This window comes from Quyinboa mangrovi (assembly GCF_042219825.1).
GTDB lineage: Bacteria > Bacteroidota > Bacteroidia > Bacteroidales > UBA5342 > JBHJHP01.
This window is the reverse complement of record NZ_JBHJHQ010000005.1, coordinates 173,014-288,356: the sequence shown is the minus strand read 5'-3', so window position 1 is coordinate 288,356 and position 115,343 is coordinate 173,014. Positions and strand designations below refer to the sequence as shown.

Annotated in this window: 71 protein-coding genes and 3 tRNA genes (2 of these 74 only partly in view); 42 read left to right on the top strand and 32 right to left on the bottom strand. The window is 38.6% G+C overall.

Annotated features, from left to right (window positions below):
• From ACE1ET_RS12445 to ACE1ET_RS12435, 3 genes are all read right to left on the bottom strand, one after another.
• A protein-coding gene (locus tag ACE1ET_RS12445) for an ATP-binding response regulator (protein ID WP_375728736.1) crosses the window boundary here: on the bottom strand, positions 1-1,066 show its 5' portion. The gene continues 428 nt to the left of window position 1, outside the view; the window shows 1,066 of its 1,494 coding nt (coding positions 1-1,066); its start codon is at positions 1,064-1,066; its stop codon lies beyond the left edge, outside the window.
• Positions 1,067-1,526: 460 nt separating this feature from the next.
• Positions 1,527-1,612 (bottom strand) — tRNA-Leu (locus ACE1ET_RS12440).
• 190 nt (positions 1,613-1,802) lie between these two features.
• Positions 1,803-1,875, bottom strand: a tRNA-Gly gene (locus tag ACE1ET_RS12435).
• Between the two features lie 281 nt (positions 1,876-2,156).
• Between ACE1ET_RS12435 and ACE1ET_RS12430 the strand changes: the two genes are divergently transcribed.
• Both ACE1ET_RS12430 and nth read left to right on the top strand, forming a co-directional pair.
• The gene (locus ACE1ET_RS12430) at positions 2,157-12,257 is read left to right on the top strand and encodes an Ig-like domain-containing protein (protein WP_375728735.1); all 10,101 of its coding nucleotides are present in this window, start codon (positions 2,157-2,159) and stop codon (positions 12,255-12,257) included.
• A 90-nt stretch (positions 12,258-12,347) separates the two neighbouring features.
• The gene (nth, locus tag ACE1ET_RS12425) at positions 12,348-12,983 is read left to right on the top strand and encodes an endonuclease III (RefSeq protein ID WP_375728734.1); all 636 of its coding nucleotides are present in this window, start codon (positions 12,348-12,350) and stop codon (positions 12,981-12,983) included.
• Between the two features lie 15 nt (positions 12,984-12,998).
• Here the strand turns inward: nth and ACE1ET_RS12420 are convergent, their stop codons facing one another.
• From ACE1ET_RS12420 to ACE1ET_RS12390, 7 genes are all read right to left on the bottom strand, one after another.
• A complete protein-coding gene (locus tag ACE1ET_RS12420) occupies positions 12,999-16,448 on the bottom strand; it encodes a PAS domain S-box protein (protein WP_375728733.1) in 3,450 nt (1,149 codons plus the stop codon).
• 457 nt (positions 16,449-16,905) lie between these two features.
• Positions 16,906-19,326, bottom strand: coding sequence for a TonB family protein (locus ACE1ET_RS12415; protein ID WP_375728732.1), 2,421 nt, complete (start codon positions 19,324-19,326; stop codon positions 16,906-16,908).
• Between the two features lie 156 nt (positions 19,327-19,482).
• Positions 19,483-19,719 carry a hypothetical protein gene (locus ACE1ET_RS12410; protein ID WP_375728731.1) on the bottom strand — a complete coding sequence of 79 codons (237 nt, stop codon included), beginning with the start codon at positions 19,717-19,719 and terminating at the stop codon, positions 19,483-19,485.
• Positions 19,720-19,732: 13 nt separating this feature from the next.
• Complete coding sequence (locus ACE1ET_RS12405) at positions 19,733-21,001, bottom strand: Gfo/Idh/MocA family protein (RefSeq protein WP_375728730.1); 1,269 nt, start codon at positions 20,999-21,001, stop codon at positions 19,733-19,735.
• Positions 21,002-21,034: 33 nt separating this feature from the next.
• The gene (locus ACE1ET_RS12400; protein ID WP_375728729.1) at positions 21,035-21,829 is read right to left on the bottom strand and encodes an FAD:protein FMN transferase; all 795 of its coding nucleotides are present in this window, start codon (positions 21,827-21,829) and stop codon (positions 21,035-21,037) included.
• A 14-nt stretch (positions 21,830-21,843) separates the two neighbouring features.
• On the bottom strand, positions 21,844-23,319 hold the full coding sequence (locus ACE1ET_RS12395) for a Gfo/Idh/MocA family oxidoreductase (RefSeq protein ID WP_375728728.1): 1,476 nt from the start codon (positions 23,317-23,319) through the stop codon (positions 21,844-21,846).
• Positions 23,320-23,361: 42 nt separating this feature from the next.
• On the bottom strand, positions 23,362-24,729 hold the full coding sequence (locus ACE1ET_RS12390; protein ID WP_375728727.1) for a 3-keto-disaccharide hydrolase: 1,368 nt from the start codon (positions 24,727-24,729) through the stop codon (positions 23,362-23,364).
• 229 nt (positions 24,730-24,958) lie between these two features.
• Here ACE1ET_RS12390 and ACE1ET_RS12385 point away from each other — a divergent pair, with 229 nt between their 5' ends.
• The 3 genes from ACE1ET_RS12385 (at position 24,959) to ACE1ET_RS12375 (ending at position 29,006) form a co-directional block, all read left to right on the top strand.
• On the top strand, positions 24,959-25,615 hold the full coding sequence (locus ACE1ET_RS12385) for a carboxypeptidase-like regulatory domain-containing protein (protein WP_375728726.1): 657 nt from the start codon (positions 24,959-24,961) through the stop codon (positions 25,613-25,615).
• Between the two features lie 137 nt (positions 25,616-25,752).
• Positions 25,753-26,646, top strand: a complete 894-nt coding sequence (locus ACE1ET_RS12380) for a DUF4249 family protein (RefSeq protein WP_375728725.1) — start codon at positions 25,753-25,755, stop codon at positions 26,644-26,646.
• A gap of 17 nt (positions 26,647-26,663) precedes the next feature.
• Entirely contained in the window at positions 26,664-29,006 is a 2,343-nt protein-coding gene (locus tag ACE1ET_RS12375) for a TonB-dependent receptor (protein ID WP_375728724.1), read from the top strand.
• On the opposite strand, the gene ACE1ET_RS12370 is transcribed toward ACE1ET_RS12375, so the two are convergent.
• The gene (locus tag ACE1ET_RS12370) at positions 29,003-30,043 is read right to left on the bottom strand and encodes a nucleoid-associated protein (protein ID WP_375728723.1); all 1,041 of its coding nucleotides are present in this window, start codon (positions 30,041-30,043) and stop codon (positions 29,003-29,005) included. The genes ACE1ET_RS12375 and ACE1ET_RS12370 overlap by 4 nt on opposite strands.
• Positions 30,044-30,792: 749 nt before the next feature.
• Between ACE1ET_RS12370 and ACE1ET_RS12365 the strand changes: the two genes are divergently transcribed.
• Genes ACE1ET_RS12365 through ACE1ET_RS12345 form a run of 5 tightly spaced genes read left to right on the top strand, consistent with a single transcriptional unit; the run spans position 30,793 to position 35,777 of the window.
• Positions 30,793-31,113: a hypothetical protein gene (locus tag ACE1ET_RS12365; protein WP_375728722.1), complete on the top strand. Its 321-nt coding sequence runs from the start codon at positions 30,793-30,795 to the stop codon at positions 31,111-31,113.
• A gap of 9 nt (positions 31,114-31,122) precedes the next feature.
• Entirely contained in the window at positions 31,123-32,991 is a 1,869-nt protein-coding gene (gene mutL, locus ACE1ET_RS12360) for a DNA mismatch repair endonuclease MutL (protein ID WP_375728721.1), read from the top strand.
• A gap of 29 nt (positions 32,992-33,020) precedes the next feature.
• On the top strand, positions 33,021-33,770 hold the full coding sequence (locus ACE1ET_RS12355; protein ID WP_375728720.1) for a rhomboid family intramembrane serine protease: 750 nt from the start codon (positions 33,021-33,023) through the stop codon (positions 33,768-33,770).
• Entirely contained in the window at positions 33,770-34,660 is an 891-nt protein-coding gene (locus tag ACE1ET_RS12350) for a rhomboid family intramembrane serine protease (protein ID WP_375728719.1), read from the top strand. The genes ACE1ET_RS12355 and ACE1ET_RS12350 overlap by 1 nt, the downstream gene beginning before the upstream one ends.
• Positions 34,661-34,682: 22 nt before the next feature.
• Positions 34,683-35,777: an endonuclease/exonuclease/phosphatase family protein gene (locus ACE1ET_RS12345; protein ID WP_375728718.1), complete on the top strand. Its 1,095-nt coding sequence runs from the start codon at positions 34,683-34,685 to the stop codon at positions 35,775-35,777.
• Between the two features lie 172 nt (positions 35,778-35,949).
• Here the strand turns inward: ACE1ET_RS12345 and ACE1ET_RS12340 are convergent, their stop codons facing one another.
• The 7 genes from ACE1ET_RS12340 to ACE1ET_RS12310 all read right to left on the bottom strand — a co-directional run bounded on the left by ACE1ET_RS12340 (position 35,950) and on the right by ACE1ET_RS12310 (position 42,352).
• The gene (locus ACE1ET_RS12340; RefSeq protein ID WP_375728717.1) at positions 35,950-36,378 is read right to left on the bottom strand and encodes a putative signal transducing protein; all 429 of its coding nucleotides are present in this window, start codon (positions 36,376-36,378) and stop codon (positions 35,950-35,952) included.
• Positions 36,379-36,400: 22 nt separating this feature from the next.
• Positions 36,401-37,051 carry an HD domain-containing protein gene (locus tag ACE1ET_RS12335; protein ID WP_375728716.1) on the bottom strand — a complete coding sequence of 217 codons (651 nt, stop codon included), beginning with the start codon at positions 37,049-37,051 and terminating at the stop codon, positions 36,401-36,403.
• Positions 37,044-37,988 carry a hypothetical protein gene (locus ACE1ET_RS12330; RefSeq protein WP_375728715.1) on the bottom strand — a complete coding sequence of 315 codons (945 nt, stop codon included), beginning with the start codon at positions 37,986-37,988 and terminating at the stop codon, positions 37,044-37,046. Before ACE1ET_RS12330 ends, ACE1ET_RS12335 begins: the two co-directional genes overlap by 8 nt.
• A 25-nt stretch (positions 37,989-38,013) precedes the next feature.
• Positions 38,014-38,757, bottom strand: coding sequence for an LPS export ABC transporter ATP-binding protein (lptB, locus tag ACE1ET_RS12325; protein WP_375728714.1), 744 nt, complete (start codon positions 38,755-38,757; stop codon positions 38,014-38,016).
• Between the two features lie 117 nt (positions 38,758-38,874).
• Complete coding sequence (gene pepE, locus ACE1ET_RS12320; protein ID WP_375728713.1) at positions 38,875-39,579, bottom strand: dipeptidase PepE; 705 nt, start codon at positions 39,577-39,579, stop codon at positions 38,875-38,877.
• Positions 39,580-40,051: 472 nt separating this feature from the next.
• Positions 40,052-41,263, bottom strand: coding sequence for a glucose/galactose MFS transporter (gluP, locus tag ACE1ET_RS12315; protein WP_375728712.1), 1,212 nt, complete (start codon positions 41,261-41,263; stop codon positions 40,052-40,054).
• 24 nt (positions 41,264-41,287) lie between these two features.
• Positions 41,288-42,352, bottom strand: a complete 1,065-nt coding sequence (locus ACE1ET_RS12310) for an aldose epimerase family protein (protein WP_375728711.1) — start codon at positions 42,350-42,352, stop codon at positions 41,288-41,290.
• A gap of 271 nt (positions 42,353-42,623) precedes the next feature.
• Between ACE1ET_RS12310 and ACE1ET_RS12305 the strand changes: the two genes are divergently transcribed.
• The 5 genes from ACE1ET_RS12305 to ACE1ET_RS12285 all read left to right on the top strand — a co-directional run bounded on the left by ACE1ET_RS12305 (position 42,624) and on the right by ACE1ET_RS12285 (position 48,952).
• Positions 42,624-44,342 carry a sodium:solute symporter gene (locus tag ACE1ET_RS12305; RefSeq protein WP_375728710.1) on the top strand — a complete coding sequence of 573 codons (1,719 nt, stop codon included), beginning with the start codon at positions 42,624-42,626 and terminating at the stop codon, positions 44,340-44,342.
• Between the two features lie 11 nt (positions 44,343-44,353).
• On the top strand, positions 44,354-45,049 hold the full coding sequence (locus tag ACE1ET_RS12300) for an NUDIX hydrolase (protein WP_375728709.1): 696 nt from the start codon (positions 44,354-44,356) through the stop codon (positions 45,047-45,049).
• 57 nt (positions 45,050-45,106) lie between these two features.
• Positions 45,107-45,799: an L-ribulose-5-phosphate 4-epimerase gene (locus ACE1ET_RS12295; RefSeq protein ID WP_375728708.1), complete on the top strand. Its 693-nt coding sequence runs from the start codon at positions 45,107-45,109 to the stop codon at positions 45,797-45,799.
• A gap of 18 nt (positions 45,800-45,817) precedes the next feature.
• Positions 45,818-47,467, top strand: coding sequence for a ribulokinase (locus ACE1ET_RS12290; RefSeq protein ID WP_375728707.1), 1,650 nt, complete (start codon positions 45,818-45,820; stop codon positions 47,465-47,467).
• A 123-nt stretch (positions 47,468-47,590) separates the two neighbouring features.
• Positions 47,591-48,952 carry a dipeptidase gene (locus ACE1ET_RS12285; protein ID WP_375728706.1) on the top strand — a complete coding sequence of 454 codons (1,362 nt, stop codon included), beginning with the start codon at positions 47,591-47,593 and terminating at the stop codon, positions 48,950-48,952.
• Here ACE1ET_RS12285 and ACE1ET_RS12280 read toward each other — a convergent pair.
• Together ACE1ET_RS12280 and ACE1ET_RS12275 are read right to left on the bottom strand one after the other, a co-directional pair.
• Entirely contained in the window at positions 48,949-49,860 is a 912-nt protein-coding gene (locus tag ACE1ET_RS12280; RefSeq protein ID WP_375728705.1) for a ribonuclease Z, read from the bottom strand. The genes ACE1ET_RS12285 and ACE1ET_RS12280 overlap by 4 nt on opposite strands.
• A gap of 111 nt (positions 49,861-49,971) precedes the next feature.
• Entirely contained in the window at positions 49,972-50,688 is a 717-nt protein-coding gene (locus ACE1ET_RS12275) for an RDD family protein (RefSeq protein ID WP_375728704.1), read from the bottom strand.
• Between the two features lie 175 nt (positions 50,689-50,863).
• Between ACE1ET_RS12275 and ACE1ET_RS12270 the strand changes: the two genes are divergently transcribed.
• From ACE1ET_RS12270 to ACE1ET_RS12245, 6 genes are read left to right on the top strand one after another with little or no spacing between them, the layout of a single operon-like run.
• Positions 50,864-51,835 (top strand): stage II sporulation protein M, encoded by a 972-nt coding sequence (locus ACE1ET_RS12270; protein ID WP_375728703.1) that lies wholly within the window; start codon positions 50,864-50,866, stop codon positions 51,833-51,835.
• Complete coding sequence (locus ACE1ET_RS12265) at positions 51,822-52,706, top strand: DUF7847 domain-containing protein (protein ID WP_375728702.1); 885 nt, start codon at positions 51,822-51,824, stop codon at positions 52,704-52,706. Before ACE1ET_RS12270 ends, ACE1ET_RS12265 begins: the two co-directional genes overlap by 14 nt.
• Entirely contained in the window at positions 52,699-53,424 is a 726-nt protein-coding gene (locus tag ACE1ET_RS12260; protein ID WP_375728701.1) for a DUF4129 domain-containing protein, read from the top strand. The genes ACE1ET_RS12265 and ACE1ET_RS12260 overlap by 8 nt, the downstream gene beginning before the upstream one ends.
• Positions 53,417-54,607, top strand: a complete 1,191-nt coding sequence (locus ACE1ET_RS12255; RefSeq protein WP_375728700.1) for a DUF4350 domain-containing protein — start codon at positions 53,417-53,419, stop codon at positions 54,605-54,607. The genes ACE1ET_RS12260 and ACE1ET_RS12255 overlap by 8 nt, the downstream gene beginning before the upstream one ends.
• Before the next feature lie 10 nt (positions 54,608-54,617).
• Positions 54,618-55,598, top strand: coding sequence for an AAA family ATPase (locus ACE1ET_RS12250; RefSeq protein WP_375728699.1), 981 nt, complete (start codon positions 54,618-54,620; stop codon positions 55,596-55,598).
• Positions 55,598-56,935, top strand: coding sequence for a DUF58 domain-containing protein (locus ACE1ET_RS12245; protein ID WP_375728698.1), 1,338 nt, complete (start codon positions 55,598-55,600; stop codon positions 56,933-56,935). Before ACE1ET_RS12250 ends, ACE1ET_RS12245 begins: the two co-directional genes overlap by 1 nt.
• Positions 56,936-57,256: 321 nt before the next feature.
• On the opposite strand, the gene ACE1ET_RS12240 is transcribed toward ACE1ET_RS12245, so the two are convergent.
• Positions 57,257-57,628: a DUF2752 domain-containing protein gene (locus tag ACE1ET_RS12240; protein WP_375728697.1), complete on the bottom strand. Its 372-nt coding sequence runs from the start codon at positions 57,626-57,628 to the stop codon at positions 57,257-57,259.
• A gap of 558 nt (positions 57,629-58,186) precedes the next feature.
• Here ACE1ET_RS12240 and ACE1ET_RS12235 point away from each other — a divergent pair.
• The 6 genes from ACE1ET_RS12235 (at position 58,187) to ACE1ET_RS12210 (ending at position 76,065) form a co-directional block, all read left to right on the top strand.
• A complete protein-coding gene (locus tag ACE1ET_RS12235) occupies positions 58,187-61,468 on the top strand; it encodes a SusC/RagA family TonB-linked outer membrane protein (protein WP_375728696.1) in 3,282 nt (1,093 codons plus the stop codon).
• An 18-nt stretch (positions 61,469-61,486) separates the two neighbouring features.
• Positions 61,487-63,466 carry a RagB/SusD family nutrient uptake outer membrane protein gene (locus tag ACE1ET_RS12230; RefSeq protein ID WP_375728695.1) on the top strand — a complete coding sequence of 660 codons (1,980 nt, stop codon included), beginning with the start codon at positions 61,487-61,489 and terminating at the stop codon, positions 63,464-63,466.
• 18 nt (positions 63,467-63,484) lie between these two features.
• Positions 63,485-65,662 (top strand): right-handed parallel beta-helix repeat-containing protein, encoded by a 2,178-nt coding sequence (locus ACE1ET_RS12225; RefSeq protein WP_375728694.1) that lies wholly within the window; start codon positions 63,485-63,487, stop codon positions 65,660-65,662.
• Between the two features lie 383 nt (positions 65,663-66,045).
• Positions 66,046-66,981, top strand: coding sequence for a tail fiber protein (locus ACE1ET_RS12220; RefSeq protein ID WP_375728693.1), 936 nt, complete (start codon positions 66,046-66,048; stop codon positions 66,979-66,981).
• A gap of 12 nt (positions 66,982-66,993) precedes the next feature.
• Positions 66,994-75,321, top strand: a complete 8,328-nt coding sequence (locus tag ACE1ET_RS12215) for a LamG-like jellyroll fold domain-containing protein (protein WP_375728692.1) — start codon at positions 66,994-66,996, stop codon at positions 75,319-75,321.
• 75 nt (positions 75,322-75,396) lie between these two features.
• Positions 75,397-76,065, top strand: a complete 669-nt coding sequence (locus ACE1ET_RS12210; protein ID WP_375728691.1) for a T9SS type A sorting domain-containing protein — start codon at positions 75,397-75,399, stop codon at positions 76,063-76,065.
• 157 nt (positions 76,066-76,222) lie between these two features.
• Here ACE1ET_RS12210 and ACE1ET_RS12205 read toward each other — a convergent pair whose 3' ends face one another.
• Positions 76,223-78,553, bottom strand: a complete 2,331-nt coding sequence (locus tag ACE1ET_RS12205) for an FISUMP domain-containing protein (RefSeq protein ID WP_375728690.1) — start codon at positions 78,551-78,553, stop codon at positions 76,223-76,225.
• 47 nt (positions 78,554-78,600) lie between these two features.
• A complete protein-coding gene (locus tag ACE1ET_RS12200) occupies positions 78,601-78,966 on the bottom strand; it encodes a hypothetical protein (RefSeq protein WP_375728689.1) in 366 nt (121 codons plus the stop codon).
• Positions 78,967-79,206: 240 nt separating this feature from the next.
• Between ACE1ET_RS12200 and ACE1ET_RS12195 the strand changes: the two genes are divergently transcribed.
• The 3 genes from ACE1ET_RS12195 to ACE1ET_RS12185 all read left to right on the top strand — a co-directional run bounded on the left by ACE1ET_RS12195 (position 79,207) and on the right by ACE1ET_RS12185 (position 83,839).
• Positions 79,207-79,734, top strand: coding sequence for a T9SS type A sorting domain-containing protein (locus tag ACE1ET_RS12195; RefSeq protein ID WP_375728688.1), 528 nt, complete (start codon positions 79,207-79,209; stop codon positions 79,732-79,734).
• A gap of 6 nt (positions 79,735-79,740) precedes the next feature.
• Positions 79,741-82,947, top strand: coding sequence for an FISUMP domain-containing protein (locus ACE1ET_RS12190; RefSeq protein WP_375728687.1), 3,207 nt, complete (start codon positions 79,741-79,743; stop codon positions 82,945-82,947).
• A gap of 94 nt (positions 82,948-83,041) precedes the next feature.
• Entirely contained in the window at positions 83,042-83,839 is a 798-nt protein-coding gene (locus ACE1ET_RS12185; protein ID WP_375728686.1) for an FISUMP domain-containing protein, read from the top strand.
• Between the two features lie 229 nt (positions 83,840-84,068).
• Here ACE1ET_RS12185 and ACE1ET_RS12180 read toward each other — a convergent pair.
• The 4 genes from ACE1ET_RS12180 to ACE1ET_RS12165 all read right to left on the bottom strand — a co-directional run bounded on the left by ACE1ET_RS12180 (position 84,069) and on the right by ACE1ET_RS12165 (position 91,521).
• A tRNA-Ala gene (locus tag ACE1ET_RS12180) sits at positions 84,069-84,145 on the bottom strand.
• Positions 84,146-84,274: 129 nt separating this feature from the next.
• Entirely contained in the window at positions 84,275-87,898 is a 3,624-nt protein-coding gene (locus ACE1ET_RS12175; protein ID WP_375728685.1) for a YobI family P-loop NTPase, read from the bottom strand.
• 204 nt (positions 87,899-88,102) lie between these two features.
• The gene (locus tag ACE1ET_RS12170; protein ID WP_375728684.1) at positions 88,103-89,842 is read right to left on the bottom strand and encodes a metallopeptidase TldD-related protein; all 1,740 of its coding nucleotides are present in this window, start codon (positions 89,840-89,842) and stop codon (positions 88,103-88,105) included.
• A 2-nt stretch (positions 89,843-89,844) separates the two neighbouring features.
• Positions 89,845-91,521 (bottom strand): TldD/PmbA family protein, encoded by a 1,677-nt coding sequence (locus ACE1ET_RS12165; RefSeq protein ID WP_375728683.1) that lies wholly within the window; start codon positions 91,519-91,521, stop codon positions 89,845-89,847.
• 245 nt (positions 91,522-91,766) lie between these two features.
• Here ACE1ET_RS12165 and nudC point away from each other — a divergent pair, with 245 nt between their 5' ends.
• Positions 91,767-92,600, top strand: a complete 834-nt coding sequence (gene nudC, locus ACE1ET_RS12160; RefSeq protein WP_375728682.1) for an NAD(+) diphosphatase — start codon at positions 91,767-91,769, stop codon at positions 92,598-92,600.
• Between the two features lie 150 nt (positions 92,601-92,750).
• Here nudC and ACE1ET_RS12155 read toward each other — a convergent pair whose 3' ends face one another.
• Positions 92,751-95,069 carry a glycosyl hydrolase family 28 protein gene (locus ACE1ET_RS12155; RefSeq protein ID WP_375728681.1) on the bottom strand — a complete coding sequence of 773 codons (2,319 nt, stop codon included), beginning with the start codon at positions 95,067-95,069 and terminating at the stop codon, positions 92,751-92,753.
• Positions 95,070-95,291: 222 nt separating this feature from the next.
• Between ACE1ET_RS12155 and ACE1ET_RS12150 the strand changes: the two genes are divergently transcribed.
• The gene (locus tag ACE1ET_RS12150; protein ID WP_375728680.1) at positions 95,292-96,329 is read left to right on the top strand and encodes a Gfo/Idh/MocA family protein; all 1,038 of its coding nucleotides are present in this window, start codon (positions 95,292-95,294) and stop codon (positions 96,327-96,329) included.
• A 91-nt stretch (positions 96,330-96,420) separates the two neighbouring features.
• Here ACE1ET_RS12150 and ACE1ET_RS12145 read toward each other — a convergent pair whose 3' ends face one another.
• On the bottom strand, positions 96,421-97,644 hold the full coding sequence (locus ACE1ET_RS12145; RefSeq protein ID WP_375728679.1) for an FprA family A-type flavoprotein: 1,224 nt from the start codon (positions 97,642-97,644) through the stop codon (positions 96,421-96,423).
• 336 nt (positions 97,645-97,980) lie between these two features.
• Here ACE1ET_RS12145 and ACE1ET_RS12140 point away from each other — a divergent pair, with 336 nt between their 5' ends.
• The 10 genes from ACE1ET_RS12140 to ACE1ET_RS12095 all read left to right on the top strand — a co-directional run bounded on the left by ACE1ET_RS12140 (position 97,981) and on the right by ACE1ET_RS12095 (position 111,111).
• Complete coding sequence (locus tag ACE1ET_RS12140) at positions 97,981-99,324, top strand: dihydrolipoamide acetyltransferase family protein (protein ID WP_375728678.1); 1,344 nt, start codon at positions 97,981-97,983, stop codon at positions 99,322-99,324.
• 11 nt (positions 99,325-99,335) lie between these two features.
• On the top strand, positions 99,336-101,381 hold the full coding sequence (locus tag ACE1ET_RS12135) for an alpha-ketoacid dehydrogenase subunit alpha/beta (protein ID WP_375728677.1): 2,046 nt from the start codon (positions 99,336-99,338) through the stop codon (positions 101,379-101,381).
• Between the two features lie 227 nt (positions 101,382-101,608).
• Positions 101,609-102,394 carry a ParA family protein gene (locus ACE1ET_RS12130; RefSeq protein WP_473774477.1) on the top strand — a complete coding sequence of 262 codons (786 nt, stop codon included), beginning with the start codon at positions 101,609-101,611 and terminating at the stop codon, positions 102,392-102,394.
• Positions 102,395-102,400: 6 nt separating this feature from the next.
• Positions 102,401-103,276 (top strand): ParB/RepB/Spo0J family partition protein, encoded by an 876-nt coding sequence (locus ACE1ET_RS12125; protein ID WP_375728676.1) that lies wholly within the window; start codon positions 102,401-102,403, stop codon positions 103,274-103,276.
• Positions 103,277-103,285: 9 nt separating this feature from the next.
• Entirely contained in the window at positions 103,286-103,933 is a 648-nt protein-coding gene (locus ACE1ET_RS12120; RefSeq protein ID WP_375728675.1) for a DUF5683 domain-containing protein, read from the top strand.
• Between the two features lies 1 nt (position 103,934).
• Entirely contained in the window at positions 103,935-105,494 is a 1,560-nt protein-coding gene (locus ACE1ET_RS12115; RefSeq protein WP_375728674.1) for a lytic transglycosylase domain-containing protein, read from the top strand.
• Positions 105,495-105,702: 208 nt separating this feature from the next.
• Positions 105,703-106,680 carry a DUF4412 domain-containing protein gene (locus ACE1ET_RS12110; protein ID WP_375728673.1) on the top strand — a complete coding sequence of 326 codons (978 nt, stop codon included), beginning with the start codon at positions 105,703-105,705 and terminating at the stop codon, positions 106,678-106,680.
• Between the two features lie 36 nt (positions 106,681-106,716).
• Complete coding sequence (locus tag ACE1ET_RS12105; protein WP_375728672.1) at positions 106,717-107,208, top strand: DUF5362 family protein; 492 nt, start codon at positions 106,717-106,719, stop codon at positions 107,206-107,208.
• 199 nt (positions 107,209-107,407) lie between these two features.
• The gene (gene gcvP / locus ACE1ET_RS12100; RefSeq protein ID WP_375728671.1) at positions 107,408-110,254 is read left to right on the top strand and encodes an aminomethyl-transferring glycine dehydrogenase; all 2,847 of its coding nucleotides are present in this window, start codon (positions 107,408-107,410) and stop codon (positions 110,252-110,254) included.
• A gap of 86 nt (positions 110,255-110,340) precedes the next feature.
• Complete coding sequence (locus tag ACE1ET_RS12095) at positions 110,341-111,111, top strand: head GIN domain-containing protein (protein ID WP_375728670.1); 771 nt, start codon at positions 110,341-110,343, stop codon at positions 111,109-111,111.
• Between the two features lie 675 nt (positions 111,112-111,786).
• Here the strand turns inward: ACE1ET_RS12095 and ACE1ET_RS12090 are convergent.
• From ACE1ET_RS12090 to rsmG, 3 genes are all read right to left on the bottom strand, one after another.
• Positions 111,787-113,841: an acetate--CoA ligase family protein gene (locus tag ACE1ET_RS12090; RefSeq protein ID WP_375728669.1), complete on the bottom strand. Its 2,055-nt coding sequence runs from the start codon at positions 113,839-113,841 to the stop codon at positions 111,787-111,789.
• A gap of 179 nt (positions 113,842-114,020) precedes the next feature.
• Entirely contained in the window at positions 114,021-114,662 is a 642-nt protein-coding gene (locus tag ACE1ET_RS12085; protein WP_375728668.1) for a hypothetical protein, read from the bottom strand.
• A gap of 213 nt (positions 114,663-114,875) precedes the next feature.
• Positions 114,876-115,343, bottom strand: the 3' portion of a protein-coding gene (gene rsmG / locus ACE1ET_RS12080; protein WP_375728667.1) for a 16S rRNA (guanine(527)-N(7))-methyltransferase RsmG. Its footprint extends 156 nt past the window's final position; 468 of the gene's 624 nt are visible here — the last part of the coding sequence; its start codon lies off the right edge, out of view; its stop codon occupies positions 114,876-114,878.

Genomic DNA, 115,343 nt, shown 5'->3' with positions numbered 1-115,343 from the left:
AAACAGGTAGTCCAAAGGAAAATGTTGTTCCTTCATGCTCCACTGAACTGAAGTTGAGGCCTGTCCCCATCATATCTGCAATTTTCTTTACAATATGTAATCCGAGACCATTGCTGCCATACGGCTTATTGTATATTTCTTCGTCCTTTTTAAATAGATTGAAAATGCCATCCTGCTTTTCTTTGGGAATGCCGATGCCCGTATCGGTAACAAAGACTTCTATGGTTTTAACCTGTTTAATTCTAAACCCAAAAGTAATTTTTCCGGTATGAGTGTATCTTAAGGCATTATCAAGCAGCTGAGTTAAAATCTGTTTTAGTCTTAGCTTATCTGCCGTTATCAGTACATCTCTTTTTTCCGGTAAATCAATTTTAATAGTGACATCGGTTTTTCTGGATCTTTCAAGTTCACCCTGATACTGGTTAAACATATCTAACAAAAGTTGTGCAGGATCGAATACTGATTTGACCAGTTCCATCTGTCCGGCTTCAATTTTAGAAATGTCAATAATATCATTAATAATCTGAACCAGATTTTCAGTATTGCGTTCTATGATCCTTGCAAAACCCCTTCTGTCGTCATCCGAAAAGTCTTCTTCTATCATCATTTCGGCAAATCCTGAAATGCTGGTTAAAGGAATGCGAATGTCATGGGCCATATTGGCCAGAAAAGTTGATTTTAACTTATCGTTATATTCTGCAGTCTCTTTCTCTTTGATTAAAGTATCAATTTGTTTCTCTATTTCAGAACCATTGAGAAAGGAGCCGATAACCCTGAAATTATCGGATTTGGCCACCTGTGCATTTATTATAAATGTCCTTTTTTTTGTTTTTAATATGAAATTTTTAACTGGTCGTTCTCTCGAACAGTCTTTCAGTATTTCGAGAAACTGATGTTTATTCTGAACCTTCAGTGTATCTATAAAGGTTTGGAGAGATAATGTTTCTGAAATCGTTTTTCCAGGTGCAAATTCCCAATTGGAATTAACTTTAATTTCAGATGATCTTTTGTCATATGCAAACCAGCCTTCGTTAAGCTGCATGACAACTTCTTTTATAAAATCCATGCTTACAATATTAAATTGTTAGTTTGGAGTTCAGACTTTGAGAGATGAGGCATTATTAATTCTATCATGCAAATATATAAATAATTTGTTAAATTAAAGCGTTATTGTAAATAAAATGTTAAAAAATTATATATGTGTATGATAATCTGCTTTTTAGAGTTGTTAAAATTTTAAACATGATGAAGCCTTATTTATAATGATATCCCATATTTAATAAGGTTTGGCAGGATTTTAACGAGAGGAAACCTTATATATTGTTATTAATTTTATAGTAAATATTAATTTAACAGTTGAATTGAAATTAAAAAGCCTTTACATTTCTGAAAAAGTTCGTTGTAACTGGGGGCAGGACTTCCCGAGATTGTATTCTTATCAGTATTTTTGCTGTGCTTTACTTCCCGTCCATTCGGTTAAAAGCAAAAAAAAAAAAGGCCTCCATACCAAAATGGAAGCCTTTAAGTGCCCAGGACTGGACTCGAACCAGCACGACCTAAAACGGTCACCAGGCCCTCAACCTGGCGCGTCTACCAATTTCGCCACCTGGGCAGAAGTATTATTCTGCACGTCTACGTCCACGAAACATCCCTGTCAGGAATTTTTTACTTTCATTTGCACCCCTCTACAGTGTGCAAACAGGTATGTTGAATCCGGATTTCTATTTAATCGATATTAAATATTTTTTAATTACACCCGGATAAAAAAATGAGAAACCTTTCGATTTCTCTGAATTTTTTTGAGCGAGAAACGGGACTCGAACCCGCGACCCCAACCTTGGCAAGGTTGTGCTCTACCAACTGAGCTATTCTCGCATTATTTGATTTGAATTCTCCTTTGAGATCCTGCATTTATGCCCGTTTAAAGAGAGCTATTATTTAAATGCGGGGCAAAAATAGAATATTTTTTCTTACGCACAAAATAATTAGTAAAAATTTAATCAAATATTTCCTGAGCCATTTTTTAGGTTAAATCCTTTGTTCATGCACGTTATAAATGCGTTTTCTTTTTGCTAAAAATGTTTTGAGTTGTGGATTTTTTTTGTTTATTTTGGAATTGTTTAACATATTAATAACATTGACTTATGTACCTAAGCATGTTAACCAGAAAGAATCTAGCGTTGTTTTTGTTTTTAAGCAACATATTTTTTGCTTATTCACAATTAGATACGATACATTATTTACCTCCATTATATGCCAATACAATCGTTGAAAAGGATTTTGGGGAGCAATATGTTGTTTTGTCGACCAATGAGTCTGTGCCGTTTACTGTCACGATGTTCAATACTGCTGGAAGATCCCAGCAGGTGCAAATTTCCAAAAGTCAGCCGCAGATTGTTGATCTTGGTTATCAACAGGCCGCCTGGGGAGTAGTTGATAAAAGTAATTTAAATACTGCACTGGACGATCACGGGATGGTATTGGTAGCTGAAAAACCTTTTTTTGTGAATGCCAGACACCGTTCAACAGTGCAGGGTTTGATGTTGACAACCAAAGGCAAGGTTGCAGCCGGACTGGATTTCTATACGGGGCATATTTACACTGTTTATGGTGAGAATGCACGACCAAGAAACCACTTTGTCTCCATTATGGCAACGGAGGACAATACACAGATAACCATAAGTAATCCTGATGCAAAATATTTAGACCATACCACCAACAGTTTTACAATTACTTTAAATCAGTATCAGTCTTATGTTGTTGCAGATGAAATTAATCTGCATACATGGACCGGAAGCCCTTATGATGCTGCTAATATTATCAGTGCTAATGCGATAAACGGATCCCATATCACCAGTGATAAACCAATAGTTGTAAATACCGGATCATGGCTGGGGGGTGGTTCATCCACTGTGCAGGATATTGGTGGCGATCAGATTGTACCTGTTGAGTACGTTGGGAAGGAATATGGAATTAATAAAGGACGTGGATCAACTCTGAATGAAAAGGCTCTTATTGTAGCTACTGCAAACAATACTACAATCAGCGTTAATGGTGCATCTGTAACTACATTGGCAAATGCAGGAGATCATATATTTCTGGATGATTCTTATTTTACAGCTTCAGGATTGATGTATGTGGAATCTTCTGAACCTGTTTATGTGTATCAGACACTGGGAGCTGATAACTCAGATGCAGCCATAGGTATGAGCTTTATTCCACCGTTGAATTGTATGGCTAATACAAAAGTAAATATACCTTTTGCCACACAAATGATTGCTAATGTGGATATGGCTGATCCAAACGGAAACAGTCCCATCCTTTCTCTGGTTACCAAAGTAGGATCAAACTTTACAGTAAACGGAACAGGTATATCAACAATTTTGTCAGGATATCCTAATAATAGTGGCCCAAATGTGATTGCTGGTACGGATTGGGTAAGTTATACCATATCGGATTTTAATTTTACAGGATTCACTCCAACGGGCGACTGGAATCTGGAAATAGATGCAGAACACGCCATTAATGCCTCGCTATCAGTGAGAGATGATCTGATCGGGGCAGGATGCTACTTTTCTGGATTTGGAGATAATCCACTTTTAACAAAGGAACCACTTATCACAGGAGGTACAGCATGTTATCCTAATAATGCGATTTTGAGAGCAAGTGGATTTCCATCTTATGAGTGGCAACTTGGGTCTAACTTTATATCAGGGGAATCGGATGACAGTCTTGTTGTTAATGATTTGGGGTTTTACCGTGTAAGGGGTGTAACAACCTGCGACGGTGTTACTGTAACTTCTAAGTTCTCAGAATATGTCGAAATAAATCCATGTGTTGCCATAAATGATGTTTCAATAACTGAACCATCAACTTTTCAGACTGTAACATTTACTGTTACATTAGGTACCGTGTATGCACAGGATGTATCATTCAGATATGAAACAGTTGCGGGAACCGCAAGTGCCAGCAAGGATTTTGCAGAAAAAAAAGGTGTGATTACCATTCCTGCAGGCAATACACAGGCTACTATTAATATTACTGTTGTTCCTGATGACGTGGACGAATATGATGAACAGTTTACAGTTGAACTTACTGATCCTGTTAATTGCGATTTTTCTAATCCTGTGGGAATCTGTACAATTATTGATAATGACGATCCGGGTTCATATAGTTTTGCGTCTGCAAGTATTTCTGTGAAAGAAGGGACAGATACGGCAGCCGTTTTTACAGTAAATCTGGATGAAATAAGCGAAAAGTTAACCTGGGTGCGCTATGTAACAAATGATATAAGTGCAATAGCCGGTCAGGATTATACCTCGGAAGCAGATACGCTCTTTTTCGCTCCTGGAACCACTACCGGAACAATTTCTATTCCGATACTTAATGATGATATTTTTGAACCGGCTCTGGAACAGTTCGTGCTGAATATTGCTGAAGCCGGGAATCTTGCATTTAACAATCTGGCATCAAGTAAACTTGCCCTTATAACAGATGATGATTTACCTGTATTCTTTTCAGTACTTGATACACAAACAATAGAAGGTAACGATCTGAATTTCTGGATCACAATTGATAAACCTTATGCTATAGATCTTGCAATTGATTATGCAACACAGGATGATCAGGCTACGATTGCAGATAATGATTATACTCCGGTGTCAGGTACAGCAACGTTTCCTGCAGGTACTACAGCCGTAAAAATAAGTGTGCCAACCGGTGATGATGAGACAGATGAAAACAATGAGAACCTGAAATTCAATTTGTCCAATTTACCATCTCCACATGCATTATATAATAAACCCAGTGCAAATGGTTTAATTATAGACGACGACTGTACTCCAATTGCTGTGCCAGATGCATTTACCACAGCAGAAGAGACACTTCTGAGTGGCGTATATGTTCTGGATAATGATCAGGGATTATGTGATACACCTCTAACACTCGCAGTTGTTAAATTGCCGGATCATGCGCAGACTTTTAATTTTAATGTTAATGACGGTGAGATCGAATATGAACCTGTTTTAAACTTCTTTGGAACGGATACCATTTCTTATTCCATTACAGATGCTGACGGTCAGAACACCCAGGCAAATGCAGTTATTACAGTTACCAATGTGAATGATGTTCCGGTAGCTGTGGATACTGCTATGACATTTAACGAAGATCAAGATGTAACCTTTTCTCCGCTTGAAAACGATTTGGATATTGATAGGTCCGGGTTATCCCTTGTTAGTATTTCTTCTGTATCGAATGCAACAGTAACCATAGACGCAAATGGAACGGATCTTCACTTTACTCCGGATTTGGATTTTAGTGGCGTAGTAACGTTTGATTATACTATGCAGGATGGTGAAGGCGACCAGTCAACTGCTACAATAACCATTACGCTTAACCCGGTAAATGATAATCCAGGGGCAGTTGATGATAATGTGACAACAGATGAGGATGTGCTGAGTATTGCATTTGATCCGCTTTTGAATGACTACGATGCTGATAACAGCGGATTATCAATAGTTTCAGTTGGTTCATCTGTAAACGGTACCATTATACCTCAGGGAGGTGGTATATATAAGTATCAACCGAACCTGAACTTTAACGGTATGGATTCAGCATCCTATGTTATTCAGGATGGGGAAGGTGATCAGTCAACAGGTAAGATTTATTTTACCGTTACTCCTGTAAATGATCCACCGGTAGCGGTTTTAGAGAACCGGATCACCCAGGAAGACACACCTATAAATATTAAGGTGCTTACAAACGATTCAGATGTGGATGGCAATCTTTCACCATCCGGAGTTACCATTACACAGAATCCGACGCATGGTACTGTGGTTGTGGAAGCTGACGGAAGTGTGACTTATACACCTGATGCCAACTATTTCGGGCAGGATAATTTTTACTATAAATTAATTGACGATGCCGGTGCAGAGTCGAATACGGTAATGGACAGAATTCTGGTCTTCCCGGTAGATGATCTTCCCATCGCAGTTAATGATACTGCAACAACAATTGAAGATGCAGTATCTCCACTGATTGTATCTCCACTGAATAATGATTCGGATCCTGATAATTCAGGTTTGATTCTATCGATCGTTGATCCACCAGTAAATGGTTCAGCAATAATTTTCGGTAATAATATACTGTATACACCAAATGCAGATTATTATGGTATGGATTCTATCCTTTATCAAATAAAGGAAGTTGGTTCAGGAGGTGGAACCGCACAGGCATACATTATAATTACCGTTACTCCGGTTAATGATATTCCTGTAGCACACGATGATAATGCTACTGTGCTTGAAGATAATTCTGTAGATATTTCAGTACTGAATAATGATGATGATCCGGATGTCATGGGATTAACCATTGTTTCTGTGTCAGATCCTGCAAACGGTACTGCAACAATTAGCGGTAATCAGATACACTATGTACCGGATCCTAATTATTTTGGGCCTGATTCATTTACCTACACAATTGAAGATGGTCAGGGAGACCAGGCAACAGCAAATGTTTATATTACTGTAAATCCGGATAATTCTGATGCCCCGATAGCAAATAATGATTTTGTAACTACCTCAGAAGATACAAGTGTTGATGTGAATCCAGTTCTGAATGATGAGGATCCGGATCTCAGCGGGATAACTATGAGCATTGTTTCAGCGCCTGTTCACGGAAATATTACATCTGTAGCAGGTAATCTGATCACTTACGCTCCGGCTGCCAATTATAACGGACAGGATACCATCGTATATCAGATTCAGGAAAACGGGGCAGGTGGAAGTACTGATCAGGGACTGATTATAATTACCATTACTCCGGTAAATGACATTCCGGTGGCAAATGATGATAATTACACTATTAACGAAGATGTTACTACAGATTTTGATGTGATCGCAAATGATGATGATCCGGATTTTAACGGACTCACAATCGTATCAGTTGGAACACCGTCACACGGTACTGTTACAATCGTAACCAACCTGATTCATTATGTTCCCGATGCAGATTATTATGGAAGTGATTCATTTACCTATACTATCGAAGATTATAATGGTGATCAGGCAACAGCAACTGTTTCTGTTACTATTAATTCAGATGATACGGATGCGCCGGTTGCTGTAAATGATACAGTTACTACTGATGAAGATGTGGCTGTTGTGATCTCTCCGTTAACTAATGATTATGATCCTGACGGAACAGGATTGACGATAAGTATTTTGACTGCTGCGGATAGTGGTTCTGTTGTGATCTCAGGTTCGGATCTGACTTATACACCGAATGCAAACTTCAATGGTCTGGATTCTATCCAGTATCAGATTGAAGAGGTAGGTGCCAATAATCAGACAGCCACCGCATGGATTCATATAACCGTGACTCCGGTAAATGACCTTCCGGACGCTATTGATGATGCTGAAACTGTACTTGAAGATAACAGTATTAATATTGATCCTTTGGTGAATGACCTTGATCCCGATCGCGGTGGTTTAACCATTACACATATCACCGGACCAGTAAATGGAACAGGTTCCATCAATGCCGGATCAAGTATAGATTATACTCCTGATGCAGATTTCTTTGGTGCAGATTCCATTGTTTACACCATTGCCGATTTGGATGGCGATCTGGATTCAGCCGTTATCAGGATTGCTGTTACACCTGATGATACGGATGTACCGGTTCCAACAAATGATACAATTACTACCGATGAAGATGTGGCAGTTGTGATCTCTCCATTAATTAATGATTATGATCCTGACGGAACAGGATTGACTGTTAGTATTGTAACTGCTCCGGATAGTGGTTCTGTTGTGATTTCAGGTTCGGATCTGACTTATACTCCGAATGCAAACTTCAGTGGTCTGGATTCTATCGAGTATCAGGTTGAGGAGGTAGGTGCCAATAATCAGACAGCTACAGCGTGGATTCATATAACTGTTACCCCGGTGAATGATCTTCCGGACGCTATTGATGATACTGAAACCGTACTTGAAGATAACAGTATTAATATTGATCCTTTGGTGAATGACCTCGATCTCGATCGCGGTGGTTTAACCATTACACATATCACCGGACCAGTAAATGGAACAGGTTCCATCAATGCCGGATCAAGCATAGATTACACTCCTGATGCAGATTTCTTTGGTGCAGATTCCATTATTTATACTATCAGCGATGTGGATGGCGATTTGGATTCAGCTGTGATCAGGATTACTGTAACACCGGATGATACGGATATGCCGGTTCCTGTGAATGATACAGTTACTACCGATGAAGACGTAGCCGTTGTGATCTCTCCATTAACAAATGATTATGATCCGGATGGAACAGGATTGATCCTTGGTATTGTAACTGCACCGGACAGCGGATCGGTTGTGATTTCGGGTTCAGATATGACTTATACACCGAACAGTGATTTCTTTGGAATGGATTCAATTGAATACCAGGTAGAAGAAGTTGGAGCTAACAATCAAACAGCTACAGCATGGATAATTATTACTGTAAATTCGGTCAACGATATACCTGACGCTGTTTTTGATACCATCACCGTAAATGAGGATGAACAGGATACGGTTTATGTATTGCTGAACGACCTTGATCCTGATCGTGGTGGTTTGAAAGTGATCGATTTAGGTCCGTCACCAAACAGTGTTTCGCAGATTTCAACGGATAGTACATATGTAATATATATCCCAAATCCGGATTATTTCGGACCGGATTCTCTGTATTATTATATTGAGGATGTGGATGGAGATATCGATTCTGCTTTGATAAAAGCAACTGTAATTTATAACGATGCAGATCCGCCGGATGCCGTAAGAGATACTTTTGAATTTAATGAGGATGAAAGCGGAGTGGTTCAGCCAATGTTAAACGATTATGATCCTGACAGATCAGGTCTGATAATGACACTGATTTCTGCACCGGATTCCGGTCAGTTTATTAACCAGGGTGATACAGCATTTATGTACATTCCACCTGCCAACTATCACGGAACAGATACTGCGGTTTACCAGATTCAGGAAGTTGCAGCAGGTATGCAAACCGATATCGATACCATGATCTTCATTGTTTATGCCGTGAACGATACACCTGTGGCAGTCATTGATACACTGATTCTGGACGAAGACACACAGGATTCAGTTTACGTGTTGCTAAATGATTTGGATCCTGATTATTCAGGAATTAAACTGGTTGATGTGGTTTCAACACCAAATGCTTTGGCTGAAATTTCAGATGACAGCACATATATACGATATACACCGGTAATGGATTTCTTCGGAAACGATTCGGTTCTGTATTATATTTCAGATGGTGAAGGTGATGTGGATTCCGCTTATGTAAGAGTAATTGTAAATGCTGATACAACAGATGTGCCGGTTGCGAATGATGATATGGTTCCAATCACTGAAGATATGAGTGTTGATATCTTACCACTGGATAATGATTATGATGCTGATTTAAGTGGTTTAATATTATCAATTCTTGACGGTCCGGATAATGGAACTTATGTGCTGCATAACGATACGGTTACATATACCCCTGATCCGAATTTTAATGGTAGAGATACTATTTTCTATCAGATTCAGGAGGCAGGTGCGGGACAAAGCACCGCTACAGCATATATTTATATTGAAATTGATACTGTAAATGAGCGGCCTATTGCTAATCCCGATTCCATTAGCATACTTGAAGATAGTTCAGACACGATCTGGGTATTATTGAACGACATTGATCTGGACTGGGAAGGCATTATTGTTGATTCGGTTTCCATGTCGGATACAGCAATAGTAGAACTGACAGCTGATTCAACGGGTGTGATATATACGCCTTCTGCCAATTTCTACGGTGCAGATTCGGTATTTTACATATTGCGTGATGGACAGGGAGATCTGGATACTGCCTGGATATATATTAATGTGATTGCTGTGAACGATACGCCACATGCACAGAACGATATCATAGTCATCAGTGAAGATGAAACCGGAAGTGTAAATATTCTGGCCAATGATGAGGATCCTGACCGTCAGGGTGTGGACATTACCGTCGGTAGTCCGGTTCAGAATGGTAATATAACTATTGATCCGAATGGTGATGTGGTTTATACTCCTGATGCGAATTATTTCGGATCAGACAGCCTGAAATACTATATTACTGATAAGGAAAATGATGTGGACAGTGCATGGCTTTATATTACAATTACAGCAGTTAACGATACGCCTGTAGTGGTAAACGATAATGCCATTATGCTGGAAGAAACGGTGACAGATATTCCAATTCTTATCAACGATTATGATGTGGAAGGACCGATTCCGTTTGATAGTATTTTTATTGCATTTACAACAAATAATGGTGATGCAATTCTGCTTCCTGGAACAGGTGTGATCCGTTATACTCCGGTAGTGAATTATTATGGTTTGGACAGTCTTGGATATTTCGTAAAAGATAATGAGGGACTGGCATCCGATACAGCTTATGTATATATTACTGTAATGAATGTGAATGATATTCCGGTTGCAACTGAAGATACAGTGAATATACCGGAAGATTCAAGTGCCGTGATTGCCGTTCTGGATAATGATGAGGATCCGGATCATTCAGGTCTTGATATTACAATAGTTGATGGACCAGCGAACGGCACAGCTGCACTTAACAATGATACCGTTTATTATACTCCGGATGCCAATTACTTTGGTAATGATACGATAAGGTACATTATTGTAGATGGAGAAGGTGATACGGTTGCCGCAAATATCCTGATTACAGTAGAATCAGTGAACGATATACCGGTTGCCAACGACGATTTCGTGTCAATTCTGGAAGAAACAATGGTTGATATTCCGGTTCTGGTAAACGATAGTGATGTGGAAGCGGCTATTCCGCTTGATTCTGTCTTTATCGTTGCGACAACAAATCATGGTGTTGCTACTTTAATTTCAGGCACGGGTGTAATTAATTATGTTCCTGAGGTGAATTTCTATGGCAATGATACGTTGACGTATTATGTGAAAGATACCGATGGGGCACTTTCTGATACAGCAACAGTGGTGATAAATGTTCAGAATGTGAACGAAAACCCGGATGCCGTGGATGACTATTATTATATGCCTGAAGATTCAGTGATTGATCTGATGATCCTTGTGAATGATCTGGATGCAGACAAAAGTGGCCTTTCACTCGATTCAATATTAGATCCTTTCCACGGAACGCTTGATATGGATAAAGCTCCGGATACCATCAGGTATATTCCTGAACCAGATTACTTTGGTATGGATTCTATTAAGTATTTCATTTCAGATGGCGAAAACGATCTGGATTCAGCATGGATCTATATTGAGATTTATTCCGTGAACGATGTGCCGGTAGCATTGAATGATACGATTATTATTTCAGATCTGGATGGTGATACGCTGGCTATTCTGACTAACGATTACGATGCGGAAACAACGTTGACAGGAAATCATGTGGTAATAGAGGTTCTGCCGACAATGGGAAGTGCATATATTGACTTTACAACAGGTGAACTGATTTATGTCATGGATATGGACTTCTATTATTCGGATTCACTTACCTATGTTATTACGGATGATGATGGTGCTTCGGATACGGCCATGGTTTATATACTTGATACTGACAGCATCCTTGATTCGGATGACGATGGAATTCCTAACCTGGTGGAAGGAAACGAAGATATGGTGGATATGGACGGTATTCCGAATTACCTTGATCTGGATTCGGATGGCGATCAGATACCGGATGCTATTGAAGGATTACTCGACAGGGATGGAAACGGTATCGAGGACTATATTGATCCGTTTGACTGGGATGCGGATTCCGATGGTGATGGCATGCCAAACCGCTATGAGGATACCAATAACGATGGTAACCCGTACAACGATGATTGCGACGGCGACGGCGTGGTTAACTACCTGGATGCTACGGATAACTGTGAGGATTACCTTGATATTCCTAACGGGTTCTCTCCAAACGGTGACGGGATTAATGATCTGTTCTACATCGAAGGGTTATGGAACTTCCCGGATGCTGAGATTTATATCTTCAACCGTTGGGGCAACAGGGTTTTCGATATGAAGTATTACGGTGATGAAGATCGCTACGGACCTTACGAAGCATGGTGGAATGGTCAGAGTAACCGGATTGGTAAAGCTGATGTCCCCGAAGGTGTTTATTTCTACAGGTTGACTCTGGGACGCGGGCGTAAAGTGAAAGAAGGCTATATTCACCTGAGACGCTAACTAAAATAAAACTATATTTGTAGAGCATTCCCGGCAAAACCGGGAATGTTTGTTTATTGAAGTCATCTTAATTCTTAAGTCTTTTCAGGTATGACAAAAAAAGAGCGCTTTCAACAATTTATTGAATGGTTTCAGGTGAATATGCCTGAAGCGGAAACAGAACTTGTTTATACGGATCCGTATGAGTTACTGGTTGCCGTAATTCTTTCAGCCCAGTGCACAGATAAACGGGTAAATATGTTGACTCCGGCTATCTTTACAAAATATCCTGATCCTGAAAGCATGGCTAAGGCTAGTGTGGAAGACATCTTTGAACATATAAAAAGTTGTTCTTATCCGAATAATAAAGCCAAACATTTGAAAGGCATGGCAGAGACACTGGTAAATACTTTTGGTGGCATTGTTCCCGATACGGTGGAAGAGCTTCAGAAATTACCGGGTGTTGGCCGGAAAACCGCCAATGTTATAGCGTCTGTGGTCTTCAATAAACCGGCTATGGCAGTGGATACACATGTTTTCAGGGTAGCCGAACGCATTGGTCTGACCACAAATGCAAAGAATCCTTTGGACTCTGAATTACAGCTTATTAAATACATTCCTGAAGAACTGATCCCAAAAGCACACCACTGGCTGATCCTTCACGGGCGATATGTTTGTCTCGCACGTAAACCCAAATGCGAGGAATGCGGTATAACCGGAATTTGCAGGTATTACAAAAGACTATGAAAGTGTATGTTCGGATTAATTATTTCTACTCTTTATAGGTAAACGAACGAAAAATTCAGATCCTTCTTCCGGGCTGGAATCTACCCATATTTCACCATGCAGCATTTTAACATAGGCTTTTGTAATTGAAAGTCCTAGTCCTGTACCTTCAAAGGTTTTTCTATAACCGGATTCTGCCTGTACAAAACGATCGAAAATAGCGTCTTTAACATTGTCCTTTATCCCTATTCCGGAATCTTTAACATAAAATAAAAGATGGTCGTGACGTGCTTGATAACCAAATTCAACAAATCCTTTAAACGTATATTTGATGGCATTCTTAATCAGGTTTGTGAAAATTGCATTTAGTTTTTCCTTATCTGTTTCAATTCTGAAATTAGTAAATAGTAAGTCGGGTTTATAAGAAAGAAGTAGTTTTTTTGCTCCTGCTTCGGGTTTGAAAAACCTTGATTGTTCCAATAAAAGGTTATGAATATTTACCGTTTCAATTTTAAGGTTTACCATTCCTGCTTCAATCTTTGACAGGTCCATAAGGTCATTTATTGTTGTCAGCATTCTGTTCCCGCTTTCCTGAATTATACGAATGTATTCCTGAGATTCTTCTCCTGAAAGATGCGGGTCGGTTAAAAGTTCTGAAAAACCCAAAATACCATTCATTGGGGTACGAATCTCATGACTCATATTTGCCAGGAATGCCGATTTTAATCTGTCACTTTCCTCTGCTTTTTCCTTGGCAAGGATCAACTCACTGATTATCTCTTTTCGTTTGGTAATATTCTCTTTAATTGCTACAAAATGAGTTATTTCTCCGCTTCTGTCTGTTACTGCAGAAATGTTAACCTCTTCCCAGATAATATCTCCATATTTTGTTTTATTTTGCAATTCACCAGACCAATCCTTTTTTGCAAGTATTGTATCCCAGAGTTCTTTATATACGCTATCTGGTTGGTATCCCGATTTAAGGATTTTTGGATTTTGTCCAAGTGCCTCATCAAATGTGTATCCCGTAATTCTGGTGAAGCTTTTATTTACATATTCAATATTACCCTTTTTATCTGTTATTACAATGCTTACAGGACTCTGATCAACTGATCTGCTCAACAGTTTCAGCTGATTTTCAACTGTTTTCTTTTCTGTAATATCCACACTTATTCCAAAAAGCGCTTTAGGCATTCCTTTTGAATCAAATACCGGACAAAGAAGTGATTGTAATGCTTTTGTTTTATTTTTTACTTTTACCGGTAGTTCATAAGATAATTCCTTTTTTTCAGCAAAGGTTTTTTCTGCAACGGCCCACATATCCTGAAGTTCTTTCTCTGGGACAAATTTTTGGTAGTATTCCGGAGATACATTGTTATTTTTCCCCTGCTTTACACCAAAAATCCTAAACATATTTTTCGACCAGATTATTTGGTTTGTGTTCAGGTCCCATAACCAGTTCCCGAAGCCTGCAAGCTGTTCTGCTTTATTTAGCCTGTTCTCACTTTCTACTAATTTCTCTTCCGCTTTTTTTCGTGTGGTAATGTCTCGGATAATAGCTGCAAAGTAAATGTTATTTTCAGTATCCCATTTTGAAAGAGATAGCTCGAGTGGGATTAATGAACCATTTTTATGTTTCCCGTAAAACTCAATTGTTGAGATATCGATCGGAGACTTCTTTTGCTTTTTAAACCATTCAGACCATGAAATATGCTTGTTTTTTAAATGCTTTGGGATCAACATAAATATATCCTTGTCAAGAACTTCATTTTTGGCGTATCCAAAAATGTTGTTGGCTGCCGTATTCCAATCCCAAATGACACCCTCACTATTTGTAATGATGATGGCGTCGTTAGCGGAATGAAATACAGAACGAAACTTTTCTTCACTTTCTTTGAGTACCAGATCAGCATGCTTTTGCTTTGTGATGTCCTGAATAATACCTGTGACGGTATAATCATTTGAATTGTACTCAGCTAAAGAATGAATATCAATAATTTCCCCGTCGGAAGGGCGTTTAATTTTAAATTCAACATCGTATTTCTTATTGTATTTGATTAATTCTTCTATTGCAGAATCAAGCATATTTCGATATTCAGGCAAAGGAATTTTTTGCAAATCAGATATATTGTATTCAAGATTCGGATCAATGCCATAAATCCTGTATGATTCATCAGAAACAATAACCTTACCGGAATTTAAATCAAACAACCAGCTCCCGGTTTTACCAATTTCCTGTGCTTTTTTTAATTGCTTTTCACTTTCATTTATTTTTTCCTTAATATAATATTCTTTTGTAACATCTCTGAAGACAAGAATTACACCTGACACTTTATTCTGTCTGTCCAGAATTGGTGATCCGGAATCCGAAATCTGGTACTCTGTGCCATTTTTTGATATTAGTTTAGTATGATTGGCCAGACCAACAATTTGCCCCGTCTTAATAACTTTTTTTACAGGCGATTCTGCTATTTTATTTGTAATGCTATTATAAATCTTAAATACGTCTTCTAACGCTTTGCCATATGCATCTTCGGCTTTCCATTCAGTTAAAGATTCAGCAACCGGATTCATCCGGGTAATATTTCCGTTTACATCTGTTGTAATAACAGCATCTCCTATTGAATATAGCGTGGTTTTTAAATTCTCCTCGTTTTCTCTTAATGCAATTTCAATGTTTTTCTTTTCAGTGATATCTTCAACAAATCCCTCAATTAAATTCTTTTCTCCTGCTTTAACCTTAATGCCTTTTTCCCATACCCAACTTGTTTCTCCGGTTGAAGTTATAATCCGGTATTCAATAACAAAATAATCCTGTTTGTTAAATGCTGCCTGGATTTCATCCCAGATACGCTTTTTGTCCTGCGGATGTATAATAGAATTATACGTGCGAACTTCATTGTTTATGAAATCAGAAGCAGGGAAACCAGTGATGTCCAAAATAGTATCACTTAGGTATTCCATGGTCCAGTTTTTATCAATTCTACATCGATAAATAAAACCATTAAGGTTATGAATAAGATTGCGTAATGATGGTGGCGATAGTGGTGACGAAGGAGTTTTGTAACTTAATTTGTCAGCTCTTTTGTCTTCATCAGGAGGCTTGCGGAGAATACTGATCTTTAGAAGTGTTTTAATTAAAGGAATCAGTTCGATTTCTTTGATTGGTTTGGCTAGATAAAGAACTGTTGTTTCATCCTCTTCATTCAAATATGTTATAGGTTGTTTGGGATCATATATAATAACTATGGGTATACCCTTTGTTGTTTTTCCATCCCTTAATTTGTTAATTATTTCTGATGTATTGTCTGAATTACCGTTGAATTCAATAAATATAAGATCTGTTTTCTTTTTCCTGACATGATTAATGAAGGATTCTGTATCTGAATAATGTATAATGTTCGTATTAGAAAATTCTTTCGTACTAAAGTTGGAAAAAGTTTTTTGAGTCTCTGGATTAAAATTTATGGTGAGAAAGTCGTTCATATGCTGCGCATTATGGTGGAGAAGGCGTAAAAGTAAGTAAAAAAAAGAAGAAAAACATATAGAATTAACAATAAAATAACATTTTAATGTTTGATATATTTAGGAGGCTATTTTAAAAAATAATGGAGCGCATCAAAGATCTTTATAAGTCTCTTATTTGTTATGCATGACATAGGAACTAAATCACAATGAATGCGTTCGGTTATATTGGTATCCTTAAGATAGGAAAAATTCAAAGATTGTCACGAACCTTTATTATGCATATATCTTTGATGGAAGATTGTGTTGCCGGATGAATCTGTTTTTAAAGCATATTAGCAAAAACGTAATTATATTGGTTGAAATTAGTATAAAATTAAAATGTTCTTAGGCTCTTGATGTAGTTATATGAGTTTGAATTACAGTTGATTATATTGTATCTGTTTTAATTGTAAATCCAGGATAAATATTTTTCAATTCAGCAGGGCACCTTAATATATTTCTTTCGGTCTCCTTTGCTGTCAGGACGAGATGGGTATACTGACTTGTAATACGAATTTCCAGTATCAAAATTTATAGGTAGCATAAAACTGACCCTGACTTTTTTCCCTCTTTGTTCTCCGGGAATCCATCTGGGCATCATTTTCACCACACGCAAAGCTTCTGCATTTAATAATGAATCAACGCCGCGAACAATCTGTGGATTTACAATATTACCTTTTGTATCTACTTCAAAACTGACATAAACTCTTCCACTTATCCCTGCTGCCTTTGCTTCCGGTGGATAGGTGACGTTATTTCTCAAAAAGTTCATCATTGCATTTACACCACCTGGAAATTCCGGCATTTTTTCCACAACCTGGAAAATTGCATTTTCGTCAAGGGCTTCTTCTTCAATATCGACATCCATAAGTACTGTCTCATCAAATTCGGCATCAACAATATTCAGATTTGAGGAGACAGGTGGTGGAGTCTGGTTGCGCCCGATTGCGGAATTATTCACACCTTCAGGAAGTGGTATGGGTTGCCTTACAGTTACAGGAATGCTGTTTGGATTCACAAGGGATGAGTCTATTGCAATAAATGAAGTATATTCTGTCAGGAGGTTATATTGTAATCCCAGGCGGGTTATTTCATCCACCAGTTCTTTTTTGTCCTTATTGTGGCTCCATGTGTCATTTCCTAAGGAGTTGTAATCAGATACCAGACGTATTTTTTCTCTGGCCCATAAATACTTAAGGGCACTGTTCTTTCGATTTTCGTTCTGAATTGCTATGGATTTGACTAAAATACTTTTCCCGCTTTGTCCTTCAATTTTCAGAAGTCCGTTTGCATTATTCCGGTATTTGCCGGAAATAATTACAGGCCTGTCGGCAAACAGATCAGGAACATTTTCGGGTAGTACATCATACACATCTATACCTTCAAATGTAGCATGAATATTCGTTAGTACAGGTTGGGAAATATATGTTTTAAATTTTTCTGCCATTTCCCTTGCTTCCTGCTTGTTTTGTGCTATAAAAGGTTCGCCGTAACCTACGTGAGCCATTCCTTCTATGATGTAGCGATTAACTCCACGTCCGATGCCGAAGGAAAAGAAATTAGCTTTTCCAAGGTTCTCACGTATAAAATCAAATGTCTGCTTTTCAACCGTTACATAGCCATCGGTAAGAATCACAAATGTTCGTGCATAATTCTCAGTTGCATTCAGGTTCATGGCTGCTTTTAAACCACATAATAACTCTGTTCCTCCATAGCCTGACTGGTTATTAATAAAATACATGGCTTCATCTATATTCTCCGCATTGGCTTTCATGGAATTCTTTGATAACATCGTAGATCCTCCGGCAAACAGAATAACATTGAACAGATCATTTTCTTTCAGACCGCCTAATATTTCAGTCATAATTTGTTTGGAGATGTCCAGTGGAAACCCTTCCATTGAACCGGAAACATCCACAATAAAAACATATTCCCTGGGTGGAATTTCTTCCGGTGTCAAGCGTTCAGGCGGTTGCATCATGGCGAGGAAATAATTTTCACCATTTGGATCATCGTATAATAATACACCGGTTTGTACTCCGTTTCCTGCAAGACGGTACTGCATAACGAAATCCCGGTTTCCGCCCTGTGGCTCATTAAGCGTCAGGGTAGCTTCTGATTTACTGGCATATTCTATTCTGTTCTGGTGTGTGGTGCAACGAATATCCTGGATAGGAATGGAGGTATTCAGATCAATAGTTAATGTCAGTATGGAGGTTGGCTTTACGCCTTTCATCAGATATGGATTTCCATTCCATGTTTCAGTCTTAGGTGTCGTCATCTCTTTTTTACTCACATACCTTGGACCAACAACAGTAGGATAGACAAATTCATATATCTTATCGGTTGGAATTAAGAGTTCGGTGTAGGACAGGTTGACTTCAATGGTGGCACCGGGCATAATATTCGCCACATTCATTTTTAACACATTCGGGCGTTCCTGTTCTAAAAGTGACGTTCGTTTTCCTTCCTTCTTAGCCGATTCATACATATTGCGGGCCTTTGCTTTCTCTTCAATTACGGCTCTGATTTCTCTTTTGCCAATCTTCATAACCATATCGTAAACAGCAGAACGTGTGGAGGCGGGAAAAACATAGATGGCTTCAATTGGAGTATTCCCTGTGTTCATATACGTTTGTTTTACATTTACATCGGCAATAACCCCTGAAATGTTTACATGAACATCGGTTGACTTTAGAGGAAGGCTGGCTTCCTGGTTTTCATCAGTAATGACAACAAAATAAGGTGATTCATTTTTGGCGTCTGATGCTTTTGCAGCATAGGATGTTGAAAACAGGAATGTAAGCATAAGAAGTCCAGTGACGGATAGTTTTCTTTTACAGGCTGGAGTATTCATAAGGCAAAAAATTGAACGTTAATAAAATACAGGTCATACGTTAGAGAGAATAAAAGAACGTGGTGTACTCACATACTAATAAAACTTCGTAACCTTTCAATTTATTGTGTGATCAGGATAGAAGTTATCCGATTGGGAAGATTGGACAGAATTAGATTATTTGCGTTTTAGTGATTTGAGAATAAGAATTATGATGAGCCTAAATACGCCGGTTGAAACGTACAGGATTGCGCATATTGTCAATACATAAAACAACGAGGTGTATAGCTCGGACCACTCAGTGTGGTATGTGATGATGGCATACACATTCGCCAGAAAACTCAGAATAAACAATGAAGCAAAAACGATAAGTTCAGTTTTCAGATGTTTTGGTGTGATTGTTATATTTTTCATTTCCCGTTATTTTTCAGATGTTATAGATTTCAGGCAACGTGATTTTTTGACCGGTATCAATTGCCTGTTCAGCCATTAAGGTCCAGATGCTTGATTGATATCCTTCTTTGGTTATCCATTCAGGTGCCGATTTGGCTTTTACCCGCTCCACGAAAAAGATCAGTTGTTCTTTGGTTCCATCTCCCTGCTTTTTAGTGTAGATCTCTTCTCCATTGTATTTTACGGCTGTTTCAGGAACCCAGCTTGAGTTGCCCAATGGAATGCTGTTGAATAGTCCCTTTTCAATGTCATTGACCAGCTGCAGAATGCCGGGAGCGGCAGGCGGTGTTTCAGAGAAATACCGGTTTGTTTCAAGTTCCATGGTACCTTTATCTCCCATAATCTGTTCTTCCAGTCCATATTTACGGTTGCTGGTCATAGAATCATAAATAAATTGTGTGTTGTCAGGATAGGAGAAAATCAGAGCTACATTATCTTCCACTTCACGTCCGTCGTTCCAGAATCGAAGGCTTCCGGTTCCCATAACCGAAACAGGTGTTTGCTGCAATACCCAGTTAGCGACCTGAAGTTGATGTGACATCAGTTCCGTCAGTAAACCTGCCGAAGAATCTTTATATAGACGCCAGTTGATTTTCTTTTCCAGCTCAGGGTGCCCTTCGGGAACTGATCGGCGCCAGCTGTTGTTCCGGTGCCAGTACGCTCTGATTTGTCCAATTGTTCCTAAATCACCTGCATGAATGCGTTTAATGGCGGTCTGATACACAGGGTCATATACGCGTTGATGGCCAATCAGTAATATTGATCCGGTTTTCAGATGGGTGTCGTACATGGCTTTGGTATCTTCGGGTGTTCTGGCCATGGCCTTTTCACAGAATACATGTATCCCTGCTTCCATACAGTCAATGGCGATATGTGCATGTTCATGCAATGGTGTGGCAATGAGTACACCGTCCGGATGTTCAAATTTTATTAGCTTCTTATGGTCATCATAAGTTTTAGGTTTGACGCTTGCATCAGAACAGGTTTTTAAGGCCCTTTCAAGGCTCGGTTCATAGTTATCGCACAAAGCAATGAGTTCAAAATCTGAATTTTCTTTTTGGTTTAGCAGTAACCACAACAAATGATTTCCCCTGCTTCCGGTTCCAATAAAAGCCAACCGGACTTTTTTATTGCTGTTTGTGATGGCAAACGTTTTTGCAAAAGGTGATGCGGCAATGGTCAGCCCGGCAACGGCCAGTGAACTGTTCTTTATAAATTCCCTTCTGCTTTTTGTTTTCGTCATTGGTTCAAATATTTTTTAGGATGATCCGAACGGTTAGTTCCCGTAAATCACCTGTTTTATATTAAAATTCTGAAGTATTTTTTCGTTTGATTCTTTCGGCGCAACAAAAAGTGCAGTAGATAAAACCTCGGCATCAAAAGCGCTGTCAGCCTGCACACAAATCATTTTTTTGTTATTTGAAATTTTATGTGTCAACGGATCAGAGATATGAGCTTTAGTGCCATGCAGTCCGCTGATCGAAACGGCATCATTATTCATCTGTAGTGTATGTGGCATTTGTTTCTGATCATGAAAGGACAAGGGCCAGTAAGCACCGTGTGGGTGCTTCCCTAAAGTAAGAAGAGAACTTTCGCCAAAACTGATCAGGGCATTTTCAATGCGATAATTTTTCAGGATGTTTTTTATGTGATCCAGAGCAATGCCTTTACCAACACCTCCAAGATCAATTGTTGTGTCAGGATGTTCGAATTTTACCGCTAAGGTTTTCTGATCCAGTAAGACCCTGGGAATATCTATTCCGGTTATTGTTTTTTTTATGGTGTAACACACATCAAAATAACCCAGTGTTAGCTGATTAAAACGTATACATTGATCAAGAATATTAAATAATGTTTTAGAAAGGGGAACCCAATTCTTATGAGCCTCAAGGTTTACATTATAAAGTTCTGCTTTAGGATCAAACCGACTCATCAATTTTTCCAGCATCTGAGTTTTGGTCATAATCTGTTCGGCCACCTCATTAAAAATAACGTTATCACAACCATACATTAAAATTTCCATCCGGGTGTGCATGGCATAAAATGACGTGTGATGAAGCTTTTTCTGCATAATTAGACCGATCGTTACAGCTTATAGAACTCTTCCCAATCCTTTCTCGGTGGTGTGCCTTTCAGCATCTGATTGGCAAGCTTATGATTTACTATTTTTTTGCGTTGGCGGTCAAATTCCAGCTTTACATTCAGTTTTTGGGCTATGACCCCTAGGCAGAAAACCTGGCTGAGTGGTGCTGCTATTTCAAAAGGGGACCTTGTTTTTTCGTTGCCTTTTACAGCCAGAAGGAAGTTCATAAAATGATCGGAAGGACTTTCCGGAATCTCGGGTAATTTCCCGGCCATTTCTTTCGCTTTATCAGGCGGAATAATCGACAGGGTGCTGCTGTGTGAACCACCTTTAAAAATGAGATCCTTACTGTAAATAATTTTACCCGGGTTGAGTTTAAACCCTGAGTCAAGGCCACCGTTCAACGGTGGTGGAATGTTTGGGTCAAGCTCTAATTTTCCGTACCCTTCGGGTAGAACAGGTTGATTGTCCAGCCCATCCTGCCAGGTTACGGTTAAAGCAGGCATGCCTTTGCGTGCAGGGAATTTAAAATCCAGTGTGGTGGATTGAGGATAAAAGAAATCGTTATGACCTTTCAGATAAATCGGATCAATCTCTTCAGGCAAACCGAGATCAAGAAACTGATGGGCGGAATCCAGGATGTGTGCACCCCAGTCACCAAGGGCTCCCATGCCAAAGTCGTACCAGCATCGCCATTGCCCGTTTACAAAATCCTTGTGGTAATTATGATATTGCGATGTTCCAAGCCATGTGTCCCAGTCCAGTGTGTCAGGTACAGGCTGACCTTTAGGAAATGCTGTTATTGAGGTGTCCCAGCCATGCCAGCGCCTTGGGTTGTTCATGTGTGCCACAACTTTTGTGACATCCTTAATAATGCCGTGTTCCACCCATGATTTAAACTGGAAATAGTTGGCGCCTGAATGCCCCTGGTTTCCCATTTGGGTCACCACACCATATCGTGCGGCTGCATCCATCATCAGCTCAGATTCCTGAAAAGTGCGCGATAACGGTTTTTCCACATATACATGCTTCCCCAGCGACATAGCCAGCATGGTAATGGGAAAGTGCGAAAAATCAGGTGTGCCGATGCAGACCGCATCAATATCGTTGGCCATTTTGTCGAACATTTTCCTGAAGTCTTTGAATTTTGGAACTTTAGAATACGTGTTCATATTTTCCAGCGTTTGTGGTGCTCCCATGTCGGTATCGCACATCGCCACGTTATTTACCATGCCGGTATTCATGAAGGTGCGGAGGATATCGCCACCGCGGTTTCCAATGCCGCAAAATGCCATATTGATTTTTTCTCCGGGCGTTACGCTGCCCGGATGTACTAAGCTTCCCCGGGCATCATATATTGCCTTTTTAGCAAATAGTACACTGTTTGGAAGTATGGTGAGTGCACCCAATGTGAGCGCGCCCTTTCTAATAAAGTCTCTTCGCTGAATGGTACGGGATTTTTCTTTTTTGGAATTCATATTCGTCATGGTGTTGTGCTAAATTTTAATCGTCTGGTTTTGTTAATTCAATTCCTTGATTTTAATGTTTTTAAAAGATACAAAGTTGCCATGGTCCTGTAACAGGATCAGCCCTTTAACCGCTTCTCCAAATTTGGGCCATACCTTGTACTTGCTGTAAGCTACCAGTGCTCTCCATTCCTGAGTGTCACGTTTGTATTCAACTACTTTGCACCCGTTTAACCAATGTTCCACATGCTTTCCGTTTACAACGATTCTTGCTCTATTCCAACCGTTTGTATTAACATATTTTTCAGTGGGCAGATATGGTGCAAATTCTTTTCCGTTTGCCCGGATCAGGTCATACAATGATCCAACCGTACGGTTGCCGTTCACACCCATTTTTGCATCGGGGTGGTAGCGGTCGTCAAGAATCTGGAATTCACACCCAATTGCTGAACCTTCGCCTTTATTGAGATCAGTGTTGACAAAATACTTGATGCCGCTGTTGGCGCCTTTCGAGAATTTAAAATCAACTTCAAGAATGAAATTTCCGTAAGCAGAAGTGGTGACTATATCGCCTCCATTCGCAGATTCACCTCCGTTAGATGCCTGAACTGAAAGTATCCCGTCTTTTATGGTCCATCCGTTTTGAGGAAACGCATCCAGCTTCGCACCTCGCCATCCATTGGTCGTCTTACCATCCCACAAAAGCGTCCATCCATCAATAAATTCTTCGTTGGTCAGAGTATTCAGCATATAGTTTACCACAGGTGCGTCACTTGTAAATTCAAAATCCGGATCAATCTCTTCAATACTTATGTTACGCCATTGAATGGTTCTGCCTTCCTTAGCCTGGTCATTACCAATATCATGAACCTGTAAAGCAATAAAACCTGTCTCCACATCTTCTTCATACAAATTGGCGCATGGTATGCCATTTAACCAGGTCGCTATGCGGTTTCCACAGGCAATAACCTTTACTCTGTTCCATTCTCTGTTTTTATAGGCTTTTTTTGCCTGCGGATTATACTCCAACGGATAGCGCCAACCTTTTCTGGCTTCATCGTATATGCCACAGGACCATGAACGCGGAGAATCGTCCGCTTCCACCTGAAGGCCATGTACTCTTCCGTTTTGAAAATCTTTTGAACTATGGCTGCGGATCTGGACGCCGGAGTTTAAACCTTCATCCATTTTTATATCATATTCCAGAATAAAATTGGTGTACTGTTTTTTTGTGGCAAGGAAGGTATTGGGTGAACCAGTTTTTGAAATGCCTGTTATCATCCCGTCTTTGACTTTAAATTCGGCTGTACCGTTTAATTTTTCCCAACCTTTAAGATTTTTGCCGTTGAATAGTTCTTTGACTGTGGCATGCGTCAAAACCGAAGATGCAAATATCAAAAAGAAAAGCATGGTTCGTTTCATAGTAAATTGGTGTTCATTAGATTAATTGTTAATTCATAAAGATATCATAAATTATACAATTTTGTTGTGATTTCAACTCACTAACTGATGTATTAAAAATATACAGATTCTGCATCTATTTGGATGTTGTCTAACATTGAATGAAGTCTTTTTGGCACTAACGTTAAAAAATTGCCTGGCTGTAACCATTTCATGTATTGCCACGTTTTACAAACATTAGAGTTAATTTATGCGCTTTTTCTACGGATTCATTTTTCTATTTGGCATTGGTATAACCTTGGTTCAGGCTCAGACCGCGAATAAAAAGGTTGTAGCCGGTATTGTTTCGGATCAGAACGGGAAAGAACTGGTCGCCGTTAATGTGGTCAGCAAAAAGAAGGGTGTGGGAACCATAACCAATGATAAAGGATATTTTAAACTGGAAGTTGATGCACCGGACACCGTTGTGTTTATGTTTATGGGTATGCAGACAAGAAATCTGGTAGTGAATGACTCTTCAGAAACCATTCAGCTGGTTAATGTCATGCTTCAGACATCAAGTGTGGTTCTGAAAGAGGTTGAGGTAAGTCCGTTCTTATCGAAACACGATCTTTCGTATGATAAATTACCGATGGATGCTACTGAATCTACCCGGTATCAGTTGAGGCAACATGCAAAACATACAAATAAAACCTACTTTGAAACCGTTGGATTCAATTTTGCCCCGTTTTTGTTGAAGCAGGCCGGTAAATTAGGTGCTAAGATTGAAAAGGCAAAGGACTGGGAAACACTTCAGCGCATCAGTATTATGAAACAACAATATGCTATTCAGGGAGATTCTATCTTTTCAAAAGGCATCCCAATGGATTCTCTGCGACATCCAAGCCATGAGGTGTTTACAAAATAACCAATTGTATAAGTAAAGACTAAATTCCCGTTTTAATCGTTTCGATAGTGTTATTAACTTAATGCTATACCTTGAAATAAATGACAAAGCAATGTTGTAATTGTATTCAATACATTTTCCTGTTTAGTAAATTCACAATGCTTAGTATTGCTCTTAGTGTTGTCTTTTTAACTTCCTGTAAGAGTATTGTTGAAGAAGAGTTTCTGGTATTCCGGAAAGTACCTGTTATAAACAGTTTATTGATTGCAGATAGCATATTTAAAGTGAATATATCCTTTTCCGGTAATTTAACGGAGGTTGAATATCCATATGTTTCTGATGCTATTGTGATCATAAAAGGTTCTGATAATAATTCCGATACTTTAAATTATTCAGATAAAGGAACATATATAAGTGATGAAACGGTTGGAATACATAAACAATATTTCTGTCTGGTTAAAATTCCCGGTTACAACGATGTCGTAGCCGAAGCTTTCGTGCCTGAGCCAGGAATAGTTTCAAATGTGGTTTTTAGAAAAGATGCAGGAAGAGGAGAAGAAACTGAGCTTGTCTCTTCTGTGGAGTTTGATTTAAACAATATACCGGATGAGAAGAGGTATTGGGAGGTGAATTTTATTGAAAGGGGCATCTTTAGTGAATATGATTTTATTCAAAGAAAGGTGGTGGATTCATATAAAACTATTCATCATGATATTTATTTTAATCCTGATGAGATTGAAATACTGAAAAATGAAACGCCTCCCTATAATGTATTCTCAAATCATACCATAAATAAAAGCATATATCATGTAAAATTCTATTTCACAGAGTATTCGGTTGATCTTGAGTCAGGAAGGAATTTTTATATTGAATTGCGGAATGTTGATGAGTCATATTATGAGTTTCAAAAACAGTATTATTTGTATGAGATGGCTGCTAATGTTGGTTTGGGCAATTCAAACAGTAATTATCCATTATATACTAATATTGAGAATGGCTTAGGTTTATTTACTTCATATTCAACTACTTATGCGGAGGTTTTTGTGAAATGAAACTTTGTTCCTTTAATTTGAGATTTCTGTTTATCGCATTGCTTCTTGTAAACGCTGCTTTAGCTCATTCTTCAGATATCAGGTTGTCCGGTTTTGTAAAAGATTCGGTTACTAATGAGGTATTAACAGGTGCGAATATTTTTGAAACTGATCAGTTAACGGGAACGACAACGGATAATAAAGGATTTTTCAGTTTAAACATTACAAATGCTGCCAGTCTTTCTTTTTCATTTACAGGGTACCAAAGTAAAACAGTTCAGTTAAACAGTAATTCAGATACTTTTTTGGTTGTATTTCTTATTCCGGGTAAAGAACTTTCAGAGATATCAGTAAATGCAAACCGCAATCTCAGAGCTAATATAACGCATTTGTCAGCGTATGATTTCAAACGAATTCCTGTTTTGGGTGCAAAACCGGATATTATTAAAACGTTGCAATTACTGCCCGGTGTACAGGCACAATCGGAAGGGATGAGTTTATTTAATGTACGTGGTGGAGAGCCTGGGCAAAATCAATATCTTCTGGATGATGTGCCTTTGATTTATGTAAATCATTTTGGTGGTTTAACATCTGTGTTTAACCCGGAGATGATAAATTCCGTGGATTTTTATATGGGCAGTTTCCCTGCGCGACATGGAGGTAAATTATCTTCAATTGTTGATATAACTCAAAAAGAAGGGAACTTGTCAACGTTTGTAGGTTCATACAGTATCGGTTTAACGGATGCTTCGTTTAGTCTTGAGGGACCACTGATCCGTGATAAGCTAAGTTTTATTATTTCAGCTCGTAAAACGTTGATCGATTTTTTGTTAGCTGGAATTTCCACAGTTGATGATGTCAATAATTCAATCGTTTCTTATGGATTTCACGATGTAAATGCTAAACTTTCATGGAAACATGATGAAAGGAATACGTTTAATTTTAATTTGTACCAGGGAGATGATTATTTTAATTTCTGGGGCAAGCCTTGGGAGCTGGAAAAGAATGAGAGCAATCGTATTAGCCAAGTTTGGGGGAACTGGTTGTTATCGGGGAACTGGAAAAAAATAATAGGGGATCATTTGTTTGTTGAGAATCTGTTGTCATATACAAAATACAGGAATAAAAGCAAACAGACCTATAAAAGTATGTTTGATGCTGAAAAGGAAGTATTCGTTTTTAAAAACAGTTCATCTGTAAATAATTTATCTGCTAAATCCATTTGGAAATATGCAATGACAAGGTATATGTTTTTGGAGTTTGGGAATGAAACAAATTACATGATCTATGAACCTGGTTATTATTATAATTCTACAGCTCAATACCAGGTCACAAGTTCTGTATATCATACCTTCAAAACAACATTTTTTATTGACAATATCATTGATGTCAGCCCGTCTGTTGAAATCCGGCCTTCATTGCGATTTAATCTTTATATAAATAATAATATCCTTTATCCGGATTTTGAACCACGCGTTAATTTTAGGTTTAAATTGGCAGACAGTCAAAATCTTGAACTAAATTACATGAGAGTAATGCAGTATGATCATTTAATACACATTCAGGATCAAATCATAAAAAGTGAAATCTGGTTACCGTCAAGTTCAGAAAACCCATCGCAGTTATCCGATCAATTGTCGGTAAGTTGGATGAGTAGCATTGCAAAGGATATACTGAAATTAGAAGTGAGTCTCTATTATAAGAAGATGGATAATCTTGCGCGTTTAAAAATGGGCTATGAAAATGCATTGGGCTTAACAGATATTGAGCATAAATTGCTGCGTAATGGTAAAGGTGCCGCGTATGGTTCAGAAATTATACTAAGTAAAAATAAGGGGATTTTAACTGGTTCTGTTGCTTACAGTTTTACTGAATCTAAAAGAAGTTTTGCCGAAATAAATAAGGGAGAGTTTTATGATTATGAGTATAATAGTCCACACACAATAACTTTGAATGCGAACAGAAAGCTAAACAGATACTGGAACTTTAATCTTGTTTGGACCTTCTCTTCAGGGTTACCATATACACCAGCTTCGGGAAAACATTTATTAATGGACCTAACCAATGGGAAAGTCACTGACGGTGTTGCAATTGACTATGAGGAATATAATAGTGGGAGAATGCAAAATTATCATCGGATGGATGTTGGTTTTACTTATGAGACCAAAACTAAAAAGGGGAATAAAGCTGTCTGGACTTTTTCTGTTTATAACCTGTATAACCGCATGAATCCATACAACTATTATTACGATGATGATAAATACTTAGATACGGGAGTAGAATATACAAAACCACTTAAGCTTTATAAAGTAACATGGTTTCCGATAATACCCAGCTTCTCGTACAAAGTTTTTTTTGATGACATTAAATTCAGAAACTAATTTTCGTAATCGAAATACAACTGGTAAAAATGCATTTTTTTCTGTTGGTCGTAGCCGCGCTCAATCAGTTGCTTGTTTCCATGCACGTATACATGAAAATTTTTATCCAGTTTGATGACTGACTTAAAAAACCGTTTGTGCTTTTTTACGGCATCAGGCTCAATGGAAAACGCATCTTCCAGGGGTATCTGCCGTTCATTTTCATAAAACTCACGATAATCCTCAAAAGCCTTGATTGTTTCAGGGTTTTCAATCACCTGTGATTCAAAGTCAGATAAATCGAAATCTTTGTTTTTGCCAAAATAATCGATGGAACGGTTCAGCATGTCGGCCTGTTCACTACGGTCAACACGGTTCTCTGCATTGTATACATCGGTAACAAAATCCTTGCACAGCGACAAATAATTCTGGGTCATGAAAAAGTTGTCTTCGCGCGGAATCAGACCCAGGAAATCGGTCTTCCAGTACACCGCTTCATCTCCTTTTGAGATGGAATCCACGATGGAAATGATGTATTCACCTGTTTCCTGGTTGCGGAAAATAAGGGCGCCTTTATCCAGCTTCTTAATGCTGATCCCTTCTTTGGGTTCAATACCGAATTTCTGATCACCAGTGTATACTTTCAGATAAGTTTCTTTGGTTTCTGATTTGAATAAACCGATACAACGGTAGGCTTCACCATAGAGTTTTACATTGTCGATGTTGGCTACATAAAAGTCTCCGGCTTTTATCTTAGAGTGCGTGGATGTTTCGTACAACAGCTCTGCCAGTTTTTTCGAAGATCCGATAATGGTTTCTGCATTTTCAAATATCTGATCCACTTCCTGTATAACGGGATTGATATCCGGGTCCGCAAAATTATACTGAATATCAGGCTTAAATGTTTTCAGAAAATACTGAAGGAGCAAGGGAGATAAAGGATGGTCTTGCTGCAGTGAGAGCAGATTTTCTGATAATTCACAGCCTTCGTCGTAAGGCTTGTAACCAATATGGTGGACAATAAGTTGGCGTATAGTAGCTTCGTTGTAATCGATCATAATTTGAAAATTTCAACAAAAATGGGATATAAAATTGAAATGACATGAAATAAGCGGAATGTTTTTGAAGGCATAGTTTATAATGCCACCAGTTCCGGAGTTTTGTGTTATTTCAGGGTGCGTTTAACAATAATGACATCTCTCAGGGATTGCGTGACCCATATTGTTCGCAATCAGTTGTGCTTATAACATTCCGGCGGGGATTACAGGAATTAAATGTGGAGAACAGTTCCGTTACTAACCTTTTTCGTAAACCCGAAGGGTTGATATTATTGTAACTGTAATCAATGAGCGGTTTACAGAAATCCCGAAGGGATGGCATTATGTTTTGAGGAAATTACTTTTAATTGGGATATGGCAATTGTCTATTGGCATTAACTTCTGAAAAATTCGGAACAGGTAATTGTAATCTCAAAATACTGTTGTCCGGTTAAAGCTTCAGAGATTCCTCGCTACACCCGGAATGACAAGCAGTTGCTGGCTGTTGGGCTGGAGGATGTGTTGGTTTGCTACAGATTCGAAAACCAACACCTCCTCCAGACCCATATGAACCTAAAAGACTGTCATTCTGAGCGTAGTAAAATGAAGCGAAAAATCTTTAAGTAATATTGATCTTTAGCTGGTCAACAATAATCTCAAAATATCGCTTAAAGCTTATTTTGAAAAACATTTGGTGTAATTTATCACAACCTTTTGCAAAAATTAACAACCATTGTTTGTATTTTTGTAGTTTAAAGAAAACACGTTATATGGGATTTTATCTTTTCAGAACACCGAAGCCACGAACATTTGAGCATGTGCCGATCTACTATGACGAATCGAAAGAGCGTCTTAAACAGATGCAGCGTCAGGCAGATCTTGAAGCCGGAAAGCTCTCCAGTGATGAGTATGTGCCAAATATAAAGGGTAAATTCCGTAAGAACTGGCATAATACGTATACCAGTTCCGCAAGAAACGAAAAGCGGAAGTCCAATTTGCGTCTTGTGGCTATCATAGCCGTATTATTTTTTATTGCCTGGTTGATCCTGAATTCAGACTTTAGCATCTTAAACGTGTTCTGGGAAAAATAGCTCCAGCTTATGACTGATATAATCAAGCTTTTACCCGATTCCGTAGCTAACCAGATTGCTGCAGGTGAGGTCATACAACGTCCTGCGTCTGTAGTAAAGGAATTGGTTGAAAATGCTATTGATGCAGATGCCACTCAAATTACAGTTATTATTAAAGATGCCGGAAAAACCCTGATACAGGTTATTGATAATGGAAAGGGGATGTCTGACACCGATGCACGGATGTCTTTCGAGCGGCATGCTACATCCAAGATTACGGATGCCACTGATCTGTTTAATATACACACCAAAGGATTTCGTGGTGAGGCTTTGGCTTCTGTTGCGGCCATTGCACACGTGGAAATGAAAACACGGCAGGTAGGCGCTGAACTAGGCAGCGTTCTCGATATTAACGGATCAAAAGTTGAACGACAGGAACCGGTTAGCTGTCCGCAGGGGACCAACATCAGTGTGAAGAACCTGTTTTTTAACGTTCCGGCAAGACGAAAATTTCTTAAATCGGCTTCTACAGAATTCAGACATATACTCAATGAGTTTCAGCGTATTGCTCTTGTTGCCCCCGATACGACATTTAAATTATACCATAACGAAGAGGAAATACTTGATTTGCCGTCGGGAAGTATTCGTCAGCGCATCGTTGGTGTATTTGGTAAACCACTGAATCCAAAACTGGTATCGCTCGAAGTGGAGACATCCATAGTGAAGATTTCCGGTTTTATCGGAAAACCTGAATTTGCTCGGAAAAAATTCGGGGAACAATTCTTCTTTGCCAATAACCGCTACATGCGTCATCCTTATTTTCATAAGGCGGTGATGGACGGCTATGGTAATATTCTGCAACCAGAGACCATCCCCAGTTATTTTTTGTATCTGGATGTTGATCCTGCATCGGTGGATGTGAATATACATCCTACAAAAACCGAAATAAAATTTGAAAATGAACAGGCTATCTGGCCTATTTTAATGGCAGCAGTAAGAGAAGCATTGGGGAAATTCAACGTGGTTCCCTCTATTGACTTCGACCAGGAAGGTGCCATTGATATTCCTGTTCTGCATAAAGATACGGAGATTAAGATTCCGGTGGTACATACCAACCCGGAGTATAATCCGTTCAGATCAACCGGAACAAAGACTTCATCAGGTTCTTTCGAAACACCGTCGAAACATATTCCAACGGACTGGGAAAAGTTGTATGCCGATTTTGAAGACGAAACTGAATCAGAGAAAAATGAGGATAAAGATTTTGGATCAACCGTTGAACCGGAAATAAAACAGGCTGAAAAACTTTTTGATGAGGAAGAGCAAACGGTTCGAACCGAGCAATCTTTTTTTCAGTACAAGAATAAATACATCATAACTTCAGTGAAATCCGGTCTGATGCTGATCGATCAGCACAGGGCGCATTCACGCATTCTTTTCGAAAAATATCTTAAAAATATTGAGGACAACAGAGTCATCTCCCAGAAACTACTGTTCCCTGAAACCATTGAAATAAGCGCGGGAGACGGTGTTATTCTTGAAGAAATAAAAGATGTACTGGCTTGTTTAGGCTTTGACGTAGAGCGATTTGGAAAGAACACTTTTGCTATTAACGGTGTTCCTTATGAAACAGGAAATGTTAACGCCGTTGCCCTGCTGGAACAATTGATAGAAACTGCATCAGAGCAGGGCAGGAGCGTTAAAGCAGACTTGTCGCAATCTTTGGCACGTATATGTGCGGGAGCTGCAGCTATTCAGTACGGTAAAAAGTTATCTGAATCTGAAATGCAGGACATGGTCGATTCCCTGTTTGCCTGCTCCATGCCGAATTATTCTCCGGACGGTAAGTTGATTCTTACAATTCTGGAGGATACCGAACTGGAAAGGCATTTAAAATAATGGATTAAATTTGTTGAAAAATTTTATATATGCAACGATCTCTTTTAAGCTCAGCACCGGTGGTTAAAAACCTGATTATCATTAATGTGATTTTCTGGATTGCCAGTATAGTTCTGTTTAATACCTTTGGTATTCAGCTCGAACAATATTTGGGACTGCATTATTTCAGATCCCAACAATTTATGCCGCATCAGCTTATAACTTATATGTTTATGCACAGTTATATGCACATGGCTTTGGGGCATATCTTTTTTAATATGTTTGCCCTCTTTATGTTTGGCGTTATGCTGGAACGGGTTTGGGGATCTAAGCGTTTTTTACAGTATTATCTGATTACAGGAATAGGTGCAGGATTGGTTCAGATGCTTGTGTATTATATCAGGATAAGTTCGCTTGAAAAAGGAATAGATCCTGAGACGATTCAAAATATATATAAAAATGGTTGGTCCATTCTTCAGGAAGGAAAAAATTATTCTAACGAGGTATTGGCGCAACTTAACCTAATGGTTAATACCTCGACAATTGGTGCATCAGGTGCGGTTTTTGGTATACTTCTGGCATTTGGTATGTTGTTTCCAAATACTCAATTAATGCTGTTGTTTCCACCAATTCCTATTAAAGCAAAATACTTTGTGATAGGTTATGGCGTTATTGAGTTGTTTGCAGGAGTTGCTAATCGTTCAGGTGATAATGTGGCACATTTTGCGCACCTTGGAGGGATGTTGTTTGGATTCTTCCTGATCCGTTACTGGAATAAAAATACGAAAAACTTCTATTAATGAGTATCTGGGACGAAATAAAGGAATCGTTTAAAAAGGGTAGTATCGTTACCCGCATACTCTATGTGAATATCGGGGTATTTATTTTTCTCCGATTGGCAGATGTTGTTTTTACACTTTTTGGTTTGGAAACAAATCAATGGATTTATCCCTTAAATCTGGTTGAGATTTCGGCAGATTTGAATGTTTTGATGACAAAACCCTGGACGGTTATTACCTACATGTTTGCTCAGTTTGATTTTTTGCATATTCTGTTTAATATGTTAATTTTCTACTGGTTTGGGCGGTTCTTTTTGACGATCTATAATGAAAAGCAGCTCCTCGGACTTTATATAACTGGAGGGTTGGCAGGTGCACTATTATATATATTAGCCTATAATTTTATACCTTTCTATTCAAAAGATTTAACCAGAGAAATGTTAGGGGCTTCTGCCTCGGTGCTGGCAATTGTGGTTGCCGTTGCGGTGACTGCTCCCAATAACGAAATTAACCTGATATTTATCGGTCCTGTTAAAATGAAGTATCTGGCTTTATTTACGGTGGTTATAGATCTGATAAGTGTTACCGGCGATAATGCCGGCGGACATATTGCACACCTGGGCGGTGCTGCCTGGGGTTGGATGTATGTAATGGCCTTTCAAAAAGGGAATGACATGGGTAAATTTGTAAATATTATTATAGACAGTATTGTTTCCATTTTTAAACCGAAACGTAAGAAGATGAAGGTAAAATGGAACCGTCCGGTAACTGATATTGATCAGGAATACAGAGATCAGCGCGCCGCAAAGGAACATGAGATTGACGCAATACTGGAGAAAATAAAAAAATCGGGTTACGACAGCCTGACAAAGGACGAAAAACAAAAATTGTTTCAGGCCGGAAATCATTAGTTTGGATCAACCTTAATTGAAAATGAAAAAGTTTATACGAAGAACTTTTCTGATCTTTAATCTGCTTGCAGTACTCTTACTGCTGGTGGCTTACCTGGCTCCGGTTGTGAATCCCCGTACATTTGTAGTGCCAAGTTATCTCGGTTTGGCTTTTATCTATATTGTGGTTCTGAACCTGCTTTTTGTGATTATCTGGATCTTCGCATCAAAGTGGTATTTTATCATTTCTTTGCTTGTGCTTATGCTGGGTTACAATGTGTTGAACCGCTCAGTGCCGTATAGAACAAATGAGACTAAAATAACAGAGCCTGGTGCATTTAAACTGATGAGTTTTAATGTCAGGGTATTCAACCGGTACGGGTGGACGGCTGATGGCGACCCGGATGATGTGGCACGTTTTGCTAACAACCAGAATCCTGATATCATTTGTTTACAGGAATTTGGCGTCAATAACAGGTCAAAGACTCATTCTGAAAAGGCTGTTCTTCGTCTTTTTTCGCGCTGGAAATATCACTATTTTGAATTTGGGGAGCCCGGAACCAGTGGTTACCGTCAGGGGCTAGCAATATTCTCGAAATATAAGATTCTGAGGACCGGTAAATTGCCGGATGGCGATAATGATAATTTTACCATTTATGCTGATATTGAAAAAGATAATAAAGTGATCCGGTTGTTTACAAGTCATTTGCAGTCCATTAATATGTCTGGTAAGGAGTACCTGGTTTATGACATTCTGAAGGATCCGACTAACAGTGAAAAGGTTCGGCATGAAATGGGCATTTTTCGCTGGCACATGAATGCGGCTTATAAGCAGCGTGCTGTTCAGGCTCAGACATACCGGAAGTATATTGATGCATCTCCGTATCCTGTTGTTGTTTGCGGCGATTTTAACGATACTCCTGTGTCTTATGCTTATCGCAAGATTAAAGGTGATCTGATTGATACATATATAGAATCCGGTAACGGTATTGGATCAACGTATAACGGACCATACCCGCTTTTGCGGATCGACTATATTTTTATAGATAAGCGATTAACCTCCAATGATTTTAAACGGTATAAAGTCGATTTATCCGATCACTACCCCATTAGTTGTTATATTGCATTTAAGGAGTAAATTCGATATCGTCAAATCCCCCGTCAATTGTGAGAATCAATTGACGCCCCCTTTTTCTAAGGGGGAAAAGTAAGTTGTAACAATATTTGTTGATTGTCCTCCTTGAAAAGGAGGTGTCCCGACGTTTTAGTCGGGACGGAGGATTTAGGGTAGAGATTTTATATTTTTTGCTTTATTTCTTCCCTTTAAACTCATTCCCACAGCTTTTACAATAGTAGTATGTGGCATTTGAAAACGGAAAGGTCGCCAGTGCTACACTCAGCAATCCCAGAAAAAATCCTTTAATGCCTTTTGTGTTGCCGAATCCGGTTTCGATTTTATCTGAATGGCATTTAGGGCAACGTAAGACAGTTCCTGACTCATCGGTAAAAGGAGTATTATGGATTTCTCTGTAAATTTGCAAAGCTTTTTCTTTATCCGCTTCACGGACTTTTACTTTTATACCACCTACAAACTGGTTATAGTGTGGACCCAGATTTGAGGTGTTTTCATCAAACACATGACACTCAATTCCTTCACTTTCGAGTTTCGATTGTAGCAGGTGTGCATGAAATGAGTCGTTAAAAACTTCCAGTGTAACCAGTTCGTTGGGATTTTTCATGGGTGTTGATTTTAAGTATTAATTACATTTCGCCGTTCCACTCCTTGTAAAACCTGTCAAGATATGTTTCCATAAACCGGTGGCGTTCTTCAGCCATGGCTTTACCGGTTTTTGTGTTCATCAGATCTTTCAGATGTAGCAGCTTGTCATAAAAATGATGTATGGTTGGTGCTTCTGATTTGGTATATGCATCGTATGTGTCGGCATCAGACTGGTTAAAATCCGGGTCATGGATTAACCGGTTCTTAAACCCTCCGTAATTAAATGTTCGGGCAATACCAATAGCCCCTATTGCATCAAGACGGTCGGCATCCATCACCACTGCCAGTTCCGGGGTAAGTTCTGATTTTTTATTCAGGTTTTTCCGGAATGAAATGTGTTCAATGATGTAGAGTACCTCTTGGATTATATCCGGATCAACTTTTTGGGAGGCAAGAAAATCACCTGCCAATTTTCCGGCAAGTTTTTCATCTCCTCCGTTTAGTTTAGCATCTGAAATATCATGTAAAAGTGCGCCAAGAAGAACAACAGTTTTATTACAATGTTCCTTTTCTGCAATAGATTCAGCAGTTCTATATACCCTGTAGGTGTGCCACCAGTCGTGACCTGATTCATTTCCCGACAGTTCCTGTTTTACAAAGGCAATGGTCGATTTAATCAGATTGCTATTCATTCATAATGCGGTAAGTTACTCCGATAAATTTCATGGGTGCATTAAATTCAAATATCAGTTTATCTGTTTCCATCAAAACCGGAAAGAAAAAACTTTGTCCTCCGAATGTGGTTTTATAGCTGTATTTTATGCCTGTTTGGGCCATCTGCGGTGTGTAAATATACACAGTTTTATCTTTTACACTTTCAAAGCCTGCTTCCAGCATAAGCTTTTTTTCGGCTGGAAATTCCACTGTAACTTTGTCGCCGGGTTTAACCGTCTGAGGAAAAGATATATTGGTAACATCATATGTTCTGGAAATCGGTTTTGGGATATAAGTGGTTGAAATATCCTTTTCGTTGAATATTTTACCTTCTTCCGGCTCCTGCCATTTTTCAGGTGAAAACTTTTTTGCTTCAAATCCTGCCTGATGCCAGTTCCCTACAATATTTTTCTGTGCATCGAATGCGAAAGTGATATAGGTTTTACCTCCAACCGCTTCCGTAGCGTAATTATTGGCTTTTTGACGGTAGCATTCAAACTCCTTATTGCTGTAGACTAAAATGTCGTTGTTTATTTTTAACGATATTGCCAGCTTGTTATTTTCAAAATCATGGGGCGAATCCGGCGTTAGGCATACAGTCAATGCATTTTTCCCTTCAATAAGAAATTTGCGAATATCGGTCACAAACACGTGTGGATCGTCGACAGAGGCACTTGGATCTCCATCATAAATCACAAAATAGTTGTTGACCCAAAATTGTAATCTGCCGGTTGCAGCAATTTTTAGTGGTGCCGATTCTATCGAGTCCTTAAGTTTGAACTCGGTTTTAAAATAATAATCCGTCAATACGGTATCTTCTGTTTCCGGATAACCTATCCAGTATGGTACTTCTTCCTTTGCAGCTTTTGCAAAAGGTGTTGCAAGGATAAAAAGTAGCAGAATAAATTTGTACATCGTAAGGTTTTTGTTTCGTTTGGGATTAACGTCTGAGTTCAAAATTTTCTCCAAGGTACACCTTGCGAACCATTTCGTCGTTTGCCAGGTCTTCTGCTGAACCGGATTTTAAAATTCTTCCTTCGAAAAGCAGATAGGCTCTGTCGGTAATGGAGAGTGTTTCATGAACGTTATGGTCAGTAATTAAGATTCCAATATTTTTATCTTTCAATTTCGATACAATGGTCTGAATATCTTCAACAGCAATCGGATCTACGCCGGCAAACGGCTCATCCAGCAGGATAAATTTCGGACTGATAGCCAGGGCCCGCGCTATTTCGGTTCGTCTTCTTTCACCCCCGGAAAGTCTGTCTCCGGTGTTTTTACGAATATGACCCAGCCCGAATTCGTCTATCAGCTCTTCCATTCTTGCTTTTTGATCAGGCTTTGGGATTTTAGTCATCTCCAGCACAGAAAGAATATTATCTTCAACTGTCATTTTGCGGAATACAGAGGCTTCCTGAGCAAGGTATCCCAACCCTTTTTGGGCTCTTTTGTACACCGGCAGTTTTGTAATCTCTTCGTCATTCAGAAAGATTCTTCCATGGTTTGGTGTAATTAATCCTACCGTCATGTAAAATGTGGTTGTTTTTCCAGCACCATTTGGTCCCAGCAGACCCACAATTTCACCTTGCTGAACATCAATGGAAACCTTATTGACAACGGTTCTGTTCTTGTAGATTTTTACCAGATCTTCGGTTCTGAGAATCATCCTATCGTAGTCACTCATAGAGAAAACAATTTTATCGCTGTTTTAAAATCTGTACGAATATAAGCAAAATTACCAAGGCGCATGGATACTTTATGTTGTATGCTTGAACGGAGCTCTGTTATAAATTCTTAAAAATTAGTTTAACAGGAAACTGAAATTATCTTCTGAAGATAATTCCAAAGGTTCTTTCCCAAATTTAAAAATTCTGCATGTTTTAGGTCCTTTTAAAATGATGCTATCATTAGTAACCAAAAACATAGTGCTTTCACGTAGTCCGGCAACCCAGATTTCGGGGTGCAATACTGTAAATTCATTGATACGTTGTTCTCTTGTTTCACCGGCATGACCGTCCGGGTTGGCATCCATGTAATGCGGGTTGATCTGAAAAGGAATTAGATTAAGCGTTTTGAAGGATTTTGGCTCAGTAACCGGCATGTCGTTGGTAGTCATCAGTGTGGGGCATGTGATGTTTGACCCGGCACTCCAACCTACATATTTTATGCCTGAAACAACTCTTTCGCGGATAACTTCCATCAGATTTTGGTTATACAACTCTGCTACCAATTGAAATGTATTTCCGCCACCTACCATAATGGCGTCAGCGTCTTTTATTGCTTTTACCTGATCCGGAAACGTATGTATTCCTGTTACTTTTAATCCCGCTTTACTAAGGCTTTCGTTTACTTTCTCTGTGTAAGTGTCATACGAAAACCCAACAGCAGCAAAAGGAATGAATACAATTTTGCTACTCCCGCTAAGAAACTTTCTGATCTCTTCTCTGGGATATTCCAGGTATGCTTCTCCGGCATTGGTTGAATTGCTGATTAATAAAAGTTGCATGTGCTTGTTTTTTTACAAAAATACAATTTTAAAAGGCATAGAAAATATCTGTCAATTTAAACCGGGTTAATTTGAAAGGTTGTGACGTGAAATTTTAGTCGTGGGTCGTTAGTCGTTGAACGTAAAAGGGAGAAAAATTAATAACCCCGGATAAATGAACAAAGTGAATGCCATACGTTATCAATGAAGAATTATGAATGGACATTCCTGATATAGGTCAACCTACTAAAAAGTCATTAACGCGTGATTCAAAGTTTTTAATTCCCTGAAATTTGCAATTTTAATTACATTTAATTTAGGAGGATCCTCCTAAAATATTAAATCTCTGATTTGTATTTTTCGGGACTCGGTTCTTGATTGTTGTGTCTAAAAAACAAGGCTGCACGTTTAAACGATTTAGCGAAATACTATTTTTATATGCAAAAAGAAAGCGGAACGAAACGTCCCGCTTTCAAAATATTTTAACAGATGTTTATCTGATTTTTGATCCTTTGGTTGCAAAGAAGATCAGGTAAGCATAATAAATGAAAATTGCGCTGACTGCTGCAATAACTGTTCCTGTTGCTGTCTGAATACCACCCATGATAGGCATCAGAATTGCTGCACCAATAACAGATGTAGCAATTACACCTGAAGCAACATCTGAATGAGGTCCCAAATCTTCAAGTGCAAGACTGTAGATGACCGGCCACATGATGGAGTGGAACAAACCTGTTCCAAGGAATAACCACATGCTGATGTTTCCGGACATAGCAATACTTCCGCCAAGCAATGCTGCACCACCTAAAGCACAAATCGAGAGGATCAGGTTTGGTTTGAATTTGTTCAGTACGAAGATACCGATCAAACGGCCAACCATTAAACCACCCCAGTAGAATTTCAACATATCTGTTGTTGAAGTCTCAATGACAGCACCTTTTTTAGCGGCAAAGTCTGCAAAGAAACTTGGGATACCAATCTCAATACCCATGTAAACAAAAATAGCTAGTGAGCCGAGCCAAACGTGCGTATATTTAAATGCACTTGATTTGTAATTTCCTGTTTTTCCTTCTTCTTCTTCTTTCTCTTTAATGTTTGGAAGTTTAAGGAATAACATAATGATAAGTATTACGGCTGTGGCAATACCAATACCAGTAAATGGACCAGCCACAATATCTTTAATTGCAGAATTATCCAATGTTTCACCCGGAGCAAGTTCCGGAGTAACAAGTAGTATGGAAACAAAAATAGGTGCAATAACGGTCGCAACTGAGTTTAATGCATTGGTTAAGGTTAATCGGCTTGCGGAACTCTTGGCGGGACCCAAAGCAACAACGTAAGGCGCTGCTGCAACCTGAAGGATCACAACACCAATTGCAAAAATTGATACAGCGCTTAGAAAGCCATAATATCCAAATCCAACACCAGGAATACTGGCAAAGAATCCAATGGCGATAAGTCCTAATCCGGTAAAAATTGAAAAGCGGTAGCCTATCTTGTTAATCAGGAAGCCAACCGGAATAGAAAGGATATAAGCGCCATAGAAAAAAGTGTTTGGAAGCTGTTTTTGCACATCATTCAGTCCAAACGCACTTTTAAGGAACTCAATAGTAGAGTTATTCATAGTTGTAATAAATCCGAACAGGAAAAACAACGATGCCATTACGATCAATGGAAAAAGATACTTGTTTTTTTCGTTTGTCATTGTTAAACTTATTAAGGTTAAATATTATTTAGTATAAAATTTATATACACATGAATGCAGATAAGTTTCACCCGGCCTAAGGATGACCGAAGGGAAATTTGCCTTGTTGGGTGAATCAGGGAAATGTTGTGTCTCAAGGCACAAGGCATGACGTTCGCCATATGTATGGCCATGTTTTCCGGTTCCCTGCTCATCTGTCCAGTTTGCGGAATAAAACTGAACACCAGGTTGTGTAGTGTAAACTTTCATGCCTCTTCCGGAAGCCTTTTCATAATAATCGGCAGCCAGTCCCGGTTCATTTTCTTTTTTGTCGATGACCCAGTTATGATCATATCCCTTCCCAAATTTCAGTTGCTCATCATCCTCGTTTATGCGTGATCCGATTACTTTGAACGAGGTGAAATCCATAGGTGTTCCTTTTACAGGTTTTATTTCACCAGTCGGAATAGATACATCGTCCATTGGAGTAAAATGCGATGCGTTGATCATCAGTTCGTGTCCTTCAATGCTTCCATTGCCTTCGCCTGCAAGGTTAAAGTAGGAGTGACCGGCAATGTTTATTGGAGTAGCCTGATCAGTTGTGGCTTCGTAATCCAGTTTCAATTCATTGTTATCTGTCAGCGTATATGTGACTGAAAATTCAACATTGCCCGGATATCCCATTTTACCGTCAGGATCGGAATAACTCATTTTTACAGAAGAACCATTGTTTAGTTCTTTAACAGGCTCACAGTCAAAAACCTTCATGCTATATCCTTCGAGTCCGCCATGCAGACTGTTTGGCCCGTTGTTGATCGGAAGCTGGTACGATTTTCCGTCCAATGTAAATTTTCCTTTGGAGATGCGGTTCGCGTAACGTCCACAAATGGCGCCAAAGTATTCATGCCCTTTAAAATAACCATCAATGGAGTCATAACCTAAAACCACGTCTGCAAATTCACCATTCCTGTCAGGTGCATAAATGCTTACAATTTTGCCTCCAAAGTTGCTTACCTGAACAACCATGCCATTTTTATTCTTCAATGTAATTAATCGGGTTTCTTTATCTTCCCACGTTCCTTTGAATAAAGATTCTTCCAGTATTTTCATAATAATTTATTGTAGTTTTCCAAATATTTTGCGAGTACCTGCAAATGTAGCAACTAATATTAATTGTACAAGGGCATTTTTCTATTCTGCAACATGTTTGCTAAAAGAAATCTGGAGCTATTTTGGTTGTTTTCAAAGTATTAATTTTATTTGCTCCAAATTGGAATCAAAATAAATTGCAACTTTATATTGTAGTTCGATATTTAAGTGTTACTTTTACACTTTTAATCTTGCAACATTAACGTATTAATTAACTAATGCAATAACTATTATGGCAACTTTAGATTGGATTGTTATTGGTCTTTTTGGCCTTGCTCTGGCCGGAATCATTGTTTGGGTTTTCCGTCAGAAGCAAACTAGTTCAGGCGATTACTTTCTGGCAGGTCGTGATGCAACATGGATTGCGATCGGTGCTTCGATTTTCGCCTCAAACATTGGTTCTGAACACCTGATTGGTTTGGCCGGTGCAGGAGCATCCAGCGGTATGGCGATGGCACACTGGGAAATTCAGGGTTGGATGATCCTTATTCTTGGATGGGTATTTGTACCGTTCTATTCACGTAGTATGGTAACTACCATGCCTGAATTCCTTGAAAAGCGATATAACAAGGAGTCCCGTTCTATCTTATCACTTATTTCACTTATCAGTTACGTGTTGACTAAAGTTGCTGTAACTGTTTATGCCGGTGGTATTGTATTCAAAAACGTTTTTGGAATTGAATCACTCTGGGGAATTGACTTTTTCTGGATATCGGCCATTGGTTTGGTACTGCTGACAGCTATTTATACTGTTATCGGTGGTATGAAATCGGTGTTGTATACATCAGTTTTGCAAACACCAATCCTGCTACTGGGATCTGTAATTATTTTGGTACTGGGACTTAAAGCTGTTGGAGGCTGGGAGGAAGTGATTCGCATTACAAGAGCAGTTCCTGTAAATGATTACGGAGATTCAATGGCGAACCTGATAAGGAGTAACCGTGACGAAAGCTTTCCATGGCTTGGGGTGTTGATAGGTTCTTCTGTTATTGGTTTCTGGTATTGGTGTACTGACCAGTTTATTGTTCAGCGTGTACTTTCGGGTAAGGATGAAAAAGAATCAAGACGTGGTACCATCTTTGGTGCGTATCTTAAATTAACACCGGTATTCCTGTTTATGATTCCTGGTATGATTGCATTTGCACTGGCACAGAAAGGTGTGGTGATCAATGGTAAAGTATTTGAACTGACAACTGCTGATGCAGCTTTCCCAACCTTAGTAGCAACCCTGTTGCCGGCAGGTGTCAAGGGACTTGTTGTTTCGGGTATCCTTGCAGCACTGATGAGTTCACTGGCATCATTGTTTAACTCATCTTCCATGCTGTTTACCATAGACTTCTATAAAAAATTCAAGCCGACGGCTACAGAAAAGAAACTGTTGCAGGTTGGAAGAATAGCTACGGTCGTGGTAGTAGTTTTAGGAATTTTGTGGATACCGATTATGCGCTCTATAGGTAATGTATTATATACCTATCTGCAGGATGTTCAGTCAGTTCTGGCTCCTGGTATTGCAGCTGCTTTCCTTTTGGGTATTCTTTCTACTAAGCCTACGCCTAAGGGTGGTATGTGGGGTATGATCGCAGGATTTATTATCGGCGTTATACGTTTAGGAGCTAAAGTTCTATATTCATCCCTGGCGAAAGCGGACGGATTTACAGATGTAAAATTATGGGCTGCTGAACATGGTGTTCACAATTGGTTCTACGGATTATTTTACGATGTTAACTGGTTATTCTTCAGTGGTGGTATGCTTATATTCAGTATGCTTGTTATTCTGGTGGTAAGTGCATTTACAAAACCTGCTCCTGCAGAACAAATTGCTGGTCTGACCTTTTCTTCTGTTACAGCAGAACAGAAGGCTGCGACTCGTGCAAGCTGGAATCAGTGGGATATAATTAACTCTGCTATTATAGTTGGTATCACAGTAGCATTCTATATTTATTTCTGGTAAAATCGTAATAAATGGTAGAATTTTACAGAAAGGAACATCAGTTTATTCTGGCAGTTGACTGTATTATTTTCGGATTCGATGATGAAGGACTCAAACTGCTTTTACTTCAACGAACTTTTGAACCGGCCAAAGGACAGTGGTCATTGATGGGTGGTTTTATTAAGGAGGACGAAAGTGCAGATGGTGCTGCTGCCAGAGTACTGAATGAACTTACTGGTTTAACCGATGTATATCTTGATCAGTTACAGGTTTTTAGTGAACCGGAAAGGGATCCTGGCGCACGTGTAATATCACTGGCTTATTCTGCTTTAATCAATATTGAATCATACGATAAGGAATTGGTTAAAAGTCATAATGCCCACTGGGTGCAGCTGGATGAGTTGCCGGAACTGATTTTCGACCATTATAAAATGGTTGATAAAGCTTTAAAACGGTTAAGAAGAAAAGCAGCCAGTCAACCGATAGGTTTTAATTTGCTTCCTGAGAAGTTTACATTAACGCAGTTACAGCGTCTATACGAAGCAATATATCAGCGAGAAATGGATAAACGGAATTTCAGAAAAAAAATATTATCGATGGGTGTTCTTGAAAAGCTGGAAGAGAAAGACAAGATTTCTTCAAAAAGAGGTGCTTTCCTGTACCGTTTTAACGAGGAGAAATATAATGATCTGTCGGATGAAAGTTTTTCGTTCGGTGTGCCGGTTTAATCTGTATAACTTTTTACCTCATTATAGAAAATTATTCGGATAATAAAATCAGTTTTTATGTTAGATAATTTAAAAGAGATAGTTTTTAAAGCCAATATCGATTTGGTGAAGCATGGTTTGGTAATCTTTACCTGGGGAAATGTTAGTGCTATTGACAGGGAATCAGGTTTAGTTGTGATCAAGCCGAGTGGGGTGGATTACGAAGTGATGAAAGCCTCTGATATGGTAGTTGTTGATCTTGACGGAAATGTAAGAGAGGGAAATTTAAAACCATCTTCTGACCTTGCTACGCACATTGAACTGTATAAAGCTTTTCCTAATATTGGTGGTGTGGTTCACACGCATTCCACTTATGCTACGTCGTGGGCTCAGGCCGGTGTTGGTATTCCAAATATAGGCACAACACATGCCGATTATTTTTCGGATGAGATACCTTGTACCCGCCAGATGACTGAAGAAGAAGTGTTTGGAGAAAAGGGTTATGAACTGGAAACGGGAACAGTGATTATTGACACATTCAAGGATAAAAATCCGGATGAGATACCTGGTGTTTTGGTTCAGAACCACGGTCCGTTTGCATGGGGAAAAGATGCCGATAATGCCGTTCACAATGCGGTTGTTATGGAGCAGGTTGCCAAAATGGCTTCCATTGCTTACGGTGTGAACCCAAATTTGAAAATGAACCCGCTGCTTATTAAAAAACATTATGAACGTAAGCATGGACCAAATGCTTATTATGGTCAGAAATAATTAAACTCAATTTATATCATGTCAGAAAAGAAATATGTAATCGGTCTGGATTACGGTAGCGATTCTGCCCGTTCCATTATTGTTGATGTGGAAACAGGGAAGGAAATGGCTACAGCCGTAAAATATTATCCCCGCTGGATGGATGGCAAATACTGTGTGCCGCATAAGGATCAGTATCGTCAGCATCCGCTTGATTATATCGAAGTGCTGGAATACACGGTTAAGGAAGCGCTTGCACAATGTCCGCCCGATGTGGCAGAGAACGTTGTGGGTATGGCATTCGATACCACAGGCAGTACGCCGGTATTAACCAACGCTGAAGGTACACCACTTGCACTTACTCCTGAATTTGCTGAAAATCCAAATGCGATGTTTGTGCTTTGGAAAGATCATACAGCCGTAAAAGAGGCTGCACAGATTAATGAGTTGGCTGCAAAATGGGAGGTTGATTATACCCAATACGAAGGTGGTGTTTATTCATCAGAATGGGTGTGGGCAAAAATTCTTCATGTATTACGTGATGATGAAGTTGTGCGTAATGCATCTTATTCATGGATTGAGCATTGTGACTGGTTACCTGCATTAATTACAGGAAACACAAAACCAGAAGAAATTAAACGTAGCCGTTGTGCTGCAGGACATAAGGCAATGTGGCATGAAGAGTGGGGTGGACTTCCAAGTGAAAAATTCTTAACAACTCTTGATCCTCTTCTGGCTGGTTACCGTGACAGGCTATTTGAAAAAACTTATACAAGCGACGAAGTTGTTGGCACGTTGACTGAGGAATGGGCCAAACGTCTTGGTTTGAGTACTAAGGTAAAAGTTGGTGTTGGTGCATTTGATGCGCACATGGGCGCTGTTGGAGGTGAAGTAACGCCAAAAACACTGGTGCGAATTATGGGTACTTCAACCTGTGATATCATGGTGGCTGATTACGATGAAGTAGATAAGAAACTTATTCCGGGTATCTGTGGTCAGGTGGACGGATCTGTTATTCCAATGACTGTTGGTCTGGAAGCCGGTCAAAGCGCCTTTGGAGATGTGTACGCCTGGTTCAAGCGTTTGATCACCTGGCCATTGTCATTCCTTGATGATAAGGAACTTGCTGCACAGCTTGAAGATAAGATTATTCCGAAACTTTCGGAGGAAGCTTCCAAAATGGAAATTGGTGAAACTGCTTTGCTGGCAACAGACTGGATGAACGGTCGACGTACTCCGGATGCCAACCAGCTGGTAAAGGGTACTATTACAGGGATCAACCTTGGTAGTACAGCACCGATGATTTTCCGTGCATTGGTTGAAGCCACAGCGTTTGGTTCAAAAGCCATCGTTGACCGTTTTGTGGAAAATGGTGTGGAAATTGACCAGATCATAGCGCTTGGTGGTGTGGCTAAAAAATCAAAATTTGTGATGCAGACTTTAGCCGACGTACTGAATATGCCGATTAAGGTTCACTCTTCAGATCAGACCTGTGCTTTTGGTGCCGCCATGTTTGCAGCCGTAAATGCCGGTGAATTTAAAACTGTGACCGAAGCTCAGAAAGTGTTGGGTCAGGGTTTTGAGACATCTTATACACCCAACGAAGAGAATCATAAAAAGTATCTGCCCATTTACGAGAACTATCTTAAACTGGGTGCATGGACAGAAAAAGAACTTTTTAATAAGTAATTCTTTATACCCCTGTATATATATTTAGGGCGGCCATTTGGTTGCCCTTTTTTTGTGCCTGATGTGGAAAGTCATTTTTATATTTCACGCGTTCTGCTATTTTTAGAGAAAAATTATAAAATTATGACACTCGATAAATTTCTGGAAAACAAAGATGAATTACTAAGCGTCCTTTTCGACCTGTTACGAATTCCTTCCATTAGCGCTGATCCAAAGCATAAGCCTGATATGGAACGCATGGCAGAACTTTGGAAGCAAAAATTGCTGGGCATTGGCATGGACGAAGCAACAGTTTATGTTACCGATGGAAATCCTGTGACGTTTGCCAAAAAGATAATTGATCCTAAATTGCCTACCGTTATGATTTATGCCCACATGGATGTGATGCCGGTTGATCCGCTGGAATTATGGCATACTGATCCCTTTGAACCGTTGGTTAAAGATGGCAGGATCTGGGCTCGTGGTGCAGACGATGACAAAGGACAATCATACATTCATTTTAAGGCCGTTGAGTACCTCCTAAAAAACAACCTGCTGAATTGCAATGTAAAATTCATTATTGAAGGGGAAGAAGAAGTTGGTTCACAGTCATTGCCTGCTTTTATTGATGCTCACAAAGATTTATTGAATGCAGATATTATCCTGGTCTCAGATACAAGCATGATCAATCCGACTACTCCTGCCATTACAAGTGGGTTACGTGGGTTGGCTTACTGGCAGATAGAGGTTACCGGTCCATCGCGTGATTTGCATTCCGGTTTGTTTGGTGGTGCAGTAGCCAATCCTGCCAATATTCTGTGTGAATTGATTGCTGATATGTTCGATGAAAATCGTCAGATCACTATTCCGGGATTCTACGATGATGTGCTGGAAGTTTCAGATTATGAACGCGAACTGATTAATAAAACACCTATAGTTGAAGAGGAGTACAAAAAGAGTTTGAACGTAAAAGCACTTTTGGGCGAAAAAGGATATTCCATTCCTGAACGGACGGGTATTCGTCCTACTTTTGATGTGTGCGGTATCTGGGCTGGATTTACAGGAGAAGGTGCAAAAACAGTGATTCCATCAAAAGCATACGCCAAAGTTTCTTCGCGTATTGTACCTGACCAGGATCCTGATAAAATTGCCGATATGTTGGTGGATCACCTGAACAAAATTGCTCCGGATTATGTGACTGTAAAAGTGGAAAAGATGCATGGTGGAAGGCCTTATGTATGCCCGATTGATATTCCTGCGTACAAAGCAGCAGAGAAAGCCTGTGAAGCTGTGTTTGGAAAAACTCCGGTGTCGCTGAAAAGTGGTGGCAGTATTCCGATTATTTCAACGTTTGAAGAAAAACTCGGACTGAAATCAGTTTTGCTTGGATTTGGTCTGGAGTCGGATGCTATTCATTCACCCAATGAGAACTTCCCCGTTGAGAATATTGTGAACGGAATAAAAACCAGTGTGAAATTCTTCGAGTATTTTAGCGAAATGGCTTAAATACTGAAGACCATGCCATCCTCAACAGCAGTGATGTTGGGAAATATTTCCAATGCCTCTGCCAGTACTTCGTCCGGTTCTTTGTAACGGGCAGAGAAATGCCCGATAATTAATTTGCCGGCATCGGCGAGTTTAGCCAGTTGTGCCGCCTGAGCCGAAGTGGAATGGTATGTTCCGGAAGCCAGCAACTCTTCCTGGCTGGCAAAAGTTGCTTCATGATAAAGCAAATCCACATTTTTAAGAATGTCTGCATTTTCAGGGACAAATTTCGTGTCCGAGCAGTATGCGTAACTTCTGGGTTTATCCGGTTCTATGGTGAGCGATGTATTGGCTATTACAGATCCGTCTTCCAGTACCAGATCCTGACCATCCTTGATTTCTTTAATCTGTTTGATCGACAGACCATAAAAATCGATCATATCTTTTTTAATATTCCGTTCGCCGGGTTTTTCCCTGAACAGGTAACCACAGGTAGGAACCCTGTGTTGTAAAGGTACAGTCCATACTTCCAGTGACCGGTCATCATAAACCACGGCGTGTTTTTTCGGATCAACACGATGAAAGATAATTTTAAAGGGCAGCTGGTGTGAAAAATGTTCAATAAATGGACGTAGTACTGCTTCGAGTTCATCAGGAGAATAGATGTGAAGATCATTGGTCCGGTTGAGCAGGCCAAAGGTGGAGAGCAAGCCGGGCAGACCAAAAATATGATCGCCGTGGAGATGTGAGATGAAAATATGATTGAGCCTTGAAAATTTAAGATGCTGTTTACGCATCTGTATCTGGGCGCCTTCACCACAATCGATCATAAACAGTTTTTCCCTGAAATTGACTACCTGACACGATGGAAACCGTCTTGCGGTAGGCAATGCAGAATTACTTCCCAGAATATGCACATCAAAATTCATCTTCCCACTTTTTTGTAAATGTAAAAAAAATATTACCAAAAAAGTTTCTCGCGGATGGACGCAGAGAGATTCGTAGAAAAACGCTGCTTAAGTTTCTGCTTTTCGGTGGTTTTACTCCTGTTTCTGAGAGTGAATATAATTATAATCCTTCATGACGGTAATCAGGAATTCAACAGGTTTTAAGTCTGTTTGGACCTCCATTTTTTTTATGATCGCATCTTTAGTTTTTAAGGCAAAAAGCTGTGATTCATGATTCTGGTTGGTTTTTCTTAAAAACTGAATCACATCATTCACTGTCCTGATATCTTCTTCGGACAACATTTCCACTTCAGGAAATTTCATCGTATAGTTTTCAGGAAGATTTAAAAACATGGAGCCTCGTACTTTTTTTTGTTTTGTACGAAGCAGAATGGTCTTACCTACAATGTCACCCAGCCTTTGATTTTTTTTTGTTCCTACAATAAATAAAGTGGCTATTGAACCAAATAATAACATGACATCAATCAGCCGGAATACCCATCGGATGAAAATGCTGACAAACGAAGCTGATGTTCCTTCCTCGCTGTAAACCCGGATATTCATAACGCTTTTACCCGGACTCTGGCCATTCATAAACTGTTCAAAAACAAGATGGTAAAACAAAACCGGTATCGAAAAGATCATTAAGACCGTTTGTTCTTTCGCTAATCCGGTAATGACCATGGTCACAAAATAATAGGCTCCCATAATGGCATAATCAATAAGGTTGGCAATGATTCGTTCGCCGATACTGGCCAAAGGTTGCTCTATGCTGATGTTTTGTGATGTGTTAATGGTAAATTGTTCCATAAAATTTGTATTCAGGTATAAATAGTTTCATTTTTTTTCTATCTTTCGTATCCGTTAGCCTGTTTATAATTAAGGTTCATGAGCTAAAACATAAATTAATCACCGATACGTTAAGTCCGTTATATATTCCTTATTGTATCCGGATTTTTTGAAGGTTATTTCAAAAAATGAACAGATGAAAGAAATAGATTTTCTGCATAAAAATATTAAAAAATGGAAAGAATTCGAATCTCTGCTTGAAGATAAAGAAAATTCGAATCCCGACAGGCTGTTTAATCTGTATATTTCTCTGACTGATGATCTGGCTTATGCAAAAACCTATTATCCTGGTGGAGAGGCATATTATTACCTGAATCAATTAACGCAGAAAGTTCACGGATTAATTTATCAGAATAAACCGATTGAGCGGAAAAGTATCGGAAGGTTCTTGGCTTATGAACTACCACTTGTTTTTCACAGCCTGCGTAAGGAGTTTTATGTAGCACTGGCAATATTCATTGTTTCTGTGCTGGTTGGCATTCTTTCAACGGCATATAAGCCTGAATTTGTAAAGACTATATTAGGGGACAGGTATGTGAATATGACCATGGAAAATATCAGAAGCGGTGATCCAATGGGGGTCTACAAGAGTGCAAATGAATTACCCATGTTCCTGGGAATTACAATCAATAATATCCGGGTTGCGTTTTTTGCTTTCGTGTTAGGGATATTCACGTCGTTTGGAACAGGTTATATGTTGTTTACTAATGGCGTGATGTTGGGTACATTCCAGACTTTTATGATTCAGAATGGTGTGGTTTTGGATTCATTTGCAACCATTTGGATTCATGGCACGATTGAAATATTTTCTATCATCGTTGCAGGTGCTGCCGGTATTGCCATTGGAAACAGTTTTATTTTCCCGGGAACATACAGCCGTGTTTATGCATTGAAACAAGCGGCCATTAAGGGAGCTAAACTGGCCATCGGACTGGTACCTTTTTTTATTGTTGCCGGTTTTCTGGAAGGATTCATGACACGACATACTGAAGTTCCTTACTGGATCAGGTTTACTATTATCGGCTTGTCGCTGGTATGGATTATTTTTTACTTTTTTATATATCCACGACTATTAATCCGCAAAACATATAACTATGCAACCCAATGAAATAAATTTTAAACAGGAAAGAGATTTCGGTGATTTGTTTAATGCAACATTTGCTTTTATCGGTGCCGAATTTAAACGGTTAGGGACGGCGATACTTTATTTTGCTGTGCCACTTTTATTAATTGCAGCCATTATAGGCGTATTTGTTGGTTTGCGGCAACAGGAAGCTGTTCGATCCATCCAGACCGGTGCCGCGAACTATAATAATCCCCTGGAAATTTATCGTGATTTTTTTTCAATCTATACCTTTTTGAATTATTTTATCATTTTGGCTGCCACCAATATCCTTACCTGTACCATAATGGGATATATCAAACTTTACGTTGATAAGGGGAAGGATAATTTTGTTTTGTCAGAAGTATGGAAGGAAGTTACACGATACTTTTTCCCTGTCTTAGGAGCCACTTTTCTTTCGGCTATCATAATATCCATAGGAATTATATTCTGTATTATTCCTGGTATATACTTAGGGGTCTCTCTGAGCTTGTTTATTCCGTTAATTGTTCTGGAAGGTGCTTCATTTGGCGATGCCTTTAACCGGAGTTTTAAACTTGTGAAGCCAAAATTCTGGATGACTCTGGGTGCATTAATCGTTATAATTGTGATTGTCTATATCATCTCTATGATATTATCAATCCCGGCAATGATTATGGGTATGAAACCATTATTTTCTTCTTTACAGGAAGGACGTGATTTTAATTTTGATTTTGGTATATCGTTCTATATAATCAATGGAATATCATCACTGTTAACATATATTATTTCATCCATACCAACCGTATTGGTGGCATTCTTGTATTACAGTCTGGTAGAGACTTATGAAAAGCCTTCGTTAATTGATAAGATTGGTCAGATATCTGCTGATGAGTAAAAAGCTCTTTTGTATATTTTTTGTTTTATGGTCTGTTTTGCCGGTTTCTGCTGCAGATACACCATTTTATATTGTTGATTCCGCACGAATTGATTCTGCTGCGATCCAGGTGAGGGATGTTGATACTGCTGCATTAAATATTTACAGGCAGGATCCCAAATTTAATTACGGTCAGGGATATCAGAATAAAACCGTTTCTTTTTGGGGCAGATTATTGCAGTGGATTTGGGAAAAACTGGGTCATATAAAAGGATTTTACAAGGGAATGACGATTGCCGTAAAAACTTTTTTCTGGTTGTTGGTTATAGCCATCCTTGTTTTCGCTGTGACCAAAATTCGGTTTCAACGCTTTTTTTATACCAAAAAAGAAAAGGAGGTTAAGGATTATATTATTGATGATGCAGATGAGGCAATTGAAGATCTTGATGCTGCCATTGCTGCCGAGGTAGAGAATAAAAACTTCAGGAAAGCAATACGATACCAGTTTATAAATGTATTACGTAAACTTGATGGTTTAGGGGTAATAAATTATTCCCGCGATAAAACAAACCGGGATTACCTGAATGAGATCCGTAAAAAGACGGATTCTGCAACGGATTTTACGGTGTTAGTCAACATTTACAACGCAGTGTGGTATGGCCATTTCAACATAGATGAAACAGATTATAACCGGTTGAGCAAATCGTTTAATAACTTTAATTTGTTGACGAATGCGTAAATCAAATCTGAAATATCTGTTTATCTCTGTCGGATTATTCATTATTCTGATCCTTTTTCAACATTATGCTCCCAAACCGGTTGACTGGCGCATGTCTTTTGACAGGAATCACAAGGCACCTTACGGGTGTTATGTGCTTAACCAGCTATATCCTGAGCTGTTTCAGGATTCGGTTATCTATAATACGGAAGTCTTTATTCATAATCCGTTGCTGGATACAACGAATACAGAAAAGCATAATCTGATAGTAATTACCGATAATTTTAATCCTGAAGAAGCCGAGGTGGAGGAGCTATTGGGTTTTGTAAGATCAGGCAATTCTGTCTTCCTGTCTTTTAACAGTTTTGCATATGAATTAATGAACGAACTGAAAATGTACGTTCGTCGCCGTGCAATTGACACCGCTTATCTAAAGTCTGCAACGGATACCCTCAATTTTTATTCGCCTTCACTGAAAAAAGATTCCGGTTATATTTTCAGCAACAGACTGATGACGAATTTTTTGGTGTCTGAGGATTCCTGCAAGGCATATATGCTGGGATACGACCGGAAAGGTCATGTGAATTTTGCCCGGTTCAGCTTAGGAAAAGGGGAGATATATATCCATACTCAACCCCTTGTTTTTACAAACATTAATCTGCTTTATAGTGATCCTGAATATGCTGCTGCAGCTCTGTCTTATTTGCCGGATCAACCTACAATTGTGGACCGATTTTACAAACCGTTTAGGATAGAAAATGAGGCACCAACTTCATTTTTGTTGTCACAAGCTCCGTTGCGGATTGCGTTTTACATTGTTGTTCTGATCCTTGTCATTTACCTGGTGTTTGGGTCACGGCGTAAACAGCGGATTATACCTGTTATAGAGCCACTTAAAAACACATCGCTGGAATTCATTAAAACAGTGGGACGACTGTATTATAAAAACGAAAACCATGCGACGATTGCGCATAAAATTTCGACTTATTTTAAAGAATTTCTGAGGGAGAAATATTACATCAGCGATGTGGCTGAGACCGCTGAAAATATTGATCTGATCGCAAAAAAAACAGGAGTGAATAAAATGCTGGTTAAAACAGTTATTCACAAGGTGAACTATTTTCAGGATCAGATGAAAGTATCCGGTCCGGGACTGATGGCCTATAATAAAGATATTGAAGAATTTTATAAAACATGCTTATAATATAAATGCTATGGATGAAGAAAAAAACTTTGAAGAACGCATAGGATTAAAGCCTTTACAGGAAAAAGTACAGGCACTGAAACAGGAAATCGGGAAGGTTCTGGTTGGCAAGGAAAATATTGTGGATTTGATTATCGTGGCTATTCTGGCCGATGGACATATCTTGTTGGAAGGTGTTCCGGGAATCGCCAAGACCATGATTGCAAAGCTTATGGCTAAACTGATATCCGTAGGTTACTCGCGTATTCAGTTTACGCCCGATCTGATGCCTTCGGATGTTACCGGCACCACAATTTTTAATTCGGCTACGTCTAAATTTGAGTTCAACGAAGGACCGGTTTTTTCAAATATGGTTCTGATAGATGAGATTAACCGCGCTCCGGCCAAGACACAGGCATCGTTGTTCGAGGTGATGGAAGAGCGTCAGGTGACAGTTGACGGAAAAACGTATAAAATGAAATCGCCGTTTGTGGTTATCGCTACGCAAAATCCGCTGGAGCACGAAGGAACATATCGCCTGCCTGAAGCTCAGCTGGACAGGTTTATGTTTAAAATTCTGGTTGATTACCCTACGGCTGATGAGGAATTTTTGATTTTGCAGAATATGCATAACCGGAAAGGAGAACCGGAACTGAAAAATGTAAAGGCTGTATTGTCCTCGAAAGATCTGACAACTTTCCGCAATCAAGTTCAGGAAGTGCAGGTTGACGATAACCTGATGAAATACATCGCAGAAATTGTGATTAAAACACGAAATCATCCTTCCTTGTATCTTGGAGCTTCGCCGCGTGCATCCATCCATGCTATGAATGCGGCCAAAGCTTTTGCTGCCATTAACGGACGGGATTATGTGATTCCTGAAGATGTAAAGGCTGTGTTTGAACCCATTCTGTTGCACCGGATTTATCTGACTCCTGAAAAAGAACTGGAAGGCGTGTTTGAAGATAAGGTGGTAAAAGATATCATTAAAACGGTTGAAGTTCCCCGATAGTGAAAGGATTTAAAGAAATACATATTGCCAACCGCTTTTACCTTTCGCTGAGTGTTATTGCTGCTCTCTTTACCATCGGTTTTTTTCTTGATCCGGTTTACCTGATCGCAAAAATCCTGCTGGGTGTTTTTGTGCTGTTTCTGTTCAGTGATGCCATATTGCTCTTCTTCGCAAAAAAGTATAGCGTCTTGTTGACCCGTGAGATTCCTGACAGACTTTCAAATGGCGATGAAAACCGCATAGAATTGTATGTTCAGAATCGGCATCCTTATCCGTTGAACCTGCAGATATTCGATGAGGTTCCTGCACAGTTTCAGCGTAGAAACTTTAAAATGGAATTAAAACTAAATGCATTCGACGAAAAAAGATTGCACTATACCCTGGTTCCGAAGGAAAGGGGTGAGTATATTTTCGGGGTAACGAATGTATTGTACGCCACACAAATAGGTTTGCTGATCCGGCATAGGAAATTTGGGAATAAGGAAACACCGGTTCCGGTTTATCCATCATTCCTGAAAATGCGAAAATATGAACTTCTGGCTATTTCTAACCGCTTATCAGAAGTAGGCGTAAAACGAGTAAGGCGGATCGGATCACACACGGAATTTGACCAGATTAAGGATTATGTAAAGGGCGATAATTACCGAACCATAAACTGGCGTGCCACTGCTAAGCGTGGTAAGTTGATGGTGAATCAATACCAGGACGAACGCTCACAAAATGTATATAATGTGATTGATATGGGGCGGACCATGCAGATGCCCTTTAACGGGATGTCGTTGCTGGATTATGCGATTAATGCTTCTTTGATTCTGTCGAATACTGCTGTGCAAAAACATGATAAGGCTGGCCTGATAACTTTTAACAAGACTATTGAATCCTTTCTGAGTGCCGAACGAAAACATGAAACACTGACAAAGATTCTGGATCGGTTATATAAACAGGAAACCGGCTTTTTTGAATCCGATTTCGCAGTGCTGACCGCCGGAATAAAACGAAAAATTTCGCATCGCAGTCTACTTATTTTATATACCAATTTTGAGACTATCACATCCCTGGAACGTTATATCTCTTATTTGAGGATTCTCGCTAAAAGTCATGTGATCATCGTGGTGATTTTTGAAAATGAGGAGATCGAAAAACTGAGTCATGAACAGGTCTCGAACATGGAAGAACTTTACATCAGAACGATTGCAGAAAAACATATGTACGATAAAAAACTGATCGTAAAGGAGCTGCTGAAGAACGGAATTTATTCCGTGCTGACCAAACCGGAAAACCTGACCGCAGGTCTTATCAATAAATACCTTGAACTGAAAGATACAGGACGGTTTTAATAGTTCAATACGAATATCTGAGGGATAGATGAGTTTATACTTAAGAAATCTTTTATGATGATTAAAGTTGTCCTCCTTATTAAAAGGAGGTGTCCCGAAATTATATCATAATTAAATCGGGACGGAGGATTTTATGCATGGGTTATCTTTTCATTTTAAATCTCCCGATCCTGACCCTTTGGTCAGGACCACCCTCTTTTTCAAAGAGGGACACTTTATGCAGGCTCTTCAAGAGGACATTGGAAAAATTTCAGGAATAATGTAAAACAAATCCAGGCCGTATGTTTAAACGGATTAGTGAAATACTAATAATACCGATATCTAATACCATCCGAAATGCAATCCAATCCTTATGACATAGATAACAACTAATCCTGCAAGCAAAGCCACGAGGGTAAACCTGCTGAGTTTCGTAAAAATTGATTTATGAGTGAATATCGCCAGTAAATCGAATACCACATATACCGGCAAAAATATTATATTAAAGTTGAAGCTAATGGCAGAGGCTATTCTTAACCTTGTAAGCTCATGTGCAGCTCTGCTCATGCCACACAACGGGCATTCAATATGTAGCAGACTCCGGTGAATACACAAAGAATACGATTCGTCAAAAAAGAAATGTTCAGGAATAAATGCAGCTGCCAGAACTGCTAAACTGAGTATAACATATTTTATGATCTGACTGGAATTCAAAATGAAATTATTTGGAGTCGAAAGTACAGATTTTTTATGTTATATAGAATTGAGTTTTGCCAAGCACTGAGTTTGAAATGGCAATGAGTGCGATAAAAAGGTCGTGTCAGAAAAAACAAAGCTCCCCAACACAAAAGTTATAGTGGGGCAAGAATGAATAATACCTAAATAATCTTTATCAACGAGATCAGTACCATTGAAATTACTGCAAATTAAGTAATCAAATATTGTTCGTTTTTATTCTGTTAAGAATTTAATAGTTGTTGAATTATAAAGCGTTAATAAGGACAATTCAGTATTTAATTTTTAATTTCATATCTTTTCGTTATCAATTATATTTCCCTTCACTGCCATAATTGTATACTGTGTAATGTTCTGTTTGTCCTGATCCGGAAATTTGAAAAAAATATTACATGCCAAATCTTACATCCATGCATGTTAACATATTTTTACTTTTATAGATGTTATTTTATATTTTTTTTATATTTTTCACCTTTTTCTTAAAAATTCAAAAATTAAACCTTATTTCTAATTGTTATGACGTGTAAAAGGAATGACATGTTTAAAGCGAGGAGAAGATTCCATTGGAAGAATTTACTTCTTTTAGTTTTTCTCGCATCTGTGAACCTGGCTCTTACAGCTCAGGGAATTATTATTAAAGGAACCGTAACAGACGGTAACACAAAAGAACCGATACCGGGTGTAAACATTTATATTGATGGAACCCAGATAGGTGTTACATCTGATTTAGATGGAAAATACTCTATTGAAGTTCCATCAAAGGAATCGGTTTTAGTATTCTCGTTTATAGGCTACGATGTTCTAAAAATTAAGGTTGGTGATCAGAAACTGATTGATGCTTCATTAACACCAAAAGAAAGTATCTTGAATGAGGTTGTTGCGATTGGTTTTGGCATTAGCAGGGCCCGTAAAGACTTAACCGGATCTGTTGGATCTATTTCCGGTAAAAAACTGGAGTCAATACCCGTAACCTCAGCTGCTGTAGCAATGCAGGGTAAAATTGCAGGTGTGCAGGTAACTACTGTTGATGGTGCGCCTGGAGCTGATATCAATATCCGCATCCGTGGTGGTTCTTCCGTAACATCAAGTAACGACCCTCTTTTTATCGTTGACGGTTTTCAAACGGATAATATTAACGATATCCCTCCAACTGACATTGCTTCAATCGACGTACTGAAAGATGCCTCGTTGACTTCTATTTATGGAGCCAAGGGTGGTAATGGTGTTGTTATTGTAACAACCAAGTCGGCAAAACAAGGTAAGATTAAAGTTAATCTCAATGCTTATACATCAGTTAGTAAGCTTTCAAAAAAACTTGATCTGATGAACACTGAAGATTTTGTTCGTTATCAGTACGATTGGGCAGCTTCCGGCGGTACCCGCAGTTCGAACGCAAAATACTTCCGTGCTAACTTTGGGAATCCTGCAGACCTGGATATTTATAAACGGGCAACAACTCACGATTGGCAGGATGAAGTAATGGGGGAAACTCCAATGAATTACTCTACTAATCTTACAATAGGTGGAGGTAATGAAAAAATGCGTCTAAACCTGTCATTAACTCAGTCTGAAGATAAAGGTATTATTCTGGGATCGGGTGTTAGCCGTACTAATATGAATCTTAAGATTGACATTAACCTGGCCAAGAATCTTATATTTACAATGAACCCTAAATTAACTTATCGCCATGATATAGGTGCCGGAGGTGATAATATTGGTTCAGGTGGTGTTATCGATGTACTTCGTTATCGTCCAACCAATGGTTTGCATGAATTCGCTTTTTGGGATCCCGCAACTGTCGATCCTGACGACGAAGCTATTTTTGAATATACAAATCCAAAAAGTGATATTGACCAGAACACTCAAAAAAAAGACAGTTATACAAGTACGAATCAGTTTCGTTTGGAGTGGCAGCCTCTCAGTGGTTTAACGCTGCGCTCTGAAGTTATTGGCTCATTTAGTTTCAAATTTACAGATCGTTTTTATGGTGCAATGACAGGTACTGGGGAGAGTAACAGTAAACTCCCTGTTGCTTCATTAAGTATAGGCCGTAGTTTTGCATACACATGGACAAATACAGCTGCTTATGACCTGGAAATGAACAGTATTCATAAATTCTCGTTCTTATTGGGCCAGGAAATTCAGCAATACGATTATAAATCGATTTTTGTAATGAATCGTTATTTCCCCAAGGACATCACAACTGATAAAGCACTCGCTATAATGGGATTAGGCACTCCATATCTGACAACATCGTCCTATGCGACTTCTGTCCGAACGTCATCCTACTTTGGTCAGGCAAACTACAATTATGCCCGCAAATATTTGTTATCGCTTACCATGCGTGCTGATGGATCCAGTAAGTTTGCCCCTGGCAAACGGTGGGGTACCTTTCCTGCCATTTCAGCTGGCTGGGTTATCTCTGAAGAGAATTTCTTTCACGGAATCAGCTTTATCAATAACCTGAAATTACGTGCTGCCTACGGTTTAACAGGTAATAATGGTATTGGCAACGACAGATGGCGTTTTTTGTATGTAGTTAATACCACCGGAGGTCCCGGTTTTAGCGAATTAACCGAAAATGGTGAACAATGGTATGGTAATGCAACCGGATCAGAATTTTTCAATGAGGATATCAAATGGGAAACAACCATAAAACGTAACCTTGCTCTTGATATTGGCATGTTCAATAATCGTATTTCTATATCTCCTGAAGTTTACTGGAATACAACACGCGATATGCTTTATATATCCGATCTCCCTTCAGCAACGGGTTATACTACGCAGGTACAAAATATTGGACAGGTCACCAGCCGCGGTTTTGAATTGACATTGAATACTGATATTGCTCGGGGTACCCATTATGTGTTGAGCGGGAACTTAACATTTGGTCTTAACAAAATGGTTGTTGACAAACTGAACAATACTGATGATGTATTATGGTACAATAACGGACGTTGGTCTTCAGCTTATGACGATTATTGCTTAAAGGTTGGCGATCAGGTTGGCTTGATTTATGGTTTTATTTACGACGGAATTTACGGTATGGACGAATTTACTTTCGATCCTAACCAGAACTTCACGGCTATACCCAACGAAGGTACAATTATTAATACCGTATCGGGAACAAGTAATTCTGGCGATCCAACACTTCCAGGTAAAATCAAATTCAAGGATATCAGTGGTCCCGATGGCGCACCTGACGGCCAAATAGATGAATATGACCGTACTGTTATTGGTAATACAAATCCTAAAATTCAGGGTGGTTTTGGGTTCAGCGGACAATATAAAGGTCTTGACTTTACTATCAACTTTAACTATATGTATGATTTCGATGTAAACAACGCTACAGCATATCAGCTTTCCTCTTCTGAAGGGAATCGAAATAATTTCTACAATGTATTGTCAGAATTCAACGATCGTTGGACATACATAGACTATACAAATGGTGAGTGCATGTACAGAAATTACTATATCGACAACTCTGTAGCAACCTATGCTTCTCTCAATGAAGGCAAAACATTATGGAATCCATCTGATGTAACAACCAAAATAACCAATTCATACTTTATTGAAGATGGTTCGTTCCTTCGCTGCCAGGATTTCACCATTGGTTACACATTACCAAATAACTCCACGAAGAAACGGGGAATATCAAAAGTTCGTTTCTATGCAAGTGTTACGAATCCATTTATCATTACAAACTACTCGGGTTATGACCCTGAAGTTGACATTCAGACAGGTTTAACTCCTGGAATGGACTACAACCGCTATCCACGTAGCCGTAGTATTGTATTAGGAACAAACATTACTTTTTAATTTTCAAGGATATCAAATATGAAACTAAAAAATATATTATTAACCGTTTTAACTGTTGCATGTCTCTATTCTTGCGAAGACTATCTTGATGTAGAAGCCGTTTCGTCTTTCGATAGCGACTATGTGTATAGTAATAAAGATGAAATTTCGCGTGCTTTGAATGGTGTATATGCCCAATTACTGAACAACGACACTTATGGGAAGGCTTATCTGGAAACATTTTGTCTGAATAGTGACGTGGATATGTATGTAAATTCCAACAATGTATCTACCAACGATCAATATCGTCGTTTCGACTGTACAAGTGAGGGTAGTGCAATTAACAAAGCATGGATAGCAGCTTACAGAGGTATCGAGTATGCCAACAACTTTGTTTATTATCTTGAAAACAGTCCGCTTTATGATGAGACTGATGCTGATATTATGCAGCAGATGGGCGAGGCTAAAGTTATGCGTGCAATGTTTTATCACGATCTAATTGTCATGTTTGGTGACATACCGTTCTCTTTAACACCAACGTCTGCAAACGATAACTTTGTAATGCCGGTTGTGGATCGGGAAGAAATTCACAAACAATTGATTGCCGACCTGGAAGCAATTGCTCCATATATGTCATTTGCAACCGACCTCGATTATGGTGTTGAACGCGTGTCAAAAGAGTTCTGCTGGTCGATGATTGCACGTATGGCTTTAACTTGTGGAGGTTATTCGCTTCATCCCGACACAGCTAATACAAGCAAATACGGAACTATGCAACGTCCTGAAAACTATACAGATTATTATAAAATAACAGCTCAATACTGCGATTCTGTAATTTCATCAGGAACACATTCGCTGGCCCTTCCTTACAACACGGTATTTATCAACGAATGTAATTATGTTGTAGTAAACAACGATGATCCAATTTTTGAAATTCCTTTTGCAATGAACTCAACGGGAAGTATTGGTTACATCCAGGGGCCAACAGGGAACAATTACGAAGGCGAAACTTCAGGAACAAATATCTGGGGTAAAAGTGGGGGAAGTGCACGCCTGAGCGCATTCTATCGCTTTCAGTTTGATTCTCTCGATTTACGCCGCGAATTCCTTAACGGCTTATGGTACTACGATTATGACGGCACACCAATTATTCGCCGTGACTATACCGTGCACAATAATAAATGGTCGAAATTATGGTCTTCAAAATCAATGGGAACCAATAGTGACAGCAACACAGGTATAAACTATCCGTACATGCGTTATGCCGATGTGCTTCTGATGTATGCAGAAGCATTAAACGAATTGAATGGTCCTGGTGCAGAAGCTAAAGAAGCACTGCAGCAGGTTCGTGCCCGGGCATTCGATGATCAGTCGAAGGTTACTGAATATGTTGAATCTGTATCCACGAGCAAAGAGACTTTCCTGAAAGCTGTACTTAATGAACGTAAATGGGAATTTGCCGGCGAAAATATGCGCTGGAAAGACCTTGTACGTAACAATATATATGGTGAAGTGTTATACTACAGCTTTTTGCGTTATTATTCCGTTGCCGAGAACTCAGCAGGATCGTCAGATTATATAGAAAGAGTTGAAACCTACGACGGGAAGCCTGGTTATTTGGAATTAACGCTTCCTTATAATATCTATTACAGGATTGTAAGTAATCCCGGCGATGTGAATGTATATCCTAATACACAATTGGATATCCTTGAAATCTATAATCCATATATTGCTACACAAAGGCCTACAGATGCCACAAACCCATGGTCCACAGCTGATTTTTATGGATGGTGGAATGAATCTGTCGGTTGTCCTACGGATCAATGTCTCTATTCATTCTTTGGATTTATACGTGGCGACGAACGTGGCAATTTATATGTTGTTGACAACGGAGCGCCCACCACAATGCCATCGGATGCAAGTAATCTTCCGGTTGTACGTTACATATTGCCTTATCCTAATGCGGCTATACAACGCAGTGCAGGTGCGTATCAAAATTATTATGGTTATTTAAAGTAATCTGTTAAATTTTATTAGATGAAAAATAAATTAGTATACGGTCTGTTTCTTCTCTTGATTGCATTTATGTACTCATGCAAAGAAGCACAGATTGAAGATGTAGAGTACTCTCCAGAAAGAGAGTTTATGACAATGTTTCGCAATGACAATAATACTGGAAAGGGTGATTCCGATCCTTATCGTTGTCAGGTAGTTGATGTGAACGATGTACACCTTTACTGGTATGGTGTGATTGGATGTGCAGGATATGAAATAAAAATGGCCCTGCAACCGAATGTTAGTTCGGGTCTGTCCTCTGACTGGGAGAATCCGGCTTATATTCTTTTAGATACAATTGTAGGTCCCGATGTTTTGGACATAATCATAAAGGATCTTCAGTATAGCACTGATTATCGTTTTGCAATACGTACACTCTCAACTAAGGGTGAGGGTTATCATTCTAAATGGTATGGCTACGGGAGTGGTCGTCAGTGGGCTGAATATCAGGGTTTGGCAACTCAGGAACGCTACAGTATTCCAGAAGTTATTGTGGTTGATAATATCACAAAAACTTCGTTACGTGTTAACATTGACCGTGTACTCGAAACATCAGGCGATGATGGTACTTTTACAACGCATTTTGAAATTGATGAAAACGGAAATTTCGTAATGCAGATACTTACAGTTGAAGCTTCGGCAACCAATCCGGATGCAACTGTTCCGGATAAATGGAAAAGATATATAATAACCAGTGACGATTTTGAAACAGGTTACATAGATATTGATGGTTTGCAGGAAAACAGCGTTTATGTAATAAATGTTGAGAATATAAACATACCGGTGCACTGGGATGCAATTTACAATACCTGCGTAATACGTATGGACGGTGAACCTGGTGAACCTATTCTTATCAATCACTATTGTGATCCTAACGATACGATAGAAGGAGCAGTAGAATATAACGCCTGCCGTATTGATACTATTATCGATAACTACACCGCCGATGCATCGCTGGCAGAGGGAACAATTTTCTACCTTGAAGGTGGTAAAACATACTACCTGTACAATAATACAAGCTTGTGTAAAGGTATGACGCTTGCTACCAAGCCAGAAGATCTGGCTGCAGGAAAACGTGCAAAAGTGTTGTTAAGCGGTATGTCTCTGGCACCCAGTGGTATTGCTAACCAAATGAACTTTATGTTTGGCCGTCGGCCGCAATCGGGTGAATTGGGCGGTATTAACATTAAGTCACTTATATTCGAAGGAATTGACTTCGACTGCCCGTTAGCTAAGAACTATGGTGACGGTTCGTCAAATGGAAACTACTTTATCAACATGTATTCAGACGGGATGGCAGTAACGTTACAATCGTTCGAAGTTCGTAATTGCACATTCCAGCGCATGGTTCGAGGATTTATACGTGTACAGGGCGTAAACCGTAAAACATTTGAACATGTCATTGTAGAGGACTGTATGGTCTACAATTGCGGTTTCTACGACAACAATGGCCGTGGTTATGCATGGGTTGCAGGTGATGGTAATAATGTAAAATCAAACATTTTCGTAGATATGGTGTTCCGTAACAACACGTTTTACGATTCACCCCGTACCTGCTTCTTTACAGATAATGGAAAGAATCTGGCCTGGTCTGATAATATTCAATACAACATTACCTTTGAAAATAACACGCTTGTTAACTTCAGTACGCGTTCGAGCGGTCGTAAACTCTTCGATTTGCGTTACCTTCCAAGTGGAAGTTCCATTACTGTAAAGAAAAACCTGTTTATACAGACCAAAAAAGCCGAAGATACCCGTAATATGTATTTCGAAGGTATGGATATCCGCTTCATCAATGGCGCAGCTCAAGAAATTACATTCGATATTGCTGATAACTACTCTTCAAGTAGCGACGAAACAAAACAGGTTGACGATGGAATATTTACTTCTGCTGCATTCAGTGCAAATAAAAACAGTGCAGGTGCTTATACACTTTACTCTCCGGGTATTATTCAGGGGGAAGAACAACTTGTAGTGAAAGTAGGAACTACACCTATTTCACCATCAGAGTTAATGAAGAGTCCGAATCCACCAATAATGGCAGATGATCCGAATATGCATGAGATTGACAATCTTGATGGTTTGTTTTACAACAATACTGCAACCGTTCATAATCATGAAATATATACGCTTGGAATTGGTGATCCAAGATGGAGATAATAAATTTCCGGCATAAAGTAAAACACGGTTTTACTAACTAATTCGAACAAAAGAGGCTGTCCTTAACTTTTTGGACAGCCTCTTTTTGTTTGCGTTGAAATAAACGCTTTTGCTTAAAAAAATACCATAAATTATTTACCGGATTAAAACAAAATATCTGAATTATTATTTAGACATTAAAACATATTTTAACTATTATTTGTTATTGTGTATAAGTATATAAAAGAGTTTGTTTTACTCCAACTCTTTAAAAGCTTTCAATACCTCCCTGAAAGACACTTTCAATTGAATTTATACTCCATCTGATTTTTTTAAACACTGCATTATAGTGTTGGTAATTAGGGATTTAGTTATCTAATATAAACTTATTAATACATATAATCATGAAAGCCGTATATATACTTTTATTCTTCTTTTGCCTGAGTCTTGTGACCATAGCACAATCAACCAAAGGTTTTTCATTTCAGGGCTATGCCCGGGGCGCTGATGGTGCTGCACTGCAGAATGAACCGAACCTGGAAGTAAAGTTTACATTGTTTTCAAGCAATGAAGCCAGTCCTGAATTCACAGAGGACCAGACGTTAAGTACCAATGAATTTGGTGTATTTCAGGCTGTGATTGGAGTAGTAAACACCACAGCATTTGACGCGCTGGATTTTGCCAGCTTCGATTATACGCTTAAAGTAGAGGTAAAAGATAACGGGGCCTACCAGGTAGTAGCAAAGAAACTGCTTCTGGCCGTACCCTATGCTAAGGCCGCAGAAAGTTCAACCCGGTCAGTTGTTGCAGATAAAGTGGCCTCGGGAAGCAATGGTGTTCCTCCCGGTACTATCGTGGCATTTGCAGGCAGCACCGCTCCTGAAGGTTGGGTGCTTTGTAACGGAGGGGCCTATGATGGCGAAGACGAAAAATATAAGGCGCTGTATACAGTAATTACCACGACTTATGGTGGGACAGGGTCCACTAATTTTTACGTACCTGATTTAAGAGGCATTTTCCCAAGGGGACTTGATGCGGGAAGGGGATTTGACAGTGGCAGAACCTTAGGTTCATACCAGGAAGATTTACTCAAATCACATACCCATAATGCCACTGCAGGTAATGCGGGAGCCCATAGCCATTCTATTTCTTATTGGGGTTCAGACAGTGAAGGAGGTAGCGGATATAATTCTATGCTTTGGGATGACCAGTACCTTCAATATAAAACCTGGTATACCAGTACAGCCGGTGATCATACACACCCCATCACAGTTGAAAATACCGGCGGAAGTGAAACACGTCCTAAAAATATTGCAGTAAACTATATCATCAAACTTTAAGCTCCCGATATCATGAACAAGAAAATACTATTTCTTGTATTCTGGGGCTTGGCAATGCATGCATTTGCACAACAATCTCCCTTTAATACAGGGAACAACACATTCAATTATCAGTCTCCTCAACTGGGAATAACCGGGATGATTGGTGAGGCCTATCTAGGCCAGATTTCAACCCTGAGTGCCAGCGGAAGATCAGTTTTTATTGGGTTTCCGTATGATCTGATTTACACACAGGATGTTTTCAACGGTGGTCTATTTGCTTCCAAAGGGTATTACAGCGATTTTGTAAAACTGCAATGGGAACTGTATTCAACAGATCTCGTGACACAGATTAAAATATACCGTAAAAAGCTTTCGGAAGGCGATGATTTGTTTCGTCTGGTAGGGACCCTTTCAAGCGATGAAAGCACCTGGCAGGATGTATATGCCGAACCGGGTCAGATGTATGCCTATAAAGTGATTGCTGATGGTGTTTGGGATACCGAAATTATGGGCCTAAACCGCATCGATGGTGTTGGTTTTCGTGTTACGTCAGCCACTGTAACCGGGCGCGTAACCTACAAAGGCGGTAATATTGTAGAAGGCGTTAAAGTATTTGCAGAACCTGAGATTTCCGGCAAGGAAGGCGAATACTGCTACCATTTCCCTGAAAGTATTCCGGGCAATTATGGTTTGGTAAATCCGCACTCACCGGCCGATTTGTCCAACGGAGCTTCGGTTCAGGCATGGGTAAAACCAACCTGGTTTAACAATAAGGAATATAACCCGGTATTTTCTTTGGGTACCAGTTTGTCTTTTGGTTTTAAACAAAACACCGACAGCACATGGCTTTATGTAACCATGGGTTCTATGGAAATGGGATCGGAACAAATCACCGACAGCATCATGCAGAATTATATGCAAATTACTTTAAGCTGGTTTGCCGATGGTGATAGTGTAAAGTTATACCTGAACGGGATGCTTGTTTTATCCGAAAACTTCCCCGGTAAAGAAGTGGGGCAGTCAAACTGGTTCATTGGTGGTGCCAGCAAGGGGAATACTATGTTGTATTTTTCCGGTTACATGGACGAAATTAAGCTTTGGAAAAAACCATTAAATGCCAAAGATGTGTATCGTACGTTTGATGCTTACGAAAATCCGAATAATTCAAACCTTGTTGGTTATTGGAAAATGAACGAAGGGGGCGGTCGTAATTTTTACGATATATCCCGGCTCAACAGTAATTTCAACGAGAATCATGCTTCTATTGTAAGCGCCAATGATAACTATGACGCCAGATTTTCAACTTATGTACCTTCTGCTTCCAGACTCGGATATAAAGCAGTATCAGATGAGAACGGAAATTACGTCATTGCAGGCATTTCTTATTCTTCGGGAGGGTCATATTTCAGGGTAGTTCCATCCATGGGAATTCATCAATTTGATCCTACCAATAAACTGTTGTATATCAGCCAGGAATCATCTGTATTCAACAATATAGATTTTACTGATATTTCTTCATTCAGGGTAACAGGAACCGTAATGTATGCAGGTACGCGATATCCGGTCAGAGATGTTTTCCTTAAAGTAGACGGCGTTATCGTTTCCGATGAGAAAAAACAACCCGTCAGAACAAACGGGCAGGGAGAATTTGAGATTGATGTGCCGATTGGGGAGCATTATATTTCATTAGAGAAAAACGGACATGTGTTTGAATCAGCATACTGGCCGGCTCTCGATGAATACGGGAATGCAACATATTTCGATTTTCAGGATGATGTGTATGGTATAAACTTCAGTGATACCACTAAACTGACACTGGTAGGTAAAATTGTTGGCGGTCCTGTTGAAGGGCAGAAAGGCACGGGATCGTTGACCAACCCAACAACCAATAACATCGGCCAGGTGAAAGTTACGCTTACAACTGAACGGGGTGTGGACCTTTGGAATAATGATCCAACCGTTTCGTTTACCACCAATGCAGCTAACGGAACGTATAGGATTGAACTCTTGCCCGAAAAATTTATTTTACTGGGCGCACCGGCAACCATTAATCCTGGTATAGCCTTTAACCGTGCAAGTGATGGATTACCCATTGATATGTCGAACAAATTCAATCTGCAATATACCGTCGACTCAGTTTTCAGAGATACTGTAGTAAGCGGTGAGACTCAAAAAATATTTGAAAAAGTTGATACAGTACTGGTTTATAACCATAACCGGGACTGGATTTGGCGTTCCTCACCGGAAATGGTAATAACAAATAAAAATGACTCCGCTTATTGGGGCGAGAAAACGTATAATTACAAAGTGAATAGGGATTCCAGCATCATAATTCCTCTTGTTCAAAGGGAAAGTGATGAGAGTTACACTTATTTGTTGGGACATCCTGTATTCTTACAATTGAACACCTATGACTTAAAGATAGAAGTGGTGGAACCATACACCAATGCAGATAATAATGAGGTGTCAACCGTACCGGTAACAGACGGTACCGTTGTGATTGAGAATCAGTTTGCAAATACCAATAAACAGGATGCAATTAAGCTGAATGAAAAGGGCATTGCCACACATACTTTTATAGGAGGTATTCCTCTGGAGGCAGATCCTTACACCAAAAACATTAATTTTAAACTCAAAGTTGGTGATAATTATATTCCGGGAGCAGAAATTACCGAGGCTTGTTATGTCTTAGGTGGGAAACTTGCCGGCGGTCTGAATTTCGTGACCGGTCCCGATGAAATAGATTTTATACTGCGCGATCCTCCGGGTTCGGAAAGCTATTCCTATTTCCAGAAAGGATTCACAGTAAGTAAAACAACCACAAGCTCCAGTGTTAACGGCTTTGGTGGAGATATTGATATCCTTTATATGATGGGTATTGAATATGTTACAGATGCAGGTACTCCATTCTTTTCCATAGAAACGAAAATTGAAACCGATAACTCCATCGGCCTTTCCACAAGTAATGATTTCAAATGGAATGAGGATAATACCTACACCACATCCAAAACCTATCAATTCAATTTTTCCACAAGCAGTGATCCTTTATTTGTAGGTGATATGGGAGATGTATTTTTCGGACATGGAACCAACATTTATTATGGAGCTGCATCAAATGTAAGGATTCTTAGGGATGAATTTGGAAATTATACAGTTGGCAATAAAAAGGCACTGATAGTTGGGAAGAAAGAGACGACTGATTTTGTTTATACTCAAAACCATATCGAGAAGTACCTGATTCCAAATCTTGAAAAATTGCGGAATCAGTTATTTGACAGCGTAGTTTACATTTCGCATTTTTTGCCTTCGGATCCAAAGTTTGGATTGAGCAATACTGATCCGGTATTTGGAAATCAAACGGTTGATACAACTGCAACGGCTATTCTTGGACCATCATTTGATTTTATTCCCAAAGATGAAACGCCATCAGATAGTATCAGAAATGAGGTGGAGGAATATAATCTCCTTATCAATTACTGGAAAAAAATCCTTGCGAAGAATGAATTATTAAAACTAACAGCTACGGAAGGTTTTGATGATCATAATGATTTTACCAATCTTTCTTTCGACGCAGGATCAAGTATTGAATCTTCAGTCACATATGAAACAACTGATGAATCATCGAGTTCTTTTGAATGGTCTGTGGATGCCGGTGTGGCTGCTGAAGTTGGATTTACCCTTAATAAGTTCGGGTTTAAACTTAAGGCCAAAGAACGGTATCATCATGCAGGAGGAGAATCTTCAACTAATTCAGAAACATCTTCAGAAACTATTGGTTTTGTTTTAAAGGACGGTGATATCGGAGATTATTTTTCTTTGGATATTAAAAAGGATCAGGTGTTTGGTTCACCGGTATTTATCCTGCGGGGTGGACAATCTGTTTGTCCTGCCGAACCGGGTTCTTCCACACGATTTCTTGAACCCAACTTAAAGCCCGTTCTGTTATCTGAAATTGACGAATATGTGGACAATTTGATCGGCGACTTGTCCTGGGATGAAAAAATAGATTTAGTGGATGGATCGCCTTCAACCTTTGATCAGATGATTAATGCACATAAAACGGAGGCTGATAACGACTATAAGGCATTTTATAAAGATTTATACATGCCTGGTATTGAAATCAGTTCCGGAAGTATGCAACGTGAATCGCCTGAAATTACTGCTGACAGACTTTTTATTTCCAATGTGCCGGAAGGCCGGAAAGCAGAATTTAGTATATTCCTGTCTAATACCAGTGACGTGGATATGAATGCGTGGTACGGATTATTTGTGGATCCGGCTTCTAATCCTGACGGTGCTGTGGTTAAAGTGGATGGTACTTCCGTGGTAAATGGTATTACTATTCTGGTACCGGCCGGGAAAACGATTACTAAAACCCTGACAGTAGAAAAAGGAAGCAGCGAAGTCAACCTTTACGAAGGGTTGGATATAATCATGCATTCTCTTTGTCAGTTCGATCCTACTGATGATGTACCGGATATTTCGGATACATTAACCATATCAGTGGAATTTTCCAAAAGCTGTACTGAGATTGCTATTACCAGTCCGCTCGATCAGTGGGTGGTTAATAACAGCTTCAAAAAGGAATCCGGAAGGTATGAAATGCCTGTTCAGTTTAGCAAGTACGATCTTAATCATGGCAAGTTAACCAGCTTTACCTTCCAGTATAAATTTTCGGAAGGTAATCAGTGGAATACTATACAAACGTTTGTTGATGGCATGTCCGGTGAAGATACAACCGACATCGCAGGGAATCCTGTCACTACCTTTATCTGGGATATGACAGATCTGCAGAACCGGAATTACGATTTACGGGCAATAACCTATTGTTCAGACGGTTCTATATATGAATCAGATGTCGTTTCAGGTGTTTACGACAGTAAACCTCCCAAGGTCTTTGGATCTCCCCGGCCGGCGGATGGAATTCTTTCGCCTAACAGTGAGATTTTGCTTCCGTTTGATGAGGACATCCAGGCAGGGATTTTTGGTAAAGCCAATATTTCCTTAACGGGAATTCAGAATGGCACTGACCTCCGCGATTATGATTATGTATTACACGATGCCAGTCTGCATTTTGACGGCGTATCGCAAAATATGACGGTCCTACAAATTATCAACCTTAATTATACACCGTTTACAATTGAATTCTGGGCCAAACGGGAACGAACCGGTGTTCAGGAATGCCTTATTTCGCATGGGGATGTGAATAATGGTGGACTTTGGGTCGGGTTTAATGCTGATGATCAGTTTGTTATGAAACTGAATGGTGAAACGTTGAGTTCGACGGCAACGTTTACCAATATTGGTGTTTATAACCATTATGCTATGGTATTTGATAACGGCGGCAATGATGGATTAAACGAAATGCGAATGATCATAGCCAAAGGTGATGAAACCTTTACACCTTCCAAAAAAATAAATGTGAATTATTTTGGAAGCGCTTCACTGCTGGTGGCAAATGACGGAACAAATGGTTTTAAGGGAAATATGCATAATCTGCGTATGTGGAATCAGGCTTCCACCATGAGTGAAGTTACAGCACGTCGTTATACCATGTTAAACGGATATGAAAAAGGATTGATTGGAGCATGGGCCATGGATGAGGCGTTTGGCGATCTGGCTGAAGATAAGGCCTTTTCAAGACACGGTGAGGTGAATGCAACCTGGAGTATATTCAAACAAGGATCTGCCCTGACCTTGAATGGCGGCTATGCCCGATTCAATACGGCCCAGTTGGAAATGACCAACACGTCAGACTTCACGATAGAATTCTGGTTTAAAACGGCAAAACCTTCTACAGATGAATATCTTTTTTCAAACGGGAAGGCAGATGGTTCAGACAGTTCACCATTAAAATGGGCAGTTGTTGCCGCTTCAGACGGAACTATTAAAATTCTGAATGATGGGAACAGCTTCATGACTGATGCTACGTCCTATTTTGATAATAACTGGCATCACTTAGCATTGGTGGTAAACCGAAGAGGTAATATGACCGTTTACCTGGATGGTATAGGTAAAATCAGCGAGTCTGCTACAAAAGTAACAGGCATGGGAGGAGCTTATATAGCACTGGGAGCCCGCTACTACCTGGAAAATGCTTCTGAAAGTGCTGCAGATATGTTTTTTAACGGCGTCCTTGATGAGGTACGTGTATGGAATGCTGCCCGCACACAGGTCAATATTCAGGAACTGATGAACCATTCGTTATATGGCAGTGAAAAGGGACTAAAGGCTTACTTCCCGTTTGAGGATGTGACGGTTACCGATCCTTCAGTCAATAACCAGACACTGGAGAATATGACAATGGACGACAATGCCATTGCCGGGGATTGCGAACTGTTTGATGGTTCCGCATTTTCTCTTGAGACCGCAGCCATAAAACTGGCCAGACCACTTGGTTCAATTCCGTTCGATTATTCCATAAATGGCAACCAGATACTGATTTCTCCCAATATTGATGCATCAAGGATCGAAAACACTGTATTAAATATCAGTGTGGACGGAGCATATGATTTATATGGAAACCGCATGGAGTCTACTGTATCGTGGACCGCTTTTGTAGATAAGAACCAGTTGGTATGGCAAAAACAGGAAGTTTCGCTTGAATGCTCACCTGACAATCCACCTGTATTTACTCTGACAATTGAGAACAAAGGTGGAACAACCGAATACTGGGAGATAGATAACATTCCGGTCTGGCTCACAGCCAACATGACAATGGGAACGCTCAGCCCACTTTCATCGCAGGATATCGTCTTCACAGTTAACCCGGCCATAAATGTAGGCCGGTACAACCACGATATCTATGTCAACGGAAACCTGGATTACAATGAGCGGTGTAAGATCAACCTTTCAGTCATAGATGAAGAACCGGATTGGACCTTTGATCCGAATGATTACGAAACGTCTATGTCCGTAATCGGGAAACTGAGTATCGCAGGTGAATTATCGATGGATGTCAATGATGTGGTTGCCGCGTTTATTGATGAAAGCTGCCGGGGTTCAGCTCATGTACAGTATATCCGGGATCGGGACCTTTATTTGGTAAACCTTACCATACATGGGAATATGAATGAAACGGGTACCGTGACCTTCAATGTTTGGGATGCCGGTACAGGCAATTTGTACACTTCGGTCACTCCGTCGTTTGCATTTAATGCCAACGGTATCATGGGTGAACCGTCAGATCCTGTTGATATTTCCACAACCAATGATGTAGGTAAGGAAATACCGATTAAAGCAGGATGGAACTGGATGTCGTTCAACCTGACTTCTGACCAGTTGAACAACACCAACAGTCTGCTAGCTGGCATACAATCGGCTACAAATGATGAGATCAAATCAAAAATACTTTTTGATACGTATGTTGAAGGTGCCGGTTGGGATGGAACGCTTTCAGATAATGGCTATGTTGTGACACAATCCTATAAGCTGAAGAACAGTTATGCCGATACCTTGAAGGTATCCGGTGTACCTGTTTCCACGGCTTCTTATCCTGTTCAGATCGAAAAAGGATGGAACTGGATTGGTTATACGCCACAGCATAAAATGCCTGTAGAGAGTGCGTTGAGTTATTATGAGCCTGAACACAGAGATTTAATAAAAAATCAGGTTCAGTTCAGTATGTTTGATCAGGACCTGGGTTGGATCGGAAGTCTGACATATATGAAACCCAATGAAGGTTATATGTATCATTCCGAAAATGATGCTTCCGGATCCTTTGTTTATCCCCAGGAAACCTTATTTAAGGGTGTGAGAATACCTGAAACATATGGATCATCAGACGTTTCTCTGAACCGTTATGAGTTCAATATGTCAGCTTTTGCCATTGCGACTGGCGGTGTTGAGGTAACTAAGGAGACTGAACTGCGGGCCCTGAATAATGACGGAAACATTGTAGGTATAGTGAAACCTGTTAATGTATTGGATAACTGGCTGTTCCCGATAACTATAGCCGGTAAGGCAGAGGAGGGTGAAGTAAGCTTCCGTTTGATAAACGGATCAGCGGATGTTTTAACAGCGTTGGAAACCTTAAACTATCAACCGGATGCCATTGTTGGCTCAGTAAGAAATCCGCTTAGATTAACATTTGGTGATCATTCCGATATGCCGGTTATGGTATCACCCAATCCATTTAATGACAAAATACGGATATGGAATATTCCGGATGATTTGGCAGGTGCTGCCATTTATGATATGCAGGGTCGTTTAATCCGGCAATGGGGAAATATTCCTACTGATCAATTGGTCTGGGACGGTAAATCATCAGATGGCTCAATCGTGGAAGGAGGCGTATATGTGCTACAGCTTAGAGGCAATACAGAAATAGAAACTGTTATGATTGTTAAAAATAAATAGATTACTGATTAACTAAAAAAATGTGGCTGTCTGAAACCGGACAGACAGTCTCATTTTTTTTGAATGATATTACAGATGAAAACTACAGGATATATAATTCTTATCACCATGATGTTTATGACTGTTACGGCTGAGGCAGAGGATGACTGGAATGTAAATCCTAATCTGTATGAATACAGCATGACCATCACAGGAATTTGTATGGCGAATGATTCGCTGTATGAAAAAACTCCCGACATTATCGTAGCTGCCTTTAATTCGATGGGCGAATGTGTGGGAAAATCCACCTCCCGGTATTATTCAAGTATGGATAAATACAGGATTCCTTTACTGATTTACGGGAACTCAACCGGAGAACAAATTACTTTCCGGGCCTTTTTCCCTGAATTCAACAAGGTTATCCAAATAGTGGATTCCGTTGTATTTGAAGTAAATGATTCTAAAGGTAATTTTAAGAATCCTGTCATCTGGTACTTACAGGAAACTCCGGACAGCAGCATCACACAGGTTGAAGATCCTTTGTTGTATCCTAATCCTGCCCGCGATGAACTGAATATCGTTATCCCGCCGGATCTTATAAATGCAAACTATGCAGTAATGGATCTGAGAGGAACCATGTTAATGGAAGGCAATCTTAATTCTGAGGTAAATTTATTAAACATTAGCACCTTACCTTCCGGCTATTACATCATTAAACTCAGTATTGGTAAAGAAATCAGATGCCTTAAGTTAATCAGAAACTGAACTTTTCATTAGTACGCATATGTAAATCTGAATTTATTAGAGTGGTTTTAATGTATAATATTACCCAAATATAGATTAAACCAATATGACGATTCGATGTGTTTTCAAATAAAAAATGTGATAATTTTATTTCAATATTGGATAGTTTTATTCGCTTCTAATCTTTTACACAACGGATGTAGCCTGCATCATTTTCTCTTGGAATCTTTGAATATATCAATGATCCCATACGGGATATATGAAATTCAATTTTTATTCGTCTATTATACATATTAGTAACTGTCCACAATATAGGATATTCATATTCATCTATATCGTAAAATGAGGTTATATATATAGCTGAGGTACCAAGTCCATCAAATACGAATGGTTCAAATCTGGTATTGTAGAATCCTCCTGGCAAAATATTAAATCCGCTACTGTTATTAAATTCAGGTTGATAACCAATGCTTCCCGGTTGAAAATAAGTACCATTAGATGGCTTTATCCATCCTGAAGTAGATGCCATTGATTTAGCAACTGAATATTGACTTTCATTATAATTATAACCATTTTCCCCCAAATATTTTATCAGTTTTTCCCATTCATCAGTAGTTGGTGTATGCCAGCCAGAGGGACATGCATCTTTAACAGCTGCAATATTGTACATTACGCCATATGTTTGGTAATTTTGTGTGCTTTTTGCTTCATCAACATTGTTACCTAGATAGTCATATACATAATAGTGTTTTTCCCATAAACTATCTTTTAAGGGTGTATTCACAGAAGGAAGATAGGCCAAATTTTCAATCATCCATGTTTGATCACCATAAACTTTATATCCATACTGATTACCATCCCTGGAATCGACAAAAACGTCTGTTACACTTATTTCAACTTTATCTGTGGATACCAAACCTTCCTCATCTACTATTTCAACACTAATTTCATAGTTTCCAGCTTCAGAAAATTGATGTTTAACTGATAAACTGGATGAATAGCCTGTATCCCATATACTATCATTATTCCAGTCCCATCTGGCTTTAAGTTGCACGTTAGAGTTTTGAGCATCAAAACTTTCACCGGCATCGAATGTAAATATGGTTGACGTGTATCCTGAAATTGGATCAACACTAAGAATTGCATCTGGTGGTGTATTATTTCCAACTTTTGCATTTAAGGTTGTTGACAGTTGTACTTCACCATCGTCATAAACCAGATCAAAGGTAAAACTCTGATCTTCCTCTTCGTCTGTTGCAAATATTACCTCCCAGTTGTCATCAACTACCTGAGTATTTACCAATACAACCTTATCATTGCTTATTTTGTCAGTTGGAATAAATAAATTCCTGTTGAAGTCCAGTATTTTGGTTCTTGTCCTGAATTCCGGTCTCCATACCAACTCCTTGCTAATGCTATTGGCATATTGGTCGTAAGCAGTAATAAAATTATCAAATGCTGTTGCAAATTCTCCAAGTGTTCCCGATGTATTCATATCTGATCTTAACGGAGTCCTGAACTTTATTTTTGTAAAGATCTTTTTACGTTCCCCGTTATACCACACCAGGGTGTTCAACTTTTGACTTTTCCATTCTTCCCATGAATCCATGTCATCTGCAACAAATTCATCGTTCCCAATGTTAGCAATTCTATTTCCTAACGCATCAATTTTTCTTCCTATTAAATTCGCCAGTGTAACCGTTGCCCATGGATGCTCAGTATTTTCCCATAACAGAATAGATTTGCTAATGAGATTATCTGTTTTCGCGTCTACAAATTGCCTTGCCTGGCACCATTTGTAATCAATTGCAATTTTTATGGCTCTGAATAATTCCTTGTTTGCATTGGCCCTCAATCCTTCATGTCTTAAATCCTCACACCCGGATACCGATGTTGATTTAAGGGAATTTGAACTAACCGGTAAAAGATTGGAAATTTCATTGATCCAGGAACTGTTTGCAGCCAGAATATCAGCCAGTTGTTGCTTTTGATCCGCAGTCATTTTACTTAATTCATCCACAGACCTTTTATTTAACACACTCCAAAAAACTGAATCAGAGTAAATTTTACCGGAATCCAATATGCCAGATTTTACAAGAGAATCTTTCAGTTCAAAACCCAGTGCAAATTCAATATTGACCTGTTCCTGGAATTCATTTATATAGTCAACAGGATTTTCAACAACAATTTTATCCAGAACATTAAAATCTAGATCATAGTTCTTATTGTTAATTTCCAAATTAATCAGATATGAACCAGGAGTCAAATCAGGGACAACAAAACATAACGAACTGTTTAACTGACGCATTTCTAAGGTAACATCATCTATATATCCTGAAAAAGAATCATCTTCAAGTCCTTCCAAATTTGTTATACTTACTATCGTGCCTGGTGCACCGGATGATATTTCCAGTTCTGGGTTTAATTCTTCGTTTGGAGAAAACCAATTATCTACATTACATGAAGTTAGAATGAGAAGAATTAAAACTAAAATAGAATTTTTAAACATGTATTCCTGTTTTAAAAGAAGTACTTAACTAATTATATTATTGAAAATTAATTCACTATCAAGGAATCTTTGTCAATGTCAAATTTCGCTTCATATTCCCAGTAACAATCATCATATAAATAATACCCCCAGTAATCATATACAGGATAGCAGTTATAATACCAGTCTGCTTTAACAAAGTATTTAAATGATTTATCACAGCCGGAAAAAGTTATATAAATGGATACGTCTCCTTCTATAAAAGTTGTATCAATATTCATTTCATCACAAGCTTCTATATAATATTCTTCATTCCCATCTTCATCCAGCTTTACCAGCAATTCATCACCAATCTTATGTTCGTCTGCTTTTTTTTCGCAACTTATGCTGAATACTATAAGGCTTAGAAACACTATCAATAAAAGATTTTTCATGGATGATATATTGATTATTAATGTTATAGTGATAATAATTTTAAACGTTTAATCTTTAAGTATTGTTCAGAATCATTATAAATAACAGAATCATATACACGTAAAATTAGTTATGATTGAATTCAATTCTTATATTGATTAATCCCTTAATTTTTCAGTTCCAACTTCATACAAATGAGTATGAACACAATACAGGTTAGTTGTGTTATTTTAATTAGATCTATATTAATATAACGTATTATGAGAAAACTTCATAGCTACTTTCCCTATCTGATTACCTTAATAAGTTTAGCATTGTTTCCTTCACTTGCCATGGGACAATCAAACATTGTAATTGAAAAATTATCAGGTGAATCCTCAACTTATACTTTGGGAAATATTAACAAGATCACTTTCCCATCTGAAAATATCAGGTTATCATTTAAAGAAGGATCTGAAGTAATGATATTACTGAACGATATCAAACTTGTAAGTTTTTCCAACAACGTAGTAACTGAAATTAGATTTAAGGAAGAAACGGGAGATACTCATTTGTTCCCGGTTCCTGCCACAAAATTGCTTAATATTAATTATCAGCAGACAAATGAAAACTCACCACTTATTACCATTTATGATGCCCAGGGGAAGGAGATTTTGAAAGATATTATTAGTGTCACACATTCATCAAACTTAATTACTATCGATATAGGACACTTAAAGTCAGGATTCTATTTTCTTCGTATACAAGGTAAGGATCATGGGTTTACTGAAAAATTTATTAAGAACTAATTACTTATGAAAAAGATTAACCTAATACTATTTGTCTTATTATATTCCATTCAGATATTCTCTCAGGAGGAAGTAATGAGAATCCAGTTAAAAGACGGAATCAATAAATATTATTTTTCAGATGATATTAAGGATTTTAAAATTAGCAATAAGGGAAATCACAGCCTGACATTTACATCTAAAAGTGGTGATCAATTTTTGGTTTCAGCAAACAGGATCAGCGAGATTAATTTTTTCAATGTTCAGAATTGTTCTTCTTATTCAGGATTACATTTGGGAGTAATGGGATTTAATGATCAGGTATATGATAAAGGGATTATTGGACCGGTTTATAAGAGCGATAGTTATGAATTTAAGAAATTCATTGATAATTTAAGTCCCGGAAACGGGACACTTCTGTACCATAGTGTTGATGAAGGGTTAAAAAAGGTAGAACAATATTGTTCTCCTTTTGATTTATCCAATGTATCCATAATAACATTTACAGATGGATTAGACCAGGGTTCATGGGTATTACATATTAACGAGTATGCTTCATCCGAAGAATTTCTTGACAGCCTTGGGGAAAAAGTCAGAAGAACAAACATCCATAATCTGCCTGTTGATTCCTATACTGTTGGATTAAGGGGTAATGATGTTAGTGACGTAAACTCATTCACCAATAATTTAAAACAATTGGCCAGTTCAGAAGATAAGGTCTATGAAATAACGAATATTGCGAACTTAAATCAGACATTTTCAGATATAGCTAACTCATTATCTATCTCTAATAAGATCACCAGATACATTTATGATATGGACCTTACATTGCCAGCACAAAGTCCCGGAACTAAGGTGCGTTTCACTTTTGACAACATATCGGATGGAAGTTTATCAAATGCTTATATTGAAGGTGTTATGAATTATGATGGAACAAATTTTATTTTAGAGAATATCTTATATCAGGGAGTCACAAGTACGTCCGGCGTATCAATTCAGGGTACTTTAGCAGGGATTAACCTTACATTTTCATTTAAAAATATAATTACTTCAACAGGTGATAAAATAGAAGCATCCGTTATAAAACAATGGGCTTTTATCGAATCCAACGGATTGTGGCAGGTAAACTCAGAATTTGATCCGTCACAGAACATAAATACAAGTACACGTGAAGAACAGTTTAATTCGAGTGCTTTAGTTTTGTTAATTTTAGATGGTAGTAGCTCATTGGGGAATGACTTCGATGCAATGAAAACTGCCGCAAAGAATTTTATTGATTTATTACTGGATGGCGTAGGTTATCCTCCTACAGGACCATACATAAATACAAATTTTGCTTTAAGCTATAATTCAACAGAAGCATACTTAGAAGGGATAGTCTCACAAGAAAATGATTATGCAGTCGTAGAAAAAGGGTTCGATTATTCAACAGATGCCACATTCGCTTCTGGTAAAATAAACAGAGTTATACATAATGATATAGGGAAAGGATCATACAACTCTCTAGTTACTAATCTATCAGAAAATACCAAATATTATTTTAGATCTTATGCAAAAACAATAGCAGGAGAGTATTATGGTAATACTAAAAATTTTTCTACCCGAAAAAAAATAGCATATCATGGAAACGTTTCTGATGTAGATGGGAATACATATAATACTGTCAAAATTGGAAATCAGATTTGGATGGCTGAGAATTTAAGGGCTACAAAATTTTCAGATGGAACACCTATTGAATTAATACAAGATGAACAGAAATGGTTAGCTCTGGAGGATAACAATACTGATAAGGCTTATACTTACAATTTACATTTTGAGAGTTATCCTCAGATAAAAGATTTGCATGGAGCCTATTATACTTTTGCTGCTGCAACAAACGGAGAAAATTTAAATAAATCTGCACAGGGAGTGTGCCCGGATGGTTGGCACCTACCTTCAGAAAATGAATGGCAAGAATTATTCTCTTTCATTCAAAATAATGGGAATAGCCCTTCATTATCTATAAAAGCAGCTAGTGGCTGGAAGGACATAAATGGTAATGACACTTATGGTTTTTTCGCATTACCTACCGGAGGGTATAATTATTCTGGTAATGATGGCTTATGGTGGAACAGTGGTGAGAATGAGTTTAATGAAAAGTATGGCAAATCAATTACTATTTACGGATATAATTATAAAATTGAATATAATCCAAAACAAAAGTCTACAGGACTACCCGTTAGATGCATTAAAAATAGCAATTCTTATGCCCCTGTTATTGAAGTATATGAAGCATCGGATGTGGAACATAATAGTGCCTTAATAACCGCAAATGTTACAGAAACCGGGTTTGAAGATGTGACTGAATACGGATTTGAATACAGCACTACAAAAGGCTTTGCAAATGGATCCGGAACTAAAATTTTTGTGGTGTCAGGTTCTGGTTCCTTCAGTTACAAATTCTCGTCTCTGCAACCCGAAGTTACTTATTATTATAAAGCTTTTGCCACGAATAAAATAGGTACAACCTATTCTAAAGTAAAAAGCTTTACAACCTTTCCAACCCCTGCAACAGATTTTGATGGAAATGTATACAAAACAGTCAGGATTGGAAATCAAATTTGGATGGCTGAAAACCTAAAGGCTACACAATATCCTGTCAGCATATACTCGCCAATTCCTAAAAAAGAGCCAGGAGATTCATGGGGCAGTTTACAGGATAATAACGAAGATAAAGCATATTATCTTGATTATTATACCTACTCAGCTGCTGTTGATGGATTTGCAGATGCATCGAATAGTATAGAAGTACTCGGAGCTTGTCCATCCGGATTCCATATCCCAAGTGTAGCAGAATGGAATGAATTGATTTATTATTTAAGCAATAGTGGTTATAATGGTAAGGAAGGTAATGCATTAAAATCAAAATATGGTTGGAAAGAATGGGTACAAGATACAAATTTCCCTGCTGGGGGATTCTTTCGAGATTGGACAGGAACTGATCCATTTGAATTTGCTGCATTACCCAGGGGATCAATAAACTTGCTTGGAAAACTTATCCCATCAGATGGTACTTCAGCTTCTTTTTGGACCAGTACTCCGGCATCAGATTCTGAGGCATATAGCATTTCGCTTAATTATACAAGTTCTCAAACACAAATAGATAAAAGTGCCAAATCATCTGGATATAATATCAGGTGTGTGAAAGATCAATTGATAATTATGACAATAAATACAGATTCCTCAAATCAGTAAGTTCAAGTGAAAATATTATAAAATGCTTTCAGGTATTGATATTTACAGGTGCAAGAATCGATTTGGAATGAAATATAAATAAAATTAATATCGAATGAAAAATGTTATATTATTAAATATAGTCTTATTTGTTAATTTATTTTCTTTAAGTGCGCAGAACGATACAATGTATGTGATGAGATCGGGTGTTGTTGTAGGTAAATACAATGTCCATAATCAGGTTGACAGTATAATATTTTATCAGCCTTTTAATATATCAGATAACACTTTTACTGATTCAAGAGATGGTTATGTTTACCGAATCGTAACTATAGGCAATCAAGTGTGGATGGCAGAAAACTTAAAATACTTGCCAAGTGTTACAGGACCAGAAACAGGATCAGAAACAACTTCATATTATTATGTATATGGTTATGATGGGACTTCTGTAGAAGATGCAAAAGCTACAACAAATTATGGTATTTATGGAGTTTTATATAATTGGACCGCAGCTATGGAAGGATTTGCCAGCAGCACTGATAATCCAAGCGGAGTTAAGGGTGTATGTCCTACAGGCTGGCATTTACCAAGCGATGCTGAGTGGGAAGAATTAATTGATTATCTGGGAGGAGTGGATGTTGCAGGATATAAAATGAAAGAAACCGGAATTGAACATTGGGACAATCCAAATACTGGAGCTAACAATGAAAGCAATTTTACAGCCCTTCCCGGTGGAATTCGTTATCTGAATGGTTCATTCCTGACAATTGGCAACCATGGCTACTGGTGGAGCGCTACCATGGACAATGCTTCAAGTGCGTGGCATCGGAGTTTGGTCAACGATTACATTGGTGTTTACTGGGATACTCATTACCTGGATGATGGTCTTTCAGTTCGTTGTGTAAAGGATTAATTCGTACCATAAATCTTGGTTAATTCTGAGTACGTTGCTATGTTTTTTTGCTCTGAATCTAGCGAGAATTTAACTCACTATTTAATTTGTATTGGAACACACATGCCAATGCTGATTTGCTATTATCAATTTTACTATCTTGTTACAATCTCAGACTTCCAAACTCATCTGAATTGCAGAATTAAAATAGAAGCATAAAAAAGAGGAAATCCTTATCGAATTTCCTCTCTGGTGGAGCTAACGGGAGTCGAACCCGTGACCTCTTGACTGCCAGTCAAGCACTCTAGCCAACTGAGCTATAGCCCCCTTAAAAGTTTTGCGATGCAAATATATAATTTTTTGTAAAACTATCTCTCCATTTTGAAAAACTGAAATAAAACTTTTAAGAAATAGCTTTAAAATTATGGAAATATTCACCACCATTTTTTTAAGTAATTAACTATATCTTACAACAATTTTAATTTTATCATCTTCAATTTTAATTTTATGAAAATATCCAATAGCTAACAGATTGTTAGCTAAGGCTATGTTTATTCTGTTTTTCTTCCATTGGGGTCTTTTCCTTTTGACCCTTGCCTTTCGATATACACCACCCAAACTTATCAGAATTTTGTCTATATCAGAAAAATCAAATTCAGTGAAAAATTTATTGAAGAGTTTCAGTTTTAATTCAAGGTTAGCACAGTTTGTTATAACAATTAAAAGTCTATTCTTTTTTACAATTTTTTCTTTCGATTTAAATAAAATTTTGCCAACTGAATTGGATATCTGAGTATTCTCTAAATTAACATTATCTATTTTTCTAATTAACGCTTTCTTATCTCTTATATTCAATCTAGTAGATTCAAAAAGAGCAATATGTAAATCTATATTATATTCAAAATCGTTATAATAAACCTTGAATCTTATGAAGTTATTAATTGTAAATTCTGATAATAAATCATATAATTCCATAAGAAGTAACTGGTCATAATTATTTTCGTTATAAACAAGTTTTTGATTTTGAATCAGTATAGATATTTTTTCATATGATAAGGATTTTAGATCAATATTATATAATTTATCTGGTAGAACTTTAATTATAATTGTATAAGCGTCTATACTTAATTTTTTAGATTCAGTAAGATTTTTAATTAAAATTACTATATCATCTTCGCTCAATAGGGAATTTATTTCATTTTTAAAGTGGCTTTGCTTTAATTCTTCATAAACTTCTTTCCTGTTAAGCCATTCAATAATGATAATGTCTAATTTATTTTCGTTATATAAAATGTATTTTACAAAATTTACCCATTTAGGTTGTATATGACCAGTTGTGAATAATAATGACCAAATTTCTTTATTATTTATAGTATCTATGTCATTTATTAGAGTAGTTGTTTTATTTAATACATTAATTAAAAGTTCAACATCTTCTTCAACATTTAATAATTCGCAAAAAGAGTAAAGAGCATCTTCACTCTCTATTTGAACTTTATTTAACTTTAGATATATTTTTTCTACATATTCATGAAAATTATCAAGAATGTAATCTTTTAATATATCGTCTTCAGATTCAAGTATACAAGTATAATTTCGTGTATTAAAACATTCTTTAAAGCTGTCATCACCTAACTCATAGTTATTAAATAGCATTAAGTATAGCATACTTTCATTAAGTTCATAGTGATTATTTTCATAGATATAATCGAATATCTTGTTTCCCTGATATCGTTTGAATTTTAAATTACAGAATTTTAGTTCTAATGCTTTGATAAGCTTAAAAATTCCAAGCTTATATGTCATTGAATCAAATACTTCTATAAAATCTGATTTTTTCTCCAAATAGTTTTTTAAACTATTATCTTCAGAAGTATTATGTAATGCCTTTATGTTATTCTCTGATAGGAAAAGAAGAGATTTCAAAAGATTATCTTTTGTTGAAATATCATAATTTTGAAGTTCGATAGCTTTCCATAACTCGGGATAATATTTTTCCACTAAAAGTTCGATAAACCTTTTATATTCTTTTGAAGTCTCTTTTAGATATACGATAAGCGGTGAAATATAGTTTTCAAATGAATCAGAGTGAACTTTGAACTGCTCAAGCAACAACTCCAATCTTTTATCTTCTTTAAAACCAGTACTTTTTAAAAGATATACTATCAAAAATTTATTAAGGGTAGATTCGTATTCATATTCATCATCTGTTATCCTTGATAAAACTTCATTTTTATTATCTATTTCAGTATTGAAATTATTTCCTTCATTGTTCTTCACATTTAGAAGATATTCAAAATCCTTTAAACTAAGTGCCCCTTCATAAAAGTGAGAAATGTATAACTGATAGTTTTCTTCAATATAACCTTTGCGTATGAGAAGAGCCAATAATCTATGCTTTTGTTTTATTTCTTTCAAGTTTTTACCAAAAATGAGCTCAACAGGATTATTATCTTTACTGGAGGTTTTTAATAATGATGCAAGCTTCTGCCGTTGAAGTTGGTTTAATTCCTTTTTTATTTTTGCAATTTTTAAAGTTAATTCTTCGTTCCTCCCATTTTTTCGTTTTTGAATTAAGCCTAAACGTTCAGCGTAATTTTTTTTTGAGTTTACATTATTTTCTATCTCATCAAAATTTATGTCGTAGTATGTTGAATTATAGTAGGGGCTATCTCCTAAAAGTTTTTCAAAACTTTTATTATCTTCAATCATTTTTGATATCGATTCACCACAAATATTTTTAATATTTGAGTATGTTTTCAATATTTCTAAAATATATTCTCCTCTAAGTTTTATTTCAGTTTGAACTGATTCATTTAAAATTTCTTCTTTTTCATTTTCAGAATTTTCAAGAAGTACTTTTTTTGCCTCAATAATTTTTTCAGAAAAGGATATTTTGTTTACTTTGAATGTATTATAAAGCAATCCTTCATTATGATGATCTTTACTAAACTCTTCAGGGAAAAGGTTTTTATATAAAATTATGCTAAAGAGAAAAACACCCTTTTTCATTTGATCTTTATTAATTATTCCATCATAAATTCTATATTCATTAACCATATTCTTTAATAATCTTAAATCATGAATATAAAGACTGATATCATTAATATAACTTTGAGGTATTGATGTTTCATTCCTCAGATATAAGCGTAATTTATCGCCAGAATTTGTTGTGTTTATTACAGGAACAATAGGAAGTATAAAGTCAAAGAACTTGGTTCTGTTAAAATTATCTTTAAAAATGTCGTCTTTAACTGCGTAAATAAATCCCACTTTTTGAAATACTTTAGGAGAATTATTAATCAATAAATTTACTTCCCGAAGTTTTGAAAATAGTGTTGTGCTATTGAAACGATCCAAATCTTCTATAACAACAAATTGAAATGTAGTAGCTTCAAAAAAATAAATTATTTCATCAATATGTTTATTTAATGCTGAATCCTCTGCTAATTCAACCTGAGCAGATTTCATTGCAATTTTTTTTAATTGCCCTTTTTGTTTAATCCTCAATATATCTTTTAATATATAGAACAAACCAGTCCAGAAAATAAGTAAAATTATGATATTCACTAGTGTGCTGGGCCAATAAATTAGTTTCCATATTTCACTAATTTTTATAGTATTCAGAATTTGTAAATTACTGTATATTAATTTAATAACCCAAGGCATGAAAGCTGTAGCGAATAACCAAATCAAACTGAATAGAGTTATCTTAAATTGTGATCTTTGATTTAAATGGCCAATTTTCTTAAAAGTTGAAAAAGGAATCCTGTTATCATTTAGTTGATAGAACAATTGCTGCAAGATGTGTTCTTCTATTATTTTCTCATCATTTTTATCAAATTCTTCTTTTGATTCGCAATAGTTCGCTAATGATATTTTTAAGTAGTTATATTGTTTGTTTTTTTCAAAAAAAGAATCAAGAATAGAACTTTTACCTGAACCATAAGGGCCTGTAACGGCAATATTTTTTACAGTGTTATCATTTAATTTTTCTTTTAGAGCATCAAAATAAATATGTTCATTAACGTCTAGAGATGGAGATAGATTAAAATAATTTGGAATATTGTTATCGTTCATAGCAATTTAGATTTAAATAAAAAATTTACAGGACTATCAAAGATAATAAAAATTGAACCTCGTTGTTATTTTTACTCGCGGTTGGTAATAAAGGGTGTTCTATAAGTAAAGGATAATATTTATCGTATGTGATGCACTTTTAGATTATAGATAGTTGTACTAAAGATTCTCTTTTTTCTAATATTCTAAATATTTCTATAACTCTTATTCTTTCAACGGATTTGGTATTACTGGCGGCTTCTTCATCAGTGTCTGGTTAATGCTGTTGAGTTCATAATCTTCAACTAAAACAGCATCGGGGTAAATGTACGATGTAGCGCTTCCGCCTATCTGGCTGGTATTTAAAACCACATTATGATCGGATGTGGCCACAATATCTTTCATGACATCAAAATCTGAAATACCTTGGTTAACACCTGTTATGCGGGTTTCTTTACCGGTTTTTATATCCACTTTAAACACATTTATAGGGCTGGCCAGACTGCCTTTTATAGCCGGACGCAGAATAATTGCATAATCCAGTCCCTCGTCCGTAGCCATGTCTATCAGTTTTTTCTTTAGTTTCGATTCACTCAAAGCCGCATTGCTTTTTAAGAACACATTACCGGGGCCAACGGTGGTGGAAACACTTCCGTTTCCAATGGCGGAGCGTGAATGCCCGGTTGAATAAGGAATGCTTTTTATGGGTATGCGGTCGGTTAGTAACGATTTTAATATGCCTGATTCTATCAGTGGCAATGTATCTTTGGGCATCACACCTTCATTATCTACACAATAATAGCCCATTAGTGGAACATTATTGTAGCTTTTCAAAGAAGGAATGTCATAAACCGATATCAGATCAGACATGACTTTTTTACCCATGCGTTTTTCCAGCGTATTGGAGTTTTCGAGGTAAATGCCGCGATACGAATTATTGACCAACTCATCACGTGAGGCAACCAGGCCGTTACCGGATGAAAACAAATCGCTGAGCACCACATTACAAACGGCTTGATTCTCAAATAATACGGGTCCAGTATACGTATCATCCCAGTTTTCCATATCACACCGTTTCATCAGATTCCGGGCAAAGGTCCGGATGTAACTTTTCAGCGTGTCGGCAGGTGGAATACCATCTTCATTCAATGCTTCCAGCGACAGATCTTCGCTGATCAGATCATTGTATTTATTATAAGCTGATCCGGAAACCGACAACGTTATCATCCCTTCAGGAACGGCAAGCCGGGTTCCTTCAGAATTAATATAATAGCGGTAAAGATTGGTTTTGGATATGTAAACATGCGACCCTATAATATCGGGATACGAAAGAAATACTTTGCTGAGTTCTTTGGTGAGCTGGTTAAGATCTATAGTTTTCGAAGGCTTTTGAGTCTCTTTTATAATATACTCCCGTGGTGTTTCCTTAGAGAAATCCAGTGCCGGCAGATCATCCACCGTCATGTTTTGTCGCTTCATGGCAGCCACCTTGTTTTTGTAGGTTTCGGCAGCACTTTTATAGACATTATCCGTAGCTTTCCAAAGATATCGTCTGATACCATCATAGTCAGGATCAATCGGAAGTGGCATGTATTCGTTATTTCGCATGACCCGGCCTGCCTGGTCGTTGTAATTTTCATCCGTCAGGTCATAATCCCCGATCATTACACGGACTGCCCCGGTTATCCCTCTGTCGGAGTTCGTCATGTTTTTGCCTCCCAACGAATAAGAATAACGTTCAACATTTATATCATAAATGGAATAGGCAATATAAAACGGTCGCTCAAAATCCTTGTAAACCAGTTCGTTTATATTCCGGTTAAGTTCGTCGCTCATGGCTTTCAAAATCGTATCATTATATTCTGCCTTCAGTGCAACAGATGTTGAAAAAATGAAGGCATATATCAGTAGAATTCTTGCACTAAACATCTGGTATATTTTGTTTCTTGTGATAACTGAGTTCATGATCAATTCTGTTTAGCGGTTTTGGGTGATGGTAGAATAACGGGTTTTGAGAAGGTTTGTGCACTCCGTTGAGTTTCAACTTTTTTAATGAAAAGAGCAGGAGCTATGGTTGTAACAGGAACTGAACCCGACTCGGCTCCACAGAAGCCGTTAAAGATGTCCTGCCTTTCTCCTGCTGCCGTAATTTCTGAAAACATAGCTAAGGGTGTTCCAATAAAGTTTACGCCGCGGACAAGCTCATCTGGTCGTCCGTCAGCATAAATCCTGTAAACCTCGGTTGGGGTTATATTGAATACATTTGGCGTATAACGGCTGTTGTTGGTAAATCCGCCGGAAACCGTTTTAATGTAATACCCATACGTCTTGTGTTGTTTTTTACATTCTTTAATGAGTTTGTTTTTCAGTTTCTTTTCGTTAAGGGGTTTGGTCGATTCAATGAACATGTTGGACTGCCGTGCTACAGGTGCCTGTCCCGCTGAAGCCCTTCCGTGTCCGTTACTATGAGGGAGACCCGGTGCAGGTGTTCGGTTCATTAAAAATGTTGTTAGTATTCCGTTTTCAATTACATCTACCCGTCTTGCCTTTATTCCTTCATCATCATACACATAATGACCATTGAGATACATATTGTTGAGGTATGTTTCCGTCGGATCAAAATAAACATTGAAACTTTTGGGAAGAACCAGCTTGTTCAGTTTGTCTTTAAAAGTATTACCGTTGTTTTCATCTTTTAGGCGGTGACCTTCAAGCCGGTGACCGAAAATTTCGTGAAAGAAAACGCCAGATGCCATGGGCGACATGATAACTGGTCCTGCATAAGGGTCCGCTAAAGGCGCTTTATTCAGTTTTAGCAACATATCCTTCACCTCTGCAGCAGCAACCATCAACTCTTCATCAGAGGGAAGTTTGTCGGTCGATTCGGCAATAAAATTCCGTTGATAGGGCGTGTAATCGCCATCCTCTGATTTTATAACACCCATAATGTTAAGCATGGCGGTGGAGTTGTTTTGAACGATCCGGCTGCCTTCAGAATTCAAATAATAGGTTCTGCGATCCAGAAAATCCAGTGATATATTGCCGGCAACAATATTGTCACTTTCACTAAATGGTTCACTGTATCTTACAATTCTGGATTTCCAGATGTCCTGCTGATTTTCAGGAAACGGGATATCTTTTTCTGGTTCAATATAAACACTGGAAGGCTCAACTGAAAAATCATTCTGCATACTAATATCTTCTGCTTTCATGGTGTTTTTTAACTGAACATAATCCGTTTTAACCCTGTCGAAGAGTTTACAGGTATTGAACCAGATTGTCTGACGGATTGCTTCGGAACTGTTCATAGGGATCAGGAAGGCAGTCGTATTTGAACTGCGCCTTTCGCCTTTTAATAAATGCGAATTGTCGAATTCATGATTTCCATAGCGCATTGAAACTGTACAGTAAGAAATTTCATTTGTGTCATCGCCGGTCAAATAGCCAAATGCGGAACTAAAGCTGAAAGCTTTTACCACATCAACCCTGTAATCCATGTAATATAAGTTACTGTCTGCATCCCTGAATTCATTAAATTCACGGTTGAATTCCTGCTCCAGGATATTGTAAAGTTCTTCATTTCCGGCAAAGGCAGGGAACATTGTTATGCATAACAGAAATAGCATGAAAGGTTTTTTAATCATATGTACATTGTTTTGCAGGTGAATTGAGATCCCTTTTTACAGTATAAACAGACCTGATTAAGATTTACCTCTAAAGATAATATTGTTTTCGGAAAAACAAAGAAGTTCATGTAAGATAGAGTTTTGGAAATTAGCAAAATCCTTAAACCTGTCATTCGTTGTATGAACTATAAAACTGTTAATCACTTTTAATTTTGTAAATAAACCAATATTCTAAGTAATTTAGCGCTTCCAAAGACAAATGTATGATTCAGGATATTTTTCCGCACCGTTTTGAAAACCAGTATCTCCCTGATCAGAAATTAAATGAAGAAAGCTTTGTGCTTCATTTTACTGGGAATGATCTTTTACTTAAAATGAACGGGGATGAAAATGAACTGCCGAAAATTAGAGATATATCTTTAAAAAAGGATCAGGTGAGTTCGACCTTTTTGTTTTCGTTCGATGAAACGCCATGTTTTTTATTAACAGGTGATATTGCTTTGAAGGATCCTGGTCTGGTCTACAATGAGATAAGCTTTTTCAGGCGAATCAGTCAGCAGGAGATTGCCTGGGTAAGTTTAGCTGCATTTCAACTCAGGAACTGGTATGAGCAAAACCTGTTTTGTGGAAATTGTGGGTCGAAAACACAACATAAAAAAGAAGAAAGAGCATTGTTTTGTCCTGAATGCGGAACTGTTGTTTATCCTAAAATTTCACCCGCTATCATTGTGGCGATTCTCAGCAATGATAAAATACTGCTCGCGCGCAATACTAATTTCCCGGGAAGCTGGTATTCGTTAATTGCAGGCTATGCTGATATTGGAGAAACCCTCGAAGGCACGGTTGTACGTGAAGTAAAAGAAGAGGTCGGAATAGAGGTTAGGAACATTCGCTATTATAAAAGTCAACCGTGGCCTTTTTCCGGTTCAATGATGATTGGATTTATTGCCGAGGCAGACGAAACACAACCCATACTAATTGATGAAAAGGAAATTGCCGAGGCTGCCTGGTTCACCCGTGATAATTTGCCGGCACATCCTTCGCTGATAAGTATAGCCGGCGAGATGATTGAAAAGTTTGAAAGAGGAGAACTGTAATCCAGGCAGTAGCAACTTCCGAGCTGGTCAAAACTACTGCAGATTGATTTCGGTTACCTTAAACCATTTATTTTATTAAATCTGATCCGGATACTGATAGCCATAAAATAACCCAGGTTAGAAGATTGGTTTTAGGGAAAACAGAGTTATCTATAGCTTAGTGAATTTAAATTGTTGAATAAAAGCATTGTATGATACACGCACGATATAGATTCCTGGTTTGAGAAACGAAACATCCATCGAATTGCTCATTGTGTAGCAATCACTTAACAGGCTACGCCCATTAAGCGCATATATTTCAATTGCATAGGGCCTGTCCGGTGTATTATGAAAAAACAATTTGTCATGTGCCGGATTTGGATAATAAAAGAAGCCGTTACCTGGTTTTGTTGAAACTTCTTGTCCGGATAATGTATAAGATACATCAACTTCTTCAGCCTTATAGGAAAGGGTGTCGTTGTTATCTGCCAGAACTGAAATACCAACATCAATGAATTGTCCACCTGTGGTTTGGATGCATTGTATCGCAACGGTATTGATACTGTCTGTTAGAAGGTTCCCTGCGTTTATGTTTTTGAAAAGATAATCGCCATAGCCAGATGAATAACCAGAACCGGATATAATTTTCTGTCCGTTAACATATACAGTAAACTCTTCATCATGATGTGCGCGAAGGATTAATTGATAGGAATCCATCTCTTCTCGGTGGCTGATTTTAAATTTCTTACGTATCCATATGCGGTTGGTTTGCCATACTGTCCCAATAGTGGCTCCGGGTGTTCCGGATGATCCAAATCCACCTTTGCCATAATTCCACGCGCTGTCATTAAATGTTGATTTGTACCAGTTAGGTGCAGGTGGATTTGTGGTGTAACGCCAATATTTTTTTTCCTTCTCACTGGTTTCAAGGATAGGTTTTATGGTTGATCCTGTATCAGGTAATCCTTTTATATCAAAGCTAATCTCCATATTACCATCTTTTGTTAAATTAAGAGAACGGGGACTGGTAATTACGGCTCCATCAATTTCCAGTTGTTCAAAAAGAATATTAGTAATATCATAACTGCCTCTAAAACGGATTTTATTATTGCCGGTACAACTGATTCTTACGAAGTGGATATCAGAAATTGGTGCCAGTTTGGATTCAAAATCCACGCAGTAGTTTTCACCTGATACTGTTGGTTCTGTCTCTTCAATTCGGATATCACGGAATTCTACACCTACAATGGGATCTTCACCTTCGCGGGTATCCACACCAATACCTCTGCGGCAATGGATTACATCGCAGTTTCGGAAAAGAATATCAGCCATATTTCCATTACTCTGCATACCAGCTTTTACTCCACCGCTCCAGCAGTAGTTTACATTGTTGGTGAAAACACAATCATTCATATCTCCATATCGTGCTTTGGAACACATTGCATCGTCAATGGTTATTACAAAACATTGATTTACTGTTGTATGAGATGATGAAACAATGTCAATCCCGTCATTTTGAATCTTGTATTTAATATCCTTGTGGTTCAGTACTTTTACATTCTGGACCTTGATATTAGTGGATCGCATTAGTTCAATGGTCCATCCCGATCCATCTTTCACAGTAATACCGTTTATTAAAAGGTTGTCACACGAATCGCATTGTAAGGCTCTTCTTCTGGGATGTTCCACCGATTGTGTTGTAAATCCCGGAGGTGGGGACATTAAATTAAATCCGCTGGCATCTATAGCTCCCCGGCCGGTGATTTTCACATTGGCTGCATTATGGATTATGAAAGCTGGCGGAAGAGTGGCGTTTTGTATGTATTGGCTTCGGTCATTTATAGCTTTTAAAATTGAACCGGGAGCCAGATATAGTTCCACATTACTTTTTAAAGCAAGATTTTCTTTAATCTGATAAAATCCCCATGGAACATATACAATACCACCTCCGGATGACGCGGCATCGTCAATGGCTTGTTGAATAGCCTGTTGAGCAAATACTGCACCGGTTGGGTCAGCATTATAGGGTTCTTTAGTAACGTTATAAATACCGTCACCTGATGAAGCTGGGACATTTTCCTCAAGCTTATCTCCCAGGATGATAAGTTTTTCAAGATGATTAATCTGAATAATCAGATAGGAAGGTGTTTCATCTTCAGTTGAGACGGGCGATAGGTTAAAAGTTAACCTTTTCCCTTCTACTGTTCCGACTGCGTTTAGAGATAGAGGACTGATTTTGTAGCTTTTGATTTCTTCATTCGTTTGAATTGAAAGTTGTATATCTCTATCAAAGCCAAAGTGTACAACGTGGTAATCCATATAGCGAACAACATCCAAAGTCTGGCCTTCTGCATCTAAGGTAAATACATTACTGAGTATTGCATTGGGTGGAAAAGGATAAATTTCAATGGTTGCGTTAAGATTAATGGTATAAAGGCTGGTTAAAAGTAATAGAAATAGTAATGCAATTGGCTGGTTATATTTATTCATCTTTCAATTCTATGCTATTATAATCTATTACAACGAAGATAAAAGAGATACTCAGAGGTTTTCTATATAGGATTTTGAGTCAGCCCATTTTTATTTGATTATTTTCAGATTTCTTTATATAGTTAAAATATCAGTAACAGGGTAATATTGATTTATAGTTCAGGCTGAAAGAATAAACTCCACATATTTTATTAATTTTATGCTCGCTTTAAATGTAGAATTATGGGTGATAAAAAAATAAGGTTTGTTGTTGTTGGGTATGGACATATCGGGAAGCGTCATGCAGAGATGATCAGGAGAAATCCCGATGCTGAACTTGTGGCCGTTTGTGATCAGCTTTCCATGGAAGAGTTAGGGGTGAAAGATATGGAGGAACCATTCTTTCAAAACTTCGAAGATCTGTTATCCTCAGGCCTCGAATATGACGTGGTTAATATATGTACGCCAAATGGTCTGCATGCCGATTTCAGTTTGAAAGCACTTGCCAAACACAAACATGTGGTGGTTGAAAAACCCATGGCGCTGAATAAAGTTGATGCCGAAAAAATGGTGTTTAAATCACTGGAAATGTCACGTCACGTATTTTGTGTGATGCAAAATCGTTATTCACCGCCTTCTGTATGGCTTAAGCAAATTGTTGAAGATGGTATTTTGGGTGATCCGTATATGGTTCAGCTCAATTGTTACTGGAACAGGGACGACCGCTACTATAAAAAAGGAAACTGGCACGGTGATGCAAAACTGGATGGAGGAACACTTTTTACACAGTTCTCACATTTTGTGGATATCATGTACTGGCTGTTTGGTGATATAACCAATATCAAAGGTAATTTCAACGATTTTAACCATCAGGATTTGACCGATTTTGAAGATTCTGGTTTTGTTAGCTTTGATTTTATTAATGGCGGAATGGGAAGCATCAATTATTCCACATCTATTTATAATACGAACTTTGAGAGCAGTATTACTATTGTTGGATCAAAAGGAACTGTAAAGGTAGCCGGTCAGTATATGAACGAAGTGGTATATTGTAATGTAAAGGATTACGAAATGCCGGAGCTGCCACCTTCAAATCCTCCCAATGATTATGGTCCCTATAAAGGTTCTGCACAAAACCATCATCTGGTTATCCAAAATGTGGTGGATAAACTGAAGGAGAAGGGAGCAATTACAACCAATGCTTTGGAAGGTCTGAAAGTAGTTGATATTATTGATCGCATTTACGAAGTGAAAAACATGTCATTCACGAAAAAGAAATAACGAAAGTGACGGAATGACAAGTTCTGAGAAAAAATAAAACCACCCTTGAAATTTCATGGGTGGTTTTTGTATTTTATGTAACAGTTTTCTGTTAAACAGATTTGATCTTCTCAGCCATTGCTGCTCCTAATGAAAGACATTCCTGTAGTTTCTCATCATTCATCCGTAGCTTTTCTTCAACCGGTATGCCTACGACATCCCATTTCATTTCCTCAGCAAACTGCTGGAAATGTTTATGCGTAGCGCCGGACCATGCATATGAACCAAAATAACTGAATACTCGCTGTTTGACGCCCCGTATTTTGATTTTATCCAGGAGAGCCTGAACAAGTGGAAACAGCTGATTTGAATAGGTAGGGCTGCCAATAATTAATCCGTTATATTTCCAGATATCTGAAATAATATAGGAAGCATGTGATTTGGATACATCGTGCATCACAATATTTTTTACCCCGTTTTCAGAAATCGCATTCGCTATGGTTTCGGCCATCTCTTCTGTATTACCATACATTGAACCATAGGCGATAACCACACCACTTTCTTCAGGTTCATATTTGCTCCAGGTATCGTATTTGCCAACAACTTTCGGGATGTCGGTTGTCCATATTGGTCCGTGTGTAGAACAAATGACTTCAATGTCCAGTCCGCTTAGTTTTGAGAGTGCCTTTTGAACAGGACTGCCATATTTACCAACTATGTTGGAATAATAGCGTCGCATTTCATCCCAGATGTGATCCAGATTTATATCTGTATCAAAGATCCCTCCGTCCAGCGTTCCCCATGTTCCAAACGCATCGGCGCTGAAAAGTACTTTCTCTGTGGCATTGTAGGTTACCATTACTTCAGGCCAGTGAACCATGGGTGCGGTATAAAACTGAAGTTCGTTTTTCCCTAATGTAAGCGAATCTCCTTCTTTTATCTCAAGTTTATTACATTCCATACTGAAGAATCCATCCAGCATATCAAAGGTCTTTTTATTACCAACTATCGTAATATCAGGGAACCGGTTTTTAATCATACGGATACTGCCACCATGATCGGGTTCAATATGATCCACAACAAGGTAGTCTATTGATCGTCCTTTCAGTACAGTCTCAATTTTTTTTAGATATTGCTCAACAAAGCTGATTTCTACGGTGTCTATCAGAGCAACCTTTTCATCCATTATCAGATATGAGTTGTAGGAAACACCACGTGGAATCGGCCACATATTTTCAAACCGCTCAGTTTTTCTGTCATTTACGCCAACGTAATAGATATCGCCTTTAATTCGTTTAGAGGTGTACATTTTTGCTTCAGTTTTAAATCGCTGCAAAATTAGAAAATTATCCTAAATGGTTTAAATACATTATTAACTAATATCAGGTTTGAAAAAACTATTTGCCTTAAATTGAAGGAAAGGTTTTACGTTTTGTCAGAATTTTGTAAAATTAATACTGATGGTTTTATTAAAATACATATTGGCAGAACCGAATAACCCTATATTGTTAATTGCTCAATTAAACAAACCTTAATATCAATTGTTTTGAAGATGAAACTAAGAAATAAATAGTGCTTTAGCAGAATTTTGTGTGGATAAATCTGTAGTGAACAAAACCGTTGGAAATAAGTTCTGTTAGATTGAATGTAGCAGATAACAAATATTACATAAATGGCAAGTTTTAATATTGTAATGCCCAAGATGGGCGAAAGTATTCAGGAAGCAACCATTACCAAATGGTTTGTAAAGCCGGGCGACAAAGTCGAGGAAGACGACGTGCTGCTTGAGATTGCAACCGATAAAGTTGATTCCGAAGTTCCTTCCCCTGTTGATGGTGTGGTGAAGGAAGTTTTGTATAAAGTTGATGATACAGTAGCTGTTGGCGAGATTATCGCTGTTATTGATATGGATGGAGAAGCAGTAGCGGATACAGCTGAAGAAACATCCGGTGATGAGATTGAGAAAAAAGAGGAAAAGGATAGTGGAAAAGAACAGGTAGAAGAGACTAAGGTTGAAGAAGGTGAAGAGGGCAAAGAACCTGGGGCAAGAAGTAGTTCTGGCAAATTTTTCTCTCCGGTTGTCCGAAAAATAGCAAAGGAAAACGGACTCAGCGAATCTGATCTGGAATCCATTAAGGGAAGCGGACTAAATGGTAGGGTAAATAAAGAAGATGTACTCGCATACCTGGAAGATGGTGGTGCTAAATCAGAAGTTAAGGCTGAACCAAAAACTGAAAAAGCATCTGATCAGCCTAAAGCTCCGGCTCAACCGATACAGGCTGCAAAAATTGAGGTTCCTGTTTCCGGTGAAGATGAAATTATTGAAATGGACCGTATGCGTAAGAAAATTGCAGAGCATATGGTGGCATCCAAACAAATTTCGCCACATGTTACTTCAGTTGTCGAAGCAGATGTGACTACGTTGGTAAACTGGAGAAATAAAGTGAAGGATCAGTTCCAGAAAAAATACGGACAAAAGCTGACCTTTATGCCGGTATTTGCTGAAGCAGTGGCCAAAGCATTGCGTGATTTCCCCTGGGTAAATGCATCCGTTAACGGGGACCAGATTATTCTTAAAAAGAATGTCAATATCGGTATTGCCGTATCGCTGCCATCTGGTAATCTTATTGTTCCGGTAGTTAAAAATGCCGATATGATGAATCTTGCAGGGCTGGCTTCTAATATTAACGGGTTGGCTTCCAAAGCACGCGATAACAAACTTTCCCCGGACGATATTCAGGGCGGAACGTTTACCATCACTAATTTCGGATCTTTTGATAATATTATCGGAACACCAATTATTAATCAGCCTCAGGTAGCTATCCTTGCCACAGGATCTATTAAAAAGAAGGTTTCTGTAATTGAAACGCCAGAGGGAGATACGATTGGAATTCGAAGTAAAATGTATTTGTCTCTCTCGTATGACCATCGTATCGTAGATGGTATGCTGGGAGGCCAGTTCCTGAGACGAGTTGGTGATTACTTAGAAAAATTTGATCCGGAAAGAACGGTATAAAACTCTCAATTATGAAGCGAAACGAAAAGAAATACGGCGTTATTCAGTCAGATAAAGAAGATTTAAAAAAGTGGTTTTACCTGATGACCCTGGGCAGGGCGCTCGACGATAAAGCGCCTAATTACCTGAAACAGGCTATCGGATGGTCTTATCACGCACCAGCCGCAGGGCATGATGCCATTCAGTTGGCCATAGGTCAGCACTTCAGACCGAAGAAGGATCATCTGTTTCCGTATTACCGTGATCTGGTGACTTCTGTATCTGCAGGGTTAACTGCCAAAGAAATTATATTAAACGGTATATCAAAGGATACCGATGTGGCAGGTGGTGGCCGGCACATGTCTAATCACTTTGCCAAACCGGAATGGAATGTGCACAATGTATCTTCCTGTACAGGAAACCATACCCTCCATGCAGTGGGTGTGGCTCGTGCAGTAAAGTATTACAAGGAAGATGCTGTTGTCATCAGCTCACAGGGTGAGTCGTCCGTATCTGAAGGTTATGTGTATGAAGCCATAACCGGAGCAGACCGCGAGCATTTACCCGTGGTTTTTGTGTTTCAGGACAACGGTTACGGCATATCGGTTCCTAAAAAAGATCAGACTGCCGCACGTAAGGTGGCAGATAACTTTGCCAGTTTTAAAAACGTAAAAATTATTCACTGTAACGGGAAAGATGTATTCGATTCCATGAATGCGATGGATGAGGCAGTTGAGTTTGCGGTGAAAGAGCACAAACCGGTAATTGTGCATGCAAATTGTGTGCGTATACATTCACATTCCAATTCTGACAGACACGATCTTTACCGTGATAAGGGAGAACTGTCGTATGTGAAGGCTTATGACCCCGTAAGTAAGTTCCGCAGAATGTTACTGCGTTATGAGCGTTTTACCGAGGAAGAACTGGCATCGATTGAAGAAGATGTAAAAGCAGAAGTAAAAGCTGCCCATAAGGCCGGTCTTGCTGCACCGGATCCTGATCCGAAAAGTATTTATGATTTTGTTATTCCGGATCCTTATAAATCTGAAAAGTATCCCGAAGGATTACATAATTCCGATAATGAGCCCATTAAATTCATTACAGCACTCAACGAAACATTAAAGGCTGAGTTTAAAAATAATCCGGAGACCTTTCTTTGGGGACAAGACATTGCCAATAAGGATAAGGGCGGTATTTTCAATGTTTCAAAGGGAATGCAGCAGGAGTTTGGAAAAGAACGCGTGTTCAATGCTCCGATTGCAGAAGATTTTATAATGGGGACCGCAAACGGGATGAGCCGTTATCGTAAGGATTTGCGTGTAGTGATTGAAGGTGCTGAATTTGCAGATTACTTTTGGCCTGCTATGGAACAGTTCGTGGAAACAACACATGAATATTGGCGTACCAAAGGTCAGTTCTCGCCAAATATCACGGTGCGTCTGGCATCGGGTGGATATATTGGCGGAGGTCTCTATCATTCGCAAACAATCGAAGGTGCCATGGCAACCTTCCCGGGTGTCAGGGTTGTTTATCCGTCTTTTGCAGATGATGCAGCAGGTTTATTGAGAACATCTCTCCGTTCTGAGGGGATGACGCTTTTCCTGGAGCCTAAGGCATTGTACCAGGATCCCAAGGCCGCAACATCTGTACCGGACGATTTTGAAGTACCATTTGGCAAAGCCCGTGTAAGAAGAGAAGGTGCTGATCTTACCCTGCTTACCTACGGTAATACCACACATATGGCATTGGAAGCGGCTAAAAAAGCTGAAGAAGAAGGTTTGGGGGATGTTGAAGTTATTGATTTAAGGTCACTTTCACCTCTGGATACAGATACCATTCTGGAGTCTGTTAAGAAAACTTCGCGGGTACTGATTGTCCATGAGGATAAAGTATTTGGCGGATTTGGTGGCGAACTTGCAGGAATTATTTCAAAAGAAGCATTCGAATATCTGGATGCACCAATTGTAAGGGTTGGTTCTGAATTTACGCCGGTTGGATTTAACAGAATACTTGAAAGAGCCATTCTTCCAAACAGTGAAAAAATTCTGAAAGGAATAAAAGAAGTACTGGATTTTTAGTTCTTATAATTTATCTGATTATATGCCGGAGCCATTGGGTTTCCGGCTTTTTATTTTTGCCCAAATGAGTGCATGTGTCGTTTGCGTTATGCGGTTGTTTAAATTATTTAAACACAGCTTTTTACTTCTTTAATCAACATTTTGATTCCTTTGGTTTTGTTAATAACTTCGTACACAATTTATTCGCAAATTTACGTTCTATAAAAGATTTTTTAATTTTCTTTGCGTTGAAAAGAAGATTTACGATGGGTAAAATCATAGCTTTAGCAAACCAGAAAGGAGGCGTTGGTAAAACAACCACTACCATTAATTTGGCGGCGAGTCTGGGTTCGTTGGAAAAAAAGGTTTTGGTTGTAGATGCGGATCCGCAGGCCAATGCAACCTCAGGTATGGGAATTGAAGTCCGCGATGTGGAATACAGTCTTTATGAGTGTATTGTGGATCAGATTGACACCAAACAGGCCATCCTGCCGACAGATGTAGAGGGCGTATATTTGTTGCCGTCACACATCGATTTGGTAGGTGCAGAAATTGAGATGCTGGATCTTCCTGAACGGGAAAAAATGCTGAAAAAAATTCTGGAACAGGTCCGGAATGATTTTGATTTTATCCTGATTGATTGTTCTCCGTCACTTGGATTGATTACCGTAAATTCACTTTCTGCAGCCGATTCGGTTATTATTCCGGTTCAGTGCGAATATTTTGCATTGGAAGGTTTAGGTAAATTGCTGAATACCATTAAAATTATTCAGGGAAGGTTGAATCCGGAACTGGAAATTGAAGGATTTCTGTTAACAATGTATGACTCTCGCTTACGCCTGTCTAATCAGGTAGTCGAGGAAGTACGTACACATTTTCAGGATATGGTGTTCGATACCATTATTCAACGGAATATCAGGTTAAGTGAAGCTCCTAGTTATGGAACTCCGGTTTTGTATTATGATGCAAATTCCAAAGGGGCAATTAATCATCTGAATCTGGCACAGGAAGTTATCGCAAAGAATTCAAAATAAACTAATATGGCTAAAAAAGCTGCTCTGGGAAAAGGATTAGGTGCATTGATTGAAAATGCCAACGAAACAAAAAAGACACATAACGATATGTTCGATGAGGTTGAAGTGAACCTTATTGAGGCAAATCCATTTCAGCCCAGAACAGTTTTTGAAGAACAGGCATTGGAGGAACTGGCCGATTCAATTGCAAAAATTGGTGTAATTTCACCTATTACACTTCGTAAGCAGGGTGATAAGTACCAGATTATTGCAGGTGAACGCAGATTCAGGGCTTCAAAGAAAGCAGGGCTTGAGAAAATACCGGCATATATCCGAAAAGCAGGTGATGATAGCATGCTGGAGATGGCCCTTGTTGAGAATATTCAACGTGAGGATCTGGATGCCATTGAAATTGCACTTTCTTATCAACGCCTGATGGATGAATTTGATCTGACACAGGATGTGGTAAGCAAAAGAGTAGGGAAAAAAAGAGCAACAATTGCTAATTATCTTCGGCTGTTAAAACTTCCTGCAGAAATTCAGCTTGGAATACGTGACAGGAAAATTCAGATGGGTCATGCCCGGGCTATTCTGGGTATTGAGGAACCACCAACACAGCTTATGGTTTACGAACAGATTCTGGAATATGATTTTTCGGTTCGTAAAGTGGAAGAGATTGTTCGGGAGCTGAATGAAGAGAGTAAGGAGGAGCCTCAGCCGGAACCTGTTCCCCGTAAGAAGCTTCCTGCTGAATACAAGGCTTTGAAGAACCACTTGTCATCTTTTTTTGGTGTTAAAGTTTCTTTTTCCAGAGATGAAAAGGGGGAAGGAAGGATCACAATCCCATTCACATCCGACGAGGAACTGGAGCGCATAATCAGTATTTTGGATAAATTACAGTAACTAAACATTTTGAAACAGTATATTCTTTTCTTGTTTGTTTTATTCTGGATCAGTGCGAGTATGGTGGCGCAGGAAAATAAAATGCGCGCAGATTCGTTACCTGATATATCAGGTGGACAGAAAATTAAAAAGCAACACAAGCTCGATAAAGTATATATTCCCAAGAAAGCTGCTATGTTTTCTGCTGCATTTCCGGGGTTGGGACAGATTTATAACCATAAATGGTGGAAGGTTCCAATATTGTATGCCGGTTTTGCTGCCTGCGCTTATGGAATAAACTATAACAATGAACGCTATAACTTATATCGTTACGCTTATATAGATCTGGTTGACAGCGATCCTTCGTCAAGAAGTTATATTGATGCACCTTTGCCACTGCCGAGGGAAGAAAGAGAGGCTTATATATTATCAAGTAAATCTTATTATGAGGGTGTGTTTAAAAGCCGGAGAGAAAGCTTTAGAAGAGATCGGGATCTAATGATCATAGTTACTGTGGGTGTATATATAATAAACATTATTGATGCTAATGTGGATGCACATTTGGCAGATTTTGACGTGAGTAATGATTTATCAATGAATTTCAGTCCGGTAGTGTTAGGAGACCTTTCAGGGTCAGGGAAATCAACACTGGGATTGTCATTAACATTAAACTTTTAGTATGAGGGGGATAGTATTAGCTGCTTGTCTGGTAATTATTTCAAATAGTTGGGCTGTTGGAGAAGGGGAAAGTAACGATACTACAGTTACAGAAGTAAGTTATAAAGATGCATTAGCGGAGGCAGAACAGTTTATGAACCGACTGGATGATAAGGTTTCAGGTTGGTATTCTGACAGAGCATTTTCTTATATTGATACTGCATTCAATGATTCAACATCCATAGCAAATGTACCGGACTCTGTTTTCATTCAACGCCTGAAAAAACTATCAGAAGAAACAGTTATTGAGCTTCCTTTCAATGAAAGGGTGAAAGCACATATTGCTGTTTATACCGACAAGAAGAGGGCGGTAACTTCAGAGATTCTGGGTTTGACAGATTATTATTTTCCGATTTTTGAAGAAGAACTTGATAAAGCAGGATTGCCTATCGAATTAAAATATATGCCCGTAATCGAATCTGCTTTGAAACCCAGAGCATTTTCACGGGCAGGCGCTTCCGGTTTATGGCAATTTGTGTATTATACGGGTAAACAATATCACCTTGAGGTAAATTCATATGTGGATGAACGTCGTGATCCAAGAAAATCAACTCAGGCTGCCATAAAGTATTTAAGTGATTTATATGACATATATCAGGACTGGTATCTCGTTATTGCAGCATATAACTGTGGTCCGGGTAATGTAAACAAGGCTATCCGAAGAAGTGGAGGTAAAAGGGATTACTGGGAAATATACTACCGGCTTCCAAGGGAAACCAGGGGATATGTACCTGCTTTTATTGGAGCAATGTACGCGCTGAATTATTACAAAGAGCATCATATTATTCCGGTTAAGGCAAATATCCCAATGCATACAGACACGTTAATTATTCAGGAGCCGTTGCACTTTGATCAGGTCTCTGCTGTATTAAATGTTCCTGAAGAAGTTTTAAAAGAATTAAATCCACAATACAGAAGGGATATTATTCCGGGAGGTTCAAAGTCTTACACTTTGACTGTTCCGGTAAGTGTAACCGGGCAGTTTGTAGAGCTCCAGGATAGTATCTTTAACTATAAGGATGACATTTATTTCAGTGAAAAGCGTGAAACAGTAGATCCAACAGCCAGTTCCGGATATGTTCCTTCTTCAATTGCAGGAAAAACAAAACTTTATTACACTGTAAAATCCGGAGATAATCTGGGGTATATTGCGGATTGGTATGATGTAAGGATTTCCGATCTGCGTTACTGGAACAATATTTACAGAAATCTTATTCGCGTAGGACAGCGTCTTGTCGTATTTGTTCCCACATCTCAAAAGAATAAATACATAAACATCAACCAGATGTCCTTTGCTCAAAAACAGGGCACTGCAAGTTATACTGCATCAACAGCACCTGTGCAAACCACTGCAGGACATGATCCGGATTATATTTACTATAAGGTGAGATCAGGCGATAATTTATGGCTGATTGCCAGAAAATTTCCCGGAATTTCAAGTGACGATATTAAACGGTTGAATAATCTCACGTCAAATTCTATTTCTCCCGGGCAGTTGCTTAAGATTAAACCCAAAGGTTAGATTAGTAAGGTATATTAAACCGTGAACCAGTTCATGGTTTTTTTGTGTCTAGATATTACATTTTTGTATATGTTTATTTTTGAATTTTTATACATTTGAATTCAAAGAATAAACAATAACAATTTGTGTTGACCCAAAATATCATATTCCCGTAATATACTTTGGTGGAATTATTTATTAATTTTGATAGTTATTTAAATTGTTGACCATGAAAAAGATCTTAATTACATTGATAGCTTCTTTTACATTGTTTTCAATGGTTACAGAGGCTCAGACGCTCCCGAATTATTTAAAGAAAAAGGTGGAAAAGTCTGTAAAGAAAAGAGCAGACAAAGAAGTTGATAAAGCCGTTGATAAGGCGGTAAATAAAGCTGCCGATAAAATTCTTGATTCAGCTTCAGGTAAATTGGAGGAAGCCACAGACAGTATTAATAATACTAAAGGAGCAGATGCGGAACCCGCAGGCGAGGGAAAACGTGAATCGGAAAAACGATTTGATGCTGCCATGGGAAATTATATGAAGTCTATGGGAGTAGGTGTGGATGTACCTCATAAAGATGCATACAATTTTGGATCGCGGATGAAAATGCTTGTTGAGCAGTCCGATGCGAATGGTAAAATAGAAGATCCGATGTATTACAATACCTATTTTTCTGAAGGTAAATCTGATTACGGAATCGAGTTTACTAATGAAGAAGGCGCATTTACTTCGTTTGTTTACGATACCGAGAATAATTGTACGCTTATTTTAATGAAAGATGGAGATAACTTAACCGGAATTGCTACTAAAATCAGTCCGGAACAAATGTCGGATGTGAAGGATGAGGCACAGGATCAGGTGGAGGAAAATCAAATGCCGGAGAATTATAACCTCAGGAAGACAGGAAAAAGTAAAGTAATTAATGGTTACCAGTGTGATGAATACATCTCCGAAGATGACGAATCTTTGGTCACACTTTGGGTGACCAAAGATCTTAATCATAAAATTAATTCGAGGGTATATAATAATCAGTTGTTTGCGGGTAATTTGTGGCTTGCAGGTAAAACTGACGGAGTTGTCATTCAGTATGACCGAAAATCCAAAATTAATAAAGAGCATACGGTTATGACGGTACAGGACATTGACTTTAATTCTGTACATTCTATATCAACTAAGGGATATACCCTCACCGGAATATCAATGTGATTTATACTTTTATCTAACCAGAAAACTATATTAACTATGGAAGTTGAAAGATCTTATGTGTTGAATGTAAATGAAAATGCTGCACATTATTTGTACAAGAGTGCACAGTGGTCTAAATTTTTTGCCATTCTTGGGTTTATATCGGCCGGACTAATGATACTGGGAACCATTGCCTTAGTCGGTATGGGATCGGTTTTTCCCGCAATGGGTCAAAGTGCAACAATGGGAGGACCTGCAGCAGGCCCAATGGCATATCTGTCCACATCGGTATTTGTACTCATTGGTATTCTTTATCTGGTAATGGCAGTGGTAAATATTATAATTGCACTTAAACTTTATCGTTTTGCTGATAAAGCAATTGTGGCGCTTAAAACCAACGATGATGAAATACTTGAACTGAGTTTTAAGAATATGAATAGCTTCTTACAGATTCTTGGTATTCTGACGATTGTCATGATCGGTCTTTATTTCATTACGTTTATAGTAATGATGCTGGCAGGATTTGGTGCTGCACTATTTGCACGGTAGTATTATTCCGAATTATATAGTCTGACCCGGAATAATCTTTCCGGGTTTTTTATTGGTATATCCATATAAATCGGTTGATAAAAGGTTATTATGTTTCCGGTTCAATGACAATAATCATATCCATGAATATAATAAAAATGATTATCTTGTTAACCTTAAAAAGTAAATAATAAAATATTGATATTAAGATAATTAACAGATGAATACTGATCGTTTTGTTTCCCGTCATATTGGTCCGCGTCCTCATGAAGTAGAGTATATGCTAAAGGAACTTGGTGTGCATAGCATTCAGGAACTTATAGAGCAAACTGTTCCATCAGATATATTACTGGATAAGCCGCTTGATTTGGCCCCAGGGTTGACCGAACGGCAGTATTACCGGAAAATTCTTGGTCTGGCTTCCAAAAACAAGGTGTTTAATACCTACATTGGGATGGGGTATTACGATACCATAACACCTTCTGTTATTCTACGCAATGTGCTTGAAAATCCTGTTTGGTATACATCTTATACACCTTATCAGGCAGAAATTTCGCAAGGAAGACTTGAAGCCTTGTTGAATTATCAGACAGTGGTTTGTGATATGTCCGGAATGGAACTGGCAAATGCAAGTTTACTGGATGAAGCAACAGCGGCTGCTGAAGCTATGATAATGATGTATAACTGTCGTTCACGTATGCAGGTTAAGGAAAATGTCAATATGCTTTTTGTGGATGAAAATATCTGGCCGCAAACGCTGGCAGTATTAAAAACAAGAAGCAAACCGCTAGGAATTGCAATTCATGTGGGCGATTTCAGAACCTGTGAATGCACTGAAAACATGTTTGGAGCTATTGTGCAATATCCGAATTCTGATGGTCGTATACTGGATTATAAAAATTTTACCGATAGGTTTCATGCCGGGGATAAAAAAGTTGCAGTTGCAACAGATCTGCTGAGTCTTGCGTTATTGGTTCCTCCGGGAGAATGGGGAGCTGATGTGGTGTTTGGAACATCACAACGCTTTGGTGTGCCGATGGGATATGGTGGGCCTGCAGCTGCTTTTTTTGCTACACGTAATGAATTTAAACGGAATATGCCGGGCAGGATAATTGGGGTCACGCGCGACAGGTTTGGAAACCGTGCCCTTCGAATGGCCCTTCAAACCCGCGAGCAGCATATAAAGCGTGAGAAAGCAACGTCGAATATTTGCACCGCACAGGCACTTTTGGCTAATATGGCTGGATTTTATGCTGTATACCATGGCAGGGAAGGGATTGAACGCATTGCAAAACGAATTCACAGCATAGCCTCGTTTATCTCCGAGGAGGTAGAAAAGTTAGGATACAAACAGTTGAACGATAATTATTTCGATACACTCAAGATCAGGATTCCTTCGCAGGTTCGGTTATCAGATATTATCCGGTATTCCACAGAACTGGAAATGAACTTCAGGTATTTTAATTCAGGAGAAGTTGGGATCAGCATTGATGAAACCACGAATATGGACGATGTGAACTGGATACTTGAGGTGTTTGCCAAAGCCAATAATAAAGCGGTTCCATACATTGAGGATGTCCCTGAAAATATTACGCTGGGAAATAAATTTGTTAGAACCAGTGATTACCTTACACATGAGGTATTTGCGAAGTACAGATCCGAGACCGAAATGGTGCGTTACATTAAAATGCTGGAACACAAGGATATTTCACTGACACATTCAATGATTTCGCTGGGTTCGTGTACCATGAAGTTGAATGCGGCAACCGAAATGTTACCACTAAGCTGGATAGAATTTAACGGAATCCATCCCTTTGTTCCGGTTGACCAGGCTGCAGGGTACCATGAGATGTTTAAGGAGTTACGCCATGATTTAGCCGTAATAACGGGCTTTGCAGATGTGAGTCTGCAGCCAAACTCCGGTGCTGCCGGTGAACTTGCCGGGTTAATGGTAATTCGGGAATATCATCTTAGTCGTGGTGATGATCAGCGGGATGTGGTGCTTATACCTTCATCGGCCCATGGGACTAATCCTGCAAGTGCTGTTGCTGCAGGAATGCAGGTGGTAGTTGTAAAATGCGACGAGAAAGGAAATATTAGTCTGGATGACCTCAAACAAAAGGTAGTGGAAACCGGTGAAAAACTGGCGGCATTTATGATTACCTATCCTTCTACACATGGTGTTTATGAGGCCAGCGTTCGCGAGATGTGTAACATTATTCATTCTGCCGGGGGGCAGGTCTACATGGATGGGGCCAATATGAATGCACAGGTTGGGTTGACGAATCCGGCCATGATCGGAGCCGATGTTTGCCATTTGAACCTGCATAAAACGTTTGCTATTCCTCACGGTGGAGGTGGGCCGGGTGTTGGTCCTATTGCAGTGGCTGAACATCTTGTTGATTTTCTTCCGGGTCATACTGTATTAAATAATGACCGCAAAGGGAAACCTGTTGCTGCAGCGCCTTATGGGAGTGCTAGTGTGTTGCCGATAACTTACGGATACATAAAAATGCTAGGTGCAGATGGATTAAAACAGGCATCGGAAATTGCCATTTTGAACGCAAACTATGTTGCTCACAAACTCAAGGATACATTTGGTGTTTTGTATGTGGGAGAAAAAGGCCGGGTGGCGCATGAAATGATTCTGGAATGCAGACATTTTAAAGCATCAGGAATTAATGAAGTGGACATTGCCAAACGCTTGATGGACTACGGATTTCATGCGCCAACACTTTCATTCCCTGTTCATGGTACATTAATGGCTGAACCTACCGAAAGTGAAAGTCTGGAAGAACTGGACCGCTTTGTGGATGCACTGAAGAGTATTTACAATGAGATTCAGTCGGTTGAAAAAGGTGAAGCAGATAATTCGGATAATGTTTTGAAAAATGCACCACATACCGCACAGGAATTAGTGTCGGATAACTGGGGGCATGCGTATAATCGTGAAGCTGCGGCTTATCCTGTGGATTGGCTCAGACTGAATAAATACTGGCCGCCGGTTGCCAGAGTGGACGATGCCTATGGTGACCGAAACCTGTTTTGTACATGTGGCGAAGTTTAAGGGAATGAGATACAACAAAGGTTTTGTGGATTTCGATAATATGTATTACTTTTAGTGCTGATTATCATTGGGTTAAATATTTCTGAATGAAAAGGATTCTCTTGCTATTATTATCAGTTATTGCATTTACATCGTGCGTGGAGATGGTGGAAGGTGAGGGAGATGTGATTTCACGTGAGTATAACCTCAAGGATTTTAAAGGTGTAATTCTGGATGTGCCAGGTAAACTCTCTGTAGCACAAGGAGAGAAAAGTATAAAGGTCACGACAAATAAAAACCTGTTTGAGTGGCTTAATCTGTACGTGACAGACAGCATTTTACATATTTATTTACAGGACAAAATTAATGTGTGGCGGTTTGATGAGCTGGACTTTAAGGTGACATTACCTGATTTGAATTTTATTGGACTGAATGGTTCTGGTGATATTGAAATCCCCGAAGAAGTGAGTGCAGGCGGTGATTTAAAAATTTGCATTAATGGTTCCGGGGATGTTGTCGCTAAAAAACTTTATGCAGCTTTGATGGAATTGCAGATTGATGGTTCGGGAAATATTCGTTGTGACGAAGCCAATACAATTGCTGTAAATGCAAGCATTGATGGCTCTGGGGATATTCGCCTGACAGGATCAACAAGGGATATATCTGTATATATTGATGGTACCGGAAGCCTGCTTGGTTTTGATATGGCATCAAAAAATGCCGCTGTACAAATTGATGGTAACGGAGATTGTCAGTTGAGCGTAGTGGATTCTTTGGATGTAGAAATTGGCGGATCAGGATCTGTTTATTATAAAGGAAATCCTGAAACTGATATAAGGATAGATGGTACCGGTACTGTTCAAAAAGTAGGAGACTGATTTTAAATGAAAAGTGAATAATCAACAATTAATAATTATCCACGCTTGATGTTTATATGATTTTATTCTGCCTCACCTGCCACGGATGATCTGCGCAATCAAGAGAATAGCGTTTTAGAGTATTTCCCCATTATACTGTGACAATATGTAAAATTGTTCTTTGGCTGGTAAATAAAATAGTATTTTATAAATTTGTTAAAACATGAGGCCTTGATTTGTTGTGACTTTATCAGAAGATATAAACTCCGGCCTTGATTTACATGATATTCTTATCCCCATACATTTTCTAAGCTCATTGACCTGGGGCTACCAACATTTTACCCTTAACAGGGTCAATTGTTATAATAGAAAAAGCTACTGCTTATTTAAATCGTGCGCTGGCCGCTGTAAAGGGTGTGGATTTGTGTGTTGGAAAACCTTTAGGTTAATACTTTAGGGCAAGTTATTGCGGTTCTTTACAGCAAGCATTTTTGGTTTCTTTTGATGCTTCAAAAGAAACAACTGGGTGAATCCTGAGCTTGTCGAAGAAAGAGGGTGTTAAATCCCACATATTGAACAATAATATTCAGTCTGATCCTAAATCAGAACAATTTACTGAAGATCGGGTATGGAAATAGAAGTATAGGGCTGAATGTGTAGAGCAAATAATGATTAAAACAAGCCAAATCTTTACAACTAACGATTAATTCTTATTCTCGCATCCACAGCAAAAATTCTGTTTCCCAGACCGATAAGTGGATTAATGTCAAGTTCTACAATTTCAGTGGCAAATCTCAACAGGGAAGACAACCTAACAATAATCTGTGCAAACAACATTTCATCTACGCCTTCATGTCCTCTTGTGCCTTTAATTAATGCATAACTTTTTAAGGACCGGATCATCGACACGGCCTCTTTCAGGGTTAACGGCGCAAGCCCTGAACTAACATCCTTCAGGACCTCAATAAATATGCCCCCGAGTCCGCATAAAATAACATGTCCAAATGTAGGTTCGTACTTAGCTCCAATAAACAGTTCGTGCCCGGTAATCATGGGTTGAACCAAAACGCCTGTTACGTCCTTAATTTTCATCATTCGTCTGAACTCTGCCAATAGATGATCCTCAGAGTGAATATCCAGTACAACACCTCTGACATCTGTTTTGTGGACAGGTCCTACGACCTTTATAACGCAGGGAAAACCAATTGTTTTAGCGGCATTTAATATCTCTGTTTCTGTTTTTCCTGTAATCTCCTTCACTCTTGGAATAGAAGCACAATCCAAAAGTTTTTCAACCTGATCCGGAGATAAATAGCCGTTTTTTGCATCATCAATAATTTTTCTGGCAGCAGGAATATCAACCAGATCCAAATCTATTTTTTCTTCTGCAGGATAATGTGTGTTGAAGATCTTGACCAATGCATTTCCCAGTTCTACTTCATCCGGAAAATTCACATGTCCTAAAGATGTAAAATATGTAATATCGTCAGCAACATTCACCACCGATGGCAGTATAGGATAAATTGGTTTTTTGCATGATCTGATTTTCTCATCCAGAACCTTATATACATCTCTTACAGGAAACAAACCTGGGCTGCCAAAAATAACAGCCATGGCATCGACCTGATCAAAATCGCGTTCGCACGCATCTATAATTACACCCAGTTGTTCTGCTGTGCCTGTTGCAAGAAAATCAACCGGATTTGATACCGATGATCCTGGAAATAATTTTGCTTTAAGGGCATCAGCTTTTTCTCCTGAAATGGCTGGAATATTTATCCCTCCATTTGACAGAGCATCGGTAAGCATGACTGCCGGGCCACCGGCATGAGTTATAATAGCCATGTTTTTCCCTTTCAGCTCTTTGCACATGAATACACCGGCAACAGTTGTCAGTTCATCACGGCCATAGCAGCGTACTATGCCGGCTTTTTTAAATAATGCATCCACTGCAAGATCGCTGCTGGCAAGTGCTCCCGTATGCGAAGTTGCAGCTCTGCTTCCCGCTTCTGAGCCACCGGCTTTGATAGCCGCAATTCTGCATCCTTTCCGGATCAGGGATGAGGCATGTTTTAAAAGTTTATCAGGATTTTGGATACTTTCAATATAAAGCAGTTTTATGGGTGAGCTGGTTTTAATATCAAAGGAGTGGTCCAGATACTCAAGAATATCCTCCACACCTGTCTGTGAGCTGTTGCCAACCGAAAAGGCACTCGAAAAAGTCAGTCCTTTTTTCATGCCGGTTTCAATAATAAATACAGCTGTCGCACCTGAACCGGATATTAGCTCACAGCCTTTCGGGTCAAGTTTGGGAATGGGAGAGGTAAATATGCTTTGATGAAATGGTGTAAGCACGCCAATGCAGTTAGGCCCTATTAATGTAGCATTATGCTCATCCACCATTTTTGTGATTCTGTTTTCCAGAGCTTTTCCTTCTTCGTGCTCTTCACTGAATCCGGCAGATATAATGATAAAGGCTTTGGTACCTTTTTTTAGCAGTGTTTCAACGACCGGAGGACAAAATCTGGCAGGAATAGCCAAAATAGCCATATCAACCGGTGGCAGTTCTTCCGGTGAATTATGTGCAGGTATTCCGGAAATATTTTCCCGTGACGGGTTTACAACATACAGTTCGCCGTCAAAATTACCATTTTTAAGATTGTAAAGTATTTTTCCTCCAGGTTTCTGCAGGTTCTCTGATGCCCCGATTACGGCAATACTTTTGGGATGTATGAGTGCTTCCTGAATCATTAGTATCGATTTGATCCTAAAGATAAGACCAATGAATAAAACAGAGTATGATGTTTGTTAGAAATATAGAAGCAAGATATAAGACACAAGATTTAAGACTCAAGATGTAGGACACAAAGTGCAAGACTGAAAATTACGTTGCTATGTAAAGGGAAGTTTCCTTTTTTGTGATAACAACACTAAAATCTATAATCCACGCCAAAATGGATTAGTCCTTTGTGTCCGAAACCGGTTTCAACGGTCACGCCAAAGTCTTTCCCATAACGAACCCCAAAAACATTTAAGTGACTGGCAAGATACATGGAAGAAAGGGGGAGGTATTTTTCAAGTTTTTGTAAAAGACTGTCATCAATAATATTGGATATACCTATATAGCCAGGTCCGATGCTTAGTCCGGAATAAAGTTGAAAATTATTTTTGTTGAGATAGATATAACTGGCACTGAGTAAAAAGGCATACGTTTTTACGGTTGGTGAACCGTAGGAATAACCGCTAAAGTTTATGCTATGCCGGCTAAGCCAGAATTCAGCTCCAACTTCAAAGTTATTGAATCGTCTCATGTAGGATATACCTAAGGGACCTGTCACAGTGTAACCGGTACGGTTAACCTCATTGCCGTATTCATCAATTAAATAATCAACTCCGGTGGCCACTAAATAAACGCCAATGTTCACGGTGGACAGAAAACCATATTCTACTGAAATGCTGTTCAGTTTTTCAGGGGCAGACCTACGGCCATAATATGAATTATATTTTTGTGAAAATCCTGAGAAACTTATTAAGCATATAGCTGATATTGTAAGAAGTGCTCTTTTGATCATATAAACCGGTATGTGATATACCAGTTAAACGGATAGTGTTATGATTTCGTATTAACCCGCTTTATTTATGTAAAATTGAAATGCATTACATGAATGTGTGTTGGATTGAGGGGGTGAAAATCGGGAAACCCCGATAGCAAATACCCAGGTTTGGGGAGTATAACGAAACAAATTTGCTGGAATTGCGTTATCAAAATTCTATGAATTTTCCGTTTAAGCAAAAGGCAGATAGATGACTTTCTTTGTCTCAAAGAATTCTTCAGAAAAATAATCAGAAAGTTTAAAAACGGCCACCTTATCTTTAAAATTTGAAATTTCTTTGCTGAAATCTCCACCTTTCAGGTAAATTATTCCGTTTGGCAGTCCGTTTTTGTGATCATCCGAGATATTATTCCGGGTCATTTTAACAAATCGGGGAAATGAAGTCACAGCTCTGCTGACCACAAACTCGTATTTTGCTTTTATCTGCTGTACCCTTTTCTGTTCTGCTCTTACATTAGCCAGTTCAAGCTCAGTAGCTATTCCCTGTACAACTTTAATTTTTTTTGAAATAGAGTCTATCAGATGAAAATTAGAACGTGGAAAAACAATGGAAAGCGGAATTCCCGGAAAACCGCCACCGGTTCCTACATCCAATACAGATGTGTTAGGCTGAAACCGGATCATCTTTACGATACCCAG

What these genes read in the sequence shown, in the direction of transcription:
- ACE1ET_RS12115 (WP_375728674.1), top strand. Translation starts at nt 103,935, where the DNA reads ATGAGGGGGATAGTATTAGCTGCTTGTCTGGTAATTATTTCAAATAGT.
- ACE1ET_RS12215 (WP_375728692.1), top strand. Translation starts at nt 66,994, where the DNA reads ATGAACAAGAAAATACTATTTCTTGTATTCTGGGGCTTGGCAATGCAT.
- ACE1ET_RS12105 (WP_375728672.1), top strand. Translation starts at nt 106,717, where the DNA reads ATGGAAGTTGAAAGATCTTATGTGTTGAATGTAAATGAAAATGCTGCA.
- ACE1ET_RS12195 (WP_375728688.1), top strand. Translation starts at nt 79,207, where the DNA reads ATGAGAAAACTTCATAGCTACTTTCCCTATCTGATTACCTTAATAAGT.
- ACE1ET_RS12185 (WP_375728686.1), top strand. Translation starts at nt 83,042, where the DNA reads ATGAAAAATGTTATATTATTAAATATAGTCTTATTTGTTAATTTATTT.
- ACE1ET_RS12340 (WP_375728717.1), bottom strand. Translation starts at nt 36,378, where the DNA reads ATGAAAAATCCCAACGAACTGGTTACACTGGAAGTTTTTAACGACTCA.
- ACE1ET_RS12370 (WP_375728723.1), bottom strand. Translation starts at nt 30,043, where the DNA reads ATGATCGATTACAACGAAGCTACTATACGCCAACTTATTGTCCACCAT.
- ACE1ET_RS12390 (WP_375728727.1), bottom strand. Translation starts at nt 24,729, where the DNA reads ATGAAACGAACCATGCTTTTCTTTTTGATATTTGCATCTTCGGTTTTG.
- ACE1ET_RS12085 (WP_375728668.1), bottom strand. Translation starts at nt 114,662, where the DNA reads ATGATCAAAAGAGCACTTCTTACAATATCAGCTATATGCTTAATAAGT.
- ACE1ET_RS12310 (WP_375728711.1), bottom strand. Translation starts at nt 42,352, where the DNA reads ATGAAAATACTGGAAGAATCTTTATTCAAAGGAACGTGGGAAGATAAA.
- ACE1ET_RS12110 (WP_375728673.1), top strand. Translation starts at nt 105,703, where the DNA reads ATGAAAAAGATCTTAATTACATTGATAGCTTCTTTTACATTGTTTTCA.
- ACE1ET_RS12090 (WP_375728669.1), bottom strand. Translation starts at nt 113,841, where the DNA reads ATGATTCAGGAAGCACTCATACATCCCAAAAGTATTGCCGTAATCGGG.
- ACE1ET_RS12125 (WP_375728676.1), top strand. Translation starts at nt 102,401, where the DNA reads ATGGCTAAAAAAGCTGCTCTGGGAAAAGGATTAGGTGCATTGATTGAA.
- ACE1ET_RS12165 (WP_375728683.1), bottom strand. Translation starts at nt 91,521, where the DNA reads ATGATTAAAAAACCTTTCATGCTATTTCTGTTATGCATAACAATGTTC.
- ACE1ET_RS12235 (WP_375728696.1), top strand. Translation starts at nt 58,187, where the DNA reads ATGTTTAAAGCGAGGAGAAGATTCCATTGGAAGAATTTACTTCTTTTA.
- nudC (WP_375728682.1), top strand. Translation starts at nt 91,767, where the DNA reads ATGATTCAGGATATTTTTCCGCACCGTTTTGAAAACCAGTATCTCCCT.
- ACE1ET_RS12380 (WP_375728725.1), top strand. Translation starts at nt 25,753, where the DNA reads ATGCTTAGTATTGCTCTTAGTGTTGTCTTTTTAACTTCCTGTAAGAGT.
- ACE1ET_RS12250 (WP_375728699.1), top strand. Translation starts at nt 54,618, where the DNA reads ATGGATGAAGAAAAAAACTTTGAAGAACGCATAGGATTAAAGCCTTTA.
- ACE1ET_RS12135 (WP_375728677.1), top strand. Translation starts at nt 99,336, where the DNA reads ATGAAGCGAAACGAAAAGAAATACGGCGTTATTCAGTCAGATAAAGAA.
- ACE1ET_RS12260 (WP_375728701.1), top strand. Translation starts at nt 52,699, where the DNA reads ATGAGTAAAAAGCTCTTTTGTATATTTTTTGTTTTATGGTCTGTTTTG.
- ACE1ET_RS12345 (WP_375728718.1), top strand. Translation starts at nt 34,683, where the DNA reads ATGAAAAAGTTTATACGAAGAACTTTTCTGATCTTTAATCTGCTTGCA.
- ACE1ET_RS12300 (WP_375728709.1), top strand. Translation starts at nt 44,354, where the DNA reads ATGGTAGAATTTTACAGAAAGGAACATCAGTTTATTCTGGCAGTTGAC.
- ACE1ET_RS12150 (WP_375728680.1), top strand. Translation starts at nt 95,292, where the DNA reads ATGGGTGATAAAAAAATAAGGTTTGTTGTTGTTGGGTATGGACATATC.
- nth (WP_375728734.1), top strand. Translation starts at nt 12,348, where the DNA reads ATGACAAAAAAAGAGCGCTTTCAACAATTTATTGAATGGTTTCAGGTG.
- ACE1ET_RS12295 (WP_375728708.1), top strand. Translation starts at nt 45,107, where the DNA reads ATGTTAGATAATTTAAAAGAGATAGTTTTTAAAGCCAATATCGATTTG.
- ACE1ET_RS12155 (WP_375728681.1), bottom strand. Translation starts at nt 95,069, where the DNA reads ATGAATAAATATAACCAGCCAATTGCATTACTATTTCTATTACTTTTA.
- ACE1ET_RS12415 (WP_375728732.1), bottom strand. Translation starts at nt 19,326, where the DNA reads ATGAATACTCCAGCCTGTAAAAGAAAACTATCCGTCACTGGACTTCTT.
- ACE1ET_RS12280 (WP_375728705.1), bottom strand. Translation starts at nt 49,860, where the DNA reads ATGAATTTTGATGTGCATATTCTGGGAAGTAATTCTGCATTGCCTACC.
- ACE1ET_RS12285 (WP_375728706.1), top strand. Translation starts at nt 47,591, where the DNA reads ATGACACTCGATAAATTTCTGGAAAACAAAGATGAATTACTAAGCGTC.
- ACE1ET_RS12350 (WP_375728719.1), top strand. Translation starts at nt 33,770, where the DNA reads ATGAGTATCTGGGACGAAATAAAGGAATCGTTTAAAAAGGGTAGTATC.
- ACE1ET_RS12405 (WP_375728730.1), bottom strand. Translation starts at nt 21,001, where the DNA reads ATGACGAAAACAAAAAGCAGAAGGGAATTTATAAAGAACAGTTCACTG.
- ACE1ET_RS12305 (WP_375728710.1), top strand. Translation starts at nt 42,624, where the DNA reads ATGGCAACTTTAGATTGGATTGTTATTGGTCTTTTTGGCCTTGCTCTG.
- ACE1ET_RS12205 (WP_375728690.1), bottom strand. Translation starts at nt 78,553, where the DNA reads ATGTTTAAAAATTCTATTTTAGTTTTAATTCTTCTCATTCTAACTTCA.
- ACE1ET_RS12095 (WP_375728670.1), top strand. Translation starts at nt 110,341, where the DNA reads ATGAAAAGGATTCTCTTGCTATTATTATCAGTTATTGCATTTACATCG.
- ACE1ET_RS12290 (WP_375728707.1), top strand. Translation starts at nt 45,818, where the DNA reads ATGTCAGAAAAGAAATATGTAATCGGTCTGGATTACGGTAGCGATTCT.
- ACE1ET_RS12265 (WP_375728702.1), top strand. Translation starts at nt 51,822, where the DNA reads ATGCAACCCAATGAAATAAATTTTAAACAGGAAAGAGATTTCGGTGAT.
- ACE1ET_RS12200 (WP_375728689.1), bottom strand. Translation starts at nt 78,966, where the DNA reads ATGAAAAATCTTTTATTGATAGTGTTTCTAAGCCTTATAGTATTCAGC.
- ACE1ET_RS12210 (WP_375728691.1), top strand. Translation starts at nt 75,397, where the DNA reads ATGAAAACTACAGGATATATAATTCTTATCACCATGATGTTTATGACT.
- ACE1ET_RS12255 (WP_375728700.1), top strand. Translation starts at nt 53,417, where the DNA reads ATGCGTAAATCAAATCTGAAATATCTGTTTATCTCTGTCGGATTATTC.
- ACE1ET_RS12175 (WP_375728685.1), bottom strand. Translation starts at nt 87,898, where the DNA reads ATGAACGATAACAATATTCCAAATTATTTTAATCTATCTCCATCTCTA.
- pepE (WP_375728713.1), bottom strand. Translation starts at nt 39,579, where the DNA reads ATGCAACTTTTATTAATCAGCAATTCAACCAATGCCGGAGAAGCATAC.
- ACE1ET_RS12400 (WP_375728729.1), bottom strand. Translation starts at nt 21,829, where the DNA reads ATGCAGAAAAAGCTTCATCACACGTCATTTTATGCCATGCACACCCGG.
- mutL (WP_375728721.1), top strand. Translation starts at nt 31,123, where the DNA reads ATGACTGATATAATCAAGCTTTTACCCGATTCCGTAGCTAACCAGATT.
- gcvP (WP_375728671.1), top strand. Translation starts at nt 107,408, where the DNA reads ATGAATACTGATCGTTTTGTTTCCCGTCATATTGGTCCGCGTCCTCAT.
- ACE1ET_RS12335 (WP_375728716.1), bottom strand. Translation starts at nt 37,051, where the DNA reads ATGAATAGCAATCTGATTAAATCGACCATTGCCTTTGTAAAACAGGAA.
- ACE1ET_RS12430 (WP_375728735.1), top strand. Translation starts at nt 2,157, where the DNA reads ATGTTAACCAGAAAGAATCTAGCGTTGTTTTTGTTTTTAAGCAACATA.
- ACE1ET_RS12140 (WP_375728678.1), top strand. Translation starts at nt 97,981, where the DNA reads ATGGCAAGTTTTAATATTGTAATGCCCAAGATGGGCGAAAGTATTCAG.
- ACE1ET_RS12270 (WP_375728703.1), top strand. Translation starts at nt 50,864, where the DNA reads ATGAAAGAAATAGATTTTCTGCATAAAAATATTAAAAAATGGAAAGAA.
- ACE1ET_RS12330 (WP_375728715.1), bottom strand. Translation starts at nt 37,988, where the DNA reads ATGTACAAATTTATTCTGCTACTTTTTATCCTTGCAACACCTTTTGCA.
- ACE1ET_RS12395 (WP_375728728.1), bottom strand. Translation starts at nt 23,319, where the DNA reads ATGAATTCCAAAAAAGAAAAATCCCGTACCATTCAGCGAAGAGACTTT.
- ACE1ET_RS12230 (WP_375728695.1), top strand. Translation starts at nt 61,487, where the DNA reads ATGAAACTAAAAAATATATTATTAACCGTTTTAACTGTTGCATGTCTC.
- ACE1ET_RS12220 (WP_375728693.1), top strand. Translation starts at nt 66,046, where the DNA reads ATGAAAGCCGTATATATACTTTTATTCTTCTTTTGCCTGAGTCTTGTG.
- ACE1ET_RS12420 (WP_375728733.1), bottom strand. Translation starts at nt 16,448, where the DNA reads ATGAACGACTTTCTCACCATAAATTTTAATCCAGAGACTCAAAAAACT.
- ACE1ET_RS12365 (WP_375728722.1), top strand. Translation starts at nt 30,793, where the DNA reads ATGGGATTTTATCTTTTCAGAACACCGAAGCCACGAACATTTGAGCAT.
- lptB (WP_375728714.1), bottom strand. Translation starts at nt 38,757, where the DNA reads ATGAGTGACTACGATAGGATGATTCTCAGAACCGAAGATCTGGTAAAA.
- ACE1ET_RS12170 (WP_375728684.1), bottom strand. Translation starts at nt 89,842, where the DNA reads ATGAACTCAGTTATCACAAGAAACAAAATATACCAGATGTTTAGTGCA.
- ACE1ET_RS12190 (WP_375728687.1), top strand. Translation starts at nt 79,741, where the DNA reads ATGAAAAAGATTAACCTAATACTATTTGTCTTATTATATTCCATTCAG.
- ACE1ET_RS12410 (WP_375728731.1), bottom strand. Translation starts at nt 19,719, where the DNA reads ATGAAAAATATAACAATCACACCAAAACATCTGAAAACTGAACTTATC.
- ACE1ET_RS12225 (WP_375728694.1), top strand. Translation starts at nt 63,485, where the DNA reads ATGAAAAATAAATTAGTATACGGTCTGTTTCTTCTCTTGATTGCATTT.
- gluP (WP_375728712.1), bottom strand. Translation starts at nt 41,263, where the DNA reads ATGACAAACGAAAAAAACAAGTATCTTTTTCCATTGATCGTAATGGCA.
- ACE1ET_RS12385 (WP_375728726.1), top strand. Translation starts at nt 24,959, where the DNA reads ATGCGCTTTTTCTACGGATTCATTTTTCTATTTGGCATTGGTATAACC.
- ACE1ET_RS12355 (WP_375728720.1), top strand. Translation starts at nt 33,021, where the DNA reads ATGCAACGATCTCTTTTAAGCTCAGCACCGGTGGTTAAAAACCTGATT.
- ACE1ET_RS12275 (WP_375728704.1), bottom strand. Translation starts at nt 50,688, where the DNA reads ATGGAACAATTTACCATTAACACATCACAAAACATCAGCATAGAGCAA.